Source organism: Haloplanus salinarum (assembly GCF_009762275.1).
GTDB lineage: Archaea > Halobacteriota > Halobacteria > Halobacteriales > Haloferacaceae > Haloplanus > Haloplanus salinarum.
On sequence record NZ_CP034345.1, the window covers coordinates 2,338,552 to 2,446,237 of the forward strand.

120 protein-coding genes, 6 tRNA genes and 1 pseudogene (2 of these 127 running past the window's edge) are annotated in these 107,686 nt (G+C 67.8%); 69 read left to right on the forward strand and 58 right to left on the reverse strand.

Annotated elements, in window-relative coordinates; translation table 11 throughout:
- Positions 1-903 carry the 3' portion of a threonine aldolase family protein gene (locus EI982_RS13370; protein WP_157690176.1) on the forward strand. 126 nt of this gene lie to the left of the window's left edge, so only the last 903 of its 1,029 coding nucleotides appear in the window; the start codon falls outside the window, past its left edge; it ends in the stop codon at positions 901-903.
- 5 nt (positions 904-908) lie between these two features.
- Here the strand turns inward: EI982_RS13370 and EI982_RS13375 are convergent, their stop codons facing one another.
- Positions 909-1,850 (reverse strand): cation diffusion facilitator family transporter, encoded by a 942-nt coding sequence (locus EI982_RS13375; protein WP_157690177.1) that lies wholly within the window; start codon positions 1,848-1,850, stop codon positions 909-911.
- A 76-nt stretch (positions 1,851-1,926) separates the two neighbouring features.
- Between EI982_RS13375 and EI982_RS13380 the strand changes: the two genes are divergently transcribed.
- From EI982_RS13380 to EI982_RS13385, 3 genes are all read left to right on the forward strand, one after another.
- On the forward strand, positions 1,927-2,490 hold the full coding sequence (locus EI982_RS13380) for a metallophosphoesterase (RefSeq protein WP_157690178.1): 564 nt from the start codon (positions 1,927-1,929) through the stop codon (positions 2,488-2,490).
- A gap of 183 nt (positions 2,491-2,673) precedes the next feature.
- Positions 2,674-2,835, forward strand: coding sequence for a DUF7859 family protein (locus tag EI982_RS18470; RefSeq protein WP_199243631.1), 162 nt, complete (start codon positions 2,674-2,676; stop codon positions 2,833-2,835).
- 63 nt (positions 2,836-2,898) lie between these two features.
- Positions 2,899-4,065: an inorganic phosphate transporter gene (locus EI982_RS13385; RefSeq protein ID WP_157690179.1), complete on the forward strand. Its 1,167-nt coding sequence runs from the start codon at positions 2,899-2,901 to the stop codon at positions 4,063-4,065.
- Between the two features lie 18 nt (positions 4,066-4,083).
- Here EI982_RS13385 and EI982_RS13390 read toward each other — a convergent pair whose 3' ends face one another.
- A complete protein-coding gene (locus EI982_RS13390) occupies positions 4,084-5,463 on the reverse strand; it encodes a hemolysin family protein (RefSeq protein ID WP_157690180.1) in 1,380 nt (459 codons plus the stop codon).
- A gap of 102 nt (positions 5,464-5,565) precedes the next feature.
- Here EI982_RS13390 and EI982_RS13395 point away from each other — a divergent pair, with 102 nt between their 5' ends.
- The 3 genes from EI982_RS13395 to EI982_RS13405 are packed head-to-tail and all read left to right on the forward strand — an operon-like array spanning position 5,566 to position 6,937.
- A complete protein-coding gene (locus EI982_RS13395) occupies positions 5,566-5,853 on the forward strand; it encodes a glutathione S-transferase N-terminal domain-containing protein (RefSeq protein ID WP_157690181.1) in 288 nt (95 codons plus the stop codon).
- The gene (locus EI982_RS13400; RefSeq protein ID WP_157690182.1) at positions 5,853-6,365 is read left to right on the forward strand and encodes a redoxin domain-containing protein; all 513 of its coding nucleotides are present in this window, start codon (positions 5,853-5,855) and stop codon (positions 6,363-6,365) included. Before EI982_RS13395 ends, EI982_RS13400 begins: the two co-directional genes overlap by 1 nt.
- Entirely contained in the window at positions 6,365-6,937 is a 573-nt protein-coding gene (locus EI982_RS13405; RefSeq protein WP_157690183.1) for an L-threonylcarbamoyladenylate synthase, read from the forward strand. The genes EI982_RS13400 and EI982_RS13405 overlap by 1 nt, the downstream gene beginning before the upstream one ends.
- 2 nt (positions 6,938-6,939) lie before the next feature.
- On the opposite strand, the gene EI982_RS13410 is transcribed toward EI982_RS13405, so the two are convergent.
- The gene (locus EI982_RS13410) at positions 6,940-7,605 is read right to left on the reverse strand and encodes a CRISPR-associated protein Cas4 (RefSeq protein WP_233255234.1); all 666 of its coding nucleotides are present in this window, start codon (positions 7,603-7,605) and stop codon (positions 6,940-6,942) included.
- 81 nt (positions 7,606-7,686) lie between these two features.
- Between EI982_RS13410 and EI982_RS13415 the strand changes: the two genes are divergently transcribed.
- The gene (locus EI982_RS13415) at positions 7,687-8,175 is read left to right on the forward strand and encodes a hypothetical protein (RefSeq protein WP_157690184.1); all 489 of its coding nucleotides are present in this window, start codon (positions 7,687-7,689) and stop codon (positions 8,173-8,175) included.
- A 412-nt stretch (positions 8,176-8,587) separates the two neighbouring features.
- On the opposite strand, the gene EI982_RS13420 is transcribed toward EI982_RS13415, so the two are convergent.
- Positions 8,588-8,959: an isochorismatase family protein gene (locus EI982_RS13420; RefSeq protein ID WP_157690185.1), complete on the reverse strand. Its 372-nt coding sequence runs from the start codon at positions 8,957-8,959 to the stop codon at positions 8,588-8,590.
- Positions 8,960-9,262: 303 nt separating this feature from the next.
- Here EI982_RS13420 and EI982_RS18475 point away from each other — a divergent pair, with 303 nt between their 5' ends.
- Both EI982_RS18475 and EI982_RS18480 read left to right on the forward strand, forming a co-directional pair.
- Positions 9,263-9,418 carry a hypothetical protein gene (locus tag EI982_RS18475; protein WP_199243632.1) on the forward strand — a complete coding sequence of 52 codons (156 nt, stop codon included), beginning with the start codon at positions 9,263-9,265 and terminating at the stop codon, positions 9,416-9,418.
- Complete coding sequence (locus EI982_RS18480) at positions 9,400-9,825, forward strand: serine/threonine protein kinase (RefSeq protein ID WP_199243633.1); 426 nt, start codon at positions 9,400-9,402, stop codon at positions 9,823-9,825. Before EI982_RS18475 ends, EI982_RS18480 begins: the two co-directional genes overlap by 19 nt.
- A 288-nt stretch (positions 9,826-10,113) precedes the next feature.
- Here EI982_RS18480 and EI982_RS13430 read toward each other — a convergent pair whose 3' ends face one another.
- Positions 10,114-11,505: an ATP-binding protein gene (locus EI982_RS13430; protein ID WP_157690186.1), complete on the reverse strand. Its 1,392-nt coding sequence runs from the start codon at positions 11,503-11,505 to the stop codon at positions 10,114-10,116.
- A gap of 695 nt (positions 11,506-12,200) precedes the next feature.
- On the opposite strand from EI982_RS13430, the gene EI982_RS13435 reads away from it, so the two are divergent.
- The 5 genes from EI982_RS13435 to EI982_RS13455 all read left to right on the forward strand — a co-directional run bounded on the left by EI982_RS13435 (position 12,201) and on the right by EI982_RS13455 (position 20,070).
- Positions 12,201-13,712, forward strand: coding sequence for a metallophosphoesterase family protein (locus EI982_RS13435; RefSeq protein WP_157690187.1), 1,512 nt, complete (start codon positions 12,201-12,203; stop codon positions 13,710-13,712).
- Positions 13,712-16,423, forward strand: coding sequence for an AAA family ATPase (locus tag EI982_RS13440; RefSeq protein ID WP_157690188.1), 2,712 nt, complete (start codon positions 13,712-13,714; stop codon positions 16,421-16,423). The genes EI982_RS13435 and EI982_RS13440 overlap by 1 nt, the downstream gene beginning before the upstream one ends.
- Positions 16,423-17,688 (forward strand): DNA double-strand break repair nuclease NurA, encoded by a 1,266-nt coding sequence (locus EI982_RS13445; RefSeq protein WP_157690189.1) that lies wholly within the window; start codon positions 16,423-16,425, stop codon positions 17,686-17,688. The genes EI982_RS13440 and EI982_RS13445 overlap by 1 nt, the downstream gene beginning before the upstream one ends.
- Positions 17,689-17,761: 73 nt before the next feature.
- Entirely contained in the window at positions 17,762-18,427 is a 666-nt protein-coding gene (locus EI982_RS13450) for a DUF8166 family protein (protein ID WP_157690190.1), read from the forward strand.
- The gene (locus EI982_RS13455) at positions 18,427-20,070 is read left to right on the forward strand and encodes an ATP-binding protein (protein WP_157690191.1); all 1,644 of its coding nucleotides are present in this window, start codon (positions 18,427-18,429) and stop codon (positions 20,068-20,070) included. The genes EI982_RS13450 and EI982_RS13455 overlap by 1 nt, the downstream gene beginning before the upstream one ends.
- A 281-nt stretch (positions 20,071-20,351) precedes the next feature.
- Here the strand turns inward: EI982_RS13455 and EI982_RS19250 are convergent.
- Positions 20,352-20,438, reverse strand: a pseudogene (locus EI982_RS19250) (DUF7837 family putative zinc-binding protein); the annotation flags it as partial.
- 442 nt (positions 20,439-20,880) lie between these two features.
- Here EI982_RS19250 and EI982_RS13465 point away from each other — a divergent pair.
- From EI982_RS13465 to EI982_RS13480, 4 genes are all read left to right on the forward strand, one after another.
- Positions 20,881-21,450, forward strand: coding sequence for a DUF7342 family protein (locus EI982_RS13465; RefSeq protein ID WP_157690192.1), 570 nt, complete (start codon positions 20,881-20,883; stop codon positions 21,448-21,450).
- Positions 21,443-21,880, forward strand: a complete 438-nt coding sequence (locus EI982_RS19185; RefSeq protein WP_157691212.1) for a toxin-antitoxin system TumE family protein — start codon at positions 21,443-21,445, stop codon at positions 21,878-21,880. The genes EI982_RS13465 and EI982_RS19185 overlap by 8 nt, the downstream gene beginning before the upstream one ends.
- 248 nt (positions 21,881-22,128) lie before the next feature.
- On the forward strand, positions 22,129-22,398 hold the full coding sequence (locus EI982_RS13475; RefSeq protein ID WP_157690193.1) for a hypothetical protein: 270 nt from the start codon (positions 22,129-22,131) through the stop codon (positions 22,396-22,398).
- 50 nt (positions 22,399-22,448) lie between these two features.
- Positions 22,449-23,492, forward strand: a complete 1,044-nt coding sequence (locus tag EI982_RS13480) for an HNH endonuclease (protein WP_157690194.1) — start codon at positions 22,449-22,451, stop codon at positions 23,490-23,492.
- A 106-nt stretch (positions 23,493-23,598) separates the two neighbouring features.
- On the opposite strand, the gene EI982_RS13485 is transcribed toward EI982_RS13480, so the two are convergent.
- From EI982_RS13485 to EI982_RS13495, 3 genes are read right to left on the reverse strand one after another with little or no spacing between them, the layout of a single operon-like run.
- On the reverse strand, positions 23,599-24,507 hold the full coding sequence (locus EI982_RS13485; RefSeq protein ID WP_157690195.1) for an ADP-ribosylglycohydrolase family protein: 909 nt from the start codon (positions 24,505-24,507) through the stop codon (positions 23,599-23,601).
- Between the two features lie 43 nt (positions 24,508-24,550).
- Positions 24,551-24,820, reverse strand: coding sequence for a DUF8110 family protein (locus tag EI982_RS13490; RefSeq protein WP_157690196.1), 270 nt, complete (start codon positions 24,818-24,820; stop codon positions 24,551-24,553).
- A 51-nt stretch (positions 24,821-24,871) separates the two neighbouring features.
- Positions 24,872-25,228: a DUF8165 family protein gene (locus EI982_RS13495; protein ID WP_157690197.1), complete on the reverse strand. Its 357-nt coding sequence runs from the start codon at positions 25,226-25,228 to the stop codon at positions 24,872-24,874.
- 111 nt (positions 25,229-25,339) lie between these two features.
- Between EI982_RS13495 and EI982_RS13500 the strand changes: the two genes are divergently transcribed.
- Positions 25,340-26,173, forward strand: coding sequence for a CBS domain-containing protein (locus EI982_RS13500; RefSeq protein WP_157690198.1), 834 nt, complete (start codon positions 25,340-25,342; stop codon positions 26,171-26,173).
- Positions 26,174-26,458: 285 nt separating this feature from the next.
- Here EI982_RS13500 and EI982_RS13505 read toward each other — a convergent pair whose 3' ends face one another.
- Positions 26,459-26,809: a DUF8152 family protein gene (locus EI982_RS13505; protein WP_233255235.1), complete on the reverse strand. Its 351-nt coding sequence runs from the start codon at positions 26,807-26,809 to the stop codon at positions 26,459-26,461.
- A 258-nt stretch (positions 26,810-27,067) separates the two neighbouring features.
- Here EI982_RS13505 and EI982_RS13510 point away from each other — a divergent pair, with 258 nt between their 5' ends.
- Positions 27,068-27,442 (forward strand): DUF8011 family protein, encoded by a 375-nt coding sequence (locus tag EI982_RS13510; protein WP_199243634.1) that lies wholly within the window; start codon positions 27,068-27,070, stop codon positions 27,440-27,442.
- 592 nt (positions 27,443-28,034) lie between these two features.
- On the opposite strand, the gene EI982_RS13515 is transcribed toward EI982_RS13510, so the two are convergent.
- A tRNA-Ile gene (locus tag EI982_RS13515) sits at positions 28,035-28,143 on the reverse strand.
- A 205-nt stretch (positions 28,144-28,348) separates the two neighbouring features.
- Between EI982_RS13515 and EI982_RS13520 the strand changes: the two genes are divergently transcribed.
- Both EI982_RS13520 and EI982_RS13525 read left to right on the forward strand, forming a co-directional pair.
- Positions 28,349-29,776 (forward strand): sulfatase family protein, encoded by a 1,428-nt coding sequence (locus tag EI982_RS13520; RefSeq protein WP_157690199.1) that lies wholly within the window; start codon positions 28,349-28,351, stop codon positions 29,774-29,776.
- Positions 29,777-29,778: 2 nt separating this feature from the next.
- Entirely contained in the window at positions 29,779-30,204 is a 426-nt protein-coding gene (locus EI982_RS13525) for a GtrA family protein (protein WP_157690200.1), read from the forward strand.
- A gap of 111 nt (positions 30,205-30,315) precedes the next feature.
- Here EI982_RS13525 and EI982_RS13530 read toward each other — a convergent pair.
- Positions 30,316-30,388 (reverse strand) — tRNA-Asn (locus EI982_RS13530).
- A gap of 112 nt (positions 30,389-30,500) precedes the next feature.
- On the opposite strand from EI982_RS13530, the gene cca reads away from it, so the two are divergent.
- Positions 30,501-31,850 (forward strand): CCA tRNA nucleotidyltransferase, encoded by a 1,350-nt coding sequence (gene cca / locus EI982_RS13535; protein WP_157690201.1) that lies wholly within the window; start codon positions 30,501-30,503, stop codon positions 31,848-31,850.
- On the opposite strand, the gene EI982_RS13540 is transcribed toward cca, so the two are convergent.
- Both EI982_RS13540 and EI982_RS13545 read right to left on the reverse strand, forming a co-directional pair.
- Positions 31,851-32,852, reverse strand: coding sequence for a histone deacetylase family protein (locus EI982_RS13540; protein WP_157690202.1), 1,002 nt, complete (start codon positions 32,850-32,852; stop codon positions 31,851-31,853). It lies immediately after the preceding gene.
- Complete coding sequence (locus tag EI982_RS13545; protein ID WP_157690203.1) at positions 32,853-33,284, reverse strand: histone family protein; 432 nt, start codon at positions 33,282-33,284, stop codon at positions 32,853-32,855.
- A 339-nt stretch (positions 33,285-33,623) separates the two neighbouring features.
- On the opposite strand from EI982_RS13545, the gene EI982_RS13550 reads away from it, so the two are divergent.
- Positions 33,624-35,357: a vWA domain-containing protein gene (locus EI982_RS13550; RefSeq protein ID WP_157690204.1), complete on the forward strand. Its 1,734-nt coding sequence runs from the start codon at positions 33,624-33,626 to the stop codon at positions 35,355-35,357.
- 17 nt (positions 35,358-35,374) lie between these two features.
- Here EI982_RS13550 and EI982_RS13555 read toward each other — a convergent pair whose 3' ends face one another.
- Together EI982_RS13555 and EI982_RS13560 are read right to left on the reverse strand one after the other, a co-directional pair.
- Positions 35,375-36,838: a single-stranded DNA binding protein gene (locus EI982_RS13555; RefSeq protein ID WP_157690205.1), complete on the reverse strand. Its 1,464-nt coding sequence runs from the start codon at positions 36,836-36,838 to the stop codon at positions 35,375-35,377.
- Between the two features lie 122 nt (positions 36,839-36,960).
- Positions 36,961-37,440, reverse strand: a complete 480-nt coding sequence (locus tag EI982_RS13560) for a hypothetical protein (protein WP_157690206.1) — start codon at positions 37,438-37,440, stop codon at positions 36,961-36,963.
- A gap of 97 nt (positions 37,441-37,537) precedes the next feature.
- Here EI982_RS13560 and EI982_RS13565 point away from each other — a divergent pair.
- Positions 37,538-37,610, forward strand: a tRNA-Arg gene (locus EI982_RS13565).
- Between the two features lie 336 nt (positions 37,611-37,946).
- Here EI982_RS13565 and EI982_RS13570 read toward each other — a convergent pair.
- Positions 37,947-38,369 (reverse strand): hypothetical protein, encoded by a 423-nt coding sequence (locus tag EI982_RS13570; protein WP_157690207.1) that lies wholly within the window; start codon positions 38,367-38,369, stop codon positions 37,947-37,949.
- A gap of 74 nt (positions 38,370-38,443) precedes the next feature.
- Here EI982_RS13570 and EI982_RS13575 point away from each other — a divergent pair, with 74 nt between their 5' ends.
- The gene (locus tag EI982_RS13575; RefSeq protein ID WP_157690208.1) at positions 38,444-39,064 is read left to right on the forward strand and encodes a DUF309 domain-containing protein; all 621 of its coding nucleotides are present in this window, start codon (positions 38,444-38,446) and stop codon (positions 39,062-39,064) included.
- Positions 39,065-39,421: 357 nt separating this feature from the next.
- Here the strand turns inward: EI982_RS13575 and azf are convergent, their stop codons facing one another.
- Entirely contained in the window at positions 39,422-40,210 is a 789-nt protein-coding gene (azf, locus tag EI982_RS13580; protein WP_157690209.1) for an NAD-dependent glucose-6-phosphate dehydrogenase Azf, read from the reverse strand.
- 88 nt (positions 40,211-40,298) lie between these two features.
- Between azf and EI982_RS13585 the strand changes: the two genes are divergently transcribed.
- Positions 40,299-40,634 carry a dihydroneopterin aldolase family protein gene (locus EI982_RS13585; protein ID WP_157690210.1) on the forward strand — a complete coding sequence of 112 codons (336 nt, stop codon included), beginning with the start codon at positions 40,299-40,301 and terminating at the stop codon, positions 40,632-40,634.
- 80 nt (positions 40,635-40,714) lie between these two features.
- Positions 40,715-41,122 carry a DUF5790 family protein gene (locus tag EI982_RS13590; RefSeq protein WP_157690211.1) on the forward strand — a complete coding sequence of 136 codons (408 nt, stop codon included), beginning with the start codon at positions 40,715-40,717 and terminating at the stop codon, positions 41,120-41,122.
- Here EI982_RS13590 and EI982_RS13595 read toward each other — a convergent pair whose 3' ends face one another.
- Genes EI982_RS13595 through EI982_RS13610 form a run of 4 tightly spaced genes read right to left on the reverse strand, consistent with a single transcriptional unit; the run spans position 41,123 to position 44,748 of the window.
- Positions 41,123-41,854, reverse strand: a complete 732-nt coding sequence (locus EI982_RS13595) for a creatininase family protein (protein ID WP_157690212.1) — start codon at positions 41,852-41,854, stop codon at positions 41,123-41,125.
- A 36-nt stretch (positions 41,855-41,890) separates the two neighbouring features.
- Positions 41,891-43,816 (reverse strand): ABC transporter ATP-binding protein, encoded by a 1,926-nt coding sequence (locus EI982_RS13600; RefSeq protein WP_157690213.1) that lies wholly within the window; start codon positions 43,814-43,816, stop codon positions 41,891-41,893.
- Between the two features lie 55 nt (positions 43,817-43,871).
- Positions 43,872-44,159 carry a DUF7538 family protein gene (locus tag EI982_RS13605; protein WP_157690214.1) on the reverse strand — a complete coding sequence of 96 codons (288 nt, stop codon included), beginning with the start codon at positions 44,157-44,159 and terminating at the stop codon, positions 43,872-43,874.
- A gap of 37 nt (positions 44,160-44,196) precedes the next feature.
- Positions 44,197-44,748 (reverse strand): DUF192 domain-containing protein, encoded by a 552-nt coding sequence (locus EI982_RS13610; RefSeq protein WP_157690215.1) that lies wholly within the window; start codon positions 44,746-44,748, stop codon positions 44,197-44,199.
- Between the two features lie 86 nt (positions 44,749-44,834).
- Between EI982_RS13610 and EI982_RS13615 the strand changes: the two genes are divergently transcribed.
- Positions 44,835-44,908: transfer RNA gene (locus EI982_RS13615), tRNA-Val, on the forward strand.
- 280 nt (positions 44,909-45,188) lie between these two features.
- Here EI982_RS13615 and EI982_RS13620 read toward each other — a convergent pair.
- Positions 45,189-45,530: a hypothetical protein gene (locus EI982_RS13620; protein WP_157690216.1), complete on the reverse strand. Its 342-nt coding sequence runs from the start codon at positions 45,528-45,530 to the stop codon at positions 45,189-45,191.
- A gap of 40 nt (positions 45,531-45,570) precedes the next feature.
- Entirely contained in the window at positions 45,571-46,569 is a 999-nt protein-coding gene (locus EI982_RS13625; RefSeq protein WP_157690217.1) for a hypothetical protein, read from the reverse strand.
- Positions 46,570-46,674: 105 nt separating this feature from the next.
- Between EI982_RS13625 and EI982_RS13630 the strand changes: the two genes are divergently transcribed.
- Genes EI982_RS13630 through EI982_RS13645 form a run of 4 tightly spaced genes read left to right on the forward strand, consistent with a single transcriptional unit; the run spans position 46,675 to position 50,505 of the window.
- Complete coding sequence (locus EI982_RS13630) at positions 46,675-48,069, forward strand: signal recognition particle protein Srp54 (RefSeq protein ID WP_157690218.1); 1,395 nt, start codon at positions 46,675-46,677, stop codon at positions 48,067-48,069.
- A gap of 46 nt (positions 48,070-48,115) precedes the next feature.
- The gene (locus EI982_RS13635; protein ID WP_157690219.1) at positions 48,116-49,315 is read left to right on the forward strand and encodes an MFS transporter; all 1,200 of its coding nucleotides are present in this window, start codon (positions 48,116-48,118) and stop codon (positions 49,313-49,315) included.
- Between the two features lie 50 nt (positions 49,316-49,365).
- Positions 49,366-49,947: a magnesium transporter gene (locus EI982_RS13640; protein WP_157690220.1), complete on the forward strand. Its 582-nt coding sequence runs from the start codon at positions 49,366-49,368 to the stop codon at positions 49,945-49,947.
- Entirely contained in the window at positions 49,948-50,505 is a 558-nt protein-coding gene (locus tag EI982_RS13645; RefSeq protein WP_157690221.1) for a magnesium transporter, read from the forward strand.
- On the opposite strand, the gene EI982_RS13650 is transcribed toward EI982_RS13645, so the two are convergent.
- Genes EI982_RS13650 through EI982_RS13660 form a run of 3 tightly spaced genes read right to left on the reverse strand, consistent with a single transcriptional unit; the run spans position 50,502 to position 51,885 of the window.
- Positions 50,502-50,876 carry a secondary thiamine-phosphate synthase enzyme YjbQ gene (locus EI982_RS13650; RefSeq protein ID WP_157691218.1) on the reverse strand — a complete coding sequence of 125 codons (375 nt, stop codon included), beginning with the start codon at positions 50,874-50,876 and terminating at the stop codon, positions 50,502-50,504. The two genes, EI982_RS13645 and EI982_RS13650, sit on opposite strands and share 4 nt — an antisense overlap.
- A 44-nt stretch (positions 50,877-50,920) precedes the next feature.
- On the reverse strand, positions 50,921-51,337 hold the full coding sequence (locus EI982_RS13655; protein ID WP_157690222.1) for an RNA-binding domain-containing protein: 417 nt from the start codon (positions 51,335-51,337) through the stop codon (positions 50,921-50,923).
- The gene (locus EI982_RS13660) at positions 51,334-51,885 is read right to left on the reverse strand and encodes an AAA family ATPase (RefSeq protein ID WP_157690223.1); all 552 of its coding nucleotides are present in this window, start codon (positions 51,883-51,885) and stop codon (positions 51,334-51,336) included. Before EI982_RS13660 ends, EI982_RS13655 begins: the two co-directional genes overlap by 4 nt.
- Positions 51,886-51,985: 100 nt before the next feature.
- Here EI982_RS13660 and EI982_RS13665 point away from each other — a divergent pair.
- Positions 51,986-52,085 (forward strand) — tRNA-Arg (locus EI982_RS13665).
- 512 nt (positions 52,086-52,597) lie between these two features.
- On the opposite strand, the gene EI982_RS13670 is transcribed toward EI982_RS13665, so the two are convergent.
- The 3 genes from EI982_RS13670 to EI982_RS13680 all read right to left on the reverse strand — a co-directional run bounded on the left by EI982_RS13670 (position 52,598) and on the right by EI982_RS13680 (position 53,617).
- The gene (locus tag EI982_RS13670; protein WP_157690224.1) at positions 52,598-52,894 is read right to left on the reverse strand and encodes a type II toxin-antitoxin system RelE family toxin; all 297 of its coding nucleotides are present in this window, start codon (positions 52,892-52,894) and stop codon (positions 52,598-52,600) included.
- The gene (locus EI982_RS13675; protein ID WP_114448940.1) at positions 52,884-53,081 is read right to left on the reverse strand and encodes a hypothetical protein; all 198 of its coding nucleotides are present in this window, start codon (positions 53,079-53,081) and stop codon (positions 52,884-52,886) included. Before EI982_RS13675 ends, EI982_RS13670 begins: the two co-directional genes overlap by 11 nt.
- Before the next feature lie 356 nt (positions 53,082-53,437).
- Entirely contained in the window at positions 53,438-53,617 is a 180-nt protein-coding gene (locus EI982_RS13680) for a hypothetical protein (protein ID WP_199243635.1), read from the reverse strand.
- Positions 53,618-53,690: 73 nt separating this feature from the next.
- Between EI982_RS13680 and EI982_RS13685 the strand changes: the two genes are divergently transcribed.
- Entirely contained in the window at positions 53,691-54,506 is an 816-nt protein-coding gene (locus EI982_RS13685) for a bacteriorhodopsin (RefSeq protein ID WP_157690225.1), read from the forward strand.
- 21 nt (positions 54,507-54,527) lie between these two features.
- Here the strand turns inward: EI982_RS13685 and EI982_RS13690 are convergent, their stop codons facing one another.
- The 4 genes from EI982_RS13690 to EI982_RS13700 form a co-directional block, all read right to left on the reverse strand.
- Positions 54,528-54,890, reverse strand: coding sequence for a DUF5518 domain-containing protein (locus tag EI982_RS13690; RefSeq protein WP_157690226.1), 363 nt, complete (start codon positions 54,888-54,890; stop codon positions 54,528-54,530).
- A gap of 40 nt (positions 54,891-54,930) precedes the next feature.
- On the reverse strand, positions 54,931-55,431 hold the full coding sequence (locus EI982_RS13695; RefSeq protein WP_157690227.1) for a hypothetical protein: 501 nt from the start codon (positions 55,429-55,431) through the stop codon (positions 54,931-54,933).
- A 121-nt stretch (positions 55,432-55,552) separates the two neighbouring features.
- On the reverse strand, positions 55,553-55,708 hold the full coding sequence (locus EI982_RS18485; RefSeq protein ID WP_199243636.1) for a hypothetical protein: 156 nt from the start codon (positions 55,706-55,708) through the stop codon (positions 55,553-55,555).
- 80 nt (positions 55,709-55,788) lie between these two features.
- On the reverse strand, positions 55,789-56,373 hold the full coding sequence (locus tag EI982_RS13700; protein WP_157690228.1) for a DUF7474 family protein: 585 nt from the start codon (positions 56,371-56,373) through the stop codon (positions 55,789-55,791).
- 92 nt (positions 56,374-56,465) lie between these two features.
- Here EI982_RS13700 and EI982_RS13705 point away from each other — a divergent pair, with 92 nt between their 5' ends.
- Positions 56,466-57,551 carry a DNA primase large subunit PriL gene (locus EI982_RS13705; RefSeq protein WP_157690229.1) on the forward strand — a complete coding sequence of 362 codons (1,086 nt, stop codon included), beginning with the start codon at positions 56,466-56,468 and terminating at the stop codon, positions 57,549-57,551.
- A gap of 122 nt (positions 57,552-57,673) precedes the next feature.
- Here the strand turns inward: EI982_RS13705 and EI982_RS13710 are convergent, their stop codons facing one another.
- Positions 57,674-57,871, reverse strand: coding sequence for a DUF7472 family protein (locus tag EI982_RS13710; protein ID WP_157690230.1), 198 nt, complete (start codon positions 57,869-57,871; stop codon positions 57,674-57,676).
- A 207-nt stretch (positions 57,872-58,078) separates the two neighbouring features.
- Between EI982_RS13710 and EI982_RS13715 the strand changes: the two genes are divergently transcribed.
- The gene (locus EI982_RS13715) at positions 58,079-58,768 is read left to right on the forward strand and encodes an SWIM zinc finger family protein (protein ID WP_157690231.1); all 690 of its coding nucleotides are present in this window, start codon (positions 58,079-58,081) and stop codon (positions 58,766-58,768) included.
- On the opposite strand, the gene hjc is transcribed toward EI982_RS13715, so the two are convergent.
- Positions 58,765-59,187, reverse strand: coding sequence for a Holliday junction resolvase Hjc (gene hjc, locus EI982_RS13720; RefSeq protein WP_157690232.1), 423 nt, complete (start codon positions 59,185-59,187; stop codon positions 58,765-58,767). The genes EI982_RS13715 and hjc overlap by 4 nt on opposite strands.
- A gap of 110 nt (positions 59,188-59,297) precedes the next feature.
- Here hjc and EI982_RS13725 point away from each other — a divergent pair, with 110 nt between their 5' ends.
- Positions 59,298-60,815 (forward strand): sensor histidine kinase, encoded by a 1,518-nt coding sequence (locus tag EI982_RS13725; protein WP_157690233.1) that lies wholly within the window; start codon positions 59,298-59,300, stop codon positions 60,813-60,815.
- A 3-nt stretch (positions 60,816-60,818) separates the two neighbouring features.
- Here the strand turns inward: EI982_RS13725 and EI982_RS13730 are convergent, their stop codons facing one another.
- On the reverse strand, positions 60,819-62,096 hold the full coding sequence (locus EI982_RS13730; RefSeq protein WP_157690234.1) for an adenosylhomocysteinase: 1,278 nt from the start codon (positions 62,094-62,096) through the stop codon (positions 60,819-60,821).
- An 85-nt stretch (positions 62,097-62,181) separates the two neighbouring features.
- On the opposite strand from EI982_RS13730, the gene EI982_RS13735 reads away from it, so the two are divergent.
- The gene (locus EI982_RS13735; protein WP_199243637.1) at positions 62,182-63,312 is read left to right on the forward strand and encodes a sensor histidine kinase; all 1,131 of its coding nucleotides are present in this window, start codon (positions 62,182-62,184) and stop codon (positions 63,310-63,312) included.
- Here EI982_RS13735 and EI982_RS13740 read toward each other — a convergent pair.
- Positions 63,309-64,598, reverse strand: a complete 1,290-nt coding sequence (locus tag EI982_RS13740) for an amidohydrolase (protein ID WP_157690236.1) — start codon at positions 64,596-64,598, stop codon at positions 63,309-63,311. The two genes, EI982_RS13735 and EI982_RS13740, sit on opposite strands and share 4 nt — an antisense overlap.
- A gap of 82 nt (positions 64,599-64,680) precedes the next feature.
- Between EI982_RS13740 and EI982_RS13745 the strand changes: the two genes are divergently transcribed.
- The 3 genes from EI982_RS13745 to hisG all read left to right on the forward strand — a co-directional run bounded on the left by EI982_RS13745 (position 64,681) and on the right by hisG (position 67,648).
- Positions 64,681-65,334 carry a hypothetical protein gene (locus EI982_RS13745; protein ID WP_157690237.1) on the forward strand — a complete coding sequence of 218 codons (654 nt, stop codon included), beginning with the start codon at positions 64,681-64,683 and terminating at the stop codon, positions 65,332-65,334.
- The gene (locus tag EI982_RS13750) at positions 65,331-66,638 is read left to right on the forward strand and encodes a hypothetical protein (RefSeq protein WP_157690238.1); all 1,308 of its coding nucleotides are present in this window, start codon (positions 65,331-65,333) and stop codon (positions 66,636-66,638) included. Before EI982_RS13745 ends, EI982_RS13750 begins: the two co-directional genes overlap by 4 nt.
- A 164-nt stretch (positions 66,639-66,802) precedes the next feature.
- Positions 66,803-67,648 carry an ATP phosphoribosyltransferase gene (gene hisG / locus EI982_RS13755; protein ID WP_157690239.1) on the forward strand — a complete coding sequence of 282 codons (846 nt, stop codon included), beginning with the start codon at positions 66,803-66,805 and terminating at the stop codon, positions 67,646-67,648.
- A 6-nt stretch (positions 67,649-67,654) separates the two neighbouring features.
- On the opposite strand, the gene EI982_RS13760 is transcribed toward hisG, so the two are convergent.
- A complete protein-coding gene (locus EI982_RS13760; RefSeq protein WP_199243822.1) occupies positions 67,655-68,683 on the reverse strand; it encodes a CPBP family intramembrane glutamic endopeptidase in 1,029 nt (342 codons plus the stop codon).
- 123 nt (positions 68,684-68,806) lie between these two features.
- Between EI982_RS13760 and EI982_RS13765 the strand changes: the two genes are divergently transcribed.
- On the forward strand, positions 68,807-69,034 hold the full coding sequence (locus EI982_RS13765; RefSeq protein WP_157690240.1) for a hypothetical protein: 228 nt from the start codon (positions 68,807-68,809) through the stop codon (positions 69,032-69,034).
- Here EI982_RS13765 and EI982_RS13770 read toward each other — a convergent pair whose 3' ends face one another.
- A complete protein-coding gene (locus tag EI982_RS13770) occupies positions 69,035-69,409 on the reverse strand; it encodes a DUF7473 family protein (RefSeq protein WP_157690241.1) in 375 nt (124 codons plus the stop codon).
- A 10-nt stretch (positions 69,410-69,419) separates the two neighbouring features.
- Positions 69,420-69,980, reverse strand: coding sequence for a TATA-box-binding protein (locus tag EI982_RS13775; protein ID WP_157690242.1), 561 nt, complete (start codon positions 69,978-69,980; stop codon positions 69,420-69,422).
- A gap of 123 nt (positions 69,981-70,103) precedes the next feature.
- On the opposite strand from EI982_RS13775, the gene EI982_RS13780 reads away from it, so the two are divergent.
- Positions 70,104-71,069, forward strand: coding sequence for a methyltransferase domain-containing protein (locus EI982_RS13780; RefSeq protein WP_394352052.1), 966 nt, complete (start codon positions 70,104-70,106; stop codon positions 71,067-71,069).
- 5 nt (positions 71,070-71,074) lie between these two features.
- Here the strand turns inward: EI982_RS13780 and EI982_RS13785 are convergent, their stop codons facing one another.
- Genes EI982_RS13785 through EI982_RS13795 form a run of 3 tightly spaced genes read right to left on the reverse strand, consistent with a single transcriptional unit; the run spans position 71,075 to position 73,141 of the window.
- Positions 71,075-71,674 (reverse strand): protein sorting system archaetidylserine decarboxylase, encoded by a 600-nt coding sequence (locus tag EI982_RS13785; protein ID WP_157690244.1) that lies wholly within the window; start codon positions 71,672-71,674, stop codon positions 71,075-71,077.
- Positions 71,671-72,687 carry an AAA family ATPase gene (locus EI982_RS13790; protein WP_157690245.1) on the reverse strand — a complete coding sequence of 339 codons (1,017 nt, stop codon included), beginning with the start codon at positions 72,685-72,687 and terminating at the stop codon, positions 71,671-71,673. Before EI982_RS13790 ends, EI982_RS13785 begins: the two co-directional genes overlap by 4 nt.
- Positions 72,688-72,721: 34 nt before the next feature.
- Positions 72,722-73,141: an SHOCT domain-containing protein gene (locus EI982_RS13795; RefSeq protein WP_233255236.1), complete on the reverse strand. Its 420-nt coding sequence runs from the start codon at positions 73,139-73,141 to the stop codon at positions 72,722-72,724.
- Between the two features lie 100 nt (positions 73,142-73,241).
- On the opposite strand from EI982_RS13795, the gene rnz reads away from it, so the two are divergent.
- The 9 genes from rnz (at position 73,242) to thsA (ending at position 81,951) form a co-directional block, all read left to right on the forward strand.
- Positions 73,242-74,159, forward strand: a complete 918-nt coding sequence (rnz, locus tag EI982_RS13800) for a ribonuclease Z (protein ID WP_199243823.1) — start codon at positions 73,242-73,244, stop codon at positions 74,157-74,159.
- Positions 74,160-74,202: 43 nt separating this feature from the next.
- Positions 74,203-74,586 (forward strand): hypothetical protein, encoded by a 384-nt coding sequence (locus tag EI982_RS13805; RefSeq protein WP_157690247.1) that lies wholly within the window; start codon positions 74,203-74,205, stop codon positions 74,584-74,586.
- Positions 74,587-74,630: 44 nt separating this feature from the next.
- Positions 74,631-76,598, forward strand: a complete 1,968-nt coding sequence (locus EI982_RS13810; protein WP_157690248.1) for a DUF460 domain-containing protein — start codon at positions 74,631-74,633, stop codon at positions 76,596-76,598.
- Between the two features lie 43 nt (positions 76,599-76,641).
- Entirely contained in the window at positions 76,642-77,244 is a 603-nt protein-coding gene (locus EI982_RS13815; protein WP_199243638.1) for a DUF2391 family protein, read from the forward strand.
- Positions 77,245-77,281: 37 nt separating this feature from the next.
- Positions 77,282-78,283, forward strand: coding sequence for a tyrosine--tRNA ligase (locus EI982_RS13820; protein WP_157690249.1), 1,002 nt, complete (start codon positions 77,282-77,284; stop codon positions 78,281-78,283).
- A gap of 56 nt (positions 78,284-78,339) precedes the next feature.
- Positions 78,340-78,630, forward strand: a complete 291-nt coding sequence (gene eif1A, locus EI982_RS13825; RefSeq protein ID WP_157690250.1) for a translation initiation factor eIF-1A — start codon at positions 78,340-78,342, stop codon at positions 78,628-78,630.
- A 39-nt stretch (positions 78,631-78,669) separates the two neighbouring features.
- Complete coding sequence (rio1, locus tag EI982_RS13830; protein WP_157690251.1) at positions 78,670-79,533, forward strand: serine/threonine-protein kinase Rio1; 864 nt, start codon at positions 78,670-78,672, stop codon at positions 79,531-79,533.
- 46 nt (positions 79,534-79,579) lie between these two features.
- Positions 79,580-80,110 (forward strand): 16S rRNA 3'-interacting factor aDim2p, encoded by a 531-nt coding sequence (locus EI982_RS13835; protein ID WP_157690252.1) that lies wholly within the window; start codon positions 79,580-79,582, stop codon positions 80,108-80,110.
- A gap of 176 nt (positions 80,111-80,286) precedes the next feature.
- Positions 80,287-81,951 (forward strand): thermosome subunit alpha, encoded by a 1,665-nt coding sequence (gene thsA, locus EI982_RS13840; RefSeq protein ID WP_157691228.1) that lies wholly within the window; start codon positions 80,287-80,289, stop codon positions 81,949-81,951.
- Positions 81,952-82,086: 135 nt separating this feature from the next.
- On the opposite strand, the gene sufS is transcribed toward thsA, so the two are convergent.
- The gene (sufS, locus tag EI982_RS13845) at positions 82,087-83,364 is read right to left on the reverse strand and encodes a bifunctional cysteine desulfurase/selenocysteine lyase SufS (protein ID WP_157690253.1); all 1,278 of its coding nucleotides are present in this window, start codon (positions 83,362-83,364) and stop codon (positions 82,087-82,089) included.
- A gap of 121 nt (positions 83,365-83,485) precedes the next feature.
- On the opposite strand from sufS, the gene EI982_RS13850 reads away from it, so the two are divergent.
- Positions 83,486-84,160, forward strand: a complete 675-nt coding sequence (locus EI982_RS13850; protein WP_157690254.1) for a DUF4352 domain-containing protein — start codon at positions 83,486-83,488, stop codon at positions 84,158-84,160.
- Here the strand turns inward: EI982_RS13850 and EI982_RS18490 are convergent.
- Together EI982_RS18490 and EI982_RS13855 are read right to left on the reverse strand one after the other, a co-directional pair.
- Positions 84,157-84,447, reverse strand: a complete 291-nt coding sequence (locus tag EI982_RS18490; RefSeq protein ID WP_199243639.1) for a DUF424 domain-containing protein — start codon at positions 84,445-84,447, stop codon at positions 84,157-84,159. The genes EI982_RS13850 and EI982_RS18490 overlap by 4 nt on opposite strands.
- Entirely contained in the window at positions 84,448-85,179 is a 732-nt protein-coding gene (locus EI982_RS13855) for a tetratricopeptide repeat protein (protein ID WP_199243640.1), read from the reverse strand.
- An 80-nt stretch (positions 85,180-85,259) separates the two neighbouring features.
- Between EI982_RS13855 and thpR the strand changes: the two genes are divergently transcribed.
- The 10 genes from thpR (at position 85,260) to EI982_RS13905 (ending at position 90,943) form a co-directional block, all read left to right on the forward strand.
- A complete protein-coding gene (thpR, locus tag EI982_RS13860; RefSeq protein ID WP_157690255.1) occupies positions 85,260-85,811 on the forward strand; it encodes an RNA 2',3'-cyclic phosphodiesterase in 552 nt (183 codons plus the stop codon).
- Positions 85,812-86,575: 764 nt separating this feature from the next.
- Positions 86,576-86,728: a 50S ribosomal protein L39e gene (locus EI982_RS13865; protein WP_049937522.1), complete on the forward strand. Its 153-nt coding sequence runs from the start codon at positions 86,576-86,578 to the stop codon at positions 86,726-86,728.
- Entirely contained in the window at positions 86,729-87,007 is a 279-nt protein-coding gene (locus EI982_RS13870) for a 50S ribosomal protein L31e (protein WP_157690256.1), read from the forward strand.
- A 1-nt stretch (position 87,008) separates the two neighbouring features.
- Positions 87,009-87,680 (forward strand): translation initiation factor IF-6, encoded by a 672-nt coding sequence (locus tag EI982_RS13875; protein WP_157690257.1) that lies wholly within the window; start codon positions 87,009-87,011, stop codon positions 87,678-87,680.
- A 36-nt stretch (positions 87,681-87,716) separates the two neighbouring features.
- Positions 87,717-87,893, forward strand: coding sequence for a 50S ribosomal protein L18Ae (gene rpl18a / locus EI982_RS13880; protein WP_157690258.1), 177 nt, complete (start codon positions 87,717-87,719; stop codon positions 87,891-87,893).
- Positions 87,893-88,348 (forward strand): prefoldin subunit alpha, encoded by a 456-nt coding sequence (pfdA, locus tag EI982_RS13885; protein ID WP_157690259.1) that lies wholly within the window; start codon positions 87,893-87,895, stop codon positions 88,346-88,348. Before rpl18a ends, pfdA begins: the two co-directional genes overlap by 1 nt.
- 6 nt (positions 88,349-88,354) lie before the next feature.
- Positions 88,355-89,410, forward strand: coding sequence for a signal recognition particle-docking protein FtsY (ftsY, locus tag EI982_RS13890; RefSeq protein WP_157690260.1), 1,056 nt, complete (start codon positions 88,355-88,357; stop codon positions 89,408-89,410).
- A 38-nt stretch (positions 89,411-89,448) separates the two neighbouring features.
- Positions 89,449-89,973 carry an Ntn hydrolase family protein gene (locus tag EI982_RS13895; protein WP_157690261.1) on the forward strand — a complete coding sequence of 175 codons (525 nt, stop codon included), beginning with the start codon at positions 89,449-89,451 and terminating at the stop codon, positions 89,971-89,973.
- Between the two features lie 217 nt (positions 89,974-90,190).
- Entirely contained in the window at positions 90,191-90,811 is a 621-nt protein-coding gene (locus EI982_RS13900) for a hypothetical protein (protein WP_157690262.1), read from the forward strand.
- A 58-nt stretch (positions 90,812-90,869) separates the two neighbouring features.
- Positions 90,870-90,943 (forward strand) — tRNA-Phe (locus EI982_RS13905).
- Positions 90,944-91,289: 346 nt separating this feature from the next.
- Here EI982_RS13905 and EI982_RS13910 read toward each other — a convergent pair.
- From EI982_RS13910 to thiD, 10 genes are all read right to left on the reverse strand, one after another.
- Positions 91,290-92,507 carry a serine/threonine-protein kinase gene (locus EI982_RS13910; protein WP_199243641.1) on the reverse strand — a complete coding sequence of 406 codons (1,218 nt, stop codon included), beginning with the start codon at positions 92,505-92,507 and terminating at the stop codon, positions 91,290-91,292.
- Positions 92,508-92,511: 4 nt separating this feature from the next.
- Positions 92,512-92,640 carry a hypothetical protein gene (locus EI982_RS18945; RefSeq protein ID WP_257627859.1) on the reverse strand — a complete coding sequence of 43 codons (129 nt, stop codon included), beginning with the start codon at positions 92,638-92,640 and terminating at the stop codon, positions 92,512-92,514.
- A gap of 310 nt (positions 92,641-92,950) precedes the next feature.
- A complete protein-coding gene (locus EI982_RS13915) occupies positions 92,951-93,892 on the reverse strand; it encodes a sugar kinase (RefSeq protein ID WP_157690263.1) in 942 nt (313 codons plus the stop codon).
- Between the two features lie 48 nt (positions 93,893-93,940).
- Positions 93,941-96,127 (reverse strand): DNA mismatch repair endonuclease MutL, encoded by a 2,187-nt coding sequence (mutL, locus tag EI982_RS13920; RefSeq protein WP_157690264.1) that lies wholly within the window; start codon positions 96,125-96,127, stop codon positions 93,941-93,943.
- 36 nt (positions 96,128-96,163) lie between these two features.
- Positions 96,164-96,631, reverse strand: coding sequence for an FKBP-type peptidyl-prolyl cis-trans isomerase (locus EI982_RS13925; protein WP_157690265.1), 468 nt, complete (start codon positions 96,629-96,631; stop codon positions 96,164-96,166).
- A 38-nt stretch (positions 96,632-96,669) separates the two neighbouring features.
- Positions 96,670-97,023, reverse strand: a complete 354-nt coding sequence (locus EI982_RS13930) for a 4a-hydroxytetrahydrobiopterin dehydratase (RefSeq protein WP_157690266.1) — start codon at positions 97,021-97,023, stop codon at positions 96,670-96,672.
- Positions 97,024-97,155: 132 nt separating this feature from the next.
- Positions 97,156-97,746 (reverse strand): NAD(P)/FAD-dependent oxidoreductase, encoded by a 591-nt coding sequence (locus tag EI982_RS13935; RefSeq protein ID WP_157690267.1) that lies wholly within the window; start codon positions 97,744-97,746, stop codon positions 97,156-97,158.
- 94 nt (positions 97,747-97,840) lie between these two features.
- Positions 97,841-98,761, reverse strand: coding sequence for a spondin domain-containing protein (locus EI982_RS13940; RefSeq protein ID WP_157690268.1), 921 nt, complete (start codon positions 98,759-98,761; stop codon positions 97,841-97,843).
- 143 nt (positions 98,762-98,904) lie between these two features.
- Entirely contained in the window at positions 98,905-101,532 is a 2,628-nt protein-coding gene (mutS, locus tag EI982_RS13945; RefSeq protein ID WP_157690269.1) for a DNA mismatch repair protein MutS, read from the reverse strand.
- A gap of 47 nt (positions 101,533-101,579) precedes the next feature.
- On the reverse strand, positions 101,580-102,959 hold the full coding sequence (thiD, locus tag EI982_RS13950; protein WP_157690270.1) for a bifunctional hydroxymethylpyrimidine kinase/phosphomethylpyrimidine kinase: 1,380 nt from the start codon (positions 102,957-102,959) through the stop codon (positions 101,580-101,582).
- A 169-nt stretch (positions 102,960-103,128) separates the two neighbouring features.
- Here thiD and EI982_RS13955 point away from each other — a divergent pair, with 169 nt between their 5' ends.
- From EI982_RS13955 to EI982_RS13965, 3 genes are all read left to right on the forward strand, one after another.
- Complete coding sequence (locus EI982_RS13955) at positions 103,129-104,289, forward strand: helix-turn-helix transcriptional regulator (protein ID WP_157690271.1); 1,161 nt, start codon at positions 103,129-103,131, stop codon at positions 104,287-104,289.
- Positions 104,290-104,411: 122 nt separating this feature from the next.
- Entirely contained in the window at positions 104,412-105,887 is a 1,476-nt protein-coding gene (locus EI982_RS13960; RefSeq protein WP_157690272.1) for a DUF7096 domain-containing protein, read from the forward strand.
- A complete protein-coding gene (locus tag EI982_RS13965) occupies positions 105,884-106,468 on the forward strand; it encodes a response regulator transcription factor (RefSeq protein WP_157690273.1) in 585 nt (194 codons plus the stop codon). Before EI982_RS13960 ends, EI982_RS13965 begins: the two co-directional genes overlap by 4 nt.
- Positions 106,469-106,589: 121 nt before the next feature.
- On the opposite strand, the gene EI982_RS13970 is transcribed toward EI982_RS13965, so the two are convergent.
- The gene (locus EI982_RS13970) at positions 106,590-107,345 is read right to left on the reverse strand and encodes a DICT sensory domain-containing protein (RefSeq protein ID WP_157690274.1); all 756 of its coding nucleotides are present in this window, start codon (positions 107,343-107,345) and stop codon (positions 106,590-106,592) included.
- A gap of 111 nt (positions 107,346-107,456) precedes the next feature.
- Here EI982_RS13970 and nucS point away from each other — a divergent pair, with 111 nt between their 5' ends.
- A protein-coding gene (gene nucS, locus EI982_RS13975) for an endonuclease NucS (RefSeq protein WP_157690275.1) crosses the window boundary here: on the forward strand, positions 107,457-107,686 show its 5' end (the start). It continues 517 nt past the right edge of the window; the window shows 230 of its 747 coding nt (coding positions 1-230); the start codon lies at positions 107,457-107,459; the stop codon falls past the right edge of the window.

Genomic DNA, 107,686 nt, shown 5'->3' on the forward strand with positions numbered 1-107,686 from the left:
GCGGCCGACGTCGTGGGCTGTGCGGCCGCCCTGTTCGTCCCGACGGGGACGATGGGAAACCAGGTCGCGGCCTCGGTCCACGCCGACCACGGGAGCGAGGTCCTCGTCGATAGCGAGGCTCACGTCGTCCGCTGGGAACTCGGCGGCCTCGCGACGAACGCCGGCCTCCAGACCCGCACCGTCGACGCCGGCGACCGGGCCGTCCCCTCACCCGAGCAGATCCACGCCCACTGCCACGAGCGGGACCTCCACCGCCCGGGGACCGACCTCTGTTGGCTGGAGAACACGCACAACGCCCGCGGCGGCGTGGCCGTCCCCGTCGAGCGCGTCCGCGAGACCGCCGCGGCGGCCCACGACCACGACGTGCCGGTCCACCTCGACGGCGCCCGCCTGTTCAACGCCTGCGTCGCCCTCGATACCGACCCGGCGGAGATGGTCGCCCCCGTCGACTCCGTCCTCTTCTGTCTCTCGAAGGGACTCGGCGCGCCGGTCGGGTCGATGCTCGCGGGCAGCGAGGCGTTCGTCGCGGCGGCCCGCCGGGAGCGGAAACGCCACGGCGGCGGGATGCGCCAGGCCGGCATCGTCGCCGCGCCCGGCCTGGAGGCGCTCGCGAACCGCGACCGCCTCGCGATGGATCACGAAAACGCCGAACGCCTCGCCGCCGGCCTCGACGCCCTCGACGGCGTGTCGGCGCCGACGCCCGACACCAACATCGTCGTCGCCGACGTCGCGGGGACCGGCCTCGACGCCGCGGCGTTCGTCGACGCCTGTGCGGCCCGCGACGTGGGTGCGGTCCCCTTCGGCGGAACGACCGTCCGGTTCTGCACCCACCTCGACGTCGACCGGACGGACGTCTCGCTGGCGCTCGATCGGATCGCGGCCGTCGTCGAGTCGGCGGACTAGACCCCCTACAGCTCGGGTTCGACGTAGACGAACTCCACCCGGTCGTCGCGCTCCCGGAGTTTCTCCTCGATGCGGCCGATGTCTTCGTCGAGGGCCGTCGTGTCGAGGCCGTCCCCGAAGCTCACGTCGGCGGTGACCAGGATCTCGGCCGGCCCGACGAACATCGTCCGGAACCGGTCGACGTGGGTCACGCCCGGATGCTCCCGGATGAGCGACTCGAAGTCGTCGCCGAGGTCCGCCGGTACGCTCTCGCCGAGCAGGAGGCGCTTGTTCTCCCACGCCAACGCGAGCGCGAAGCCCATCAGGAGGAGGCCGATGAGCGCCGCGGAGACGGCGTCGTAGATGTGGTTGCCCGTCACCCGCGAGAGGACGATCCCCACGAGCGCGAGGGCGGCGCCGCCGAGGGCGATGGCGTCCTCGGTGAACGCGGTGAGCGTCGTCACGTCGCTCGTCGACCGGAACGCCTCGACCAGGTTCGTCCAGCCGTACTCCTCCATCTGCCGCCGGAGTTCGGCGTTCGCCTTCACGAACGCGTAGGTCTCGAAGGCGATGGCGCCGAGGAGGACGGCGACGCTCACGTAGACGGTATCGAAGGTAGCGCCCGCCATGGTCACCGTCCCCGGCGTGGCCTGGTGGCCGTGTCGGATGGCGTCGTAGCCGTGTTTCAGGCTCTCCCAGCCCGCGATGCCGAACAGCAGGACCGACACCAGAAAACTGTAGAAGAACTGCGCCTTCCCGTACCCGAAGGGGTGGCCGCGGCTCGGTTGCTTGGCGCTGTACCGGATGCCGATCAGGAGGAACACCTGGTTGCCCGTATCGGAGATGGAGTGGTACGTCTCCGAGAGCATCGACGGGCTCCCGGTGAGCAGGAAGGCGCCGAACTTCAGCACCGCGATGGCGCCGTTCGCGACGAGCGCGGCGAGGACCACGGACTTGCTGCCGGCCATATCGATTCACTCGGCCGGCCCCCGATTCAACCTTCCGACCGCAACCGTGTTGTCGGCGCGGCCCCTCCCTCGGGCCATGCTCGTCGTCTGTTCCGACACTCACGGCGCCGACGACCCCCACCTGACCGGGCGGACGCGCGAGGCCGTCGACGCCGCCGACCTCGTGATCCACGCCGGCGACTTCACGACGCCGGCCGTCCTCGACGCCTTCCGCGCGGCCGCCGACCGGCTGGTCGCCGTCCACGGCAACGCCGACGTCGAGGCCGTCAGCGCACGACTGCCGGCGGCCGCCTCGACGACCTATGCCGGCGTTCCGGTCGCAGTCACCCACACCGAACGCGGCGGCGCGACCGGGCTCTCGCTGTTCGGGCGGGAGCGCGGCGCCGCACTCGTCGTCTCGGGACACACCCACCGGCCGACGGTCGTCGACGCCGACGACGGCGGGCCGACCCTCCTCAACCCGGGGAGCCACGCCGACCCCCGCGGGAACCGCCCCGGCCACGCCGAACTCTGGGGCGTCGACGACGACCTCCCGGCGGTGGTTCGGGACGTCGACCGTCCGGCGTCGGGACTCGTCGGCGTCGTCCGGACGCCCGACGGCGACGTGATCGAACGGATCCGGGTGCCGCTGCGGGACTGACCGTCGTCGGGAAACACGAGTGGAGGGCCGAAGCGTCGGAGTGGAGGGCCGAAGCGGGGTCGGGGGACCACGCAACTACCGGTACGTCCGACGACATGATATAAACATCGTAGGCTCAAAGGCTCATTTGACTCTGTCAGACGTGGCGAAACGGCTTTGTGCGATCCGTCCGACCCTCGTCCCATGTCGGATTCCGCCGTCACGCTTCAGCTCTCCGGACTCCTCGGGGACCCGGTGTTCCTCGCGCTGGCGGGGCTGATGTTGCTGCTCGTCTTCTTCGGTTACCTGCTGGTCCGTCGGACGCTCCTCTCGCTCCGCGAGGGCTACGACGAGGGCTACCGCTAACCGATCGCTCGTCCGTCGCCCGGTACCCCTTAGTACCCCCCTCTCCCAGAACGGCACGAACCGATGGTCGCTACCGGAACGCTGCTGACGTTCGTGGTCGCCGCACTGGCGAGTCTCTTCATGGCGTGGGCGATCGGCGCCGGCTCCTCGGGGTCGACGCCGTTCGCCGCCGCGGTGGGTGCGAACGCCATCTCGGTGATGCGGGCCGGGTTCGTCGTCGGGTTACTCGGCTTCGCCGGCGCCGTCCTCCAGGGGGCGAACGTCACCCAGGCGGTCGGCACCGAGTTGATCGGCGGCGTCTCGCTGACCGCCACCGCCGCCATCGTCGGCCTGCTCACCGCGGCCATCCTCGTCGCCATCGGCGTCTTCACCGGCTACCCCATCGCCACCGCCTTCACCGTCACCGGCGCCGTCGTCGGCGTCGGCCTCGCCCTCGGCGGCGACCCCGCGTGGGCGAAGTACCGACAGATCACGACGCTGTGGGTGCTCACGCCCTTCGTCGGCGGCGGCATCGCCTACGGCACCGCGCGACTCCTCCGCTCGCCCTCCGTCCCCGAACGGTACGTCATCGCCCCCCTCGGCGGCCTCGTCGGCGCCCTCGTGGCCACCATCGAGTTCGCCCTGCTCGGCCCGTCCGGCGGGGCCGGCTCCATCGCGGGCACCCTCGGGACGGGCGTCCCCGGCGGCACGCCCGCCGTCGCTCTCGCCTGTGCGCTCCTCGTGACCGCCGTTCTCTTCCGGGGACTGGTCACCGATCCCGAGGCGACCCAGCGGCGGTTCCTGCTCACGCTCGGCGGCCTGGTCGCCTTCTCGGCCGGCGGGAGCCAGGTCGGCCTCGCCATCGGCCCCCTCGTCCCGCTGCTCGACGACCTGGCGATCCCCCTGCCGGCGGTGCTCGCGGGCGGCGGGTTCGGCCTCCTGCTCGGCTCGTGGACCGGCGCCCCGCGCATGATCAAGGCGCTCGCACAGGACTACTCCTCGCTCGGCCCGCGGCGGTCCATCGCGGCGCTCATCCCCTCTTTCGCCATCGCACAGGCGGCCGTCGCCTTCGGCATCCCCGTCTCGTTCAACGAAATCGTCGTCTCGGCGATCATCGGGTCCGGCTACGCCGCCGGCGGCAGCGGCGTCAGCCGCCGCAAGATGCTCTATACGGTGCTCGCGTGGATCGGCTCGCTCGTCCTCGCGCTGGTCGTCGCCTTCGCCGCCTTCACCCTCATCGACGCGCTCTGATCGGCCGACGCTCCCGACCTATCCCTCGACCTCCGCCTCGGTCTCCTCGGCGGTCCCCTCGTCGTCTTCCTCGTCGTGGATCGTGATTCGCGCGCTCATGATCCGGGTGTTGTCCACCTGCTCGATCCGGATCGTGATCCCGTCGTAGTCGATGGTCTCGCCCTCCTCGACCAGACGCCCGGCGCGGTTGAAGATGAAGCCCGCGAGCGTCTCGAACTCCTCGCCCTCCGGCAGATCGAGACCCAGCACCTCGTTCACCTCGTCGATGTTGACCTCGCCGCGGACGATCACCACGTCGTCGTCGACGAACTCGAAGGGCTCCTCCTCGTCGCCCTCGAGGATGTCGCCGACGATCTCCTCGACCATGTCCTCCAGCGTGATCAGCCCCTCCGTGGTGCCGAACTCGTCGATGACGATCACCATCCGCATCCGGTTCTCCTGGATCTCCTCCAGGAGTTCGTCGACGTTCTTCGACTCGGGGACGTGGAGGGTCGGCTGGACCACGTCGGTCAGGTCGCCGTCCCCCTCGCCGTAATGTTTCTCCCGGATGAGGTCACGCAGGGTGACGACGCCGATGATGTTGTCGAGGTTCCCCTCGTAGACCGGGATGCGTTCGTGGTCGCTCTGGACGCAGGTCTCGATGGCCTCGTCGATGTCGGCGTCTTTCGGGACCGCGGTCATGTCCAGTCGCGGCGTCATCACCTCCTTGGCGATGGTGCGGTTGAACCGGAAGATGCGCTGGAGCATCTCGCGTTCCTCCTCCTCGATGACGCCCTCGCGCTCCCCGGTCTGGATCATGTTCTGGATCTCGTCGCGGGTGACGTAGGTCGTCTCGATGGCCGACCGTCCCCCAGTCACGCGGTTGATGACCCGGGTCAGGTAATCGAAGACGATCACCAGCGGCATGAGGACCAACTCCGAATACTTGAGCGGCCGGGCGATCCGCAGCGCCCACGACTCGGTGTTCTCGACCGCGTAGGACTTCGGCGCGCTCTCCCCGAACAGGAGGACGAGCGTCGTGATCCCGAAGGTCGCGGCGAGCACCGCCTGCCCCTGGGAGAGGTAGATGGCAAAGAGCCCCGTGGCGATGGAGGACATGGCGATGTTGACGATGTTGTTGCCGACGAGGATCGTGATCAGCAGTCGGTGGGGGTCGGATTTCAGCTCCTGTACCGCCCTGGCTTCGGGGACGCCGTCCTCGACGAGTGCCTCGACCCGATGCCGGGCGAGCGAGAACATGGCGATCTCCGAGGAGGAGAAAAACGCCGACAGACCGATCAACACGAGGATCGCGATCGATCCGCCGATGGTGACGGTCGTATCGGTCACTGGCACGACGTCGGTGATCTGTGCCGGATGTCCGACTCCCGCGGCGCTCGCTGTCGGCGACAAACCCATGGAACTACTCTCCCTACTCACGGCCCCGAATTAAGCGTTGCCCTCACGCCGCCTCGTCGCCCGAGCGAAGGGCTTAGGCCGTCGCCAGCCCTACGCGTGTCCATGTCCGACGAGGACCCCCCGATCACCCTGTATCGCCTGCAGGCGTGTCCGTACTGCGAGCGTGTCGTCCGGACGCTCCAGGCTCTCGACCTCGAGTACACGTCGCGGTTCGTCGAACCCATGCACTCCGAACGCGACGTCGTCAAGCGGGTCGCGGGGTCGCGCCCCGTCCCCGCCATCGTCGACGAGCGAACCGGCGTGACGATGTCCGAATCCGCCAACGTCGTCGACTACCTCGAATCGACGTACGGCGATGGACTCGTCGACGCCACGGGGGGTGCCGACTGATGGTCGACTTCGAGGTCGTCGACCTCCCCCCGACCGACCACGTCGCCGAGGGCGACGAGGCGCCCGACTTCACCCGCCCCCTCGTCAACGCCGAGTTCTGGGAGGACGCCAGCCTCTCCGCGCTGACCGCCGACGGTCCCGTCTGTCTCGTCTTCCACCCGATGGACGGCTCCTTCCCCGCGACGTACATCTGGAACGAACTCCGGGACCGCGAACTCGGCGACCACTGCACCGTCGTCGGCGTCTCCATCTCGACGCCGTACGCCCACAAGCGACTCATCGAGGAGCGGGACATGGATTTCGACCTGTTCTCCGACCCCGCGAACGGCGTCGCCGAGGCCTACGGCGTCGCCCACGACCTCGACGGGATGGCCGGCGTCGCCGAGGCCCGTCCCGCGACCTTCCTGATCGATACGGACCGCACCGTCCAGTACGCGTGGGTCGCCGAGGAGTGGCCGGACTTCCCGCCGTACGACGACCTCGAACGCGAGATCCGCGCGCTCGTCGACTGATGGCGCTCGACGACGCCGCGTCCGCCGTCCGCGACGGCCGGGCCGTCGTCTACCCCACCGAGACGGTCTACGGCCTCGGCGCCGACGCCACCGATCCCGACGCCGTCGAACGCGTGTTCGCCCTGAAAGACCGGCCGCGGGACAAGCCGCTCTCCCTCGGCGTTCCCGACGTCGACGCGGCGCTCGAACACACCCGGCCGACCGACCGCGCCGAGCGGTTCATGCGCCGCTTTCTCCCCGGCCCCGTCACCGTCGTCGTCGAACGGCGGCCGACGCTGCCCGACGCGCTCACCGCCGGCCGCGATCGCGTCGGCGTGCGCGTCCCCGATCACGACACGGCGCTCGCGCTCCTCGACCGGACGCCCCCGCTGACCGCCACCAGCGCCAACCGCTCCGGTGCGTCGAGTGTCACCCGCGTCGCCGATCTCGATCCCCGGGTCCGCGACGGGGTGGCCGTCGTCGTCGACAGCGGCGAGACGCCCGGCACCGAGAGCACCGTCGTCGACCCCGACCGCGGCGTGATCCACCGCCGTGGCGCGATGGCCGACGAGATCGAGGCGTGGCTCCCGTAGGCTCAACCGAGGCCGAGCAACGACCGGAGCGACCGCGACCGGACGCCACACTCCTCGCGGTACTCGCAGGCCTCGCATTTGGACTCGTCGTCGATCCGCGGCGGCGGCCCCTCCATCCCTCGCACCGTCCGGACCGTCCGCCGGAACGCCGCCTTGTTCCGCGTCGTCAGCTCGACCCGCCGGACGACGCCGTGGGCGGGATACTCCACCAGCGCCGACGGCACCTCGCGTTCGCGCTCCCACGCCAACGCCTTCGCCATCGCCACCGCCCGCACCCGCTGGGGGCGCCACACCCCCTGCTCCGGCGGTCGCCCCGGCGAGACGAACGTCGGCGTCGGCGGTCCGTCCCCCGACAGGAGCTTGTGTGCCACACCCCGACACTCCCGCCCCTCCAGCACCACCTCGCGGGCCGCGGGGTCGATCAGTTCCGCCCAGTCCGCCCGCTCGGCCACCCGATCCAGCACACGGCGGTACGCCGCCGGCGAGGGCTCGATCGGTTCGGCCGACAACGTCGCGTCGTCCGCCGCCCTGAGTTCCGGATACCTGAAGGCGAGCAACTGCCGCTCGCGGGCCGCCGGGGGCGGTCGATCAGCCTCCTCGTCGTGCTCGGCGTAGTAGTGCTGACGCGGACAGTACGCCGCCCGGGCGAGCGCCGAGAACGCGATCACGGACGTCCGTGGCCGCCCGATCCTACTTGAACCTCGTCCGCGACGACAGCGTTCTTTGCGACGCCCGCCCCACACCCCGCCATGTTCCGTCGCCTCCGCGAGACCGGCCCCGGACTGCTCGTCCCCCTCGCCTGGATCGTCGTCGCCGGCGCGCACGCCGACCTCGTCTCGGCCCACGCGATGTTCGTCGCCCACGTCGTGATGGCCGCCCTGCTGGCGACGTTCGCCATCACCGGGTGGTCCGAAATGTCCACCGGCGTCCTCCGGACGTGGCGGACGATCGTCGTCGTCGGCTTCGCCGCGACGGTCCTCGGCGTCGCCGGGTTCGTCACGGGCCGCGATCCCCTCCTCGCCGTCTCCCTGTACGCCTGGATGGGCCTCCCGGCGCTCGGACTGCTCCACACCGGCCGCGCCATCGACGGTCCGGCGCCGGCGTACCTCGGCGGCGGCACGGTCGCCGCGGTCGGTGCGGTCGTCTACGCCGCCGCCCCGTCGCTCACGCTCGTCGGGGTCGCGCTGGTCGGCCTCGGACAGACCGCCGGTATCGCCGACGCCGTCCTCCGGTACTGAGAGTCGGCGAACCGGATCGGATCCGGGGGCGAGTTGCCAAAAGCCGCGCTTCGGTCGACCCTCCCTTTCGGGCGTACCACGCCACCTGATCGACGACAGCCGCGCGACGGTATCGGCGTGGCAGCCGGACTCTCTCCCCCGACAGCCATCCGACGACGTCCGCGGTCTCCCACACCGCCACGCCGATGTCCGCCAACTCGTCGCTCGCGGACAGTCCGGGAAGTGACAGCCACGGACGACCACGGTGTCGATCGACCGGGCGGCGGGGAAGTCGTCGAGGTTCGTCCGGCGGGAAGCACTCCACCGAGGCTTGTACGCGGTCCACTCCGCGGGCCCCACCGCCTATAGTAGCGATTGAAAGTCATTGCACGGCCGATCGCAGTACTGCGTACGATCGGCTGGGCAAACAGTTTCAATCGCTACTATACACTCTCCTCGCAACGGTCGATCGGCGTCCAGGCGCACGTCCGCGGACGGCTTCGACTCCACGGCCAGTTCGGCGCCCTCCGGGCCGGACGACTCCCGCGCCGGATTCGATCCCCGCCTGCCGACACTGGCCGACGTTCGATCCGTCGGCCTCGTACAGGCGCACGACGCGGACGATCGGCGCTCCTGCCCCCTGGAACGCCTCCACGAGACGCCGCATCCGCGACACCGCCTCGGCGGTGCCCTCGCCCTCCGCCGGAGCGCCCGGCCGCGTGAAGTCGTTCTGCGTGTCGATCGTGAACAACGCCACGCCGCCCTGATCGGGGCGAACGTACTTCCCCACGTGAGATTTGCTCACACTCCATACGGTGCAGTTCCGTCGAAACTCGTTACGGAAGTTCGAGGGGAAAGCGCCGTGTTTTAGCGCGGGGATGAATCCGACAGCTTCGTCGTATCCACCCGGAATTAAGCCCTCGGACAGCGTATCCGTGGTCAAGCACAACGGGCAAAAACTGGCGGTTGGATTGGGGTCCGCCCGGACGACGAAGGCTACTACACCGTTCCCGAGAGGGCGCCTCCGAGGCCGTGGTGACACGGCAGGTAAAAAGCGACCCTCGCCCGTTTGTGCTCGCACACCGTGGCACGAAAGGCAGGCAGGCCGATGGCACGGCCCGTGCCCGGACGCCGGGAAACCGGCGACTGGGGGCATCCCCGCTGTCTCTCCGAGACGGATGGGATGCACGGCGCAAGCGGATACCGCGTCCGACCGGACGCCGAACACGCCACACCCCTCGCGGGGTGGCCCATCTCGACCTGAAACCGGCGAACGTCCTGTTTCGCTCCGTCGCGGACGCGTGGGACGTGCCGAAGGTCGCCGACTGGGGACTCTCGAAACACCTGCTCGAACACTCCAAAAGCGTCGAAGGCATGTCGGTGGCGTACGCCGCTCCCGAACAGTTCGACGACGCGTACGGGTCCACCGACGACATCACCGACGTCTACCAACTCGGCGCCGTCTTCTACGAACTGTTCACGGGACGACCACCGTTCGAGGTGATAGATATGGTCAAAAACGACCGGCCCACGCCGCCGAGTGAGATTGCGGACGTTCCCGACGCCTTGGGCGACATCCTGTCGAACGCGCTCGCGAAGGCGAAAGGCGACCGCTACGACGACATCGTCTACCTCCGGGACGACCTCCAAGCGCTGTTCGACGATCGGTGATGGGTGGAGAGACGAGGACGACCACCCTTTCGTCAGGGTGATCACAGGCCTCGAAGCCGGTCGACGGCGACGGAGCGATCGAGGAAACGGTGGGGTGGGCCCTGCCGGATTCGAACCGCGACCGAGTAAAAAGTGGGATGGAGCCTGCCGGGGCGTATCCAGAAACTCGTCCCCTGCCAGCAAGCGATTTTAACGCTTTCAGTCGCTGTACTGCGTGGTTTGAATTCGTCCTCTGTCGCCTTCACCCAGACAGACCAATGATGACCGACCTCGAACCCTTCGACTCCTCTAGTGCGACGCCCTTGGGTCGACGATCCGCTCGAGGTCGAACAACTGCAGATCGTCGCGGTCGGCCGCTGCATCCCGAACGGATTGCGTGAACCCGTTTCGGGCGAACAGAACATACTCGTGCTCGATTTCGCTACCATCAGGCGACCATCGAATCTCGTCAGTATGCTCTTCGAGCGAGGCGAGCGCGCTGTAATCGAGCGGTGCGGACGTGAACTTGCACTCCCCCGTCACCATCGTCCCGTCTGCAGCGAACCCAACCACGTCCACCTCGTACTCGTTGTACCACCAGCGGCCGATATCGGTGAACCTCAGATCGGGATAGAACTCAGGAAGGACGTCCTGACAGCGGTTTTCGAACTCCCGACTCACGAAGTCCGCAAGCTCCGGTTCGATGACCGTCTCGTAGGCGTCGACGCCCAACCGCTCGTACCGGTCTTCGTTGCCGTAGACGAACCGGAACCAAAACCTGAACAACGGATCGAGAATCCGGTACCGCCCGCGGCGTGACTTCGTCTTGTCCTCCGTCACCGGCACCTCACGTTCGACCAGTCGTAGCCGTTCCAGTTTCTGCGTGTACGTCGAAATCTGCTTGCCGTCGATCCCGATCGTTTGTGCGATCTCGTTCGACGTCGCGTTCCCGGCCGCGATCGCTTTCAGAATGGCAAAGTACCGGTTCGGCTCGGTCAGTTCGGTGCGAAGCACGTACTCCGGCTCGTCGTGCAGGAATCCCTGCCGTGACAGCAGCGACTGCTGAATGACCGTTCCGAGGTCGTCGTCCAGTTCGACGCCGTCCAAGTAGTACGGGGTCCCGCCAAACACACCCCACGCGAGCAGCAGTTGTTCGGGGGTATAGCTTTCGGGGAAGAACGTGCGCGCGGCGACAAAATCGAGCTGACGGAGATCGATCTTCTCAGTGAACCTGCCGTACAGCGGACTGTCCCCGAGGAGCGTCGCCTCCTCCATCATACTGATCGAGGATCCGATGAGGACGAGGGTCAGGCCAGTGTCACGCAACTCCTGATCCCACAGTCGCTGGATCACCGACGGGAGGCTCTCGTCGGCATCGATCAGGTATGGGAACTCGTCCAGCACGACGACCGCATCTTGGTCAGCGAGGTATCCAAGCAACGACTCCCACTCGCCCTCGATTCGGCCGATCCCTGGAAACGACTCTTCGGCCACGTCCACGAACGCATCCAGTTGGATCTGTTGAGTTGTTTCAGTCGCCTGGTACAGGACGGCGTCATCGCGGCTTTCCAGTGACTCACGGACGAGTTCGGTCTTCCCAAGACGGCGACGCCCGAAAATCACGACCATGTCGGCGTCATCCGACGCATAGCAATCCCGAAGCCGGCTAAGTTCATCCTCCCGATCCACGAAGCGCTCCATATCCTCTGACTGGCGTCCAGTCAAATAAAACACTCGAATAGACTAATCTAGAATAGGCTAACCAGAAATAGGCTATCCGAGAATTGTTCTCTGAATATAATCGGTGACAGCAGAAACGACTCACTATGACCGCTAGCGACCGTGAGAACGACCAGTGTCTCGATTCCGATCGACGCGACCGACCACCACCGTGGGTCGCCTACCCTTCGTCTCGCTCGGTAGTCTAGTACTTGATTGGCGTACTTGGCATCGCCTCGGTCGCTCTCTACAACGGTTTCGAACGATTGACGTGAGATTTGCTTATCAGCAACTCCCCGTCTTCAATCTTCCACGCAAACGGCTCAGCGGGATCTATCCCCCGCTCTTGCAGCATCCCTCCATCCACCTGTAGGGACATCACAAACTCGTCACCATACTCACGTGCTTGGTCACGGCTCAATACCAAGGTATCCAGATACTCACCACCACTTGGCGTGGGTGTCGCCCACTCAACTGTCCGAGACTCTGTTTCGTTCGTTATCAGATTCATCCTCAACAGGCCGAAACCGGCCACGCACTACTGCAGATTAGCATTCTACTTTCACCCTGGCTGGCTGGCATTTAATAACCGTCCGTTTACACATCGTCATATACTCTCAGCTGCGTGGTCTGGTAGCACGCTCGGCTGAACGAGTACTCTCCAAAAATAACTAAATATGGTGACACTTACGCACATCGCTGATACGCACCTCGGTCATCGACAGTACGGATTGAAACAGCGCGAGGACGACATGGTATCGACCACGCGTGCTGCATTCCAAGAGATGATTAGTGAGCGGGGGACTGATGCGATTCTGTTACCGGGTGACCTGTTCCACTCGCGAGATCTCCGCCCGAAGATCCTGCATCAGATTGAGCAAGAGCTCGAACGGATACCTGATGAGGTACCGGTGTTAGTCTCGCGTGGCAACCATGATGAGAATCTGACGCCGCGTGACGTGACGTGGTTGAATTACCTGCATCAGCGCGGGCACATTGTGTTCCTGAACGCCGAACTGAATGCGGATCCAGAGACAGCGTGGTTTACCCCGTACGATCCGGAGGACCCGGGGCAGTCTGCAGGATTTTATGATATCGATGTCGCGGGGTTGGATGGGCCGATTCGCGTGTTCGGCCTGCAGTGGCGTGGCGCGAAGACCGGGCAGGCCCTCCAGCAAGTGGCGAAGGGGATCGAAGAGACGAATGAGATGCACGGTGAGCCGGCATGGACCGTGTTGCTGGCGCATTTCGGGATTGAAGATGAGGTGCCGACGCTCGGCGGGGCAGTAACCCACGGCGAACTGCGGGACATGAAGGACGTCGTGGATTACCTGGCACTCGGACACATTCACAAGCGGTACGAGTCTGGTGGATGGATCTACAATCCCGGGTCGCCGGAAGCACATAACACGCGGGAAGGGCGACCTGAGTGGGATCACGGCTACTACTCAGTCACACTCGACACCGACGGAGCCGATGCCGGAGGTGACGCACCCGAGTTCGATGTAGACCATCACCCGACGAAGCGACGGCCGTACTACTGGATTGAGTTCGACGTCACCGCGCACGAGTCACCGGGCGACCTCGAAACCGCGTTCCGGGAACACGTAACGGACAAGCAGGCTGCGATGACAGAGTACTGCAGTCAGGACGCGTTCATGGCGCGGGGTGAGCCGCGAGCGCCGATTATTGACCTTCGATTCACGGGGACGTTGCAGTTCAGCCGTGGGGATTTCCGGACGGATGAACTCGCGGCGTGGGTGGATGACGCGTGCGATGCGCTGTACGTGCAGGTGAATACGGGGATTCGGACGGCGAACGTGCAGCAACTCATCTCTGAGATCGACGAGGACGAGGTGTTCAAGGATGGGCAGTTGAACACGGCTGCATTAGAACACCGCGTCTTCGAGACGATTGCGAAGGAATCGATCTACGATGACCACGCAGCCGATGTCGCTGACGTGTTAGGGAACGCCCACCAGATGGCGCAAGCCGACGAAGCCGTCGAGGATATTCGTAACTCGGTGAGTTCGGCACGGCAGGAGTTGTTCCCGGATTTGGGGGATGACGTGGTGCTGGATATCCAGGAAGACCCGTTCGTCGAGCCCGACACCGGTAAGGAAGCGGCTGGTGACGCGGGTGACGGCGAGACAGATGCCGAGGCTGAGGTAGAGGGGGTGGTAGAGTAATGAGGATCACGAAGGTTACCTTGGATGACATCAAGTCGTACGAGGGACGGACTGTCGTGCCGATCGAAGGTGGTGTGACGGCGATCCTCGGCGAGAATGGTGCGGGGAAGTCAACAATTCAAGAAGCGATTGGACTCGCGTTGTTTGACTCGCTTCCGTTCGACAAGAAGGATTTCGTACGAGAGGGTGCGAGTTCAGGAACCGTTGAGGTAACGTTTGAACAGGAAACGCAGCAAGATACTGAAAGATTCAAAGTCAGGAGGTCGATTAACCGATCGAATGACGGTGTTCATCGGTACGATCCAGAGACTGACGAGTGGATCGATTTAGATATTGATTCAGTCGGAGAAGTCGTTCGCTGGCTCTGTAATCGATTCGATGTTGAGGACGATGACGAGTTGGAGAGTCTCTGGAAGTCGTGTATAGGGGTGCCACAAACGCGGTTTTTATCCGATTTCGCGGGGACGGGGAAGAAGCGAAAAACCACGTTCGATCCGTTACTGAATGTGGATGCGTACGAGGAGTCGTGGAAGACGCTCAAGGACATCCCGGACGCGATCGAGAGCCAGCAACAGGACCTTCGTAGCGACATCGATACGCTCACCGGCGAGGTACAGGGGCTGCCGGACAAGCGAGCGGAAGCGGAATCACTGGCCGATGACGTTGCGGCGATCGAAGAGCGTATCGAGCGGAAATCAAGTGAGTTGTCGGAGAAGGAGGCTGAGTACGAAGAGCTGGAGGCCGTCGAAGAGGAAATCGAACGGCTTGACCAAGAGGTTGACTCGCTGGAGCGGGACATCGACTCGACGGAGAGCAATTTGGAGACAGCGAAGGAGGAACTCGCAGCGGCCGAAGAGGCAAAGGAGAAATGCGAGGCGAATCGTGAGGGGTACCGTGAGTACAAGCAGGCGAGCGAGCGGCAGGAAGAGTTAGAGGAGCGGGAGGCTGAACGAGACAAGCTGGCTGAGAAACGCGACACACAGGAAGACACGATCAAGGAAATCAGATTCGAGGTCGAACAGCTGGAAGAGGACTTGGAAGAACTGGAGGAGGCTCGGGAGACGCTGGAGGCGCGTGAAGCGGATAAGGAGCGGTACGAGAAACTCGATGACCGAATCAAGTCGCTGAAAGACCGTGAAGACGACATTGAGGCGTTAGAGGAGGAAATCGAGCAGTCGGCCGAGGAGATTGAAGAGAAGGAGGATGAAATCGAGTCGGTAGAGGAGACGATCGCGGAGATCGAAGCGAAGTGGGAGGAGACAACGGATCCGGAAACGCTCTCCGATGAAATCAACGACCGGGAGGCGCGCCGGAAGCAGTTGGCGAGCGAGCGTGAGCGGCTTGAAGAACAACTGGAGCGGTTGCGTGACACGGATGTTGATGCGCCGTGCCCGACGTGTGACCGTCCATTAAACGAAAAACACCGGTCGGAGGCAATCGAGCAGCGTGAAACCCGAATCGAGGAAATCGAGACGGAACGCGAGGAACTGGCTGAAGAACTGGCCGAGTTGCGTGAGCAGCGTGAGGCGGCGAGGGAAGTCAAGCAGCGTGTCGATAAGCTGCCTGTTCATCGGGACAAAATCGAATCGTTGGAGAATGAGATCGAAAACCTGCGAACCGGGAAGAAAGAGAAGGAAGCGGAGTTAGCGGACTTGGAAGACGACTTGGCGGCCCTCCCGGACCTTGAAGCCGAGCGAGACGACTTAGAGGAGGCGTACGACGAGTACCAGACTGCCGAGTTCCGGGTTGAGGAGCATGTTGATGTGCCTGCAGAGTTAGACGAAAAGCGCGCCAAATTGGAGGAGGAACAGTCGGCGCTCGCGGAGATCAAAGACGAGTTGGAGCAGTTTGACGGACTAGATGAAGAGTTGGCGGAGGCCAAGGAAACGCTGGCGGAGACGGAATCGGCGTATCAGACGTATATCAAGCACGAACAGCAGGCGTCGCAGGTGGATGAGCGGCAGGAGAGAGTCGACGAACTGGAGAGCAAGCTCGCGGACCTCGAAGCGGATCTCGAAGGGACAGAGGCCAAACTGGAAGAAACGAAGACATCGTTCGATGATGAGCGATTCGAGACGCTTGCATCAGAAATCGAGGAACTCAAGGGTGAGATCCAGCGGGCCAAAGGGACGCTTGATGAGAGGGAGGAGAACCTGCGGAAGGAGCGCGAGGAAATCGAGGAATTGGAGACGAAGATAGAGGAGCGCCAGAAGAAACTCCAGCAACTGAAAGAACTGAAAGCGGACCAGCAGTTCGCCAAGTGGGTCCGGGAGAACGTCCGGGAAGCCGGGCCGAAGATGCGGGAAATCATCACCGACCGGATTGGGTCCCGGGCAAATGAGTTGTTCCGCTCGATTCGCGGCGCGTCGGCTGAGACGCTGGAGTGGACGAGCGATTACGAGATCATCGTGCACGACGCAGATGTTCAGAAGTCGTTTTCGACGTTGAGTGGTGGGGAGAAGATGGCGGCTGCACTCGCAGTGCGGTTGGCGATCCTAGAGCAGTTGGCATCAGTCGGCGTCGCATTCCTGGATGAACCAACGGCGAATCTCGACCGGCAAAAGAAACGGAATCTCGTCACTCAGCTCAAACAGCTGGATAGCTTCGAGCAACTCACGGTCATTAGTCACGACCAGACGTTCGATTCGATGACGGACTACACAATCACCGTCGAGAAAGACCGGCAGACGTCGGAGGTATCAGTCAATTAATGCCGATTGATAAACGTGGTGTCGCGTCCGAATTGGAGGCGAATGTTGAGACGATCGAGTCGTATCTCGAAGACGATACGGGGATCGTTGAGCGGTATCGAGATGCGTTTCAGCGGTTGCCCGACGAGTGGACGTCCGATGACATTCGCGCGGCGCTGCAGGATGCATCATATCCAGGGGCGTCTCCGACGGGCGAGTTTGATGCCGTGGACAGCATCATTGTCCCGTACCCGGAGAGTGACGGGTGGGAGAATCACGAGGAGGTCAACAAATGGGCGCGGGAGATTATTCGTGACGTCCCGGTGCTGGCTGTCGATGGGTCACAGCTTCCGCCGACAACACAATTCAATGTCCCGCTCGCGTACGTCCAAGCGGCGTGGGCAGTCAACCATCATCACGCCGAGGGACGGCTTGACCGCGGCGTTGAGGGACGGCTCTTGACGCCTGACGAGGTCACGCAAGAATCGAGCGACGGTGACTACCGGTTCGTTGATTCCCAACTCGTGGGTCATCACCGGTTTGAGCACGAGGGCCAGCTCCTCATCGACCAACTCTCGGCGATAGCCGACGCGCGTGATGCAGGTGACATCGACCACACGCCGGTCGCGTTCTATGACGGGCCGTTGATCGCGTCATTTGCAAACCCATTGAAGCCAGAGACCCGAGAGCGGTACATCTCGACGCTGAGTCGCGTTATTGCGGCGAGTCAACACCACGAGATTCCGCTGGTCGGGTACGTTGCCGGGTCGTCCGCCACTGAAATGGTGAAGATGACGCGACTGCTCTTACCTACTGAATTCGGGACTGATCGCGTCATTCCCGACGCCCACGTGCTGACCGAGCTAATGAGTCCGTGGGGCGACACGACGATCCCATTTATTTCGAAACGCGACGGGAGCATCGACGCGTTGCAGGCAACGTACGACGGGGAAGCGTACGAATTCCGCGACGACATCCTGTTCTCGTACCTGAATGTACCGCCAGGCGCTGGACTCGACCGGATCGAGTTCCCTGGCTGGCTCTGCCGCAGTGACGGGCCTGACGCCTACGACTCGATGTACGAGTACACCGTCGATATTGTCCGGGCAGAAGCAGGGATCGGACGAGGATATCCTGAAATCCTGCAACAGGTCGATAGCGACGCCGTGTTAGACCATCAGGACCGCCAGCAGTTCCAGCGAGTCGTCCAACGGTGGGCTGACTCGAACGACGTGCCGCTCGAATGGAACGCCAAAGCACTCAGCAAGGAGCTTCGACGACGATGATTCACCACAACACCAGCAGTTCACTAGCCAGAGGCACCGCCGCAGCACTACCTAACAGGACAGGAGGAACCCAATGACCGATCACTCGACAGCCGGCGACCAGTTAGATCTTGACTCGTGCGTTCAGATTGGCAGTGTCGTCTCTTCGAACAGCCACTTAGATTATGTCGTCGAGGTCTACAAGGAACGAGACTGTGAGCGGCCACCGGAACTCCACGAACGCGAGTTCGGCCAACCAGTCTTCATCAAGAAAACCATCGAGGGGACCGATCACGCGGTCATGGGCGTGATCTACGATACGCAACTGATCGATCCTGACCAGGGTCGTACTGGCCCACGATTAGCCCAAGAGGATCAGGCGCAATTCACCCCGGGGTATATTGAGGAACGCACGACACTCGCCGGTGTCGCACTGCTCGGGACTGCCGTCCTCACTGATGACCGGACGATCACGAATCCGACGCATCAGATGCCGCGGTGGACGTTGGAAGTCGATGACACCGTCTTCCACTGTCCAGATGAAATCACGCGCTCCTTCCATACAATCGACGACCAGATTCAGCTGGCGTACATGGATCGACTGGTGGATATTGCAGGCGACCTCGGTGCGGAGGTCATCGTCACACTCATTGACCGGTTACAGGGGATCCTTCCGGAGGATGACCCGAACCAGCGGGTCCTTGATGTCGTTGAACAGAACGTGCAGTGGCAGGCACGAGAACGCCGAGGGGTGGTCTAATGGCTGGCCGCTCAGACGTCGTCGGGACCGTCGCTGGACCGGGTGAAGATCCGAACGAATTCGTGTTCGTAACCCCGTCGGACCGGTCGATCAAGACGGGCGAGTTCATCACGTATACCGTCTCGGCCGATGGCGGCGAGCGGTCGGTCTTTGCTCGTGTCACGAACCGCGAACTGATCAGAGGCTTGCCGGAGGGTTTCCTCGCCGATCCAGAAGTCGGCCCGGAGACGGTCGCGGCGACACTCGGTGTGCCGACCGATGACACCGAGTTGTACCGACTGACGGCAACGGTCATCGGATACTACGACACCGACATGACTACGTTCGCCAATCCGCGACAGCTCCCGGATCCGGGAACACCGCTGTCGATCGCTCCGGATCAGCAACTCGAAACGGTGCTTCCGAACCTCGGGTGTGAAACGGACAGTACGGATGTGGCTGGCCTGGACGGCATCGCGCACGTCGGGTGGCTGTTGAACCGTCCTGCTGAAGCGACGAACATTCACATCCCAATCGAGGAGTTCGCCTCGACACACTTGGCGATCCTCGCATCGACTGGTAGCGGGAAATCCTACACCGCGTCTGTCTTGATCGAGGAGATGATGCGGCCGAGTGCACGCGCATCACTACTCGTGTTCGACCCGCACGGCGAGTACGATACCTTGGCTGATATGCAGGGCGAGGCGGCCTTCCAGGATGAGGATGGGTATGAGCCGGATATTGTGTACTATGACCCGGAGCGACTTCGCGTTCGCATCTCTGAACTGGAGATTGGCGACGTGATGGCGATCCTGGACAATCCGAGTAATCGGATGCAAGAGCGGCTTTCGACGGCGTGGCGCGCGATGCAGAGACAGGAGAGTCGGACGTGGGGCGTAGACGAACTCATTGCCGAAATGGAGCGGATTTACGGTGACGATGACGCAAGTGTTGGTGCCTTAGAGTGGCGACTCCGACGGTCGATCGAGCGGAATGATCTCTTCCATCCCGAAGAAAACGTCCCGTTGGACGAGATTGTGGATGCAGGACAGTGTACAGTGCTTCAGATGGACACGCTGGATCGATGGGATCAGCAACTCATCACCACCGTTCTCTTACGACGGATGTATCGAGAGCGACTCGATGACGTGCGGGACCGCGAGTCTGCAATCGACCATCCGATATTCGCGCTCTTTGAGGAAGGTCATCGATTTGCCCCGGCCTCTGGTGATGCTCCGTCGTTAGGGATTATGCGGACGATCACATCCGAAGGCCGCAAGTTCGGGTTCGGGCTCGGAATTATCAGTCAACGACCGTCGAAAATCGATCAAGACGTACTATCACAGTGTGGGACGCAGATTTCGATGCAAATCCAGAACCCGAACGACCAAGACGCGATCAAGAATTCTGTCGAAGCCGCCGGCGAAGATGTTCTCAGAGAACTTCCAGGGTTAACGCCCGGGCAAGCAGTCGTCTCAGGGGATGCGATGAACACGCCAGCCTTGATCCAGGTTCGACAGCGACGCACGCCCCACGGGGCTGGAAGCCGGCCAGTCATCGAGGAATGGCATAACGCCTACGATGAACGGCAGCGCAAACCGACGCGATCAGAAGGAGCTGACTTCGGTGAGGGTGATTCGACAGGAGTGCAAGATCTGGACTGATCGAGGAGTGTGTGAATAGCTGGTTATCCCTCCAGGATACGCTAGTTTTAGAACCTAAGACTCCGCTAATTACGGGCACCCCTTGGCACTCTACCGGACGTCCTACGTGTCTCCTTGGTCAGTCCTCACGCTTAAGAACTGGATGCTCACGAAACAACCCGCAGAAGCGAATGACGCGACTGGCGATGAAGTACGGCAAGAGCTGGATACATATCTTCAGACCGGTTGACCAATATTCGGGACCGTTGCATGTGCAGTTATTCAAGAATTCGCGCCTACTGTTACTGAGGACTCACGACTTCCTCACAAAGCGGGCACTCTGCCCAGATCCCAGTCGTCCCATCGTCTTTCTCGTATTCGACCAAGACGTATGCGCTGGAGAGCTCCTCACTAATCGCTGGAAAGACGCGCCTGATCGCTTCTCGGATCGCATCTCCGAGCAGGGCATTCCGAACACGCTACACAAGATCGCGGACGAAGCAGGTATTCGACCCTACAAGATTGACGGGAGCAGAGGCACACCTGACGATGTCACGCCGCACGCACTGTGTCACGGTATCACCTACCGGATGATGAACGCCGAAGACGGGAACACCCTCTGCGACGTCCGCAGTCGACTTCGTCACCGGAGTATCCAACACCGAACGAATCTACGACCATATGCGGAAGGTGTAACCGCAGGGGATCGAACCAGGCCTGCCGGTGCGGAAACGAGCTGCGCGTTTCTACAATCGTCTGAAGCAGAAATAATTCAGTTTGCAATAGATATATATCGCTTCAGTGTTAAGCTACGCTAAGAGGGGCTCACGAATGGACATCACTGACATTCCAGACGACGCGTACTCTGGCGACGAATCACCGCCAGACATCGACGAATTGGGTTCACCCGAATCGCTGCTCAAGGGCGGACCGATCCGCGAGCGACTTCTTGACGTCGTTACTGGGCTTCGGACCCCCACCAAGGTATCCGCTATCGCTGACCTCGCTGACTGCGATACCGAGACGGCTCGAGACTATCTGGAGTGGTTCGACGAGATGGGACTGGTCCACCGCCACGACGGCCGCCCGGTCCGATACGAGCGCAACGACGCGTACTTCCAGTGGCGACGCATCGACCACATCCGCGAGGACTACTCCGAACAAGAGATCGTCGAGGCGCTTTCGGACGCTATCGACCAGATCGAAGACTACAGAGACCAATTCGACACAGACGACCCCGATGACGTCTCCCTCGTCGAAGCCAGCCGGGACATGCCCACCGAAGACGCGTGGGAGGCCCTCTCCGAGTGGAAAACTCTCGAACGCAGAGCGGCCCTCCTCGACGCCGCGCGACGTGACCAGCCAGCCGCTGGGAGCACCCCTGGTCACATCGATGCCTGACAACCCGGCCGATCCGCCCCGGACCGGCCCTATCGATACAGAACTTCTCGACCGGATTGCCGCACACCTCACTCGAAGCGCTCGCTTCGACGATATCCAAGCACGCCCCGCGTATGCACCGAATTCTGTCGTCGCAGACTACGACCTCGGGTACTTCCCCGGCGGAGTCACGCGTGCGTATCTCCGCATTCGGTGGTTCGAGACGGACGACTTCAACATCCATTACGCTGAGCAATACAACACGGGGGAATCCTGGGAGTGCCGCTGGGACCGTCACCCGAACGACCACAACACCCGTGAGCACTTCCACCCGCCCCCAGATGCACCGACACCAGGCGGGGACGAGGACCATCCGGACGAATGGCGGGACGTACTCGCCACCGTTCTCACTCGTCTCGACGAACGAATCGAAGCATTCTGGACTGAGTAACGGTCCAGCACAGCAAGGTAGTGTGCGGTTTTACCGACGCTACTAGGCCGAATACGACTCGGTTCAGGGAAACTGATTGCTGGTATCCTGATGATCGCCGAACCAATGCCCCAGATATCCGATCTCTACTGTACGAACCCGGTCTGTGAAACTGGAACGATAGTCGCGGAAGACACCGGCGCGATAGCATAGGTGTCGAGCGGCCCCCGAATACATAGTCCAGCGCACCAATCCGAACAGAAGAAAGGATGAGGGTCACCGGCAACACGATCTACGAACACGACGAACATGGAGCGGTGCTCGTTCTCGACGTTCACCACGTCTTCGACGAGTACGACCTCGAAACCGGAAGCGGGGAGCTTCACTCACGCGTCGTCCGATACACCTCGAACTGGGACGACTACGGACCGATGCCGGGAAGCATCCAAGTAACGTCAACGGACGACTTCCGAGAGCAGCTGGGTGACCAGCTCAGAACGTTCGAACCACTTGAACCGCAGGCTGAAACGGACGAGTAGCGCGTATCACGCAGGCATTTATTGACTGACAGACGTAATGCCACGGTATCATGCAGCACGCCTTTCGGGTCGGGCAGCAATACCGCGACACTGGCAGTTACCGCAACCCGGAGGATCAGTTCCTGCGATGGATCCGTGGCCCGCTCGACACCGGCATCAAAAACACAGGTGGAATCCGTGATCTCGGTGCGGACCGGTCCGATACCCCTGCTGCGCTCGTGCTCGTCTCCAACGACAGCGGCATCTCTCAGCACGACGACCCGTGGGAGGACACGCTCGCCGTCAACGCCGGCTACATCAGTTACTGGGGCGACGCAAAGGCCTCAAACCCCTACGATAAATCCGCGCAGAACCAGAAAATCAAGGCCGCCTTCGACAGCGCTGCAGCCGGTCGGCGCGAGGATGTCCCGCCCGTCCTCGTGTTCCGCAAACCCGAATCAGGCGTCGTGGAGTTCTGTGGGCTCTGCGTCCCCGACCACTTCGAAGTCCACGCATACCAGGCCGATGACGGGACCCAGGTCCCGAATTACCAGTTTCACTTCTCGATCCTCAACACCAACGCCGTCCCCGTCACGTGGCTGCACGACCGCGCCCGGCAGAACGACGACAGCGAGGCACCGGCCGTCTGGCAGCAGTGGATCCAGACCGGAGAGGTGGCCCAGTGGCCGACCGGAGAACCCCTCGATTCGAGTGGCCGGATTCGCCGCTACGAAACATCCGAAATCACCGTAAGCGACGCCTTCCGGGCAGACATACTCGACCGCTACGACCACGCGTGTACCCTGACCGGTATTCGAGAAGATGAGCTGCTTGATCTCGCACACATCCTCCCACGAAGTCAACACCCAGAACTCGCCGAACATCCGGAAAACGTTCTCGTATTGAACTCACTGCACCACCGCGCGTTCGACGCCGCGCTGTTCACCATCGACAGCGACTACCGCATCCAAGCAAGTCCCGCATTCGACCCAGCCCATCCGTTCCTTCGCGAAACGATTCTTGACCGGGAAGGCGAACAACTCTCCCTCCCACCCACTGTGGAGATCCGTTCATCCTTCCTCGAAGAACTCAACACTGGCCTCTCGTGGCTATAGTTCACCCAAACAATCTGGGTCGGCTAGACTCGGTTTGTATGGAGTCCCGGCCCGTCGCCGATGCTGACTCGACCCACACGCCTCAGTCAAGACGCCAACACGTACATCACGCCACCTCCACGAGTCGCTCGGCCAGCGTTTCGAGTTCGTCGGTCTCGTCGACAGCACTTAGCCATCGATCCGGAAGCTGTGACACCCCAAACCGCGCCCCAGCGACTGCACCTGCAATCGCCCCAATCGTATCCGTATCACCGCCACGATTCACCGCCGTCACAATCGCGTCCTCGGCACTGTCCACGACAAGGCCATCGTGGAGTGCTGTCTGCAGCGAATGCACAACGTACCCCGACGTCTCCAACGTATCGGGCGAGTCGCCACGGGCAAGCGGTCGGAGTGCCGCCACGAGCTCATCAGGTGCGTCCGCACCGACGTAGTCAAGTGCGTCCTGCAACGGCGTATCCGCATCGCCAAGGAGGCCAGCCACTGTGAGATTCAGAATCGCACAGCCATCAGTACATCGTGGGTCAGCGTGCGTGATCTGTGAGGACTGCCGACTTACCTCGACGAGTCGGCCCCAGTCATTCGCGTATGGAATGGCGAGTGGTGGACACCGCATCACGCTCCCGTTGCCTGCGTTCTGGCCTTCTCGGCTCTGCTCCCAGACGTGCTGGCCTGCCTCGTCCCATTGGTCGCCGTGTTTGAGGCGGCTGAGCGACCGCATCGTCATGCGCCCGATATCGAACGGCCCGCTGTCGTACCACGTGACGAACCGCTCCGCGATATCCGTCGGATCGAACGTTTGGTGTTCTACCAGACTTCGGGCGATGCACAGCGCTTGTTCGGTGTCGTCTGTGATCGTCCCGGCTGGCTGGTTCCACGTGCCGTGCCCGACCATCTCGTCAAGCCGGCCGTGCTTAGCACTGATCTCCGACGCAGACGTAAACTCGACTGGCCGGCCAAGCGCATCCCCACACGCTAGCCCAAGGAGGACACCACGCGCCCGATCCAAATCCATACGTCACTCAAGAACTACCGCTGAGAAAAATGTAGGGAGAGAGTCACTCGTTAGGTTTCGTTCCGGTACGGAGGTTTTCTCGATACTCGGCCCACGCTTGATACATTTCGATCCGTTCCTTCTCAGTCATCGTGTCGTGCTTGTCCGCGTCGTAGAACGGGAGTTCGTCCTTTTCGGGCATCTTCATGAGTCTCCCAAGCGGGTAGAGTTGCTGGTAGTAATTCTCCAGCACCCAGTCTTCGCCGTGTTCGTCGACAGCTTGCTGGATGTACGGGGCGGCTTCCGGATACTCATCGGCGAGTGTCTCAGTCATTCGAAGTCGTTTGGTGGGGCTTTCTGGGTTCTGTGCGTCTGCAGACCGGGTTCAGACGCTCGTGAATTCAGTGAGCGAGTGGTTTGGACTGTCTCGGTTCCACTTGCCGATCTGGATGAGCTCGAACGTATCTACGGGGTCGTCAAGTTCGTTAGCGAGCTGGGTCTGAACCGCAGTGGAGAGACTGTCGACCGGGATTGCGGTGAGTGCGTGCTGGGTGAGGAAGTAACTGGTTGCAAGACTCGTCGGGGCGACGACGATGACATCTGATCCATTGACATCGTCGAGCGCGATCTGGGCATCTCGGTACTGGAGGACTGTCGCATCCAGTTCATCGACGGGGAAGAGGCAGCCAGTAGCACCGTATTCGATACTCGCCCCCGCCGATTCAAAATGCCCTTTAAGCATAACCAAATAGAAATATATGTTTTATGGACATTAATTTTGTGGTGGATCGGAACTTCTCCCCTTCACTTCTTCACCCTCATTTTGACTACCCTCGGCTCCCCACCGAGCGATATGCCCCGCGATCTCTACGACTGCACCGCAGCCGAACTCGCCACTCGCTCTGTCGAGCATCTTCAACATGATACGCCACCAAGTACCGCTGCCGAGTGGCTCGCTGAGAACGGCTACGACGCCGCCCCGGTCTACGCGGACGACGACCCAATCGGGTTCATCCACAAAGACGACGTCACAACCGACGACGACGGCGATACCCTCGACGACCACCTCACCCCACTGACCATCGGCTACATGATCAGCGGAGACACCTCGTTCACCGACATCCTGTCCGCACTCATTGAGAACCCAGTCTACTTTCTCGGCGGCCACAACCACGTCACCGGTATCCTCACCCGCGCCGATCTCAACACCGCCCCAGCGCGCATCTACCTCTTCGACCGCATCACCTACCTCGAAGAACACCTCCGCGAACTCATCCTCGACAAGAAACCGGACTGGAAAACCACGCCGGTCACCGCAGACGAACTTGACGACATCGAAGACCGGTACGAAGACGCACAAGCCGCCAACGTCGCGTTAGCCGAACTCCACTACGCACAATTCTCCACGCTCGAAACCATCGTCACCAGCGTCGAAGCCTGCTGGCAAGCGTGCGGCTTCTCGACGAAAGGCGGTGCAGACTCCCGACTTCACGATGTCACTGACCTACGCAACGACGTCGCCCACACCAACCTCCTCGTCGAGAACACTGACAGCAACGGGTTTCTCAGCAGCGGCCGCACCACAGAAAACCTGTATGACACTCTCGAAACCACCAACCAAGTCCTCACGAACCTGCAGGAGGCCGGATACGCCTCAGAAACAGTAGAGACACACCGCACGGTGTAACCCGGCCCGAATCGCGCTCTTCACCTACCAACACGACTCAACTAGGACTACTCGTAGGGAGACCCACAGAAGGAGCGACGATGGTAGCCCCTCTCGTCAGCCCCTTGGCAAATCTATAAATGTTCGACTTGGTTTCACATTACTATGATTCCCTGGCGGGTGCGCCAACAGATCGGCCTTGTTGAAACCATCGCTTGGTGATAGGTTTCAGCAGTCCTGCTGAATACAGAGCGCGTATCTTGTAGAGGTACATACGGATCAGCGATGGTTTTTACAAAACTCTGATTACTCCGTGTTGGGTTCCAGAATCGTGGTGGCGAGGTCGCGGGCTGCTTCAACGTGTTCGTTGGCGGTTGAATCGCCAGTCCCTTCGATGTTCGAGAGCAGTTCTGCGACATGTCCAATCCTATTTTGAATCACACTTGAATCGAGATCTGCGATCTCAGGGCCGACCAGATCATCAGTGATGGCCTCCGCTTCGCCGATCCACCGGCTCGCTTCCCGTTCGATGGGGCGCTCTCGGGTCGCTGCAAGGTGCTCATAAAGTTGTCTAACCTCTGATTCGAGTTTCTTTCTGGTGATAGACTGACATAGACGGTGCGTCAGCAAAGATGCTTCGCCAGCACGGGAATCCATATTATGAATGTGTGGTTCTATAGAAAAATTCGCTCGGCATAGACCATATCTGATTGCTGAATTCACACTCTGTATCTCGCAACTCACTACTAACAGAAACTGAGGAAATCTTGTGGACGCTGCTGAATACAGCGCTCGTATCGGTAAAGACGCCTGCGCGAATCGTTCAGCATGTACGTTCATTTTGTATCATATTATTGGAGCTCTTACCGAGCACAGTGAAACAGTGGTGTCTATTTGGAGCTGGCAAATAGATCAGTGGAAGATGCAGATGAAAGAGAAAGTACAGGCCGGTTTTCAGTTATCCGCACGCTTTACAGGGCCGAACTATTGCTGGTACATATGGAGTCACTTCCACAGATGGTGTTCCGTGAGCCAGATGGACGAAGGAAGGGGCTCATCATGTTGTTCTTATCGTTCATCTGCCTCCTTATTTGGGTGTACACTGCTGTCGTGCTCAACGCTTCTGACTTTTTCGTCTTTTTTGCTATCGGGCTTGGATTCTCCGGAGTCGCCGAGTCGCTGCCACCGGACCGACGACGTTCAGCAGGAACACTTCGAATGCTAGCCGTCGGTACCTTCGTTGTCTTCCTCGGTGTCCTTGCATCGGTCCCTGAATTACTATTAGCGTAGGGGGGGGGCACCCGTTTTGATGTATTTCTGATATTTCTCGGTGGCAATCCGAGACGGTCGATAACTACGCAGGCAAGTTCTATCGGTTGGTTCAGGATTCATTTTGAGAAAATAACGCAGTCCCCGTGCTGACTACATCCTCTATATCGGTCAAGCCGTTCATGCGAGATGTTCAGCATGTATCTGATGCGTCGCCGTGGTGACCTACTAGCAGTTCGCAGCTGTGGAGCCCCCACAGCGAGAGAGGGATAACAGGGGAAACGGCGCTCCAAACGCGTGTTGCCCCCCACAACGAGCGAATGATTACGGGGGTATCGCTCTCAGTGATCAACGAAGGCACGACAGCGGCGACCCGCATTCACAGTATGATTGAACTCCAGACTGCCAGAAATTTATGTTCGGCTCGGCAAAAGTGGAAATATGGGTTTCAGGCAGTCACACGGTTGAATCCGTTAGCTCAGAATCGTGTAAACTCTGGATGGGCCCTGCCGGATTCGAACCTCGGTCGTTCCGCTCGCGTCGCCCGCTCCACTCCCTGCTTCGAATCCGCGGGGGTATTCGAACACGCCTCGCCGTCGCTCGGCGGTTCTCATGGGCCCTGCCGGATTCGAACCAGCGATCACCCGGTATCCCATGACCGCGACGGTGCCGTCGCGGGCCAGTATGAGCCGGGCGCTTTAACCGGACTAAGCTAAGGGCCCTACCACGCTCGTCCACGCTCCGGCGTCTTGAACGTGCCGGACGCCGTCTTCCGTCCGCCGGATCGCTCCACGTCACCCGCCGATGTTGACAGCCGACGATCAAAACCTTGAGTACGGTCGTCGTTCAAACTCGGGGTAACAGCGGTCGTCGACGGTGTCGGGTCGGCTCCATCGACGGCCATCGCTGTCGCCGACAACCGCTCATATGACAGACACGCCCGTCCCCAACGTTCTTCTCGTCACCGTGGACTCCCTGCGTGCCGACGCCATCGAACCCTACGGCGGCGAGTACGCTACGCCGACACTCGCCGAACTCGCCGACCGGGGTACCGTCTTCGAGAACGCCTTCGCTCACGGCAACTGGACGCCGATGTCCTTCCCGTCGATCCTCGCCTCCCGGCCGGCCTTCGCCGACACCGGCCGGATCGGCGTCGACGGCACCACGACCCTCGCCGAACGGCTCCGATCGGCGGGCGTCGCGACCGGCGGCTTCAACGCCGCCAACGGTTTCCTCACCGAGCACTGGGGGTACGACGACGGCTTCGACGACTTCGACGCGTTCGTCGGCGGCGGCACGGACGGCCGCGCCGGCGAGTTCGTCGCCGCCCACCCCACCTGGGGGGCGTGGCTCCAACTCGTCACCTCGCCGTTCCGCCGGGCCGGGAACCGCCTCCGCGGCGGCAGCGACGAGAAACCCTTCACCGACGCCTCGCGGATGCTGGACGTGGAGCGCGCGGCCACCTCGTTCGTCGAGGACAGCGACGAGCCGTTCTTCCTGTGGGTCCACTACATGGACGCCCACACGCCGTACGTCCCCGCGCCGCGGTACCTCCGGGAGATCACCGACCGCCGCGTCGGCAAGGCACGGATGCTGATCGCCCACGTCCGGACCGGGCTGGGGTGGTCGGTCGGTGAGCGCACCCTCGCCGACCTGCGAGCCCTGTATCAGGCTGCGGTCCGACAGGTCGACGACAGCCTGGATCGCCTGCTCTCGTCGCTCGACGCCGCGGGTCTCGCCGACGACACCGCCGTCGTCGTCGCCGGCGACCACGGCGAGGAGTTCATGGACCACGGCCACCTCGCGCACTATCCCAAGCTCTACGACGAACTCGTCCAGGTCCCGCTGTTGGTCGACGTTCCCGGCCTCCCGGCCGGCCGCGTCCCCGACCACGTCGGCCTCGACGCCGTTCCACCGACGGTCTGTGACCTGCTCGGGGTCGACCCCGCGCCGGAGTGGGTCGGCGAGAGTCTCCTTCCGACGATCCGGGACGACGTCGCACCGCCGGACGACCCCGTGGTAACGGTCACCGTCCGCGGCGAGGACGTCACCCAGCAACCGATCCCCCGGTCGCTCGACGAGGGGGACCTGCTGGTGAGTGCCCGCGACGCCGACTGGGTCTACATCCGGAACGCCGAGACGGGTGCGGAGGAGCTCTACGACCGCCGGTCGGACCCCGTGCAACGAACCGACCTGGCGGACGACGACGACCCGTCGGCCGTCGCCGCCCGTGAGCGACTCCGCGAGGCCGTCCTCGACCACGTGACGATGCTGGAGGAGGTCGACCGCGACGACTCCGCGGCCGGCGTCGACGAGGACATCGAGACACGACTCGAAGCCCTCGGCTATCGCTGACGATGCTCAGGCGCTTCTTGCGGGCGATCCTGGTCGGTCCGGAGGCCCCACAGATCCGCCGGTTTTTCCTCGTCGGTGCCGCCGCGGCCGGCTTCCAGACGGCCCTGCTCGGCACGCTCGTCGAGTGGGGGAACGTCCAGTATCTGATCGCGGCGGTCCTCTCCATCGAGACGACGATCATCCTCCAGTACGGCGTGAACAACCGCTGGACGTTCTACGACTCCCGACACGACGGCTGGCGCGAGTACGGCCGGGGACTCCTGCGGACGAACCTCGTCCGTGGCTCGGCCATCCCGATCCAGGTCGGCGTGCTCTACGCCCTCGTCTCCGCTGTGACCATCCCCTACCTCGTCGCCAACGGCGTGGGTATCGTCGTCAGCGGAGTCTACCGCTACGTCCTCGACTCGCGGTGGACGTGGCAGGGCTGATACGGAGTATTGTAACTGTGTCCCGGTGGTTCGGACAGTTCGGCGAACCACCGGTACTGACGTACAATACACAGTATGAGTCGGGGACTCCGCGGGTAACGTCGAAGGAGGCGCCGTCGCCAGGGCTCGAACCTGGGACCACCTCGTTAACAGCGAGGTGCTCTACCATCTGAGCTACGACGGCTCGACTTCCGATAGTCGAAGTCGCCTCAAAGGGCTTTCGTTTTTACCCGGTCCCCGTCGGTCGGTCACACGCGACCGACACCCTTTCGCCCGACCGGACGGATGACCCCTCCATGAGCGATTCGAAGGCGGTGCTCTCGCGCGTGGCCGACCGCGTGACGCCCGCCCCGGCCGAGCGGGAGCGACTCCGGGCCGCCGTCGACGACCTGACCGCTCGGGTTCGGGACGCCCTCTCGGAGCTACCGGTCGACGCCAGGATCGTCCAAGTCGGGTCGACGGCCCGCGGCACGTGGCTCGCCGACGACCGCGACATCGACCTCTTCGTCTGTTTCCCGCCGGACCTCGCACGCGACGAACTGGAGCGCTACGGGCTCGCCGTCGGCCGCGCCGCCCTCCCCGACGGCCACGAGGAGTACGCCGAACACCCCTACGTCACCGGCGACGTACGGGGGTTCGACGTCGACCTCGTCCCCTGTTACGATGTCGACGACGCGACGGCCATCCAGTCGGCGGTCGACCGGACACCCTTCCACGACGCCTACCTGCAGGAACGCCTCGATCCCGACCTGAAACGGGACGTGCGCCTGTTCAAGGCCTTCCTGACCGGCATCGGTGCCTACGGCAGCGACCTCCGGACTCGCGGCTTTTCGGGCTACCTCTCCGAACTCCTCGTCCTCGAGTACGGCGGGTTCGAGGCGCTCCTCCGTGCCGCGGCCGACTGGCAGCCGCCCGTCCGGCACGACCCCGAAGCCCACGGGACGACGACCTTCGACGACCCGCTCGTCGTCGTCGACCCGACCGACCCGGAGCGCAACGTCGCCGCCGTCTGCGCCGCCGAAAACGTGGCCCGCCTCCAGCACCACGCCCGTGAGTTCTTGGCCGACCCCCGCGAGGACCCCTTCCACCCGTCCGAGCCGGACCCCCTGGAGCCCGACGCGGTCCGCGCCCACCTCGACCGCCGGGGCACGACCCCGGTGGCCGTCGTCTTCGAGACGCCGGACCTCGTGGACGACCAGCTCTACCCACAGCTTCGCAAGTCCCTCGATGGAATCGTTGGCGAACTCGAACGCCGGGGGTTCGACCCCCTCCGTTCCGCGACGTTCGCCGACGAACGGGCGGTCCTCCTGGTCGAACTCGCCGTCGACGAACTCCCGGCCATCGAGCGCCACGATGGCCCCCCGGTTCACGTCCGCGAGCACGCGACCGGGTTCTACGAGGCCTACGCCGGGACCGACACCTACGGCCCGTTTCTCGACGCCGACCGCTACGTCGTCGAACGCGAGCGCGAGGTCACGACGCCCCGGGACCTCCTCGCGGGCGACGCCATCTTCGACGTGGCACTCGGCGCCCACGTCGAGACGACCCTGGAGGCGGATTACGACTTGCTGGTCGGCGACGACGTGGCCGCGCTGGCCGACGAGTTCGGCGTCCCTCTCGCCCGCTACTTCGATCCCGGCCCGTGACTACAGGTCGTGGCGCTCCCGCAGGTCGTCGAGCAGGTCGCGGGTCGCCGCCGTCGGCTCGTCGTCGTCCCCGACCGGCGACCGCCCGTCGAACGTCTCGTGGACGGTCGCGATGCTCTCCGAGAGCGTGTCGAGACCGTAGCCCCCCTCGAGGACGAACCCGAGGCCGGCGCCGACGGCGTCGGCCGTCTCCCGCACCGCGTCGGTGAGGAGGGCGTACCCCTCCGTCGAGAGGCGCATCCGCGAGATGGGGTCGTGACGGTGGGCGTCGAACCCCGCGCTGACGAGCAGGAGGTCCGGATCGAACCGCTCGACCGCCGCACCGATCGTCTCCCACGCGAGCAGGTAGTCGGGGTCGCCGGCACCCGATTCGAGGGGGACGTTGAACGTCGTCCGCTCCCCCGCGCCCGAGCCGATTTCGTCGGCGTCGCCCGTCCCCGGATACAGTCCCTGTTCGTGGATCGACGCGTAGAACACGTCGCCGCGGTCGTAGAAGATGTCCTGCGTCCCGTTGCCGTGGTGGACGTCCCAGTCGAAGATGACGACCCGGTCGGCCGCCCCGTCGTCGATGACCGTCTGGGCGGCGACGGCGGCGTTGTTGAAAAAACAAAAGCCCATGGCGTCGTCCGCGACGGCGTGGTGGCCCGGCGGCCGCCCGAGCGAGAACGGCGTCCGGCGGCCGTCGTCGCCCGCGAGGGCGCGCTCGGCGGCCCACTGTGCCAGTCCCGCGCTCGCCAGCGCGGCGTCCAGCGTCCCCTCGGAGGCGACGGTGTCGGGGTCCCAGTTCCCGCCGCCGTTCGCACAGAACTCCCGTAGCTCGTCGACGTACTCCTCGTCGTGGACCGCGGTGACGGCAGATATCGAGGCCGGGTCGGCCGCCACGTACTCGACGGCGTGCCGGCGCGAGAGCTGCTGTCGGATGGCCCGCAGCCGGTCGGCCGTCTCCGGGTGCCGCTCGCCGGTGTCGTGCTCGAGACAGGTTTCGGTGTAGCCGAACTGCATCTATTCGAAGAGGGCGAAGTACGTCTCGATGTCCTCGGCCTGGATCGTTCGCCGGTCGGCGTGATCCGCGAGCGTCGCCGCCGCGGCCGCGACGTTGTCGGCGTAATCCTCGAGGATGTCGGCGAGGGCGATCCGTGCGTCCATCGACACGCGATAGCGACCGTCGATTTCGAGCCGGGCGATGCGGTCGACGGGCGCAACGGGCAGTTCGAGCGACTCCCTGTCGACGACCTGCTCGACGCCGAAGTCGGCGGCCATCAGGGTCTTTCGCCCGTCCGCCGTCGCGTGGTCGGCCGCGTCGGCGGCGAGGTCCGCCCCGTGATCCTGGATGCGCCGGGCGAGTTCCTCCGCCGCCCCCGCACTCACCCGGAGGTCGCCCGCGTTCCGACGGATGATCGTGTCCACCGGGGCGAACGGCAACTCGACGCTCATACTCCGATAGGCGTCCGTGGCGCGTATAATCCTTTCCGTCAGCGTGGCGTTCGGCCGGCCGCGCCCCCGATCGACGGCGTCGGTCGCTGTGTTCGCCGCGCCGAACCCGCCGGTCGTGGTGGTGCACCCCGCTCCCGTCGGGTTATCTTCGGGCGACGTCGCCCGCCGGTGCGCCGACCGATAATCGACCGTTAGCTCGGAAAACTCCGGATTAACCGACACAAAGTGACGATTAGCTATGGGTATGGGTGGTCGTAACACGATAGGCTCACTCCGGCGACCGGCGGTCGGCGGTGGTTCGACTCCACCGGTGAGCGTCCCCGAGAGGGGGTGGCACACATGAACGACGACTTCGAACTCTCACGGCGGAAGGCGCTGGCCGCGCTCGGTACCATCGGTGCCGCGTCGGCGGGTGCCGGCCTCGGTACCAGCGCGTACTTCAGCGATCAGGAAACGTTCGAGAACAACCAGCTCACGGCGGGGACGCTCGACATGAAAGTGGACTGGGAGGAGCACTACTCCGACTGGTCGGACGACGAGGACGATCCGGCGGATTCGGCTGAACCCGAACTCGACATTCGGATGGACGAGCCCGCTGATCCGGCGGATTACACGGCGTTCCCGCCGGGGGTCGAGGCGTTCGACGGCGAGAACGACGACGACTTCGTCAACGGCGACCCGCTCCTGTACGTCCACAACGACGACGTGGGGCAGTTCATGGACAACACGTCCATCGAGGCGTTCCCCGACGAAGACGACGACGGCGTGCAGGACGACTTCGATCAGACGGCCGCGTGTGAGGAGCTCACCGACGTCGGGAACGACGACCCCGGTCTCGGCTCCGATATGCGAACCGCGGACAGCGTCGGTGACCCGCTGATCGATCTCGCCGACGTGAAGCCGGGTGATTTCGGTGAACTCACGCTGAGTTTCCACCTGTGTGATAACCCGGGATACGTCTGGCTCAACGCCGACAACCTCGAAGCCCGAGAGAACGGCCTCACGGAACCCGAAGCCGACGATCCCGACGAGGAGGGTCCGGCCGACGAAGAGTCGACCGAAGTGCAAAACGACGTCGAACTCCTCGACGAGATTCAGACGGCTTGGTGGTACGACGACAACTGCGACAACCTGACCGACGGTTCGACCGCGACCACCGGCGACGCGGACGTGGTTCTGGTTCTCGACCGGTCCGGCTCCATGACGTTCGAGCCGGGCAAGTTCGACTCAGCGAAAACCGGGGCCAAAACCCTCGTCGACGCGCTGGGCTCGGGGACGCAGGTCGGCCTCGTCTCCTTCGCCAGTTCTGCGACGCTGGATCAAGGACTGACGACCGACAAACAAGCCGTCAAGGACGCCATCGACGACCTCACCTCCGGTGGCGGGACCGACATCGAGGAAGCGGTCGACGCCGGACGGTCGGAGCTGACGGGGACGCAGGTCGGCGAAGCCTCGATCACCCCGAGCGGTGACAACCGGGATCAGAACCGGATCATGGTGTTTCTGACCAACGGATCCGACACCGGTACCGGCATCACCGATTCGACGGACGAGGCCAAGGACAACGAGGCGACGACCATCTACACCATCGCGTACGGGAGCAACGCGAACGAAGCGCTACTGGAGGACATGGCCAGTCCGCCGAAAGACGACGACGGTGTGATCGAAGAGACGGACGAGTTCGCCTACATCGGTGGGCAGGCCGATATCGACGCCATATTCGACGATATCGGTGGGCAGATCTCCACCGGCGAGGAGGTCTTCTTCCAAGGGTCGCTTCGTGCGGCGATGGGCGCGCTGACCGACGGGAACGGCATTCCACTCGACGGAGATCCCGGTGACTTCGACGAGATCGGCGGTGACGACGACGACGATGCTCGTGACTGCTTCGCCGGCGTCGGATCGACCCACTGTATCGGCTTCTCGTGGTGGCTCCCCGTCGATCACGCCAACGAGATCCAGTCCGACTCCGTCTCCTTCGACCTCGGATTCTACACCGAGCAGTGTCGGCACAACGACGGCAGCGGCATGAACAACGAGGCGGTCAGCAACGACGACGAAGTCGACGCCTAACCACCCTCCACCCCCGTTCAGTACACCTCGTCCGCGTCGATCCGCCCCTCGCGGATCGGTCCGCTCACGGTCACTTCCTCCCCCAGTCGCAGTTCCGCGTCCGTCTCCACGCTCCGCGTCTCGCTCCCGTCGTCGAGGACGACCGGGTCGCCCGCCTGTACGACCGTGCCCGTGAACTGGACGGTCTCGCCGTCGGCCGGTTCGTCGTCCGTCACGTCGGCGTCCGCGTCGGCGCCGGTGGCACCGCCGTCGCTACCGCCGTCGCCGAAGGCACCGAGCCCCGGACTCCCGCCGCTGCCCCCGTCCCCGCCACTCCCGCCGCCGGCGTCGATCCCGGCGGCGTCCTCGGGGGGATCGGTCACCGTCACCGTCGACTGCCACCCTGCGGAGGCCTCGAGGTCGTCCTGCCACCCCTCCTGGATCTCGACGTCCGTGACGACGACGTAGTCCGCGAGGTCGATATCGAGGTCGGCTTTCTCGCCCCACAGCGCGACCCGGATGTCGCCCGTCTCGTCCTTGAGTCGGACGTTCCGGACCTGCCCCTCGCTCCCGTCGTCGCGGTCGAACGTCCGCTTCGGGTCGGTCTCGATGACCCCGCCCGCGAGGTCGACCGTCTGCCCGAGTTCCAGATCGGAGATCGGCGTCGTCTCGGGGTCGTAGGCGATCGACTCGTCGATCCCCTCGATCGCACCCCGCGATCCGACGTGGAGTTCCAGGTCGCCGTCGCGCTCCCGGACGTAGCCGTCGACCACCTCGACGCTCGTTCCGGCGTCGAGTTCCGTCGCGCGGTCGGCGCGTTCGTCCCACAGCGTCACCCGGATCCGTCCCGTCTCGTCGCCGAGCGTCAGGTTGGCGACCCGCCCTTCGGAGCCGTCGTCGCGGTCGAAGGTCCGGACCGAATCCGTCGCGAGCACCCGGCCCCGCAGGTTCACGTCCGAGAGGCCGAGCGAGAGGTCCTCGATCCGGTAGGTGTCCCGGATCTCGACGTCCACCTCGGCGTCCTCGTCGATCTCGGCCTGATCGACGCTCACCTCGACGCCGCTGTACCCCTCCTGTGGCCGGCCCTTGATCCGGAGCACGTCGCCGACGTCGACCTCGCCGTCCGCGACCGACTGGGCCATCCGGTCCCAGAAGGAGATCCGCACCTGACCGGTGCCGTCGGCCACGTCGACGTTGATGACGCGGCCCTCGTCGGCGTCCTCGCCGTCCTCGTCGCCGTCGCCGTCGCCGTCGCGGTCGAACGTCCGCAGGTCGCCCACCCCGATCACCTTCGCAAGGAACTTCACTTCGTCCATCCCGGGATCGATGTCGGCGACGCCGCTCACCTCCTCGTCCTCGAGTTCGTGGGCGATGAGCATCGCCGCCGTCTCCTCGTCGGCGAGCCCCCCCATCTGCTCGACCTTGTCGTGGACGGCGGCCTCGAACTCCTCGAACGCCACGTCGGTGTCGAGGTCCTCGTAGACGTCCTCGATTACACCCATCGTACCGTGCAACAGGCGAACCCTCCGGTTAAGCGTTGTCCTTGCCCGAACGTCGCCGTCTCATCCGCCGATTCCGGGCGTTTTCCATGGCGGCTCACGTCCCGCGATACCCCCGCCTTCGCCTATGAATCCACGGCCACGTCCGCGACTCGCTCTCGCCCGCCCGCCGCGTCGTGGATCACCCGCACCGACCGCGGCCGCCCGCTCGACAGGTCGACCGTCGCCACGTAACCACGGGGGACGAGCGCCTCCGTACAGGAGACCTCCGGCGGCGCGTCGCGGCGCGTCGTCACGACCACGACCAACCGGGAACCCTCGACCGTCGCCGAACCGAAACTGGCGATCGAACACCCGTTCGGTCCCGTCACACACCCCGTTACCCGGACCCGCGACGCCGACACGTCGACCGACGCCGTCTCCGGGTCGTCACACCGCCCCGTATCCCGGATCGACGCGTCGCTCAGTCGGAGCGGCTCGTCCGGCGACGGCTCGGCCGGCGACGGCTCGGCCGGCGGTCCGGCACAGCCGCCGACCGCGAGCAGCGACACCGTCCCGAGCAGGGTCCGTCGGTCCATGTCGCCCACGTCGCCCGGCGCGGCCATACCCTTTCCGGAGCCTCAAAGCACCGTTTGACCGTCGCCGCCGAGCGCCGCCACGGATCGTAACCGTCTTATGTCGATCCCGGGTATGGAAGAATGAGTCCTGATAGGGTAGTGGACTATCCTCTTGGCTTGCGGAGCCAGGGACCGGAGTTCAAATCTCCGTCAGGACGTTTTCAGCGGCACAATACGACGAGCGTAGCGAGTCGTCCGTGCCGCGGAAAACTCACCGGAAGATTTGAGCAGACGAGACGCAGCGGCCGAGCGAAGCGAGGTCGACCGTCTCGGCGGGTTCAAATCTCCGTCAGGACGTTTACTTCAGTCGTGACCTGACTTCGTCAGGTTACTCCTTCCGTCGCCGGCGCTACGCACCGGCTGCCCGAGGGACCGCCGGTCCCTCGCCGTTCGCGTGGGACTCCGTCAGGACGCGGCCGACACAACCCCGCCGAGCGTAGCGAGAGGCGAACGAACATCTCGGCGAACGCGGAGCCGTGAGTCCCGAGCCGCGATCACTCCCCGTCCTGCGCCCGTGCCTTCCACTCCCGTTCCTGCTGTCGCTCGGCGACGTGCCGTCGGCCGTCGGCGAGCCGGTCGTGGACCTCCTCGCCGAACGCCACCGCGTCCTCGAGGAACGTCGCCTGGAACGTCTCCAGCACGTCGTACGACCACCGGCCGGCCGCCGCCTCGTCGTCGCAGGCCGGCAGCACGCCCCGCGGGAGGTACTCGTCGCGTAGCCGGTTCGCCGCCCCCTCGTGGCCCGCCTCACGGAGTCGCCGCTCGGCGGTCGCCAGGTGATCCATCGCCCGCCCGGTGCTGTGGTGGAAGGCGACCAAGTGGCCGTGGGCCCGGTGGAGGTGTTCGACCCCCAGTTCCACCTCGTGAAGCGCCTCGCGCTCGACGTCGGTCAGGTCTCCGCCGCTCGGTTCGTTCATGTCATACAATACCACTCGACGGGGTATGTGCGTTACGACGACGCGACTTTCCGTCTCCGTGTCCAACCGCGGGCATGGACGCGGCGCTCCGTGCCGGAATCGCCCTCTACAACGGCGGCGAGTACCACGCCGCCCACGACCCATGGGAGGACGTGTGGCTCGACCGTTCGGACGGCACCGACGACGAGCGGTTCCTCCACGGCCTGATCCAGTTCACGGCGGCGATCCACCACGCCCGGACCCGCAACTGGAGCGGTGCCGCCGGCCTCGCGGCGAGCGCCGGCGACTACCTCGCTGGTCTCGATTCGCCGTACCGGGGCGTCGCCGTCGCGCCGATTCGCCGGGCGCTCGCGACCCTCGCGGCCGACCCCGAAGTCGCCGAGCGCCGCCGACCGCCGCCGATCCGCCACGAGGGGCGACCCCTCGCGCTCGCGGACCTGCGGTTCGACGCGGCGGCGGCCGCCGCGACGGCACTGGCCGATGAACACGGCTACGATCCGGCGGTCGTCGACCTCGCGATCGGGTTCGCCCGCGAGGAGATCGAGGGTGGCGAGCGGACCCTGTTCACCACGACGCTCCTGGAGTTCGTGACCGCGGACGCCGACCGTGGCCTGGTCTACCGACGCCTCGCCGACCACGTCGAGCGACGGCAGCGGGAGTACGCGGACGTCGACGGACTGTTCGACGCCGACTGATACCGTTTATTGTAAGTCAGTACCGGTGGTTCGCCGGACCGTCTCGGCGCACCACCGGCACCCAGTTACAATAATCCGTATGAGTGGCCATCAAAAGAGCGAGACGGCGTACGCGAGCGACGAGAACACCATCAGTCCCACGAGTACGATAGCGATGATCTGCTGGCGATCCATACGCACACGAGCGCCTTCGCACACAAGTAGGTTGGCCACCCGGCGTCGGTTACCCCGCGGGGGACGCCATCCGACGGATGCAGACCACTCACGGCCTGTACGACTACGACGTCGACGGTCCCCGAACACCCGACTCCCGAGGGCGTGTGATTCCGTCAGTCCCGAGTACGGAACCGCCGAAAACTACGTCCCGTCCCTCGGCTCGCCCGCGAGCGTGTACGCCGCCGAATCGTCCTGGGGCTCGTACCCAAGCACCTCCTTGGCGCGCTCGATGGAGTAGTACTTGCGTTCGTTGTCGGAGATGCCGTAGACGATTTCGTAGCCGTAGTCGGCCCGGATACAGCGGTCGAAGAGGTGGGCACAGTCGCGGTGGGAGAGCCACATCGCCTGTCCGCGCTCGTAGTTGCGCGGCGGGTGGTCAGCGGTGAGGTTGCCGATGCGGACACAGACCACCGAGAGGCCCTCGCTGTCGTGGTAGTAGCGCCCGAGCGTCTCGCCGGCCGCCTTGCTCACGCCGTAGAGGTTGCCGGGACGGGGGAGTTCCGTCCCGTCGAGGCGGTAGTCGTCGTCGGTTCGGTACATGTCGGGAGTGCGCGTATCGGTCTCGTAGGCCGAGACGGCGTGGTTCGAGGAGGCGAACGCCACCTTCTCGACGCCGGCGTCGACCGCCGCTTCGAACACCGTCTGCGTGCCGTCGATGTTGTTCTCGAGTACCGAGTTCCACGGCGCCTCCGGACGGGGGTCGCCGGCGAGGTGGATCACGGCCCCGACGCCGTCCATCGCCTCGGTCATCGCCGTCGTGTCGGTCACGTCCTCGACGATCACGTCGTCGTCGGTCACGCCCGGCGGGAGGCGGTCCGCCGACAGCGGTTCCCGGTCGAGCAGCCGCCACTCGTGGCCCTCGCCGATCCCGTGCAGGATGGCCTGCCCGACGCGTCCCCCCGCGCCAGTCAGTAACACCGGGTCGTCCATTCGGGCGTCAATGGAACGACCCGGACCAAGTAAGGACCGATTCGGCCTCGGGCGACAGGCCTTCCCCTCCCCCGACCGACGGTCAGCCATGGTCACCGACGCCCAGCACGCCTGCTTCGAGGCGGGCATCAAGTTCGGATCGCTCTACCACCAGTTCGCGGGCACGCCCGTCTCGCCCGACAGCGCCGCGAGCCTCGAACGCGCGATGGCCGAGGCCATCGAGAACCAGCCGTTCTGTGAATCTGTCGACGTCGATATCGACGAGGACGCCCTGGCCGCGGCGGCCGACGACCACGGCTACGTCGAACTCACGGGGCGGTTCATGGAGGTGGAGATGCGCATCGAGTACGAGGGCGTCGTCGTCCGCACCGAGATGACGATGGCGGACGGCTACCCCCTGATGCGGCCGGTCGACGTCGAGTAGCGGACACGCGGCCGACGCGCCGCCGTTTCACTTTCACTTTCGGGCGTGCGTTTAACTCACACGCCGGCGAACCGTCGGTCATGAGCCAAACGACGTTCAGCGACGACGAACTCTTCGGCGAGGCCGCGGCGGAGATGCGCGACGACGTCGAGGGGCACCTCGCGGCGGCGCGCGCGGAACTCCCCGAGGCCGACGAGGTCTGGGAGACCGAGGCCGACAACGTCCTCGGCGTCCTCAACGCCCTCCGGTCGGCGCTCGACGTCGGCGAGGCCGAGGAACACCTCCGGCAGGCCAAGAAGTGGTACACGATGGGCGAACGCGCCGACGCCTTCGACGACGCCGCCGACCTCGCGGCGGCCATCGAGGATCTGGAGGGGCTGATCGAGACGATCCGGGCGACCCACGACGACGTGAGCGACCTCACGAACGCGGTGCCGGAGCTTCGGGGGTCGCTGCAGGACCTCGACGCCGACGGCGGCGAGGACTGATCACGCCGACGGGTCCCGCTCGGAAACCGCCGTCAACAGTCGCGCGAGCGAATCGGCCGCCGACTCCAGTAGTTCCTCGCCCAGCGCCGCGTCGCCGGCGCCCGGATCGCCGACGACGCCGTTTGCCGTGAACTCGTCCGAGTCGTGGGCGAGGTTCGTCCCCGTCCCCGGCACCCAGTCGCCCCACGCTTCGCTCGCGCCCTCGCGGGCCGCGTCGATCCGCCCCTCCCGCACCAGTTCGGGGTGGGTCGCGCGCAACAGCGCCGTCTCCAACGGCCCGCCGTGTCCCATCTCGCTCCCGTGGTCGCCGACGGCCTCGAACCAGGTGAAGGGGACGGCATAGGCGTCGTCGTGGCGACTGATCGTCGCCGTCACCTCGCCGAGCGCGGGGACGTTCCCCCCGTGGCCGTTGACGACGATCACCCGGCCGAAACCGTGGTGGGCGAGGCTCCCGACCACGTCCCGGACGTAATCCCGGAAGGTGTCGGGCGACACCCAGAGGGTGCCGTCGAACCGGCGATGTTCCTCCGCGACGCCGACCGGAACCGTCGGGGCGACGACGACGTCGCCGTCGTAGGCGTCGGCGCCCGCCTCGGCGACCGTCTCGGCGTGGTACGCGTCGGTCCCGAGGGGCGCGTGGGGGCCGTGTTGTTCGGTGCTCCCGACCGGCAACAGCGCGAGGTCGGTGTCGGCGTCGCGGACGTCCGTCCAGGTGACGTCGCTGAGGTGCATACCGGACTCTCGTCGCCGGGGGACTTCAACCGCCGGCTAATCGTCCAGGTCGACGTCCACGTCGGCCCGGGCGCCCCGTTCGGTCGCCCGCTCGACGAACTCCGCGGGGAGGTCGTCGATCTCGCCGGCCTGCACGCCCCAGAGGCTGGCGTAGAGGCCGTCGGCCGCCAGCAGTTCCTCGTGGGTCCCCTGCTCGACCACCTCGCCGCCGTCGAGGACGACGATGCCGTCGGCGTCTTTCACAGTGGAGAGACGGTGGGCGATGACGAACGTGGTGCGGTCGGCGGTCAGCCGGTCAAGCGACCGCTGGATCAGCATCTCCGTCTCGGTGTCGACGTCGCTGGTGGCCTCGTCGAGGATCAGGATCTCCGGATCCTTCAGCATCGCTCGGGCGATAGCGAGGCGCTGGCGCTGGCCACCGGAGAGTTTCACGCCCCGCTCCCCGACCATCGTGTCGTAGCCGTCGGGCAGGTTCGTGACGAACTCGTGGGCCTCCGCGGCCGCCGCGGCCGCCCGCACTGCCTCGTCGCTCGCGTCGAAGGTTCCGTAGGTGATGTTCTCGCGGACGGTGCCGTAGAAGAGAAACGTCTCCTGGCTGACGTAGCCGATAGCGCTCCGGAGGCTGGCGAGGGTCACGTCGCGGACGTCCGTCCCGTCGACCCTGACTGCCCCGTCGTCGACGTCGTACATCCGCAGGAGTAGTTTCAGCGCCGTCGATTTCCCGGCGCCGGTCGGGCCGACGAGCGCCACCGTCTCGCCGCCACCCGCCTCGAAGGAGACGCCGTCGAGGATGACCTCCGCCTCGTAGCCGAAGGTCACGTCGTCGTACTCGACCCGGCCCTCGTCGACGACCAGTTCCGTGGCGTCCGTCGCCACGTCGATGCCGGCATCCTCGTCCATCAACCCGAAGATGCGGGCGGCGGAGGCGTACGCCCGCTGGTACATGTTGATGATCTGCCCGAACTGCGCCATCGGCCAGATGAACCGCTGGGTGTAGAGGATGAAGGAGACGAACTCGCCGGGGCGGAGCGTGCCGGTGAAGAGCCACGGGCCCTCGCCGCGGAACACCCAGAGCCCGCCGATGGTGAAGGTGAGCGCGAAACCGATGCCCGCGAGCACCCGGAGCCCCGGGAAGAACTTGATCCGCGTCTCGATGGCGTCCCAGTTGGCGTCGAAGTAGTCGCCGGACACCTCCTCGACGCGTTCGGCTTCGTAGCTCTCGGTGTTGCTCGTCTTGATGACCTGGATACCCCCGAGGTTGTTCTCCAGCCGCGAGTTGACCTGGCCGACCGTCGAGCGCACCTCCGCGTACTTGGGCTGGATGGTGTTCACGAACCGGTAGGTGAAGACGGCGATCAGGGGAACGGGCAGGAGCGCCACGACGGCGAGCTGTGGGTTCATCCACAGCAGGATGGCGGCGATGCCGACGACCATCACGCCCAGCCGGAACGCCGCGTTCAGGCCGTCGTTGAGAAAGCGCTCCAGCCGGTTGACGTCGTTCGACAGCACCGACATCATCTCGCCGGTCTGCTTGTCGGCGAAGAAGGTCATGTTCAGCCGCTGCATCGCGTCGTACGTGTCCGTCCGGATGGCGTGCTGGACGTGCTGGGCGAACCGGTTCCACCCCCAGTTTCGCACCCAGTGGAGGGCGGCACCCCCCAGAAACGAGAAGAGGACGATGCCGACGATCAGCCAGAACTGCCGCTCGGGATCGGTGGGGAGCCACCGGTCGGGGACCAGCGGCAGACCGAACGGTCCCTCGTCGAGGAAGATGGCGTCGACGGCGATGCCGAGCAGGAGCGGCGGCAACAGGTCGAGCACGCGCGCCAGGACGCTGGCGAGGACGCCGACCGCGAACACGCCACGGCGCTCCTCGCCGTACTCGGCGAACAGCCGCCGCATCGGGTTCGCCGTTCGCTCCCGCTGCTCCTCGAAGGGGTCGTCGTCCGCGGGGACGTCCATCGTTCCCATTCGGGGACGCGACAGCAAAAGGCTGACCCGTCGACGCCGTATCGCCCTACAGCGACCGCCCCTCGACCGCGGGGTCGACGCCCGCGGCGTCGAGGTCGACCCGCACCCGCTCCCGGAGCGGGTCGGGCACCGTCCCCCGCCCCACCGGCACCGCCGTCTCCCCGTCGCCTTTCACCTTCCAGTAGAGGACGCAGTCGCTCGGTGCGTAGTACTCGACGGCGTACCGATCGCCCTCGCCGCGGTAGTGAACGCGGGCCGCGAACCCCTCCGCGCGCCACCCCTCGCGGTCGTCGAGCGCCTCGACGGCGTCCGCGTCGCGTCCGCTCTCGCTCATGTCCCCGCTTCGGGCACCGCGGGCCTGTGACTTTCGATCACACGTCGTCGACCCGGACCCGGTCGCCCACGTCGATGCCCGTCCGGTTCGTATACCCCATCGGTACCTCCAGGACGTACTTCGCGCGGCCCGAGTACTCCGTCAGGTCGCCGTCGGCCTCCACCGGGGCGTGGTGGATGGTCGTGATCGTGCCGTTCGCGGCCACGAACACCATGTCGAGCGGGAAGGCCATGTCGCGCATGACGTAGCCGTGCCGTGCCTCGCTGTCGTGGACGAACAGCATCCCCTGCCCGGGTTCGAGCGCCGAGGTGTCGCTCAGCCCGGTGTAGCGTTTCACGAACGAGTCGGCCACCCAGACCTCCACCGTCGCCAGCTGTGTCCCGTTCTCGTCGACGACGTCGACCGTCGTCGTCTCGTAGCTACTTCCCGGCGTCGACACCGGGGTGTCCGGCGCCGTCGTCCCGGCGGCCGTGGCGGTCGGCTCCGGCGTGTCGGTGGCCGTCGGATCCGATCCACCCCCGCCCGAACAGCCCGCGAGGACGGCGAGGAGGGCGACGGCGACGGCGAGGTACTGCACGCGGCGGCGCATGGTTGCAGACGCGGCCGCGCGAGGGTAAGCGTTTCGCGAGTGGAGACAGAAACCGTTATTCGGCCGGGGGACGGTGTTCGCGACGAGGGCTCGTGGTCTAGCTGGTTATGACGCGGCCTTTACAAGGCCGAAGTCGGTGGTTCGAATCCGCCCGAGCCCACTACAACCCGCGAGCGACAGCGAGCGGGTCGTCGTCCCGAGGGCGGTTCGAATCAGGGAACGAAGCGAGCGACGGCGAGCGGAGTGACCGTGGTTCGAATCCGCCCGAGCCCATCCACCTTTTGCGCTGCGGGCTGGCTTCGCCAGCCCTCGGCAAAAGCTGGAGCAAAAGTACTGCGTCGCTCCCGTCGGTCGCTCCTTGACCCACTCGCTCACCCCGTTCGCTCGTGGTGAGTCACCCGTCGCCCCGCCCGGGTCCACCCCTGACGACCCCGCGGCCGCTACGCCGGGCTCGCCGTCGCCTCGACGTCGTCGGTGTCCTCGGGGACGTCGACGGTGAAGGTCACGCGCTTTTGCTCGTCGGCCTCGAACGAGACGACCTGACTCTCGTCGACGAGGACGGTCCCCTCGCTGTCGAGCAGTTCGAGCGTCACCTCGACGTCGCCGGCGGCGCCGTCGTTCCGGACGACGACGTGGACGTCGCTCTCGCCGAACAGGGCGTCGATGCCGCCCTCGAACTCGGTGTCGACGACGGCCGGTTCGGGCGAGGAGAGGGCACTACAGCCCGCGGCCCCCGTCAGGAGTGCGACGCCGAGGCCCGCGGCCGCTCGTCTGGTGTACATGCCTCCGCGTAGCCGATGCGGGGTGAAGGCTCTTCTGGCGTCACAGCAGCCGGATCAGGGAGTTCTCCACCTCGCCGGCGACGGTGACGAACCGGCCCTCGCGCCGGTACTCCTCGATCGGTTGGCCGACGTGACGGGTGTCGATCTCCTCCTCGACGGCCGATCGGTCGACCGTCGCGTCCGTCGGGAGGACGTAGGTGCGCTCGGCCCACGACGTCGATTCCCGGACGTCGAGGCGGCGGCCGGTGGCGACGGCGTCGCTCAGCGGGTAGTCCGCGTCGGCCGGTTCGAGTTCCCGTCCCGTGACGAAGTCGGCCGTCCCGAAGCCCTCGACGAGGGCGGCGAGGCCCTCGTCCTCGTCGACGCGGACCGTGCCGGCCCGGTGCTGTTCGAGGGCCGTCGCCAGCGGCGCCGTCGCCGACTCCTCGGCCCCGATGCTGACGAGCACGTCGGGGTGGAGGCCGACGGCCCTGATCCGTCCCTCGCGGGTCCGGGTGAACCGCGCCACGTCGTCGACGTACCCGTCGGCAGCGAAGCCGGCGTCGCGGAGGGCGTCCCGGAGCGCGTCGGTGTCGAACGAGCCGCCAGCGACCCGGTAGGACTCGTTGGCGACGCGGGAGTGGTTCACCGTCAGGACGGCGTCGAGCGAGTCGACCGGCACCTCGACGCCGAAGTACGACGCGGTGCGTTGACGCCAGTACCGATCCAGCGACGCCGCGAACGCCTCGCTGGCGTCCGCCCGCACCGCCGACAGCGAGAGGTGCGTGAACTCGTAGGTGTGTGGTGTGACGGGCGTGGGCGCCACCAGCCACGACCGGTAGGGGTCGAGCGACCGCTCCCCGACGGTGGGCGTCGGTGTGGGTGTCGCCGTCGGGGTGGCCGTCGCCGACTCGGTCGGGGGATCGGTCGTCGCCGCGGGCGTGGCCGTCGGCGTCGCCGTCGTCGACTCGGCCCCGTCGGACTCGGCACAGCCGGCGAGACCGCTCGACGCGGCCGTCAGCGCCGCCAGAGCCCCACGGAGGTACGCGCGCCGGTCCATCGCCACGCGTTGGAACCGGGGTGACTTATACTCGTTCCCGCCCCCACGCCCGGCCGTTCGCCGTGAACAAAGGCTTTACCGGCGCCGGCGCGTAGCGGCGGGCAAATGGTACTCGATGATCTCGGGAGTTCCCTCCGCGGCACCCTCTCGAAACTGCAGGGGAAATCCCGGCTCGACGAGGACGACGTGCAGGAGGTCGTCAAGGAGATTCAGCGCTCCTTGCTCCAGGCCGACGTCGACGTGAACCTCGTGATGGACCTCTCGGACTCGATCGAGACGCGCGCGCTGGAGGAGGAACCCCCCGGCGGCACGAGCGCCCGCGATCACGTCCTGAAGATCGTCTACGAGGAACTGGTCGACCTGATCGGGGAGTCGACGGAGCTGCCGCTCGAACCACAGACCATCCTACTCGCCGGCCTCCAGGGGTCGGGCAAGACCACCTCCGCCGCGAAGATGGCGTGGTGGTTCTCGAAGAAGGGGCTCCGCCCGTCGGTCATCCAGACCGACACGTTCCGGCCCGGCGCCTACGATCAGGCCGAACAGATGGCCGACCGCGCCGAGGTGGAGTTCTACGGCGACCCCGACTCCGACGACCCCGTCGAGATCGCTCGCGAAGGGCTGGAGGCGACCGCCGACGCCGACGTCCACATCGTCGACACCGCGGGCCGGCACGCCCTCGAGGACGACCTGATCGCGGAGATCGAGGAGATCGAGTCGGTCGTCGACCCCGACCGCTCCCTGCTCGTCCTCGACGCCGCCATCGGCCAGGGCGCCAAGGAGCAGGCCCGCCAGTTCGACGACTCCATCGGCATCGACGGCGTCGTCATCACGAAACTCGACGGCACCGCGAAGGGCGGCGGCGCGCTGACGGCGGTCAACGAGACCGACTCCTCCATCGCCTTCCTCGGCACCGGCGAGACGGTCCAGGACATCGAGCGCTTCGAGCCCGACGGCTTCATCTCCCGGCTGCTGGGGATGGGCGACCTCAAACAGCTCTCGGAGCGCGTCGAGCGGGCGATGGCCGAGACGGGCGAGGAGGAGGACGACTGGGACCCGCAGGACATCATGGAGGGCTCGTTCACCCTCAAGGACATGCAAAAGCAGATGGAGGCGATGAACAACATGGGGCCGCTGGACCAGGTGATGGACATGATCCCCGGCATGGGCGGCGGGCTGATGGACCAGCTCCCCGACGACGCCATGGACGTCACCCAAGAGCGGATGCGGACCTTCGACGTGGCGATGGACTCGATGACCGACGAGGAGCTCGAGAACCCCCGCATCGTGGGGCAGGAACGCGTCGAGCGCATCGCCCGTGGCGCCGGCGTCGACGAGGAATCGATCCGCGAACTCCTCGAACAGCACCGGATGATGGAACGCACGATCAAGCAGTTCCAGGGGATGGGCGACGGCGACATGCAGCGGATGATGAAGAAACTCCAGCAGGGCGACGGTGGCGGCGGCATGGGCGGCATGGGCGGCATGGGGCCGTTCGGCTGATCGACGGCCCGGGATTTTTGGTCGGGACCGTCCGTAGTCATGCGCCGTGCCGAACGCCGATCACCCGTGGGTTGCCCGCCTCCGGACGCTCGACGTCCTCGCGCTGACCGCGCTGTTGTGGTTTCTGGCCAAGTTCCTCCGGTACGCCTTTCCGCCGCTGTTCGGGACGTTCCGGGAACTCTACGGCGTCTCCAACACCGAACTCGGGACGCTCTTTTCGGCGCTGATGGCCGGCTACGCCGTGATGCAGTTCCCCTCCGGCGCGCTGGCCGACCGAATCGGTGTCGTCCGCGTCATCGTCGCGGGCGCGCTCGTGGCGTCGGGGGCGTCCTTCGCGCTGTTCGTCTCGACGCAGTACGCCCTGCTGACGGTCGCCGTCGTCGGTATCGGCCTCGGCACCGGCGCCCACAAGACGGTCGCTATCACACTCCTCTCGGCGGTGTACCCCGACCGGACCGGCCGGGCGCTCGGCGTGATGGGCACCGTCGGCGAATTCGGCGGGGCACTCGCCCCCGTTCTCGTGGTCACCGTCCTCGCGGCCGCGCTCCGGTGGCAGTCGCTCTTCCTGGGAGCCGCCCTCGGCGGCCTCGTCCTCGCGGGCGCTTTCGCCCTCCGCGTGCCCGCCCGTCTCCCCGACGCGGGTGCGATCCCCGAAACCGGTGACGACACCGGCTTCCGGACCTATCTCGCCGCCTTCACCGTCCCGTCCCTGACGGCGTTCGCCGTCGCTGCCGTCTGTATCGCGTTCTCGGTCAGCGGCGTCACCGCCTTCCTCCCGCTGTTCCTGGAGAGTCGACCCGGCGTCGACGCCAGCGCGGCCGGTCTGCTGTACAGCGGCTTCTTCCTCGTCTCGGGTGTCCAGCCGATCACCGGCGACGTCGCCGACCGACTCGGTCGCCTGCGTGTGATCGCGGCCCTCCTCCTGCTCGCGATCACGGCGCTGCTCACGCTGCTCGTCGCGGGCACCGGGCTCGTCACCGTCGGGACGGCGACGCTCGCGCTCGGGGTCGGGATCCACGGGATTCGACCCGGCCGCGACGCCCACCTCATGGCGATCATCCCGGACGACGTGGTCGGCGGGACGCTCGGCATCGTGCGGACGTCGATGCTGGGCATGAGCGCCGTCTCGCCCGCGGTCGTCGGCTACCTCTCCGACGTGTCGACGTTCGACGTCGCCTTCGGCGTCCTCGCGGTGGCCTTCGGCCTCGCGGCGGTCATCGTGCTCGGCCTCGCGCTCGCGCGGTAGTCGTCGACCGGCCCCCCGACTTTTCATCCCGGCCCGCATTGCTTCCGACGATGAGCGTCCAGGAGGTTGCCGTCGAGGCCTACCGCGAGGCACTCCCGGCGCTCGGTGCCAGCCTCGTCGGCGGCCTGCTGGCCGGCCTCGTCCTCGGCGGGATGCGTTCGGACCTCCAGACCGTCGAGGGCCTGCTCGTCCTCGTGCCCGCCCTGCTCGCCACCCGCGGCAACGTCTACGGCTCGTTCGGGGCGCGGCTGGCGACCGGCCTCCACCAGGGACTGATCGAGCCGCGGGTCCGCGCCGGCGACCGCCGCCTCCGCGCCGCGGCGGCCGCGGCCCTCGCCAACGGGGTCGCCACCTCGCTGTTCGCCGCCGCCGCGGCCGTCGCCATCCTCTCGACGCTCGGGCTGCCCGTCGCCGGCCTCGGCCGACTCCTCGGCATCGCCCTCGTCGCCGGCCTCCTCTCGGGAGTCACGCTCACCGCCGTCGTCGTCGCCGTCGTCTTCGCCGGCTACCGCCGCGGTCACAACCCCGACACGCTCGTCGGCCCCCTCGTCACGACGACCGGCGACGTCTTCGGCGTCCTCTTTCTCCTGATCGCGGTCCGAACCGTCGCGCTCCTCCTGGGGGCCGCCTGAATGTCGACGACGTGGTCCGTCCGCGCCATCACGCGCGCGATGCTTCCCGTCCTCCTGATTTTGACCCTCGTCGAACTCGGGAGCGGCCTCGTCCTCGGGCGCTTCGAGTCGACGCTCCTGCGCTATCCCTCCCTGCTCGTCCTCGTGCCCGTCACCATCGGCACCGCCGGCAACCTCGGGAGCATCCTCGCGGCCCGGCTCTCGACGGCCTTCCACCTCGGGACGCTCTCCTTCGCGGCCGACGACGAGACGTTCGCGGGTAACGCCGTCGCTACCGTCGCGCTCGCGGCCTCCATCTTCCCGCTCGTCGGCCTCGGTGCGTGGGGGCTGACCGCGCTCGCCGGGTCGACGAACCTGCCGCTCCCGACCGTCCTCGCCGTCTCGATCACCAGCGGCCTCTCGCTCGCCGTCCTCGCCGTCCTCGTCACCGTCGTCGCCACCTACGCGGCCTACCGGTTCGAACTCGATCCCGACGACGTGGTGATCCCCGTCGTCACCAACGTCTGTGACGTCCTCGGCGTCGTCCTGCTCTACCTCGCGGTCCTGTGGTTCGTCTAGACGACCCGGACCGTCCGCTCCCGGGGGCCGTCGCACTCGACGAACAGGACGGACTGCCAGCGGCCGAGCGCTGGGGTGCCGTCGACCACCGGAACCGTCTCCCCCGGGCCCAGCACCAACGCCCGCAGGTGTGCGTCGGCGTTGTCGTCCAGCCGGTCGTGTGCCCACCCCTCGTCGGGCACCAGATCCGAGAGGAACGCCTCCACGTCGTCGAGCAGGTTCGGTTCGGCCTCGTTGACGACGACGCCCGCGGTGGTGTGTTCGACGAAGACGGTGACGGTGCCGTCGGCGTCGTCGGGGATCGCCGCGGCCACCCGGTCGGTCACGTCCACCACGTCGAGGCGGGCGTCGGTCGAGACGGTGAACTCCATGGGCCCGCTCTCGGTCGGCACGCCGAAAAAGCCCCGCGCTGCCCTCACCCGTCGTCGCGTTCGACCGGCCGCCCCTCCTCGGTCGGCGGTGCGACGTGGTCGACGAACGCCTCCACGTCGGGTTCGTGGACGGTCACCTGTACCTCGATGTCGCCGAGTTCGTCCGGGTTGCCGACGGCGAAGTTGATCACGCCCTCGAACGCCGCCTGCTTTTTCAGCGCGAACGCGAAGCCGTCGTCGTCGGCCCGCCGGAAGAACTCCGTCCGGGCGGTGTCGAGGATCTCCTGTTCGTGCAGGCGCTCGGAGAACCCCTCCATCGAGTGGGCCTCGGCCACCAGCCGTCCCGGCTCCTCGTCGATTTCGGCGTTCGGGAACAGGTTGCGGACCGCGTCGGCCACTCGGTCGGTCACCTCCGTGTCGCGAACGGGTGCGACCACCCGTACGTCGATCCGGTGGATCATCGTTCGACCTCCACGGCCAACAGGTCGCGGATCCGGTCGTGGAACGCCGCCAGCGATCCCGTGTTCTCGACGGTCACGTCCGCCCGATCCATGACCTCGCCCATCCCGAAGCCGAGTTCGCGCTCCTCGCGCTCGCGGAGGGCCTCCCGGTCGGCGTCGGAGGCGTCGCGTCCGCGGTCGGCCAGCCGCGACGCCCGGGTCTCGAACGGCGCCTCGACGCTCACGAGGACGAACGCGTCGCCGAACGCCGCCTCGAAGCGGTCCACCTCCGCGGGCGACCGGAGGCCGTCGACGACGACCGTCTCCGCGTCCGAAAGCGCCGCCTCGATCCGCGGGAGCGACCGCTCGGCGATGGCCGCCTCGCCCTCCTCCTCGCGGAGCGCCGTCGCCACCGCGCCGTGGTGTTCGTCCGGATCGAGCCCCCGGTCGCGACACGCCTCCCGGATCACGTCGCCCATCGTCACGACCGGCACGCCCGCCTCGCGTGCGACCGTGGCGGCCTCTCCCTTGCCGCTCCCGGGGAGCCCCACGGTGCCGAGTACCTTCATCGACCTCCCGTACCCGCCTCGTGGCCTTATACTCTGTCGTGTCCGCCCGCTGGGCGCCGAGCCGAACCGTTTTTTGACTCCCCCGCCTTCTCGCCGACGGGGGCACGTAGCTCAGTCCGGATAGAGCGTCGGACTTCTAACCCCGACGGCCCGCGGGGGAAGCCATCCGACGGTCGTGGGTTCAAATCCCATCGTGCCCGTGACGGCGTGGCCGAGCGACAGCGAGGCCCGCCGAACTCCTCGTGGGATTTGAATCAGGGAGCGGCTCCGCCGCGACCGTGGTTCAAATCCCATCGTGCCCGCTCACTCCCTTCGGTCGTTCGCGGCCACGATGTAGCCCCGCTCGCTCACTTCGGTCGCTCGCGGGACTCCCATCGTGCTCGTGAACACCGCCGAGCGTCAGCGAGGCGTGTGTGAACGCCTCGTGAGATTTGAACCACGCGAGACGAGCGTCAGCGAGCCTCGCAATCGGGTTCAAATCCCATCGTGGCCGCGAGCGAACGGAGCGAGCGGCCACGATGTAGCCCCGCTCGCTCCCTTCGGTCGCTCGCGGGACTCCCATCGTGCTCGTGGCAGTACTAGAACGTCAGAATTTGGCCGCAGAGAGGGTTTATTTCGAAGTTTCGAATACGAGAGCCGTCGGACTCGGATCCCGTATTTCCGAACGGAGCCATCTCTTTCGGGAAACCGACCAACGCAGTCACGTACCCGTTCAATCGAACCCGTAGCGCTTGTGTGCCTCGTCGATGTCCACGATCTCGATCACGCGGACTTCCCCGTCCGCTTCGAGTACGTCGTAGAACGCGGTGTGAGTTCGCCCGATATGCAGACGATACAGCTCCTCGCCCTCGATCACCAGCTTCTCTTTGTCACCGGATCCCGAATCCGGTCTCGGATACGGATCGTCCGCCAATTTCCGGAGATTGTCCTTCACGATGCGTGTGCTCTTCTCGTCTAACGCGGCGACGTACTCACGGGCTTCCTCCGCGAGGAGAACCTCATAACTCATCGAGCGCCGTCAGTTCGTCAGTGTCTGCTTCACGGACCTCCTTCGCTCGTTCGACGAGTTGTCGACGCTGGTGTTCCTGGATCAGTTCCCTCAGCAGGTCGTCGTACGTCTCGCCCGCCCCCTTGAGCTCGTTCAGTTCCTTCCACCGCTCCTCAGTGACCGGGATTCGTTTGCTGGCGTTGGACATACGTGCCGACACCTCTGTTCAATCCTTACAACGCTTACAGGCAAAAGGTTTGGGTGGACGAACTGCGTTCGCTACCATCGGGGTTACATATCGCCAGCGAACCGGATCCCATCGTGCCCGTGAACACCGCCGAGCGTCAGCGAGGCGTGTGTGAACGCCACGATGTAGTCCCTCTCGCTCCCTTCGGTCGCTCGCGGGACTCCTATCGTGCCCGTGGCAGTACCAGAACGTCAGAATTTGGCCGCAGAGAGGGGCTATTTCGAAGTTTCGAATACGAGGGCCGTCGGACTCGGATCCCGTATTTCGGAACGGAGCCATCTCTTTCGGGAAACCGACCAACGCAGTCACGTACCCGTTCAATCGAACCCGTAGCGCTTGTGTGCCTCGTCGACGTCCACGATCCCGATCACGCGGACTTCCCCGTCCGCTTCGAGTACGTCGTAGAACGCGGTGTGAGTTCGCCTCGCGGGATTCGAATCACGCGAGACGAGCACCGAACCCGGGAGACCCGCCGACCCGTCCGGTCGATGACGCATCGAGTACACGATCGGAGTGAAATCGTCGGATCGTCTTCAGGTATTTGTGGGTACGGGACGTACGCCGGGTACGATGCTCGATCCGATCGGCTCACTCGGCGTCTTGCTCCAGACACAGGGGGAAGCGGTCTCGCAGATACAGAACGACGTGTTGCTCAGTTCCTCGCTGTGGGTCAACGTCGCCCTGGCGGGGTTCGCCACGCTGCTGTTCGTGTACATGGGCCGGAACGTCTCCGGGGGTCGTCCCCGGCTCATCTGGGCCGCGACGCTCATGATCCCGCTCGTCTCGATTTCGAGCTACCTCGGCCTGCTGTCGGGGTTGACCGTCGGTTTCATCGAGATGCCGGCGGGGCACGCATTGGCCGGGGAAGAGGTGATGAGCCAGTGGGGTCGGTATCTCACGTGGGCCCTGTCGACGCCGCTGATACTGCTCGCGCTGGGACTGCTCGCCGACGTCGACGCCGGGAGCCTCTTTGCGGTCATCGCGGCGGACGTCGGGATGTGCCTGACCGGCCTCGCCGCGGCCTTGGTCACCTCGTCGTACCTGTCCCGGTGGCTGTTCTACGCGATCAGCTGTGCCTTCTTCGCCGTCGTCCTGTACGCCCTGCTGGTCGAGTGGCCGCGGTCGGCGGCGTCGGCCGGCACGGGCGATATCTTCGGGACGCTCCGGGCGCTCACGGTCGTGCTGTGGCTCGGCTATCCGATCATCTGGGCCGTCGGCGTCGAGGGCTTCGCGCTCGTGCAGTCCGTCGGGCTCACCTCGTGGGGCTACTCCGCGCTCGACGTCCTGGCGAAGTACGTGTTCTCGTTCCTGCTGTTGCGGTGGGTCGCCGCCAACGAGGCGGCCGTCTCCGTCTCCGGCGGCGTCGGGGCCTTCGCCGACGACTGACGGGCGTCCAGCCCGCCCCGTTCACAGCTCGTCGACCAGATACGCGCCGAGATAGCCGCCGAGCGCACTCAGGCCGACGGTGTAGACGGCGGCGATCAGCCCGAAGACGGTGACGACGAGGAGGCCACCGATCCCCAGAGCCGCACCGCCCCGGAGGCCGAGGGCGAAAAAGCCGAGGAAGGAGACGAGAAGCAGACCGAAGAGGACGAGCGGCACCGTCGCGATGATTCCCGAGAGCGCCCCCACCCGGAGTCCTTGCGAGGCGTCGGCCTCGTTCAGGTAGGCGGCCACGCCGCCCCCGAGGACGGGCGAGAAGGGGATAAACGAGAGGACGACCGTTACGACGGCACCGAGCAGTGCGTGGAGGGTGGAATCGGAGACCATGCGCTCAGGACGTGCGGGACGAGACAAATACTTTCGGCCGTCACGACTCGGGCACCATCGACAGCGTCCGGGTGTAGCGGCGGACGGTGTTGCCGTCGGCGTCCTCGAGGACGACCTGAAACTGCTTCTGTCCGGTGACGGTCGTCAGTTGGCCCTCGCGGACGTCGAAGTCGAACGGCGGATCGCGGTCGACGGTGACCGGTTCGCCGCCGCTCATCACGACGACGTGATCGATGCCCTCGGATTCGGTCGGGTGACAGTGGACCACCGCCTCCCCGCCATCGGTCGACTTCGTACAGAGCAGGTCGGGGTCGATGTCCGCACTCGTCCCCGCCAGCGACGACTGGAAGTCGAAGACGACGGGTCCCGTCGGGGCGGTGCCGAGGACGACGACGGCGACGAGAAACGGCGCGGGGCCGGCGGTGGGGAGGCGGCGACCGAACCGGCCGACCCCTTGTAGGCGTTCACCTTCCCGCGGTAGGCCGCGGTGGAGAGTTTCAGCGTCTCGCCCACCTGGTTCTGCTCGCCGAACTGCATCCACCCGGCCATCCAGCCGAACAGCGTCACGGCCCAGACACCCGACAGGCCGAGCCAGATGGTCTCGCGTCTGCTCACCGTCTCGTTCCACCAATCGCCTTCCGGCGGTTCGATCGGTGACTTCATCATCCCGGTTGGACGGACATCAGGTCGATCAGCCCCCAGACGATGTACGAGAGGGTGAAATACAGCAGCCCCGCCCCCGCGAGTAACCACGGGCTCTCGAGCAGTTGCTGGGGCCACGGTTCTCCCGACCGGTCGCTCGTCTCGCCCGATACCATACGGCAACCTGTGCGGGGTTACGGAGTATGTCTACGTGCGACGTGTTCGGCGGGGTTCCCACGCGCCGAGAACGGGGGCGTTACAGACTCCGCTCGATGACGCGTTTCGCCGCCGTGGCCTTCTCCTTCCACCCGTAGCCCGACGCGTAGACGTGGCGTTTCTTCTCGACCAGCGCCTCCGGGCTCGCCTCCTCGAAGCCGCCGCGGTCCCACGCCCCGCTCTCGCGGAGCCACTCGACGACGTTTTCCTTCGTCTCCGGCCACGAGAGCCCGACCATCTCGTACCACGCGATCATGGCGAAGACGGCGTTGTCGTGACAGCCGGGGACGCTCCCGCGCTCGTAGACCGTCTTGATCGGCTCGCGGGTGGGGACCGACACCGCCTCGCGGTACTCGTCGGCCGGCAGGAGGCGGAGTCGGTCGTTGGCGTCGTCGACCCGGCCGTCGCGGCGGAGTCGCTCGACTGCCGCCTGCCGGAGCGGGCCCCACTCCTCGACCAGTTCGGGGAGGTCGTCGGCGTCGGTTACGCCCCCCGAGAGCACCGCCACCACGTCGACGTAGGCGGCCTCGACCGTCGCCCACGGCGTCCCCTCGAACCGGCAATCCGTATCGTGGAGGCTGTTTGTCGCCCGGCAGTCGGGACAGGGGTAGTCGAACGTCGGCACGACCGCTTCCAGTGCGGGCGCGAACTTAGGTCGTGTGGTCCCGGCTGCCCCGACCGTCGCGCTTATCCACCCCGCTACACAACCGTTCGGCGATGCGTCCCGACCCGCTCTACGCCCGGTATCCCTTCCTCGACGCGGCGCGGGCGGCGGTTCAGGAGGCGGACATCTCCCCGCCCCGACTGGTCACGGAGGGCGACCCCGCCGTCGACCGTGCCCGCGAACGGGTCGAACGCGCGCTCATGTCGGGTACCGTCGCCTCCGAGACGCCCGAACGCTGGAGCGACCGGGACGAACTCCTCTCGTATCCCATCGCCCGCATCCTCGTCTCGCTGGTCGACGTCCGCGCGGCCGTCGAGAAGTACGCCGACGCGGAGGCCGAGACGGCCTTCGAGCGCCTGCGGGCGGACCTCGCGGCCGACGACGCGGAACTGCGCAGCGTCGCGACGCCGCGGGCCGACCTCCCGACGTTCCTCGACGATTTCGACCTCGACGGGGCGGTGCGGCGGGTTGCGGACGGGAGCGGCGACCCCGGACGCGATACGTTTCGCATCGACGTGACGGCCTACCTCCGCCTGACCGATCCGGACTGGGGTGCGGACTGGCGACTGGTCAACCGCGACCTGGCCGACGGCGAGGTGCCCGTGGCGAGCGAGGAGCTCCACCGACTGCTCCGGGAGGCCGTCCGCCGCCGGGTGGCGTCGGGCTTGCCCTTCGAGGTTCGCGGGAGCGCCGGCGGCGACGCCCTCGCGGCCGCCCTCGACGACGACGTGACCGCGCTCCGGGACCGCCTCGCCGAGCGCGAACGCCTGCCGTCCGTCGACACCGTCGCCCCCGAGCGGTTCCCACCCTGCATGCGGGCGTTGCTCGACCGGGCCGACGGCGACCTGCCACCCCACTCCGCCTTCGCCGCCACGGCCTTCCTCGTCTCGCTCGGCCTCGACGCCGACACCATCGCCGAGCGGTGGCCCGGCCTCGACGACGGCGACCTCTCCTACCGCGCGACCGTGCTCGCCGACGACGGCGGGGGTGGCAGCCAGTATCCGGCCCCCTCGTGTGCGACGATGGCGACGTTCGGGGACTGCGTGAACCCCGACGAGCGCTGCGAGACCATCGACCACCCGCGTCGGTACTACGCGGCGGCCGTGGCCGACGCCGACCGGTCCGAGAGCGACGACTGATACTGTTTATTGTAAGTCATTACCGGTGGTTCGCCGAGACGGTCCGGCGAACCACCGGCAACCAGTTACAATAATCCGTATGAGGGCGGGGCGAACGACCCGCGACGGTCCGTCCGGACCCGTCAGTCCGCGAGAAAGAGGCCGACCCCGGCCATCGCGAGGATGAACACGGCGATGGTGACCACGAGCGCCAGGCCGCCGGTCGATCCGAGGCCGCCGTCGTTGTAGGCGGTGCCGATGCCGACGACGAGCGCGACGAAAACGCCCACTGCGCCGACGGAGATGGCGATTTTCCGGACCATCCCCTCTTCGAGTTCCATGTTCGGGCATCCGTCGGCCCCGGCAAAAGAGCTTCGATGCTCGCGCCGTCAGCGATTCGCCGTGATTTCCCTCAGAGAACGCGTGAGACGAAGGTTTAGGTGTATCGAGCCCCTAGTGTCGCCGACGGAGCGATCCGGTTTCACGCCGGGATCGCGACGCTCCCGATCGCCCCGCAGTCCTGCGATCACGGCGACTCCACCCACACCATGACGCACCCAGCACACACACCCGCGTCACTGCCAGCCACCCGTTCCAAGACCACGCTCCCGGCCGCCGGCACGACCGGTCGGGCCCGGCGCGCCCGCGTCGAAGCCATGGCCGTCCGGCCGCTCCGCGACGGCCGGTACGCCGTCGAGACCGACGGCGAGGGCGAGACGTACGTCGTCGACCTCGACGCCACGACCTGCACCTGCCCGGACCACGAGGTCCGGGGCGCCCGCTGTAAACACCTCCGCCGGGTCGCCCTCGAAGTCACCGCCCGCCTGGTCCCGCCGCCCGGACGCCGGACCGCCGTCTGTGCGGTCTGTGGCGGACGGACGTTCGTCCCCGTCGCAACCCGTGGCCCGTCGCTCTGTGCGCGTCACGCCCGCCGCCCGGGCCACCGCGTCGTCGACCGGGAGACGGGCGACCGACTCCTCGTCGTCGCCGCCACGGGCGCACGCGCCGACCGCGTCGAGACCGACGAGGGGCGGCTCGTCGCCGACTACCCCTCGAACGCCGACTACGGCCGTCACGAACCCGTCTTCGAGGCCGTCTACGTCGACGCCGTCGAGCGCGACGGGCCGGTACGCGCCTACGCCTTCCCGGCCTCGCGGCTGCGCTCGCCCCGGACCGCCGACGCCGAGTCCCGACCGAACCCCCGGGCCGACGCCGGTGCCCGGACGACCCCCGCCTAGGCGTCGTCGAGACGCGCCTGCGTCGAGTGGCCGACGAGCCCCGCCAGGTCCTCGCCGTCGGCGAGCGCCGTCTCCTTTTTCACCCGGTAGTTGCCGCCGTCGGTGACGTGGCAGTCGCCGGGGTGGAAGAAGTACCAGTCCTCGCGGTCGAAGCGGACGGCGATCCGGGCGTTGGCGCCGAAGTTGCGCGCGAAGTAGATCAGCGACTCCACCTCCTCGCCGGAGAGGTAGATGGGGTCGCCGGCGCTGGATTTCGCCTCGATGGCAAAAAAGCGGTCGCCGTCGCCGGCCAGCACGTCGGGGAGGTCACGCTCGGTGGCGCTCCCGCTCGCGGGCGCGCGCATCACCGCGAACCCCGCCGCGTCGAGTTCGTTGACGAGTTCGCGCTCCCGGCGGTCACCCTTGCGGTTCGCGGACATACCCGTTCTGGGCGATGGCCCGAGTTAAATCACCCGTCCGCCGGCCCGACTCGCACGCGTGATATTTCGAACGGTACCTTTCTCCCGCTCGTCGGTAAACAAGGGGTTCGATGACGCCCTCGATCGGATCTCCGACCCGGCTCAGCGTCGGCGGGCTGGTGATCGCGGCGGTCGGCTACGTCCTGACCCGATATACGGTCATCGAGTCCCTCCGGCCGGACGCGTCCACGGTCGGATTCCTCCTCAGCGAGGCGCCGGTCCTGGTCGCCGGGTTCGGCCTCACGGCCTTCGGTTTCGGGCTGGCGATGAGTTCCCGCGACGCCGCGGAGGCCGCCGTCGTGGCCCGCTGGTGTCTGCTCGGCACCGGTTCGATGGCGGCCGTCGTCGGACTGACCTACGCGGCCGTCTGGCCCGTCTCGCCCTCGACGACCGAGGCGCGGCTGGTCGCGAACGCCCTCGTCGCCGGCGCGGTCGGGGGAACGCTCACCGGCGTTCGCTCCGTCGGCCTCCGGCGCCACCGCCGGGACGTGAGCCGACAGGCCGACCGGCTGACCGTCCTCAACCGCCTCCTGCGTCACGAAGTGCTCAACAAGGTGAACGTCATCGGGGGGTACGCCTCGGTCGGCGGCCGCGGCGCCGACGACGAGGGAGCCGACGACTGGGCCGTCGTCGACCGGCACGCCGACGCCATCGACGACACCATCGACGTGGTCGGCCTGCTGACCGAGTCCGGCGACCCGTATCCGGTCTCCCTGCGCCGGCACGTCGAGGCGGCCGTCGAGACGGTGCGGCGTGACCACCCGTCGGCGACCGTCGAGGTCGACGACGTGCCGGACGTCGACGTGTGCGGCTTCGACCACCTCGCTGTCATGTTCGAACACCTGATCGAGAACGCCGTCGTCCACGGCGACGGCTCGGCACGGGTGCGCGTCGAGGCCGCCGGCCCCGACCGGCCGGTCCGGGTCCGCATCGTCGACGACGGGCCGGGGCTGCCCGCCGCCCAGCAGCGCCTCGTCCGCGACCGGGTGACTCCCGAGGCGGACGACCCCCGGTCGGGGTTCGGGCTCGCGCTCGCGCGACTCATGCTCGACGACGTCGACGGCGACCTGACCGTGGAGACGCCCGTCGCCGACGGTCGCGGGACCGCCCTGACCGTCGCGCTCCGTCGGGGGGCGCCCGCCGAACGACGGTTCGGCGTCACGCCGGACCGGCTCGAACGTGGGGCGGTCGCGGGCCTGATCGCCGGCCTCACGATGGGGCTGGTGACCCAGTTCGGCGCCGGACAATTCGGGATCATCGGTGCCCTCTACGGCGTCGAGAACGTCGCGGTCGGCTGGATCAGCCACCTGTATCACAGCGTCTTCTTCGCGCTCCTGTTCGTGACCGCGACGGCGCCGTGGGTCCGCGACGGGGACGGCCGGCGGCTCTCCGCCCTCGCCGTGGGCTACGGGGTCGCCCTCTGGCTGGTCGCCGCGGGGGTCGTGATGCCGCTCTGGCTCCGCGCGGTCGGTCTCTCCGCGCCCGTGCCGAACCTGCAAGTGCCGTCGCTGATCGCCCATCTCATCTGGGGGGTCGTCTTCGGCGGCGGATACGCCTGGCTCTGCCGGCGTCGCGACCGGGCCGAGTGAGCCCTACGTCCCGTGGTCCCAGGAGTCCATGTACTCGCGTTGCTCGTCGCTGAGGTCGTCGATGGCGATGCCCTCGGCGTCGAGTTTCACTTCCGCGATCTCGCGGTCCAGCCGGTCGGGTACCTCGTGGACGCCGGCCTCGTACGCGTCGGGATTGACGGCGAGTTCGCGGACGCAGACGGCCTGGACGCCGAAGCTCTGGTCCATCACCTCGACAGGGTGACCCATCGACAGCGGGCCCGCGAGGTTCACCAGCCGGCCCTCCGCGAGCACGTTCAGTCGGCGACCGTCCGGGAGTTCGTACTCCTCGACGCCGTCGCGGACCTCGCGGGTCGAGACGGCCATCTCGTCCAGTTCTTCGAGGTTGATCTCCACGTCGAAGTGGCCGGCGTTCGCCAGCAGGGCGCCGTCTTCCATCCGCTCGAAATCCTCGCGCGTGATCACGTCGCGGTTGCCGGTCGTCGTCACGAAGAGGTCGCCCTCGCCCGCGGCCTCGTGCATCGGCATCACGTCGTACCCCTCCATATGGGCCTCTAGCGCCCGCCGGGGGTCGACTTCCGTGACGATCACGTCGGCGTTCATGCCCGCGGCCTTCTTGGCGACGCCGCGGCCGCAGTAGCCGTAGCCCGCGACGACGATCGTCTTGCCCGCGATGGCGAGGTTCGTCGTCATCGCGATGTTGGCGAGCGCGGACTCGCCGGTGCCGTGGACGTTGTCGAACAGCGTCTTCATCGGCGTGTCGTTGACCGCGAACATCGGATACTCCAGCGCGCCGTCGTCGGCCATCGACCGCAGGCGATGGACGCCCGTGGTGGTCTCCTCGCAGCCGCCCTTGAGCTGGGGGATCAGGTCGGGGTGTTCGTCGTGGATGTGGGTGACCATGTCGGCGCCGTCGTCGACGGTGATCGTCGGATCGACGCCGACGACGGCCTCGATGGCGTCGTAATACTCGTCGGTGTCGACCCCGTGGGCGGCGTAGGAGGTGACGCCGTCGACGGCGTGGAGCGCCGCGCTCACGCCGTCCTGTGTCGACAGCGGGTTACAGCCGGTGATGGCCACCTCCGCGCCGCCGACCGCGAGGAGTTCGACCAGAACGGCGGTCTTGGCCTCGACGTGCATCGCCATGGCGATCCGCTCGCCGGCGAGCGGCTTCCCGGCGGCGAACGACTCCCGAAGTTCGGCGAGGATGGGCATGTGGGCCTCCGCCCAGTCCATCTTCCGTCGCCCCGCGGCCCGTGCGCTCGCGGGGTCGTCGAGGCGCTCGGCTATCGTGCGTGTCATACGCCCCGTTGCGCGAGCGGTGGCAAAACCCTACCGTCTCCCCACGGCGGGAAGTTATTTCATCGTGGTCGCCGAGGCCCACACGATGGACCAGTGGCCGCTCCGGGAGCACGCCGTCCGCGGCGCCGACCCCCGCGCCGTCGCCGGCGGTGGCATCCTCGTCGCCCTCGGGTGGGCCTTCGTCGCCGTCCACACCGCGACCGCCCTCGACTCGACCGGCCGCCTCGGCTCGGTCTTCGGGCTGGTCGTCCCGCTCGGCCTCGCGGCCACCCTCTTCGTCGGCGCCATCTGCGTCTACCGCTACGGCCTGGCCGAGTCGGCGCTCCGGATCAGCGGCTGGACCCTCTTCGGGACGCTCGCCTTCGCCGCCGTCATCGGCGGCGCCCTGTTCGCGCTCGGCCCCGACCCCGTCGATCCCGCCGCGTTCCCGGTCGTCCTGCTCAACGTCGCGGCCGGCGGGGCCGTCCTCGGTCTGCTGGTCGGCCTCTACGACGCCCGGCAGCGCCGCCTCCGGCGACAGCTCACCGACGAACACCGTCGCGCCGACGACTTCCGCCAGCGACTCAGCGTCCTGAGCCGCGTCCACCGTCACGACTTCCGCAACAAGCTCAACCTGATCGTCGGGACCGCGGACCGCCTCCGTACCGACGCCGACGGGGCCGACGCCGTCGACGCCGAGACGGTTCGCACGCGGGCGAGGACGATCCAGGACGCCGGCACGGCACTCGGGCGGATCACGGAGGAGTTCCGCGAACTGGAGCGGCTCCGGACCGACGCCGTGATGGATCCCCGGCGGATGGACCTCGTGGCGGCCGTCGACGCGGCCGTCGCCACCGTCGGTGCCACGTTCCCCGACGCGACGGTCGTCACGACCCTCCCCGAGACGCTGCCGGTCCGGGCGTCGCCGCTCGTCGGTCGTGCCGTCGAGGAGCTCCTCGACAACGCCGCCCGGCACAACGACGCCCCGCGGATCGAGGTCGGGGCCACCCGCCGTGACGGGGTCGTCGCCCTGACCGTCCGCGACGACGGGGCGGGGATCCCGCCCGCGGAGGTGGCCGTCCACCGCGCGGCCGAGGAGACGTCGCTCGACCACAGCGACGGTCTGGGCCTGTGGCTCGTCGCGTGGATCGCCGAGCGCTCGGGGGGGACGGTCGACATCGAGCGCCCGGACGAGGGCGGCACCGCCGTGACGATCCGGCTGCCGGCCGCCGACTAACCCGCCCGCGCCAGCAGATCGCGGGCGCGTCGCTCGGCCCGCGCCATCACCGCCCGTTCGTCCAGCGGCAACACCTCGCGGTCGCGCATGAGTACCGTTCCGTCACAGACCGTGTGGCGGACGTCGGACCCCCGGACGGCGTAGGCGAGGTGGCTCACGAGGTCGTGATCGGGCGTCAGGTGCGGGGCGTCGAGGTCGACGACGGCGAGGTCGGCCGCGGCGCCCGGTTCGATCCGCCCGGCGTCGATGCCGAGCACCGCGGCCCCGCCCGCGGTCGCCATGCGGACGGCGTCGGGGGCGGCGACCGCGCTCGCGTCGTCGGCCGCGAGCTTGCCGAGCATGGCCGCGTCGCGCAGCTCGTCGAAGAGGTCGAGGTCGTTGTTCGAGGCGGCGCCGTCGGTGCCCAGTCCCACCGCGACGCCCGCGTCGAGCAGGCGCTGGACCGGCGCCATCCCCGAGGCGAGTTTCATGTTCGAGGCCGGGCAGTGGACGACGCCCGTCCCCGTCTCCGCCAGGAGGTCGATCTCGTCCCCGTCGAGGTGGACGCCGTGTGCCAGGAAGTCCGCCTCCCGACAGAGGCCGAGGTCCCGGGCCCACTCCAGGGGCCGGCGTCCCCGCTCCTCGACGATCGGGTCGACCTCGGCGGCGGTCTCGTTGGCGTGGTAGTGAACCGGCACGCCGGCCTCGGCGGCCTCCTCGGCGGCGAACGAGAGCAGGTCCGGCGTGACGGTCGTGAGGCTGTGGGGCATCACCGCCGTCGAGATCCGGCCGTCGGCGGCGCCGTCGAACGTCCGTGCCGTCTCGATGCTCTCCTCGATGTCGGCCCGGGCCGCATCGTCGTCCTTCCCGGCCGAGATGGCGCCGTGCCCGAGGACGGCCCGCAGGCCCGCCCGCTCGACGACGGCCGCCGTGCGATCGATCTCGAAGTACATGTCGGCGAAGGTGGTGGTCCCCGAGCGGATCATCTCCAGGACGCCGAGTTCGGCCCCGGCCTCGATGTCGGCCGGTTCGAGCGCCGCCTCCACCGGCCAGACGTCCTCGCGGAGCCACCGATCCAGGGGCTTGTCGTCGGCGTGGCCCCGCAGGAGCGTCATGGCGACGTGGGTGTGTGCGTTCACCAGCCCCGGGATCACCAGCCCGCCGTCGGCGTCGAGGGTCTCCTCGCCCGACAGATCCGGACCGACCTCGACGATCTCGCCCGCCGAGCCGTCCACCAGTACGTCCGCGTCGACGACGGTCATGTCCGGGCGCAGGACGCGACCGTCGCGGATCAGGAGCGTCCCCATATCCCCTCTGGACCCCCGGGCGGGTTAAGCGCCGGGGATCGGCGGAAAGAGCTTTAGGCGTCGCTCCGGGAGTGTGCGGGAGATGCCCTCCACCACGCGAAGACGCACCCTCCACGGCGTAGCGACGCTGCTCGCGGGGGTCGGCCTCGCCGGCTGCTCCGGCGAGTCGTCGTCGACGTCGACCCACCCGGCCGAGGCCACCGGCAACGTCGCCTTCGACCCCGAGTCGTACAGCCTCCGCAACGCCGACCTCGAGCCGATCCTCTGGTCCGGCGACCGGCCGACGACCGAGCCCGGCACGGACGACGACGCGCGGATCCGGCACTTGGCCGATCACCGCTTCGTCGCCGACGCCGACGACGCGGCCGCCGTGTCCATCGCCGACGTCGACGGCGCCGCGGGCGCCCGCGAGTTCCTCGATTCGACCGACTACGACGCCGCCACGGTGTACGTCGAGCAGATCGGCATCCGCGAGTGTTTCACGCAGGAACTCTGTCACGTCCGCTGGTCGGAGACGGAGGTCGACACCGACTACGCCCGCCACTACCGCGACGCGGACGTCGCCTGCGAGACCGACGCCCGCGACGTGCTCGTGACGCTGATCCGCATCCCCGAGGCGTTCGACCCCGGCGGCGTGAACAGCTACGGGTCGAGCCGCGGCTCGGGGACCTGCGAGCGGAGCAACGAGCACCTGCGACGCCGACGGAACCGGAGCGACGACGGAGGGGCCCGATGAGCCGTCTCACCCGACGGGGCGCGCTCGCCCTCCTCGGAACCCTCGCCGGCTGTAGCGACGCGAACCCCCTCGATTCGGGGTCGGAGTCCCCAGAACTCGACGCCGCCGCGATCCGTGCCGCCGTCGACGGTTCGGCGCCGACGGTTCCCGCCCGGCTCCCGATCGATATCGGAGCCGACCACCTCGCCGCGACCGAACGCCGGGCGCGGTCGCTCCTCGATGCGGTGCCCGCGAGCCTCGGTCCCGACGAGGTTCCGAACGGCGCCATCCGCGAGCGGGTTCGCGACGCGCGCAGCCACGCCGCCGAGCGGCTCTCGGCGGCGACCGAGGCCCCGACCCCGTTCGAGCGGCTGGTGGCCTTCGCGGACGCCCGGGCCGACGCCCGCTTCGCCGCCGGCGCGTGGCGCGCCATCGACGAGGGACTGACCCGCGAGGACCTCGCGGCCGAGGCCGAGACGGTCCGCGCGGACCGGCGGACACTCCGGGAGCGGTGGCGCTACGTCGGTGCCGATCCCGTCGAGGCGACACTCGTCCACGCCGCCATCGAGGAGCGGATCGCGTCCGGACGACACGACGTCGTCGTCGACCAACCGCACCGCTACCGCCCCGGCAACCCGCTCGGCGTCGGCGAGGTCGCCGAGGCGGTCGAGCGCGCCCGCGTCGCCGTCGAGGACGCCGCCCACTGCTACGACCGGCTGACCGCGTCGCTCGACGATCCCGTCGACCTGCGCCCGCGGCTGGACGACGCTCGGCGGCGACTGCACGAGGCGTTCGAGGACGAACAGGACGCCCTGTCGTCGGTCGATCCGCGGGAGCCCTGGCGGGTCGAGGGGGTCGACGTCGCGGACACGCCGGCCGCCGAGGCGCTGGAGGAACTCTTTCGGCCGGTCGATCCCGCGGACGACGACGACGGCTGGGCCGACGGGACGCCCGCCGAGGCGCTGACGTGGGCTCACGCCTCCTTCGTCACGCTGGAGGCCTTCCTCGCCCTCCGCGAGCGGGTGCGCGAGGGCGAGACGTTCGCCATCGAGTCGGCCGCCGACGTGGGTGCCGTGCGGACGGCCGCCGTCGAGGCGCTTCGCGCCGCCGAGGAGTCGCCGGGGGAACCGGCGTTGACGCGACACTCCACGACCGAACTCGCCGATCAGTTGGCGTGGGCCGACGAGGAACTGCTGACCCAGGAGGGGAGCGTCCGGGCGGCCTGGCTCCGCAACGACGCCGCGACGTTCCTGACCGTCGAGGCACGGGCGCGGGCGACGCCGGCGGCGAGCCGACGGGTCGCCGAGGCGTTGCGGACGGGGTAGGCGGGCCGTTTCGGGGCGACGCTCCCCGCGGTTTCCCGCCCCGCTCCGCGGTTCGCGCTCCACGGCTCGCAACGCTCGCCGTTCCGGTTCGAGGTCGCGGTTCCCTTCGGTCACGCGACCTCGCCCCCGAAAAGCAGTTCCCCCCTGCCCGCCACAGTCCGACAATGCGCATCGCCGTCCCCAACAAGGGCCGCCTGCACGACCCGTCGATCGACCTGCTCGAACGCGCCGGCCTGCACCTCCAGGGCGGCGCGGACCGGAAACTGTACGCGGACACGGTCGACCCCGACGTGACCGCGCTCTTCGCCCGCGCCGCCGACATCCCCGAGTACGTCGCGGACGGCGCGGCCGCCGTCGGCATCACCGGCCTCGATCAGGTCCGCGAGTCGGGTCACGATCTGGTGGACCTGCTCGACCTGGGCTTTGGCCGATGCCGACTCGTCGTCGCGGCGCCCGAGGACGGCCGGATCGGGGCGGTCGCCGACCTCGACGGCGGCACCGTCGCCACCGAGTTCCCCCGGATCACCCGCGACTTCTTCGCCGAGCAGGGTGTCGACGCCGAGGTGGTCGAGGTGACGGGCGCGACCGAACTCACTCCCCACGTCGACATGGCCGACGCCATCGTCGACATCACGTCGACGGGGACGACCCTGCGGGTGAACCGCCTGACCGAGATCGCGGAGGTCCTGTCGAGCTCCGTCCGCCTGTTCGCCCACCCCGACGCCGTCGACGACGAGAAAGTCAGGCAGCTCGTGACGGCCTTCGAGTCCGTCCTCGCCGCCGAGGACCGACGGTACCTGATGTTGAACGTTCCGGAGGAGCGCCTCGACGACGTGCGCGACGTGTTGCCCGGCATGGGCGGCCCGACCGTCATGGACGTGGCGGGCACCGACGACGTGGCGGTCCACGCCGTCGTCGAGGAACGGGCCGTCTTCGGCGTCATCAACGACCTGAAGGCGATGGGCGCGAGCGACATCCTCGTCACCGAAATCGAGCGGCTGGTGGAGTGACGCCCGTCACTCCTCGGGCCGTGGCTCCCATCGGTTCGGGTCGACGTCGTCCTCGGGACCCGTCTCGCGCAGGTCCGGGGTCGTCACCGACGGGTCGATGCGCAGGGCGCCCGTCCGCCACCGTGTCCACAGGGCGATGACGGCCGTGCCGACGACCATCGCGCCGACTCCGAGCAGCCCCGCCTCGGGCCCGAAGTCGCCGCCGGTGAGGAGCCGTGGCCCCGACACCACGACGACGAGGACGCTCGCGTCGACGCCGAGGCCGGAGACAGGGAAGCCGTAGACGCCGCCCTGAAACAGGTTCCAGGTGATATGCAGGCCGATCGGCGTGGCGAGTTCGCCCGTCAGGACGTACCCCGCCGCGAGCATTCCCCCCGCGAGCACGATGGCGACGGTGCTCAGCGCCGTCGCGTTCGGGTTGTTGGCGTGTGCGAGGCCGAACACGAGCGACGAGAGGCAGACGGCCCCGACGACGGCGCCCCGCTCCCCGGCCCACCCGACCAGCCCCTCCGCGGCGTTCGTCAGGAGGTAGCCCCGCGCGAGCAGTTCCTCGTAGACGCCGACGACGACGAAGACGACGACGAGGCCGAGAAACCGGGCGGCGAAGCCGTCTCGCGGGCGGAGGGTTCCCGTGATCCGGACCCACCCGGCGGCGAGCGAGAGGGCGAAGATCAGCGTCATCAGCCCCGCGCCGAGCGCGAGGCCGAACCCGAAGTCGAGCCACCACCCCCGGTCCGTCCGGAACCCGAAGTCCCGCAGGCGACGCCGGTCGACGTACCGCCCGGCGATCAGGATCGACAGGGAGACGACGCCGCCCACGAGCACGATGCCCGCGGCGGCGCCGGCGGCCGCGGCGACGGCCTCGCCGACCGACGCCGCCAGCGCCGCCCGGAACGCGCCGACGCCCCCGACGCTCCCGACTCCCAGGCTCGTCCCGACGACCAGCGAGGCCGTGACGACGACCAGCAACGCGACCCGCAGGAGCGCCCGCGGCCGACGTTCGCCGTCGTTCCACAGCAGCGTCCGTGGCCCCATCGCCCGCATCTGGGTGGCGTGCACGCATAGGAGTTGCCGTCGACTCGCCCGCAGAAAGTTCAACGAGAATCCATAATGAATATATACACAATTTATGTGTGGGTAGGGAACGAAGGACACGCCATGAGCTCCGCCACCACCGACCACGACCTGTTGCCGTCGGTCGAATCGCCCGTCGACGCGGTCGACTCGCTCTGCTCGGTCGGGGCCGCGCTCGGTATCGTCACCTACGGGGTCGGGCTCCTGGTGGGCGACGTCGGGGCGGCGACGACCGGCGTCGGACTCGGCGTCGTCTCCGTGTTCGGGGCGCTGGGGGCGCGGAGCGCCCGGACGGCCGTCGACGCGCTGTGATCACCCCGGCGCCGAGCGGACGAGCACGTAGAGGCTGAAGACGACACTGCCCAGGATGACGCTGACGACGGCGTGGATAGCCGTGACGCCGGCGGTGAGCCGACGGTCGAGGTCGTAGACGTAGTGGACGAGGACGGCGTCGAGGCCGAGCGCCACCAGGACGGCGGGGATGGAGGGCAGTTCGAGTGCCGCAGCGACGACGGCGACGGCGGCGGGGACGGGGCCGATCAGGAACGCGTTCTTGATCGGGACGTCGCCGAGGACGTTTCTGGCGGCGATGTGGGCGGTCACGGAGAGAAACAGGGCAAAGAGGGCGACGGTGCCGGCGACGGCGAGCGGCGGCGCCGATCCGACGCCCGTCTGCAGGGGACCCATCTGCGACGGACTACTCCAGGAGACCGAGGTCTTCGAGTCGGGAGACGATGACGTCGACGGCTTCCTCGGCGTCCTCGGGCTGTTTGCCACCCGTGATGACGAGTTTGCCGGAGCCGAAGAGGAGCGCGACCACGTCGGGGTCGTCGAGCCGGTAGACCAGTCCCGGGAACTGCTCGGGTTCGTACTCGATGTTCTCCAGACCCAGCCCGATGGCGATGGCGTTCAGGTTGAGGTTGCGCCCCAGGTCCGCGCTCGTGACGATGTTCTGGACGACGATGTCGGGTTCCTCGTCGACGTCGATCCGCAGGTCGCGGAGCTTGTCGAAGACGATGTGCAGGCTCTCGTGGACGTCGGCCGTCGACTTCGCGCCCGTGCAGACGATCTTGCCCGAGCGGAAGATCAGCGCCGCCGACTTCGGGTTCTGTGTCCGATAGACGAGGCCGGGAAACTGTTCGGGGTCGTAATCCGCCCCCTCTAGGTCCATGGCGACGCTCTGGAGGTCGAGTTCCTGTCCGATGCCGGTAGAAGCCACCACGTTCTCGATGTTTATCGTCTCCTTGGGATCGGTCATGTGTCGACTTAAGTGTCGTATTTAAGGTTCAAAAAGGTTGGTGCGAGCAACTGATAAGTCAACGCCGCGAGCGGTCGGCGCCGGTCCGGTATCCTCATGGCGCCGGGCCACGGACGACGACGCGTGTACGGTCTCGAACTCGCCGGCGAGGACGACGCCTTCGCCGCCCGGGAAGCCGCGTGTGCGGCGACGGGGGTCGAGGTGGTCGCGCCCGGCCTCGCGACGGCCCGCGGCGTCGACGCCGACCGCCTCCGGTCGCTCGCCTACACCCACCGCGCCAGCCACCTGCTCGGACACGCCGCCGCGAGCGTCGCGGACGCCCGGGCGCTGGTCGAGGCGGCGACGATGGACCGGACGGGCAGCGTCGCCGTCCGCGCCCGCGACGTGCGGGGCACCGCGGGGGTCGACACCCGCCGCGCCGAGCGAGCCCTGGGTTCGGCCCTCGTCGACCGCGGCTTCACCGTCGACCTCGACACCCCCGACCACGAACTCCGGGCGTGTTTCGCGGGCGACACCTGTCTCGTCGGCTGGCTCGTCTCCGAGAGCGTCCGCGACTACGGCGACCGCCGCCCCACCGACCGCCCCTTCTTCCAGCCGGGGAGCATGGCGCCCCTCGACGCCCGTGCGCTCGTCAACCTCGCGGGCGTCGACCCCGGGGACCGCCTCCTCGATCCGATGTGTGGCACCGGCGGCGTCCTGATCGAGGCGGGACTGGTCGGCGCCCGGCCCGTCGGGATCGACGCCCAGCGGAAGATGGTGCGTGGCGCCCGCGAGAACTGTCGAGCGTACCTCGACACCGAGCCGTCGATCGTCCGTGGGGACGCCACCCGTCTCCCCCTCGGCGACGATGCCGTCTCTGCCGTCGTCTTCGACGCGCCCTACGGTCGGCAGTCGAAGATCGAACGCCACACGCTCGCCGACCTCGTGGGCGGTGCGCTGACGGCGGCACGCCGGGTCGCACCCCGGGCGGTCGTCGTCGGCGACCGATCCTGGAGCGAGGCGGCGCGCGCGGCCGGGTGGACCGTCGAGGCGACCTTCGAGCGACGGGTCCACGGATCGCTCGTGCGCCACGTCCACCTGCTCCGGTGAACGGCTCAGTCGTCCGCCGCGCGGAGCGCCACGACCGTCTCCCCGGCGCGCACGGCGTCGCCCTCGGCGACGAGCAGGTCCCCACGGTCGTAGGCCGGCGGCAGGAGCACGTCGGCCCGACTGCCGAAGGCGATGTGGCCGATCCGGTCGCCGCGGGTCACCTCCTCGCCCGTCGAGACGTAGGGGTGGATGCGGCGGGCGAACCAGCCGGCGATCATCGAGCACTCGCAGGTGTCGAGGGTCACGTCCACGCGCTCGTTGCGGTCCGAGTCCTTGCTGAAGGCCGGGCGGTGGGCGCCCGGCCGGTGGGTTAGCGACTCGACGACGCCCGTCCGCGGCGCCCGGAGGACGTGGACGTCGGTGACGTTCATGAACACGCCGACGCGGAGGCGGCCGTCCTCCTCGCGAACGACGGAGACGCGGCCGTCCGCGGGCGCGACCACGCCCCGCGGCGGCGGCGACCGGTCCGGGTCGCGGAAGAAGTGGACGACGAACCCGCCGAGGGCGAGCGCCAGGGCGGCCAGGGGCGGTGAGACGAACGCGAGCGCCACCGCGGCGACGAGCGGCGGGAGGGCGTACCGCCGGGCACCGGGGGCCAGCCTCACGGCCGCCCCTCGGCCCGCGCCCCCCACGTCGCCAGGAGGTGCGCGAGGTGGAGTCGGTCGTCGGTTCCGGTCACCAGGTCGTGGTCGACGTCGCCGGCCAGCCGGTGGAGGCGGGCGAGTTCCTCGCCGTCGTAGCGCTTGCGGGCCACGGAGAGCAGGTCCGCGAGCAGGGACTGGCCGTCGTACCCCTCGTCGTCGAGGAGCGTCCCGACGGTCTTCCGGGCGTCGGTCAGGTCCCCCGACTCCGCGGCCGCGAGGATGGACTCCAGGTCGTCGTCGTGCCCCACGTCCCGCAGCGTCTCGTGAACCGTCGACATCGTCACCTCGTCGGCCTGCTCGGCCGTCGTCTGCGCGCCGAGGATCGCTCGCCTGAGGTCGCCCTCGGCGTAGCCGGCCACGAACTCCAACCCGTCGTCGTCGTAGGGGACGTCCTCGGCCTCCAGGATCCCCTCGACGACGGCCTCGATCTCGTCGGTCGTCGGGGCCCGGACCGGCACCGGGAAACACCGGGATCGGATGGGGGCGATGAGCGTCGAGGGCTGGCGGGTGACGATCACGAACTGGGTGGTTCGGTGGTACCGCTCCATCACCCGCCGGAGGGCCTGCTGGAAGTCCTCCCGGATCGCCTCGGCGTTGTCGAGGACGATGGTCTTGTACTCGCCCGACACCGGGGCGTAGCTCGCGGACTCCTTCAGGACGCGGTTGATCATGTCGCGTTTCGCCATCCGGGACCGCCCGGCGAGGAACTGCTCGAACCGGGGGTCCTCGCGGAGTTCCTTCTTCGTGCGGCCGAAGAAGTCCGCGACGTTGATCTCCACGAGGTCGTTCGCGGGGTCCGCGTGGGCGGTCTCGGCCAGGGCGCGGACGGCCGCCGTCTTGCCGGCCCCCGGCGGCCCCTGGACGACGAGGTTCATCGGTTCGTCGACCGCCCGCCGGAGTCGGTCGCGGACCGACGACTGCGGTAGGTCGTCGAGGCTCGGCGAGTGTTCGTCCGTCCAGAGCGGGGCGTCCATCGCCGCTCCCTAGTCGACCGACGGGTAAGAATCCCTATGTCTCGGCGTCGGCGTCGGCGTCGGACCGCCGGTTCGGCTCCCGCTCCGGGGTCGGCGGACCGTCCCGGTCCCCGCCCTCCCGTCGGAGCCGCTCCCTCGCTCCCTCCGGCGTCTCCGTCTCCAGCAACGCCGTCAGCTTCGACTCGAACGCCGCCTCCGAGAGTTCGCCGCGCGCGTACCGCTCGCGGAGGGTCGACAGCGCGTCGTCGACGTCGCGGTCGTTTCGCGACGCGGCGTCTGCGTCCGTCTCCCCGCCGTCCCGCCGGAGATACGCGAGCGCGGGGACGACGGCGCCGAAGCCGACGGCCCAGACGACCCAGAACGCCGGCAGGTCGACCGCCATCGCCACGAACCCGAGGGCGAGGACGGCGAGGGAGACGGTCGCGACGACCGGGTCGGCATCGTCCCCAGGCACGCGCGTGGCTTCGCCCGAGGCCGACATAAATCCCGTGTCGGGCGTCGCCGTCGACACCGATACGGGTTTACGGTCGCCGCCCGGATCGGATCGTATGTCGATGCGCGTGACGTTTCTGGGCACCAGCGGGGCCGTTCCGACGACACAGCGGGCGCCGAGTGCCCTCCTCGTCAACCGCGAAGGGGAGCGGTTCCTCTTCGACTGCGGCGAGGGGACCCAGCGGCAGATGATGCGGTTCGGAACCGGCTTCGACGTCTCTCACATCTTCGTCACGCACCTCCACGGCGATCACATCCTCGGGATTCCGGGGCTGATCCAGTCGCTCGACTTCAACGACCGCACCGACCCGCTGGCGATCCACGTCCCCCCGGGCGCCCGCGGGGAGATCGAGAGTCTGGTCCACGCCGGCGGTCACCGTCCCGGCTACCCGGTCCGGATCCACGAGGTCGCGCCGGGGTCGGTCGCCTACGACGCCGAGGCGTTCGCGGTCCGCACCGTCGAGACCGAACACCGCACCCGCTCGATGGGGTACGCGCTGGTCGAGGACGACCGCCCCGGGCGCTTCGACCGGGAGCGGGCCGAGGAACTCGGCGTGCCGGTCGGGCCGAAGTTCGGCCGTCTCCACGAGGGCGAGTCGGTCGAACTCGACGACGGGCGCGTGATCGACCCCGAACAGGTGGTCGGCGAGCCACGCCCCGGTCGGCGGCTGGTGTACACCGGCGACACCCGTCCGGTCGAGGCGGTCGTCGAGGCGGCCGCGGACGCCGACCTCCTGATCCACGACGCGACGTTCGCGGCCGACGCGGCCGCGCGGGCCCGCCGGACCGGCCACTCGACCGCGCGCGAGGCCGCCGAGGTGGCCGCCCGCGCCGGCGCCAAGCGACTCGCCCTGACCCACATCTCCTCGCGGTACGCCGGGGAGTGGGAGCGGCTCGAACGGGACGCACGGGAGGTCTTCGACGGCGAGTGCTTCGTCGCGAGCGACGGCCAGACCGTCGAGGTTCCCTACCCCGAGTGACCGGAAACGGAACCGTCAACTGCCTCCAGTCCGTCGATCCGACGTGGACTACCGCCCCGCCCAGTGCAACATCGGTCCCCAGCAACGCCGCCGCCGGGCCGCGCTCTCCGTGGGTGGACTGGTCGCCGCGGGTGCCATCGTCGTCGCACACCTCGCCGGCCACCTCCCCGAACTGCTACTCGCCGGCGTCTTCGTCCCCTTCGCCGTGGCCTTCGAGTGGGGGATTCAGGCCTACGAGGGGTTCTGCGTGCGTCTCGCGCTCCTCGGTCGGTACGACTTCTCCGGCGCCGGCAACGACGCGGAGGCGACCGGCGGGGTCTCGGACCCGGAACACCGCCGGCGTGACCGGCGCCACGCCTTCCGCATCAGCGTGATCAGCGTCGCCTTGGCCGCGGTGGCGACGGCGCTGGTCGTCGCCGTGCTGTAACCCCCGGCGTGGAGTATTTATTCCGCGGCTCCCTACCGCCGGTCGTGAACGCCCGGACGAGTGCGCTCGACGCGCTGGTGTTCGGCGTCGACGTACAGAGCGGCGACGTCCGCGGGGACGCCCCCTCCTACGCGGTGGTCGCCTACGACGGCGAGAACTTCGACCGGGACGTCGTCTCCTTTCGCAAGCTCCGGCGCCTGATCGAACGCGAGGAGCCGGCCATCGTCGCCACGGACAACGTCTACGAACTCGCGACCGACCACGACGACCTCGTGCGGTTCCTCCGGTGGCTGCCCGGCGGGACGCGGCTCGTCCAGGTGACCGGCGCCGAGCGACCGGAACCCCTCTCGCGGGTCGCCTCGCGTCACGGCGTCCCCTACGGCAAGCAGCCGATGGAGGAGGCGGAGGCCGCGGCCCGCCTCGCCGCCGCCAACGTCGGCCACGAGGTGACGGCCTTCACCGACACGACGACGGTGAAGGTGTCCCGCGGGCGCTCGACGGGGTCGGGCGGGTGGAGCCAGGACCGCTACACCCGCCGCATCCACGGGAACGTCAAGAAGCGCACCCGCGAGGTGGCCGACGCGCTCGATTCGGCGAACCTCGACTACGAGCGCGAAGTGACCGAGAAGTACGGCGGCTACGCCAACGCCACCTTCACCGTCGAGGCGGCGCCCGAGGATCTCCCGGTTGGCAAGTCCCGCGCCGGCGACACGCGCGTCGAAATCGAGCGCGAGCGCCGCGACGGTATCGAGTTCGAACCGCTGGTGAAACGGCGTGACCGCGTCCTCGTCGGCATCGACCCCGGGACGACCACCGCCGCGGCCGTCGTCTCGCTCGACGGCGAGGTGCTCGACGTGTTCTCGACGCGCACCGCGGACACGGCGGGTGTCATCGAGTGGCTGATCGAGCGCGGGCGGCCGGTCGTCGTCGCCGCCGACGTGGAGCCGATGCCCGAAACCGTCGAGAAGTTCCGCCGGAGCTTCGACGCCGCGGGCTGGGCCCCCGACGCCGACCTGCCGATCGACGAGAAGCTCCACCGCACCCGCGAGCAGTCCTACGACAACGACCACGAACGCGACGCGATGGCGGCCGCGCTCTTCGCCTTCGATGCCTACGCCGACCGGTTCGAGCGGATCACCCGGAAGGTGCCGCCGCAGTTCGACCGCGGGGAGGTGATCGAGCGGGTCGTCACCGGCGACGCCTCCGTCGAGGCCGTCCTCCACGACCTGGCCGACGACGACGGCGACGAGGAGGCGGAGTCGACCCACGAACCCCGGGAACTCTCGCCGGAGGAGCGTCGCATCAAGCGCCTCGAACGCCAGGTCGAGCGGCTGGAGTCACAGGTCGACGACTTGGAGGGGCAGTTGGCGGAGCGGGACGAGCGCATCGCGGAGTACGAGGAGGAACTCTCCGAGGCCCGCCGCGAGGAGCGCCGCGAGGTCCGCGAGCGCCGCGAGGTCAACCGGCTGGAACGCGAGACCGAGCGGCTGGAGCGGGAGTGCGACCGGGAGCGCGAGCGCGCGGACGAACTCGAATCGAAGCTGGAGCGGCTGAAGACCCTCTGGAAGTTGGATCACTCCGACTTCGCCGACGTCTCGGAGGGGCGTGACCTCGTCCCCGTGAAGGTGATCGAGCAGTTCACCCGGGACGCCATCGACGACGCCGACGCGGCCTACGGGCTGGCGGCGGGCGACGTGGTCTACCTCCGGGACGCCAGCGGCGCCGGCCGGTCGACCGCCGAGCGCCTGGCGGCGACGGAGCCACGTCTCGTCCTCCGGTCGGGGAACCTCTCGAACGCCGCCGACGAGGTCCTGTTCGAGGCCGAGGTCCCCGTCGCGCCCGCCGAGGACGTGACCGTCCAGGAGGTGGACGAACTCGCGGTCGCCCGCGAGAGCGAGGTCGTGGCCGCAGTCGAGGACTGGGAGCGACGCGCCGAGGAGCGCTCCAAGGAGCGGAAATCGGAGATGGTCGACCAGATCATCAGCGAACACCGGGCCGAGAGCGGCGACTGATCGCGGCCCCTACGATTTTGATCCCCGCCCGCGACGTGGGGGTATGAGCGAGGACGCGTCCGGGACGACGACCGACCCAACCCGCGACGGCGACGAGCCGACCGACATGGGGGACCTCTTCGACGAACTCGAAGAGCTAGAGGGCATCGTCGACACGCCGGCGGGCCGCAGACAGGTCCGCGAGACGATGCGCGTGGCGATGGCGGCGAGCGCGAGCACCGCGGCGAGCCCGTTCGGACGCGTGATCCGGGGGTACGACCGCGGCGACCTCGCGGAGGCGTTGCTCGGGAGCTTCCTGTTCGGAATTCCGATGGCCGTCGAGGGCGGCACCCAGGAGGTCGGCGAGTTCCTCGCTGCCCGGCCGCTCCACCTCGGTGCGACCATCGTCTTCGGCGTCGGGCTCGTCGTCGGGATCATCTACGTCGCCGACTTCCAGGACGTCCGCGTCCACAAACCCATCCTCGGGGTGATCCCGCGTCGACTGGCCGGCGTCGTCGGCGTCTCCTTGACGATGGCGTTCGTCCTGCTGACCGGGTGGGGACGGGTCGACTGGGCGGCGCCGACGCTCGCCTTCGCCAACGTCGTCGTGGCGTTCGTCCCGATGAGCGTCGGGGCGGCGCTGGGCGACATCCTCCCGGGATCGTAAGGGGAAGTCATATTTTCCCGCTCCCGCGGTATACGGTATGGACGTCTACGAGCGGATCACCCGGAACGCGACCGAGGTGGTCACCGAGGCAGAGGGACGGGAACTGGCCGAAGACCCCGAGGGCAAGCGCGCGTACGTCGGCTACGAGCCGTCGGGCGTCCTGCACATCGGCCACATGCTCACCGCGACGAAGCTGATGGACCTCCAGGAGGCCGGCTTCGAGGTGACGGTCCTGCTCGCGGACGTCCACGCCTACCTCAACGACAAGGGCACCTTCGAGGAGATCAGGGAGACGGCCGAACGTATGAAGGCGCAGTTCCTCGCGTACGGTCTCGACGAGGAGCGCACCGAGTTCGTCTACGGCTCCGAGTTCCAGTTCGACCGCGAGTACGTCCTCGACCTGCACGCCCTCGAACTGGAGACGACTCTCTCCCGGGCCGAGCGGGCGATGGCGGAGATCAAGAGCGGCGACTCGGTCACCGTCTCGCAGGCAGTCTACCCCCTGATGCAGGCGCTCGACATCGTCTATCTCGACGTCGACCTCGCGATCGGCGGGATGGAACAGCGCAAGGTCCACATGCTCGCCCGCGACGTCCTGCCGAAGATCGGCGAGGACGCCCCGACCTGCCTCCACACGCCGCTGATCGCCGACCTCGATACGGGCGTGGGGAAGATGTCCGCGAGCGAGGGCGTCTCCATCTCGATGGAGGACTCGACGGCGGACATCGAGGGGAAGGTCAACGGCGCCTTCTGTCCGCCGACTCGCGATCCGGAGCCGGACGACGCGGGCCGCGAGCGGGAGAACCCCGTCCTCCAGATCTTCGAGTACCACGTCTTCCCGCGGTACGACACCGTCGTCGTCGAACGGCCCGACGAGTACGGCGGCGACCTGACCTACGGCGACTACGAGTCGCTGGCGGCGGACCTGGAGTCGGGCGAGTTGCACCCGGCGGACGCGAAGGGGGCGCTGGCAACGTACCTCGACGAACTCATCGCGCCCGGACGGGCGAAACTGCGTGACGCCGCCTCGGACGCCTGAGGGCGGCCCGACGATACGTCGGCGGTTTTAAAACTCGCGACCGCGAACGGTCAGCCATGAGCGAGAACGAAAACGGCGGGCGCAAGGACCTTCGAATGCCCGACGACGACGAGGTGTTCGCCGTCGTAACGGACATGCTCGGGGCCAACCGGGTACAGGTACGGTGTGCGGACGGCCAGGAGCGCACCGCCCGCATCCCCGGGCGGATGCAAAAGCGCATCTGGATCCGGGAGGACGACGTGGTCCTCGTCGAGCCGTGGGACTGGCAGGACGAGAAGGCCGACATCTCGTGGCGCTACGAGAAGTCGGAGGCGGACCAGCTGCGGCGCGAAGGCCACATCGAGTAGCGGCGGGACTTTTGAGGCGTGACGACGTAACGGGAACGAATGAGTGACCGCGAGGAGTACGGCCTGCTCGACCCCGAGGAGGGGGAAGGCGAGGACTTCGGCGACGAGTGGGAGGAGATCGACGTTTCCGACACCGACGCGGACCGCATCGCCAGAAAGCGGGACCGCGAGTTCGCCGAGTTCCGCAAGCGCCTGAAGGACGCCGACCAGTTCAAGGTCGCACAGTCGGTGTTCGACGACGCCACCTTCGCGGCCATCTACAAGCTGGTCCAAGACGGCCACATCGACGCCTTCGGCGGCCCCATCTCGACGGGCAAGGAGGCGAACGTCTACGAGGCACTCGGCGCCGACGACCGGGACGTGGCGGTGAAGATCTACCGCATCAACGCTTCGAACTTCCAGGAGATGCGGGCGTATCTGGAGGGCGATCCGCGGTTCGAGGGGATCGGCTCGGACAAGAAGAAAGTCGTCCTCGCGTGGACGAAAAAGGAGTTCGCCAACCTGCGGCGGGCGCGGAGCGCGGGCGTCCGGGTGCCCGAACCCATCGCCGTCGAGCGCAACGTCCTGGTGATGGAGCTGGTGGGGCTGGTCGAGGAGCGCGCCCGGCGGCTCGCGGAGGTGAACGTCGAGAACCCCGAGACGGCCTTCGAGGTGGTCCGGGAGTACATGCGCCGGCTCTACGACGCCGGACTCGTCCACGGCGACCTCTCCGAGTACAACCTGATCATCCACGACGGGGAACTGGTCGTCATCGACCTGGGGCAGGCGGTGACGGTCCACCATCCGAACGCCGACGACTTCCTCGACCGGGACTGCCGGAACGTGGCGGCCTTCTTCACGCGACAGGGGATCGACGTCGACCCCACGGACCTGCGTGCGTTCGTGACGGGCGCGGAGACGTAATCCCCGAGCGAGAACGCTTAAACGGCTCCGCCCGGTAGTCCGCGGTATGCAGCACGTGAAGGTTCCGCAGGACCGCCTCGGCGTCCTCATCGGCGAGGGCGGCGAGACCATGCGCGAGATCGAGCGGCGTGCCGAGGTTCGCCTCGACATCGACTCCGAGAGCGGGAGCGTCGCCATCGACGCCACCGGCGACCCCGTCACCGCGATGGTCGCCCCCGACATCGTCCGCGCTATCGGTCGCGGGTTCAAGCCCGACGCGGCCCTCTCCCTCCTCGACGACGAGATGCGGATGTTCGAGTTGATCGACATCGAGGACGCCACCCGAAACAAGAACGACCTCCAGCGACAGAAGGGACGGCTCATCGGCGAGAACGGTCGCACCCGGGAACTGATGGAGGAACTTACCGGTGCCGAGGTGGTCATCTACGGGACCACTCTCGGGATCATCGGCCAACCCGAGGAGGTCCAGGCCGTCCGCCGGGCCGCCGAGATGATCCTCGACGGCGCGCCCCACGGCGCCGTCTACGGCTTCCTCGAGCGCAAACACAACGAACTCACCCGCGGCGTCGAACTGTAACTCCTCCTCGATCCGTGGTTTCGAGTGACGATATCCCCCCGGTGTGACAGCCGTTGCCGTGACCGCTAATCACCTGACTGCGGTACGACGTACCATACGCCGAAACGAAACGTTTTTATAGAATCACAATCAATCAAAGGTTGATTATGTCTCAGCGAATGCAGCAGGGTCAGCCGATGATCATTCTCGGCGAGGACTCCCAGCGAACCCAAGGGAAGGACGCTCAGTCGATGAACATCACGGCCGGGAAGGCCGTCGCGGAATCCGTACGGACCACACTCGGTCCGAAAGGAATGGACAAGATGCTGGTCGACTCCGGCGGGAGCGTCGTCGTCACGAACGACGGCGTCACGATCCTGAAGGAGATGGACATCGACCACCCCGCGGCGAACATGATCGTCGAGGTGTCCGAGACCCAGGAGGACGAGGTCGGCGACGGCACGACGACGGCCGTCGTCATCGCGGGCGAACTCCTCGACGAGGCCGAGGAGCTCATCGATCAGGACATTCACCCGACGACGCTGGCCCAGGGGTACCGCCAGGCCGCGGAGAAGGCCAAGGAGGTCCTCGAAGACAACGCCATCGACGTGTCGCCGGACGACCGCGAGACCCTCGTCAAGATCGCCTCCACGGCGATGACGGGCAAGGGCGCCGAGAGCGCCAAGGACGACCTCGCGGACCTGCTGGTCGACGCCGTGCTCGCCGTGCGCGACGAGGACGGTAGCGTCGACACGGACAACGTCTCCATCGAGAAGGTCGTCGGCGGCGCCATCGACAACTCCGAGCTCATCGAGGGCGTCATCGTCGACAAGGAACGCGTCAGCGACAGCATGCCCTACGCCGTCGAGGACGCGAACGTCGCCCTGATCGACGGCGACCTCGAAGTCAAGGAGACCGAGATCGACGCCGAGGTCAACGTCACCGACCCCGACCAGCTCCAGCAGTTCCTCGACCAGGAGGAGGAACAGCTGCGCGAGATGGTCGACAAGCTGGTCGACGTCGGCGCCGACGCCGTCGTCGTCGGCAGCGGCATCGACGACATGGCCCAGCACTACCTCGCACAGGAGGGCATCCTCGCCGTCCGCCGTGCGAAGGACAGCGACCTCTCCCGGCTCGCCCGCTCGACGGGCGGCACGGTCGTCGGCTCCGTCGACGACATCACCGAGGACGACCTCGGCTTCGCCGGCTCGGTCGCCCAGAAGGACATCGGCGGCGACGAGCGCATCTTCGTCGAGGACACCCCCGACGCCAAGTCCGTGACGCTCGTCCTCCGCGGTGGGACCGAACACGTCGTCGACGAGGTCGAGCGCGCCGTCGAGGACTCCCTCGGCGTCGTGCGCACCACGCTGGAGGACGGCAAGGTCCTGCCCGGCGGCGGTGCGCCCGAGGCGGAGCTCGCCCTCGCCCTGCGTGACTACGCCGACTCCGTCGGTGGGCGCGAACAGCTCGCCGTCGAGGCCTTCGCCGAGGCCCTCGACGTCATCCCGCGCACGCTCGCCGAGAACGCGGGTCTCGACCCCATCGACTCGCTGGTCGACCTGCGCGCCCAGCACGACGGGGGCGACCTCTCGGCCGGCCTGGACGCCTACACGGGCGACATCATCGACATGGAGGAGGAGGGCGTCGTCGAACCCCTCCGCGTCAAGACTCAGGCCATCGAGTCCGCCACCGAGGCGGCCGTCATGATCCTCCGCATCGACGACGTCATCGCGGCCGGCGACCTCAAGGGCGGCGGCAGCGACGACGGCGGCGACGAAGGCGGCCCCGGCGGCCCCGGCGGCATGGGCGGCGGCATGGGCGGCGGCATGGGCGGCATGGGTGGCATGGGCGGCGCGATGTGAGATAGGCGCGCGCCCCATCCCTCTCGATCCATCGCCGCACCGCATCGCCCGACCGAACGATCCCGTTTTTGTTTCGACGCTACGCGTGGAGCCGACGGCTACCGGTGGACACCGTCGAAAACGCCGCGAACGCGGCTACGCGAACAGCTCTCGGGCTTCGGCGATGGCGTCGACCAGCCGATCGATCTCCTCGCGGGTGTTGTAGACGTAGAAGGAGGCCCGCGCGGAGGCCGCGATGCCGAGCTTGTCGTGGAGCGGCTGGGTGCAGTGGTCGCCGGCCCGGATGGCCACGCCGTGGTCGTTGACGATACTGGAGAGGTCGTGGGCGTGGACGCCCTCGACGTTGAACGCGACGAGGCCGCCGCGGTCGTCGCCCGGCGGGCCGTAGATCGTCACGTCGTCGAACTCGTCGAGGCGGTCGTGGGCGTACTCCGCGAGCAGTTCCTCGTGGGCCTGGACGGCCTCCATGCCGATATCCTCCATGTAGTCGACGGCGGCGGCGAAGGCGATGCCCTGCGAGATGGAGGGAGTACCGGCCTCGAACTTCCAGGGCAAGTCCTCCCACGTCGAGTCGTCGAAGCTGACCCGACGGATCATGTCGCCGCCGTAGAGGTACGGCTGCATCGATTCGAGGATCGCTTCCTTGCCGTAGAGCGCCCCGATGCCGGTCGGGCCACACATCTTGTGTCCGGAGAACGCGAAGAAGTCGGCGTCCATGGCTTTCACGTCGACCGGGCGGGTCGGCGCCGACTGTGCGCCGTCGACGAAGATCAGCGCGTCGTGGTCGTGGGCCATGTCGGCCAGGTCGGATACGGGGTTCACCGTCCCCAGCGTGTTCGAGACGTGGACGACCGACACCATCGCCGTGGAGTCGTCGATCAACTCGGCGGCGTGGTCCATATCGAGGTAGCCGTCGTCGTCGACGCGGATGTAGCGCACCTCGGCGCCGGTCCGCTTGGCGATCTGTTGCCACGTCACGAGCGACGCGTGGTGTTCCATCTCCGAGAGGACGACCGAGTCACCCGGACCGAGTTCGGCCAGTCCCCAGGCGTAGGCGACGAGGTTCTCCGCCTCGGTGGTGTTCTTGGTGAAGACGATCTCCTCGCGACCCGCCGCGCCGACGAAGTCGGCGACGGTGTCGTGGGCCTCCTCGTAGGCCACGCTCGCCTCCTGACTCAACTGGTGGATGCCCCGGTGGACGTTCGCGTTGTAGCCGCGGTAGTAGTCGCTGATCGTCTCGACTACCTGCTCGGGCGTGTGGCTCGTCGCGGCGTTGTCCAGATAGTAGAGGGGCGTGTCGTCGTCGGGACCCTGTCCGGACGTCTCCACGTCGCCCCCGACCAGGCGGTCGAGGATCGGGAAATCGGCCCGGATGGCCTCCACGTCGATCGGATACGATTCCTGGACTCCCATCGCCCAGTCGTAGGATCCGGAGGAATAACACCCCTTCGGTGTCTCACACCCGACGAAACCCCGACCGGTTACGTCCCCGACCCACCACTTTCTTTAGGTATCCGACCGCTTACATGCAACCATGCAACGTCGACGGGTCTTGGGAATCTGTGGAACGCTCACGGCAGGACTGCTCGCGGGGTGTGGCGGCGGTGGCTCGGAGAGTACGCCGACGGGGACGGCGACCGACACCGAGACGGCGACGGCGACGGCGACGGCGGAGCCGACCGAGACGGCGACGGCGACGGCGACGGCGGAGCCGACCGAGACGGCGGCATCCGGCCCCGGTGGCCCCACACACGCCCTCGAGGAGTCGTTCGTCGTCGGCACCGAGGGCAACCGGATCCGTTACCGCATTATCGACTTCTTCCGCGCCGACAGCGTCGGTAGCAGCGCCAACCCCGCCACCGCGGACGGGACCTTCCTGATCGTGCTTCTGGAGTTCGAGAACCCGCAGGACGACTCCACTACCTTCCCCCAGAACTCGTTCCTCGCCACTAACGAGGATCAGATCCGGTATTTCGACGACCGGGGGACGACGAGCATCGGCGACGACGACCGGATCGACGCCCAGTCGGTCGCCGCCACGACGCTCTCGGCGGGCCAGTCGGCGGCGGGTGCGGTGGTGTTCGACCTCGACCCGGACCGTTCCTACTGGCTCGAGATCCGCCCGACCGGCGACGCGGGCGAGACCCACTACGTCGAGATCGGTCCCGTCTCGGAGATACAGATGCTCGAGAGTTCGATGGTCGGCTAGAGCCAGAGCAGTTGGGCGTGGCGCGTGCCCTCGAGTTCGAGGACGTTCTCCGCGTCGACGAGTCCGGCGTCGACGGCGACGTCGACACAGCGCTCGCCGACGAGGTTCGCGACCGAGGCCCGCCGTAGCGCGTCCACCACGTCCTCGGCGTCGCCGGGGTCCCCGCCGTAGAACTCCTCGGTCACCGTCAGCGACACCTCGCCGTCCGCGTAGGTCTCGCCGAGACACTCCCGGTCACAGACCGCGACGAGGAGTCCCTCGGGCGTGTCGCGCTCGCGGATCAGCATCTACCGATCCTCGACCAGTTCGCGCTCGGCCTCCTCGCGGAGTTCCGCCGCCTGCTCTTGGACGCGCTCGGCCTCCTCGTCTTGGCCGAGTTCCTCTAGGGCCCGCGCTTTCTCCTCCAGCACCGAGGCGTTGCGCATCCCCAGTCGGATCGCGTTGTCGAAACAGTCGACCGCGCTCTCGTGGAGGCCTCGCTCCGAGAGGAAGAAACCGCGGTTGTACCACGCTTGTCCGAACCGAGGGTCGACCTCCACGGCGCGCTCGGCGTGTTCGAGCGCCTGCTCGGTCCGCCCCCACTCCCAGAGGGCGTACGCCAGGTTCGTGTGGGCCGTGGCGGCGTGGTCGGACTCGCCGTCGATGTCGAGGGCCTCCTCGTAGGCGCCGATGGCCTCGTCGTACTCCTCGAGTTCGGCGTGTGCCGCACCCTTGTTCACCCACGCCTCCTGTTCGATCCGGTCGTCCGCCGCGAACTGCGCCGCACGTTCGAACGCCCCGGTCGCCTCCTCGAACCGGTTGATACCCATGTAGGAGAGCCCGACGTCGACCAGCTGTTCGGCGTCGACCTGGTCGCTCCCGACGTTGCGTTCGTCGAGCATGTCCGTCAGTACCCGCGAGTCCACCGGATCGACCTCCGTCGGATCGACCGACAGCTCCGGCGGATCGAGCGAGAACTCCTCGTACTCCTCGTCGAACCCCTGCCCCTCCGAGAAGCGATGGGGTTGCTCGTCGTCCATGCCCTGGGATTGGGCGTCGGGGCGGTTAAGGCCTGCGTCACGGGCCAGCACTTACGTCCTCGGCGCGGCGAGCCGTGCGTATGCGACTGTTCGTCAGCGTCGACGTGGCCCCGCTGGCCGACGGGATCGCGAACGCCCAGGATCGCCTGCCCGACGCCGGGAGTCTCCGCTTCGTCGACCCCGAGAACGCCCACGTGACCCTCGAGTTCCTCGGCGAGGTTACCCCCGACCGTCGGGACGCCCTCGAATCCGCCCTCGCCACCGCCGTCGACGACGCGGCCGTGGACCCCTTCGAACTGACCCTCGGCGGCTACGGCGTCTTCCCCTCGCTCGATTACATCAGCGTCGTCTGGACCGGCGTCCGCCGGGGCGGCCCGGAACTCACCCGCCTCCACGAGGCGGTCGAACGCGAGACGACGGCCCTGGGGTTCGATCCCGCCGACCACGACTTCACGCCCCACGTCACCCTCGCCCGGATGGACGACGCCCGCGGGAAGGCAGCCGTCCAGCGGGTCGTCGCGGACGCCAACCCGGACGTCGGCTCCGTCGAGGTGTGCGAGGTCCGTCTCACGGAGAGTACGCTCACCGACGACGGCCCCGTCTACGAGACGGTCGGTCGGTACCCGCTGTAGCCGCGCCCGATCGATTCCGTATCGCGATATGAGATTTATCAGGAACTGTCGGCTCCGGTAGATCCCGTCCGGGGCCACCCGTTCTTCGCCCGACCCACACCCCGGCCGATCGGACTCGATACCGGCGCACGCCGACCACGCTCCTTTCGTTCGATCCCTCGCGGGCCGTGGGAGAACGACCGCATGCGCGACGTCCGGAGTCGCCCTGAAGCCACCTCGTCCCCGGGTCGCCCACGGGATTCCTTTCCCCGCTCACCGGTGTCTCCGGGGCGAGCGTCCCGGGTGGACGGCACCGCTGTCGTTCGCGGATGGATTCGAACCACGAGGACTTCCGTCCTCTGGGCTCGAACCTCCCACCCGCTCGCTGTCGTTCGCGGATGGATTCGAACCACGAGGACTTCCGTCCTCTGGGCTCGAACCTCCCATCCGCTCGCTGTCGTTCGCGGATGGTTTCGAACCACGGTCGTTTCACTCCCTGATTCGAATCCACGCCAGCCACTTCACCGGCGCGCTCGTCGGCGTGGGATCGGGTGGATTCGAACTACCGTTCGACGTGAAACGCCGGCGAGCACGGCGATTTCCCGGTGCTGCACGCGCCCCCTCTGTTTTCACGCCGCCGGCCGCCGAAGGCCCGTTCGGGGGATGGGGTCACGGTCGCACCGTCCATCAATCGCATATCGCGATATCGAACGGTCCCACGGTGTGCCCCGACCAACGCCCGAAAGAACAAGATTTTATGCGGCGACTGGGTAGACAGGGGCACTATGGGTAAGAAATCGAAGGCGAAGAAGAAGCGACTCGCCAAACTGGAGAACCAGAACAGCCGCGTCCCCGCGTGGGTCATGCTCAAGACGGACCGGCAGGTCACCCGCAACCCGAAGCGCCGCAACTGGCGCCGGAACGATACGGACGAATAGATGAGCGCCAACGACTTCGAGGAGCGCGTCGTCACCGTCCCGCTCCGCGACGCACGGGCGGAGCCGTCGAACGAGCGTGCCGACCGGGCGATGACCATCGTCCGCGAACACCTCGCTACGCACTTCAAGGTCGACGAGAGCGAGGTCCGTCTCGATCCGGACATCAACGAGGCGATCTGGGCCCAGGGCCGGAACAACCCGCCCAGCAAGCTCCGCGTTCGCGCCGCTCGCTTCGTCGAGGACGGCGAACCGATCGTCGAAGCAGAGACCGCAGAATAACGTGTTACGCGCCTCCTTCGCCGGATCGTCGTACGTCGGGGTGTTCGCCCGCGCGACCAACGACTGTCTGCTGGTGCGTCCGGACGCCGACGCGGACACCGTGGCCGACATCGCGGCCGAACTCGACGTCGATCCCGTGTCGACCACGGTCGGCGGCTCCGGAACCGTCGGCGCCCTCGCCGTCGGCAACGAGCACGGGCTCCTCGTCTCCGGTCGGGCGACGGACCGCGAGATTTCGACCATCGAGGACGAGACCGGACTCGACGTGACCGAACTTCCGGGACGCATCAACGCCGCCGGCAACGTCGTTCTCGCGAACGACTACGGCGCGTACGTCCACCCGGACCTGAGCCGGGAGGCCATCCGGACGGTCAAGGACGCCCTCGACGTGCCCGTCGAGCGCGGCGACCTGGCGGACGTCCGCACCGTCGGTACCGCCGCCGTCGCGACCAACGAGGGGGTGCTCTGCCACCCGAAATCGCGCGAGCCGGAACTGGAGGCGCTCGAAGACTGTCTCGACGTGCGGGCCGACATCGGCACCGTGAACTACGGCGCCCCCCTCGTCGGCTCCGGACTCGTCGCCACCGACGCGGGCTACGTCGTCGGCACGGACACCACGGGCCCGGAGCTCGGCCGCATCGAGGAGACGCTCGGCTACATCGAGCGCCAGTAGGAAGATACTTCCCGCTTCCTCACGACCCTTCGGTACATGAGCGAATTCGTCGTCAGCGGACGCTTTCAGGACCGAACCGGCTACCGACAGTTCGAGAAGTCGGTAGAGGCCACCAACGAGAACGTCGCGCGCGAGCACACCCTCGCCCAGCTCGGGAGCGAGCACGGCCTCAAGCGCACGCAGGTCGAGATCGAGGGGGTGACCGCGGCATGATGGGTGGCGGTCAGCAGCAACTCCAGCAGCTCACCCAGGAGATCGAGGCCATCGACGAGGAGATCGCGGAGCTGGAAGCCGAGATCGAATCGCTTCGCACCCGCCAAAGCGAGATCGACGAGGCGGTCGAGGCCATCGAGACCCTCGACACCGGCTCGACGGTGCAGGTCCCCCTCGGCGGCGGCGCCTACCTCCGTGCCGAGGTCCAGGACATCGACGAAGTGATCGTCGATCTCGGCGGCGGTTACGCGGCCGAACAGCCCCAGGGCGACGCCATCGACGCCCTCGAACGCAAGCGGGACGTGCTCGACGACCGCGTCGACGACGTCGAGGACGAGATCTCGGAGCTCGAATCCGAGAGCCAGGAGCTCGAACAGCAGGCCCAGCAGATGCAACAGCAGATGCAACAACAGCAGATGCAGCAGCTCCAACAAGAGCAGGGCGACGACGAGTAGCGGCCGATGTTCGACGGACTGAAAGACAAGCTGGATACCTTCCGGAGCGACGTCGAGGAGAGTGCCGAGGACGCCGATCCGGAGGCGGAACCGGACGGGGAGGCCGAGACGGATTCGGCGGACGACGCCGACACCGCCGACGAGACGGACGCGCCCGACGAGGCCGACGCCGACTCGCCCGGTCGCCTCCAGCGGGCCAAGGCCTTCGCCACCGGTAAGGTCGTCCTCGAGGAGGAGGACCTGGAGGATCCCCTCTGGAACCTCGAGATGGCGCTGCTGGAGAGCGACGTCGAGATGGGCGTCGCGGAGGCCATCCTGGATCAGATCCGGTCGAACCTGATCGGCGAGACCAAATCCCAGATGGCGAGCACGGGTGACCTCGTCGAGGACGCCCTTCGGGACGCCCTGCTCGAGGTCATCAGCGTCGGCCAGTTCGACTTCGACGAGCGCATCGCGCAGGCGGAGAAGCCGGTGACCATCGTCTTCACCGGCGTCAACGGCGTCGGCAAGACCACCACCATCGCCAAACTGGCTCGCTATCTGGAGGAGCGCGGGTACTCCACGGTGCTCGCGAACGGCGACACGTACCGTGCGGGGGCCAACGAGCAGATCCGGGAACACGCCGAGGCGCTCGACAAGCGCTTGATCACCCACGAACAGGGCGGCGATCCCGCCGCCGTCGTCTACGACGGCGTCGAGTACGCGGAGGCCAACGACGTGGACGTCGTCCTCGGCGACACCGCCGGGCGCCTCCACACCTCCAGCGACCTGATGGCCCAGTTGGAGAAGATCGACCGCGTCGTCGACCCCGACCTCACCCTGTTCGTCGACGAGGCGGTCGCCGGCCAGGACGCCGTCGAACGCGCCCAGCAGTTCGACGAGGCGGCCGAAATCGACGGCGCCGTGCTGACGAAGGCGGACGCCGACTCCCAGGGCGGGGCCGCCATCTCCGTCGCCTACGTGACCGGCAAGCCCGTCCTCTTTCTCGGCACCGGGCAGGGGTACGACGACCTCGAACGGTTCGATCCCGAAGCGCTGGTCGACGACCTCCTCGGGGCGTAAGCGACACGCCTACCTCCGTTCGCCGCGAACGAACGACCATGAGCACGGTCGCCGGAGTCGCCTGCCCCGCCGGAGTCGTCCTCGCCGGTGACCGCGTCGTCGCGAGCGGGGGCCGCATCCGGAGTCGGTCGCGTCGGCACGTCCTCGAATTCGACCGCGTCGGCGCCGCCGTGGTCTGCGGGGACGTTCCCGCGGTCGCCGACCGTCTCGACGCCGAGATCCGATCCTACCGCACGGAGCGCGGTCGCCTCCGGATCGACGCCGTCGCCCGCCTCGTCGCCGACGTCGCCACCGAGTTCGACGCCTCCGTACTCGTCACCGCCCCCGACGACGCGGGCGTCCCGCGCCTCCGATCGATCGATCCCGACGGCGGCGTCACCGAGGAGTCGCTGGCGGCGCTGGGGAGCGGCGCGGCCCTCGCCCTCGGCGTCCTCGAAGCCGGTCACGATCCCGAGGCGTCGCTCGACGACGCTGCGGCGCTCGCCCGCGACGCCCTCGCGGCCGCCGCCGAGCGCGACCCCGGAACCGGGACCGACGTCGATACCTACCGTCTCCCGGCGTGACGGCACTCACGCCGGCGGCGACGACGGGTACCGGTCGACGAGTTCGCTCTCGTGATGGCGGTCCTGCAGATGTTCGCGCAGGCAGTCGTGGGTCGTACTCGTGGTCGCGGACCGGACGAACGGCCGTCTCGGCCGTGTGGAACCGTATTCGGGCGTGAGCGAACGCGTCTCGCCCTCTGCCACCAGAGCTATGCGCGCCGATCCCCATCGTTCACTCATGTCGGGAGAGCGCGGGCCGTCGGCCCCGGCGGGGACCGGAACCGACGGCGACGCGGGGAGTGACGGGGGGAGCGACGGCGACGCCGACGCCGACGAGGCGGGCGTCCTCGGCTCCTGGAGCCGGACCGAGATGGTCTTCGCCGTGTTGCTCGTCGTCGCCGTCGCCGGCACGGCCGCCCTCTTCGTCGCGCCGGGCGGCGACACGACCACCGCGGACACGGATGACGGTGGCGCTGCCGCCGTGACCGTGACCGCGACGCCGACGCCCTCGTCGACCGGTTCGACGTCGCCGAACGTCACCATGCGCGTCCGCTCGGTCGAGTCCTGCGGGTCGCGGTGTCGGACGGTCACCATCGGGCTGTCGAACGAGGGGACGGATACGGCCCGCGACGTCCGCGTTGCCACCCGAATCACCACCGGTGACCGCCTCGTCTGGGAGGGGAGCTCCGACGTCGGGCGACTGGACGCCGGGGAGACGGTCACACGGACCCGGACGGTCCGGGTCGGCTACGCCGACGCCGTACGGATCAAGGCCAACGACGGCCGCATCCGGATCGAGACGACGGTCCGGACGGCGAACGCCACCCGGACGTTCACCGAACGACGGACGGTCGCCTGACCGCCCGCCGGCGGTGTTTCGAAATCCTTTTGCCCGTAATCCACTTCGTCGGAACTGCGCCGCCTTAGCTCAGACTGGGAGAGCACTCGACTGAAGATCGAGCTGTCCCCCGTTCAAATCGGGGAGGCGGCATATTCTGAACCCGTGAGCGTAGCGAGCAGGTGAAGAAACGACGCCGAGCCGATTTGAGCACGGAAGCCGCGCGCAGCGGAGCGAGCACGTCTTCCGGAGTTCAAATCGGGGAGGCGGCATATTCCCACTTTTCGCTGCGTCGGGTTTCCTCGCGAGCCTTCGGCTCGCTGCGGGAACCACGCCTTGCAAAAACGTGGGGAAAACCCCTGCTGGCTCACTCCGTTCGCCAGTAGTGAAACCGCTCGGAGTGGCCGTCCCGTTCGAGGGGGACGTCCAGCATCGACACGTCGCCGACGAGTCTACAGATGAGCAAGGCGAGTGCCTCGGGGCTTGACCCCGAGGCGGTTCACGCTCGCCGTCCCTCGAACAGCGCCTGTAGGTCGTCCCGGAGGTAGACGATGTCGTCGTAGCGGTCGGCTTTGTCCTTGGCCAGTGCGGTCAGCAGGACGTCGTCGAGCGCCGAGGGGACGTCCGCCACCTCGCTCGGTGGCGTCGGCGTCTCGTCGAGGACGGCACGCATCACGCGCGTCGATTCGCCCTCGAACGGCGGCCGGCCGGTAAAGAGTTCGTAGTAGACGGCGCCGAGTTGGTAGATGTCGGTGATGTCGTCGGTCGTCCCGTAGGACCGGTCGAACTGTTCGGGTGCGGCGTATCCCGGCGAGAGCCCCTCCACGCTCTGGGAGTGCTCGAGCAGGTGTTTCGAGAGTCCCCAGTCGGCGACCTTCGGCACGTCCCAGGCGCCCGCCACTTCGCGAAAGAGGACGTTCGCCGGCTTCAGATCGAGGTGGGCGACTCCCCGACGGTGGGCGTGACGTACGCCCTTCGTGATCGCCACGGCCGTCCAGAGCGCCTGATCGAAACCGAGGGAGCCCGCCCGTCCCCCGAGGTGACCGGCGTCCATATACTCCATGGCGATCCAGGGCAGTGGCTCGGCGCCGTAGTCGACGACGCCGACGACGTAGTCGTGGTCGTCGAGTTTGTCCCACGTCTCCGCTTCGTCGAGCATCCGTTCGACGGCGTCGGCGTGGAGCGTCCCCTGCATCCGCGGGCGCTTGATCGCGAGCGTCACGTTACCCTCGGGCGTTGGCAGTGTCGCCTTCGTCACGTCGGCGTTGCCCCCGCCGCCGATCGGCTCCTCGTCGGTCAGCGCGTCGTAGTCGACGCGTACGTCGGGCGCCCGCGGGGCCGAGTCGGGCGGTTGGTTCGCGCTTCCGGCCACGCTCTCGCTTTCCTCTCTCCCGCCGCTCACGCTCGGTGACTGCCCGAGCCGATCGCCCGCCTGCGATTCGGCGTCGCGCCCCGGTTCGGGGGTCGACGCCGACCCTCGCGGTCCGCTGCCGGCCCGTTCGGGCCCCGACGCCGACGGGTCCTCGCCCCCCCGGCGCCGCGCACGGTAGACCCCGACGCCGAACCCGAGGCCGAGGCTCGCGACGGCGACGACGACGGCGTAGAGGGCGACCGTCTCGGGATCGGGGCCGACGCGCGCCATCTGTAGCGGGGCGTCGACGGTCGGGACAGCCGGCACGTGGGAGACGACGCCCGGCTCGGTGACCGGCGTTCGCATCCGTTTACCCTCCGACCGTGAGGCCGAGCAGATATCCGGTGACCAGCCCCAACACGCCGATCAGCCCCCAGATGGTGACGGCCACCGACGTCTCGATTCCGACGCTTCCTTGCAACGCGACGCTGATCGGCATCTCACTTCCCGTGGGATCGGTTTCCACATAAAGTTGGGTCACTGCCGGGATGCCGTCGTCGGCGCCGATCCGCGGACTGGCTGGTCGGTCTCCCCGTCCCGAGACTGAAATCGGCATCTAAGCCTCTGATGGATTTATGTTACAAGCGGCGGTACGTTGGGATGCCGACGCCCTCCGGACGTTCCCCGTGTGCCGGTGGCGTCGGTCCCCGCAACGCGTCTCCCCGACCCGACCGACGCTTCGCGCCGGCCTCGCCCCGAGTTCCCCGACCGGGGTCCCGGCCGGTCGCGGCTGCTGCCACTTTTTGATATCACTCCCGACCGTCGCGGATCGCCGCCACGTCGTCTGGCGATCCGACGACGACGTCCCCCACGATGGTTCGCTTGAGTGCCGCCGTCGCCGCCCCTTGGCGAAGCGCCTCTTTCACGTTCGCGCCGCGCCGTCGCCCGGCGAGGAACCCGCCGACAAACGCGTCGTGGACGCCGGCCGGGTCGCGGGTCTCCCCCTCGAACGGCGGCACCTCGTATATCTCCTCGCCGTGGAGGCCGACCGTCGGGTGACGGTCCTCCTCGCGGGTGACGACAACCGTCGTGCAGTCGTATCGCGTCCGGAGAGTGTGGGCCGCGGGCACGACGTCGCCGTCGAGGCCGAAGACCGCCTCGGCGTCCGCCTCGTCGATCACCAGCACGTCCACGGCGTCGAGGAGGTGGTCGTACAGGTCGCGGGCCCGGTCGGCCTCCAGTCCCGTCGCCTCGAAGCGGGTGTCGAAGGCCCGCGTCGTGTCCGCCTCGCCCGCGACCGAGAGGAGCGTCGCCGTCGTCTCCAAGAGCGCCTCCGAGCGGGCGGGCGTGGCCCCGCTGACGAACAGGGTGTCGGCCTCCCGGACCACCCCGAGCGGGAGGTCCTCGGCGGTGGCCGTGGCGACGGCCGCGCCCTCGCGGTCGGACACCGACCGCGCCCCGGCCGCCCCGCCGCGCTCGACGAACGCCGTCGACGCCCGCCCCGACTCCGCCCAGACGACGCCCGTCCGGACGCCGTGGCGGCGCAGTTCGCCGACGATCCGCCGCCCGAGCGGGGTGTCCGGGAGCTTCGACAGCCACGCGGCGTCGAGGCCGAGCGTCGCCGCCGCGACGGCGACGTTGCTCTCCGGGCCGCCGACGTGGGCGGCGAAGTCGCCGGCCGTCTCGATGCGTTCGCCCCGTGGCGGCGAGAACCGAAGGGTGGCGTCGCCGACGGTGACCAGATCCGTCACGGACGTGTTTCGACCGACCGGCGCAAAAAGCTGTGCCCCGGGCGTCGCTCACTCGGCGCGTCTGCCGCCGTGCCCCGGATAGTCACGCTCGAAGCGGTCGGTGATCTCGTCGTGGTCGAACGAAACGACGACCGGCCGCCCGTGCGGGCAGGCGAAGGGGTTCTCGCAGTCGTCGAGTGCGTCGAGCAGGTCCACGACCGACCCCTCCGTGAGCGACGTGTTGCCCGTGATCGACGGGTAGCAGGCGAGGTCGGCGAGCAGCGAGTCGGCCACGGCGTCGACGGTCCCAGTCGACCCCTCCTCCGAGGCGAACCCCGTCAGCACGTCCCGCAGCAGCGACGGGTCGAGCGCCGCGTCGAACACCGTCGGGACCGTCCGCACCTCGACGGTGCGATCCCCCGTCCGCTCCGCGTGGAAGCCGAGGGTCGCAAGCGCCTCCCGGAAGCGGTCGAACAGTTCGCCCTCCCGTGCCGTGAGCTCGATTTCGACCGGTTCGGCGAGCGCCTGCGTCGGCGTCTCACCCTTCATCTCGGCGCGCAGGCGCTCGTAGTTCACCCGCTCGTCGGCCGCGTGCTGGTCGATCAGGGCCAGGCCGTCGGCCGTCTCCGCGACTAGGTACGTGTCGTCGTACTGTCCGAGGACGCACATTGCGGGCAGGCGCTCGAAGTCGCGGTCCGGCGCCGCCCGGTCGCCGTCGAGCGTCCGCTGCTCGCTCGGCGGACGGATCCCGCCGGCGTGCCACGGGCCGTCGGCGTCCGCGTCGCGGTCGGCCGCCGGATCGGCGGGGTCGCTGGCCGTTCCCTCGACACCGTCGCCACCGACGGGTTCCGGCGTCACCTCCTCGCTCCCGCCGGTCCCGACCGCGCCGTCCGCCGTCGCCTCGTCGAGGGTCGACGCTCGGGTCGTCCCGTCCGAGCGGGTGTCGCTCCCCACGTCGTCGGACCCGCGCTCGTCCGCCGGTTCGGTCCCCGTCGGGACGGCGGCGGTCCCCGCGTCGCAGTCGGGCGTCGGGCTCGTGTCCCGGTCGGATCCGTCGTCGGAGTCCGAGTCGGCACCGGCGTGGGAATCGGAATCGGAATCGGGGGCCGCCTCCCCCCCGGCCACCTCCCGATCCGGCGACGACGGGTCGATTTCGGTCTCCGCGGGCGCCGAGCGCCCACGCGGGGCCGCCGTCCGGACCAGCCCCTCCTCAAGCAGCGCCTCGCGGACGGCCGCCGTCACCGCCTCGCGGACGGCCGCCTCGTCGTCGAACCGCACCTCCATCTTTCGGGGGTGGACGTTCACGTCAACGGCGTCGGGCGGCACCTCGACGAAGAGGACGGCGAAGGGGTAGCGGTCGGTCGCCAGTTGGCCGCCGTAGGCGTCGAGGACGGCCTCGCGGAGCGTCCCCGCGGTGACGTAGCGGCCGTTGACGAACGTCGAGAGGTACTCCCGGCCCGCCCGCGTCGTCTCGGGGTGGCTCACGAGCCCCGACACCGATTCGACGGGGCCCGACGGGTCGGCGCCGGGTTCCGGTCGCCCCCCGTCGACCTCGATCATCGACGACGCCACCTCGCGGCCGTAGACCGCGAGGACGGTCGATTCGAGGTCGCCCGCACCCTCGGTGGCGAACACCTCGCGGCCGTCGTGTTCGAGCGTCGTCGCCACGTCGGGGTTGGCGAGGGCGTACTGGGTCACCACGCGGTTGACGTGGTCGAACTCCGTCGTCTCGGTCTTGAGGAACTTCCGCCGGGCCGGCGTGTTGTAGAACAGGTCCGCGACCTCGACGACCGTTCCCGGCGGACAGCCCGAGGGGGTGACCTCGCCGGCCGTCCCGCCCTCGACGGTGAGTTCGTGCCCGCGCCCGCCCGACCGGGGGCGCGACCGGATCGTCAGCCGCGACACCGCGCCGATGGTGTGGAGCGCCTCACCGCGGAACCCCAGCGTGCCCACTTGGTCGAGGTCGTCGCCCCCCGTGATCTTGCTGGTCGTGTGCTCCTCGACCGCCCGCTCCAAGTCCGCGGCGGTCATGCCGACCCCGTCGTCGCGGACGCGGATCCCCTCGACGCCCCCGCCCTCGACGGCGACGGTCACGCGCGAGGCGTCGGCGTCGAGACTGTTCTCGAGCAGTTCCTTCACGACGCTCGCCGGACGCTCGACCACCTCGCCGGCGGCGATGCGTCGGACCGTCGCGTCGTCCAGTGCGTGGATGGTCGGCGTCTCGCTCACGCTCGATAGCTCGGGAGGAAGGATCATCAACGCCACGGTGCCGCCCGTGGCGGTTCGACGCCGCTATTCGACGTCGAGGACGTCGATCTCGAAGGTCAGCGTCTCGCCGGCCAGCGGATGTTCGAAGTCCACGCTGACGGTGTCGGCGCTCACGTCGACGACGGTGCCGACCGCACCACCCTGTGCGCGAACCTGCAGCCCCTCGGCGGGCTCCTGGCCGACCATCTCCTCGAACTGCGCGGGCTCGAACTCGCGGACGCTGTCGCCGTCGGCCTCGCCGTAGGCCTCCTCCGGCGGGACCGTGATGGTCTCGGAGTCGCCCGCTTCGAGGCCGAGCAGTCCCTGCTCCATCCCCTCGATGAGGTTGCCCTCCCCGACCTCGACGGTGAGCGGTTCGAACTCGCGGTCGGGCTGCTCGTCGAGGAGGCCGGCCTCCTCGGCGACCGATTCGTCGGTGGTGTCGAAGACCGTCCCGTCGTCGAGACGGCCGGTGTACGTGATGGTGACCGAATCGCCGGTAGAAATCGTCATGCTCGATCCAGTGCCGTGGGACCCATAAGGGCTTGGTATCACTCCGCGGGATCGTATCCCTCGTAGATACGGTCCATCCGTGCGGCCATCACGAAGTCCGTCTTGTGGAGGCCGTCGATCTTGTGGGTCCACATCTCCACCTCGACTTCGCCCCACGCGAGCGCGAGGTCGGGGTGGTGCCACTCCTCCTCGGCGAGTTCACCGATCTCGTAGGTGAACTCCAGGGCGTCCCTGAAGTCCTCGAACTCGTAGTGGGCGTGTAGGTGGTGGTCGTCGACGACCTCCCACACGTCCGTCCGGAGGTCGTCCAGATACGACTCGTACTCCTCGCTCGTCAGGGGTTCGTCGTCGCTGGTGCAGGCTTCACACGGCTCGTCCGCGAGTGAGGACATGGACGTTCGTAGGGGCGCCGATGGTTTGTACGTTCGGCTCCGCCCCGACTCACACTGTTCACTGTACGTCGTTGCCGGTGGTTCGCCAGGACAGTCCGGCGAACCACCGGGACACAGTTACAATAATCCGTATCAGGCCTCGTCGTCGGCCATCGCGCCGAACGTCTCCGTCGCGTCCGCGGGCACGTCGAAGTCGTGGTAATGTTCGCCCTTCTCCTTGCTCAGGATGTTCAGCGCCGCCGCCGCGCCGTCGCCCGCCGCGATGACCGCCTGCCACTCCTCGGCCCGGACCATCGCGCCCGTCGCGTAGGCGTCGGCGACGCTCGTCTCCATCTCCACCCCGACCTCGATCACGCCGTCGTCGTCCGTCGCACAGCCGAGGTCCCCGGCGAGGCTCCGGTCGGCTCCCGTCGCCAGAACGAGGTAGTCCGCCTCGTGTTCCTCCCCGTCGGCCGTCACGGTGAAGCCCCCGTCGCCGTCCTCGACGTCGGTCACTTCCGCGCCCTGCTGCCGGTCGACGCCGAAGTCGTCGGCCTGCTGTCGCGCGACGCCCATGAACTCCGATCCACCGATGGAACCGATCCCGGGGTAGTTGAACAGGTGGGCCTTGTGCATCCAGGTCTCGTCGGTGTCGAACACCGTCGTGTCGAGGCCGTTCTTCGCCGTGAACAGTGCCGCACTCAGGCCGGCGGGACCGCCGCCGACGACGATGACTGACGCCATACCTCCCATGTCATCGCCCCGACTGAAATAGATGTCTCAACTGGCACTCGCCTCCGAGTCCGAACCGCCCCGTCCGGCGACCGAAGCGACGGCGCTACGCCCCGTCGTCCATCGCTCCGTGTGGCGTGAGCGTCACGCGCACCACCTCGCTCGCCGCGGGGTACTCGTGGCCGTCGTCTACGTCGCTGAGACGGCGCACGACGCCGTCCTCGTCCGCGCCCTGCGTCGGGCGCTCCTGTGCGGGCGCCTGGTCCGGTCCCTCTCCCGGGGGGCCGTTGGGTTCGGTCCCCGCGTCCCAGAGGTCGATGGCGGCGGTCACGTCGCCCTCGACCGGGGTGCCGTCGGCGGGCCACAGCGCGATACCCGACGCTCCCGGCGCGACGAACACGTCGTTCGACGGCACGAACATGCTCGCCAGGGAGAGCCGGCGTCCGGGCCGGGCCTCGACGTCGAACTCGAAGGCACCGCCGGGTGCGACCGGCGGCGCGCCGGGCACCTCGCCGGTGGGGTCGTTCGGGTCCGCGACGGTGTCGTCCGGCGTGTACGCCCCCGCGGCGACGGCGCCCATGCTCCCCGTCCGCTCCCGGAGTTCGCCCAGGAGACCGGTCTCGCCCTCGAAGCCGGTCGGTGGCCCGGCCTCGGCCAGCGCTTCGAGGCCGACCGACGCCGGTTCGCCTGGGGTGAAGACGGGGTTCTCGCCCGTGTGGACCGCGAAGACCCCCGGCGTGAGCCAGACGGCCCCGCCCGTCGGCGTCTCCGCGCCGTAGACGTCCGTCGGGGCGACGTTCGCCACCCGGACGGTGACGGTGACCGACTCCATCCCCTCGTCCATCGAATCGGTCTCCGTCGTCCCTCCGTCCATGGGATCGGACGCGGACTCGGTCGTTTCGCCGTCCATGGATTCGGTTTCCGTGCTCCCGCCACCGCCGTCGCCGCCGCTACACCCGGCGAGCGCCGCGATGGTCGTGCTTCCCGCGACCGCGAGGAATCGTCGTCGTGACGCGTGGTTCGACATCACGTCCGACACGCCGACCGGGGATCGAAAGTAGATTTTTCAAGGTGCGTCGTAGATGAATCCAAAGGCCGTCTAGAATCCGTCACAACTGGCTGGGCAGTGGCCCGTGGCGGCCGTCACCGCCGGGCGTCCGTTCCGCCCCGTCAGTCGCCGTCGTCGAGTCGGTCCTGCCACTCGCGGACCCGCGTCATGAGGTCGACCGGCGACGTCTCCGCGACGCTCGTCTCCCGCAGTTCCGCGAGGACCGTCTCAGTGGTCGGATCGAGCGTCGCCGCGTCGTCCGCCGCCGCCGTCCCGTCGGTCCGGAAGTCGCCGGATCCGAGGTCGAAGACGGCCTGCGTGGTCCCCCCGTCGCCCGTCCCGGCCCCGCGGGCCTCGATGGCCCGGTCCTCGCGCAGGCGGTCGAGCACGTCCCGGGATCGGTCGACGACCGGAGCGGGCACGCCCGCCAGTTCCGCGACGTGGACGCCGTAGCTCCGGTCGGTCGGCCCCTCCTCGACCGTCCGGAGGAACGTGATGTCGCCGTCCTCGTCGTCGTCGCCCGCGACGGCGACGTGGACGTTCTCGACCCGCGGGAGGTGGTCGGCGAGCGCCGTCAGTTCGTGGTAGTGGGTGGCGAAGAGGCACTTACAGCCCACCTCGTTGTGGATATACTCCGTCGTCGCCCACGCGATGGAGATGCCGTCGTAGGTCGCCGTCCCACGGCCCACCTCGTCGAGGACGACCAGCGACTCCTCGGTCGCCGAGTGGAGGATGTTGCTCAACTCCTCCATCTCGACCATGAAGGTCGACCGGCCGCCCGCGAGTTCGTCGAGGGCGCCGACGCGGGTGTAGATGCCGTCGACGACGCCCACCGTCGCGGTCCGCGCGGGGACGAAACTCCCCGCCTGCGCCAGCAGGACGATCAGCGCCGCCTGGCGCATGTACGTCGACTTGCCGCTCATGTTCGGCCCGGTGACGAGCAGGAACCCGCGGTCCGAATCGAGGTGGAGGTCGTTGGGGACGAAGTCGGTCGTCGTCTCGACGACCGGGTGGCGGCCGGCCTCGACGACGAGCGGCCCGGGTTCGACCACCTCGGGGCGCGTCCAGTCCTGGCTCGCCGCGTGGGTCGCGAGCGAGGCGAGGGCGTCCACCGTCGCCAGCATCCGCCCCACGTCCTGCAGGAGTTCGGCGTGGCCCGCCACCCGGTCGCGGAGTTCGCCGAAGAGTTCGTACTCTAGGTCGCCGCGGGCCTCCTCCAGTCGCAACACCTCGCGTTCCCGCTCGGCCAACTCGTCGGTGGTGTACCGCTTCGAGTTCTTGAGCGTCTTGATCTCCCGATACTCCTCGGGGACGGCATCGGTTTCCGAGTTCCCCACCTGGATGTAGTAGCCGTCGGTCTTGTTGCGGTCGACCTGCAGGTGGGTGATCCCGGTCCGGGCCTTCTCGCGGTCGGCGAGACCGTCGAGCCATCCTCGGGCCTCCTCGTACCGGTCGATCAGGTCGTCGAGTTCGTCGTCGTAGCCGCGGCGAAAGAGGCCGCCCTCGGTGACCGTCCCCGGCGGGTCGGGCGCGAGCGCGGCGTCGAGTTCCGCCCGGAGCGACGCCGCAGTCTCCCGATCCGGGCGATCGACGATCCCCGGCAGCGGCGACTCCGCGAGCCGGGAGTCCGCGACTGCGTCGGCGAGCGCGGGGAGGGTATCGAGGGTGTCCCGGATCGAGAGCAGGTCCGTCGCGTCCGCGCTCCCGCTCGTCGCCCGCGCCGCCAGGCGTTCGAGGTCGTAGGCGTCGTCCAGCACCTCCCGAACCCGGTCACGGGCGAGCGCCGCCTCGGCGAACGCCGCCACGCTGTCGAGCCGTCTGTCGATCACGTCCCGGTCGCGCCGGGGCCGGGTGAGCCACTCCCGGAGGCGACGCCCGCCGGCGCTCGTGACCGTGTGATCGACCGTCGCCAGGAGCGACCCCTCGCGCTCCCCGTGCATCGTCTCCGTGAGTTCGAGGTTGCGCTGTGTCGTCGCGTCCAGGTCGAGGTGGTCGCCGGTGTCGTAGGTTCCCAGCCGCGTCAGCGCGTCGAGGACGCCCACCCCCGTCTCGTCGACGTACGCGAGGACGGCGCCCGCGGCGGCGACGCCCGCCCGATCCGTCAGGCCGACGCTGTCGAGGACGCCCTCCCCGAAGTGCTCGCGCAGTCGCCGGTCGGCCCGCCCCGGGGCGAACGCCGCGTCGTCGTACTCGATCACCGGGGCGTCGGTCCCCACCCCGTTCGGGAGGGAGTCGTCGTCGCGGACGGTCGGCCCCGGCAACACCTCCGCGGGGTCGAACCGGTGGAGTTCGGCACGCACCTCCGCGGCCGCGTCCGTCGTCGTCACGAGGAACTCGCCCGTCGTCACGTCAGCGAGCGCGAGCCCGTAGCGGCCGTCGACGGCGACGACGGCCGCCAGGAACCGAGCGGTGGGATCCGTCGTCTCCAGCAGCGTTCCGGGGGTGACGACCCGCGTTATCTCGCGGGCGTGGCCGTCATCGGTCTCGTACTGGTCGGCGACGGCGACGCGGTAGCCACGCTCGACGAGCGCCTTCAGGTAGGGCGTGAGGTCGTCGACCGGCACTCCCGCCATCGGATACGTCGAGCCGTGCGAGGACTTCTCCGAGACTTTCAGGTCGAGTTCGTCCCCGACGAACTCCGCGTCCTCCGCGAAGAACTCGTAGAAGTCGCCACACTGCATCGCCAGCAGGTCGGCGTCGGTCTCCGCCTTCAGGGCGAGGAACTCCCCGACGATACCATCGGCGGTCATACTCCCACCCGGGCCGTCGTCGGGTAAAACGCTGTGGGTCCGGGGCGCTACGCGTCGACGGCGTCCAGCAGCGTGAACACGCGCTCGCCCAGCCGTTCGGGCGTCTCGGCGACGACCTTCACGATGGCCTCTTTGCCGACGGCACCCCGGTCGAGGACGGCGACCGGTGTCGGTTCGTCGGCGTCGACGGTGCCGAACGCCCGCCGGGCGCCCCAGCCCATCGTCCCGCTCGCGTCCGCGGGTTCGGCGTCGCGGTCGTACTCAGTCACCGGCCCGTCCAGCTCGCCCGTCGCCGCCTCGATTTCGTCGTCGAACCGGCAGTTGACGGCAAAGCGGAGATCGGGGTCGAACTCGCGGGCCGCCAGCAGGAACCGGGCGACGTGACTCGACGCGCCGAGCCTGACGCCGCGGTTCGGCGCGGCGCCCGAGAGCGTGCGCGTGATCCGCCCCTCGACGGCGGCCGTCTCGCCGACCCGCTCGGCGTACTCCGTAGCCCCAACGACGTTCATGCCCACCTCCGGGACGAGCCGCGAGACGTCCCGGTCGACGAAGGCCTCGACGACTTCCGCCACGTCCGTAATCGTCCGGTGGCGGTCGGCCGCCTCGCGGAGCGCGGCGAGGTGGTGGACCGATCCCGGTCCCTCGCCCACATCGAGGCCGTACCGGACCGCTCGCTCCATGAACGCCGTCGCCGCCTCGACGGCGTAGCCGAGCGTCTCGCCGTGGGCGAGGTGCGCGGCGACCGCACTCGACAGCGTACAGCCCGAGCCGTGGGTGGCGTCGGTGTCGATCCGCGGGTGTTCGAACCGCCGAACCGTCGGCTCCCCGTCCGGGAGCGTGCTGACGAGCGTGTCCGTCACCGTCCCGCCGTCGCCGACGTGCCCGCCTTTCACGAGCGCCGCGTCGGCGCCCATCGACACCAGTTCCTCGCCGGCCTCGCGGACGCGCTCGCGATCCGTCGGCTCGACGCCCGTCAGCACCGCCGCCTCGTCGGCGTTCGGCGTGACGAGTGTCGCCTCGCCGATCAGCGACTCGTAGGCCGCCTCGGCGTCCGGATCGAGCAGGCGGTCGCCGCTCGCGGCGACCATCACCGGGTCGACGACCGCCGGCGCGTCGGCGTCGGCCACCCGCTCGGCCACCAGGTCGATCACCGGTTCGGTCGCCAGCATCCCCGTCTTCACCGCCCCGAGGTCGAAGTCCGTGGCGACGGCGTCGTACTGGGCGTCGATCTCCGCGACGGGCAGGACGTGCGAGCGCTCGACGCCGAGGGTGTTCTGGGCCGTCACCGCGGTGACGACCGAGGTGGCGAAGACGCCGTGGGCCTCCATGGTTTTCAGGTCCGCCTGGATGCCCGCGCCGCCGCCCGAGTCGCTCCCGGCGACGGTGAGCGCGACCGGCGACGAGACGGGCGCGCGACGGCGCGTCATCGGTTCCCTCCGTGCGTGCTCGCCGGATGCTCCCGAAGCGGCTCCGTACCGAGTGTCGGTGCCATGGTGTCGACTATTACGAGCTGATATTTATCGATGATGGACGCCGTGGCTCTCGACCGAAGCGACAAGACCTATCTATGCCCGGGGGAAACGCAGGCACACGCAGATGTGGGAGCGCTCGTCCGGTCGGGTCATTACCGTCGTCGCCGTCGCGCTGCTCGTCGTCGCGGCCGTTCCGGGGATCGGTGTACTCGCGTCCACGGAACGGTCGACGCCGCCGGCCCAGATGGCTCCGGGGCCGACCTTCCAGCAGGGAGTCGACACCGATTCGGTCCGACTGATCGTCGGGGTCGCGCCGAACGGCTCCGCGACCTGGACCGTCCAGTACTGGACCCGCCTCGACGACGAGAACACGACCGCCGCCTTCGAGTCGCTCCAGGAGGACATCCGGGCGAACCCCGCGAACTACTCCGACCGGTTCGCGTCGCGGATGCGTTCGACGGTGTCCGCGGCCGAGAACTCGACCGGTCGCGAGATGAACGCGAGCGGCTTCGCGGTGAGCGCCGAGACGCGGACCCCTCCGCAGTACGGCGTCGTCGCCTACACCTTCCAGTGGGACGGCTTCGCCGCCGTGGATGGCGACACCCTCCGGGTCGGGGACGCCATCGAGGGGCTCTTCCTGGACGAGCGGACCCGCCTCGTCGTGGAGTGGCCCGCGGAGTACACCACCGCCCGGGTGACGCCGGAGCCCGACGAGCGGCGGACCAACGCCGTCGTCTGGCGCGGCGCCGAGACGAGCTTCGTCTCCGGGGAGCCGATCATCGTCCTCGAACCCGCTCCGGAGACATCGGCGGCCGCCACGGCCACCCCGACCGCCGCGGGCGGCGACGGGGCGGGCGGCGACGGCGGCCCGTCGACCGCCGCGCCGGACGGCGGCCCCGGCCCCCTCCCCTTGCTCGGTCTCGGGCTGTTGGTCGCGCTCGTCGGCGGGGTCGCGTGGCGCTACCGCGACCGGCTCCGTGACGGTGCGTCCGGCCCCGCGGTTGACGTCGACGCCGCCGACGGGAGCGACGCCGTCGGAGCCGCCGCCGGAGCCGCCGGAGCCGCCCCCGAGTCGGAGCGGGAGGACCTCCTGAGCAACGAGGAGCGCGTCCTCCAGTTCGTCAGAGAGCAGGGTGGCCGGGTCAAACAACAGGAAATCGTCGAGGCGTTCGACTGGACCGAGGCCCGGACGAGCCAGATCGTCCGCGACCTGCGGGACGACGGATCGCTCGAAGGCTTCCGCCTCGGCCGGGAGAACGTCCTGAAACTCCCGGACGAGGAGTGATCTACGCATCCCCCGGGGGACGTGACGCCGTTCAGGCTCGACCTAAACACGGTTTAATCCGAGTTAACGGTGCTTCAGGTTCGTCGTAGTTTATCCACCCTAGTCACGTAGCGAAGGACAAGATGAGCAGGGACGTTCCGAACGTCGTCGTGTTCGCACTCGCCCTCGTCGCCGTCGTCGGCTCGGTGGCGGCGCCGGCGTCGGCGCTGGGGGCGCCCGATTCGCCCGCAGCCCCCGACACGGCGACCGACGAGGTGTCGCCACAGACGACCGACGCGGGGACCGACAACGAAACGACGACCGGCGGAGCCGCGGGGACCGACAACGCGTCCGTCGCGCCGGGGGAGCGACTCGCCGGCGTCATCGGCGTTCAGGGCGCCGAAATCGAGGGAGAGATCGGCGAACGGTCGCTGGCTATCCGCGTCGCGCGAGCCGAATCCAACGACTCGAAGGCGGCGGTGGTCGCGTCGGACGTCAACCGGATCCGCGACCGACTCGCCGACCTTCGCGAACGCCAGGATCGCCTCCGCGAGCGGCACCGATCCGGGGAGATTTCGACCGGTGAGTTCCGTTCCCGGATGGCCGTGATCAGTGCCCAGGTGCGCTCGCTCCAGACCCGGATCGAGGCGAACTCCGAGGTGTCGAACGAGCTTCCCGACGAAGCGCTCGAATCCTCCGGCGTGGAGCGGACCGAACTCGACCGACTGCGGGAGAACGCCGACGAAATGCAGGGTCCGGAGGTCGCCGAGATGGCCCGCGACATCGCCGGCGAGAACCCCGGTCGGGGGGTCGGTCCCGAGCGCGGCCCGGGCGAGTTGCCGGAGCCCGCACAGGGTGACGACGAGGACGACGAAGACGACGAGGACGACGAGGACGACGAGGACGACGAAGACGACGAGGGCAACGGCAACGGTGCAGGCTCTCCCGACGAGGCGGGCAACGACGATGACTCCGGTCCCCCGGACGAGGCCGGGAACGGCAACGGCCGGGAGGACGACTCGGGAAACGGTGACGGCCGTTCGGGCAACTCGGACGACTCGGGAAACGGTGACGGCCGTTCGGGCAACTCGGACGACTCGGGAAACGGTGACGGCCGTTCGGGCAACTCGGACGACTCGGGAAACGGTGACGGCCGTTCGGGCAACTCGGACGACTCGGGAAACGGTGACGGCCGTTCGGGCAACTCGGACGACTCGGGAAACGGTGACGGCCGTTCGGGCAACTCGGACAGCTCGGACGACTCGGACGGCTCGGACGACGACAGCTCCGGTGATGCCGGCGGCTCCGACGACGATGACAGTGCCGGTGGCAACGGGAACTCGGGCGGTTCGGGCGGATCCGACGATGGTGACAGTGCCGGTGGCGGTTCGGGCGGATCCGACGATGGTGACAGTGCCGGTGGCGGTTCGGGCGGATCCGACGATGGTGACAGTGCCGGTGGCGGCTCGGGCGGCTCGGGTGGTTCGGGCGACTCGGGTGGCTCGGGCGGTTCGGGTGGCTCGGGCGGTTCGGGTGGCTCGGGTGGCTCGGGCGGCTCGGGTGGTTCGGGCGGCTCGGGCGGCTCGGGCGGCAACGGCAACGCCGGGGGCAACCGATGACCGACGCGCCGTGCGTGCTGATCGCTGACGACGAACCCGCGCTGTTGGACCTCTATGCGACGTGGCTCGGCGACATCGACGCGGAGGTCGTCCGCGCGGGCTGCGGCGCGGCGGCGCTCGCCCACTGCGACGAGGGCGACGTCGACGTGGCGGTCCTCGACCGACATATGCCCCGCGTGTCCGGCGACGAGGTGCTCGACGCCCTCCGTGACGACCCCGCGGGTCCGCGGGTCGCGTTCGTGACGGCGGCGACGCCGGACGTCGATATCGTCGACCTCGACATCGACGCCTACCTCACCAAGCCGGTGTCCCGCGACGAGTTCGGGGACATGGTCGAGTCGTTGTTCCGTCGCGAGTCGCTCCCCGAGACGGTCGACCGGTACGTCGAGAAGCTCTCGAAGCGGGTGGCTCTGCTCGAATCGGAGTCGCAGTCGGTTCTCCAAGCCGATCCCATCTACAGCGCCTTCGAAGCCGAACTGTCGCGTCTCGCCTCGCGGATCGACTACCGCCCACTGGACGACCCGTACCTGAACCGCGCGCTCGCCGACGGCGGACGGGACGACTTCTCCGTCGACCCGTAACCTCCCGCGGCGACCGTCCGCGTTTTCGGTTCGTCGGCCGACTTACCGGCCATGGCGTACGATATCGTGTTTCTCCCGGCGGCGGGAGCCCGCCGCTTCCGGGGCCGTCGATCGGTCGGCCTCAGGTCCCGCCGCACCCGCCGTCGGGCGCGGTGCCGTCGGCTTCGGGAGCCACGTAGGTGGCCCGGAGGTGGTCGATGATCGCGTCGACGGTCTCCGGATCGTACGCCCAGAAGCCGTAGAACGAGCCCGGGAGCCGTTCCTCGGCCAGGAGCGCACACTTCGTGGCGTCGACGCCGCCGCCGTCGTAGGCGACGAACCACGAGTCGTGGATCTCCGTCGCCGTCGAGAGATGGAGGTTCGCCCCCCCGACGTCGCCCACGTCCTCGCGGCCCTCGGGATGTGCGTAGACGTGGATCGAGAGGTCACCCCGCTCGGCCAGGTGTGTGTACACGTCGGCCTGCGAGGCGAATCGGGCGCAGGTCTGGAACCCGGCGTGGAGTTCGCCGCTCGCGCCGCGCCAGGCGCGGTCCTCGATCTCCTTCGAGGCCGCCACCATCCGCTCGGTGTCGTAGGAGGTAAACAGCGTCTCGTCGAGTTCGTCGAGGACCGTCTCGTAGGTCTCCCGGGAGAACTCCGGGGTGACACCGCCCGTCGTCCCGAGGACGTCGCTCACGTCGATGGCGGCGAGGAAGTCGTCGTCGCGGCTCAACACCGCGTAGTTGTGGGGCCCCGCGTCGCTCTCGGTCCGTTCGATGGTGAGGTTGCGGTCGGCGAAGTGTTCGCGGAGCGCGGTCGCTACGCCCGCTTCCGGGTTGAACACCGTCAGCGTCTTTTCCTCCGCTTCGACCGCCGCGATGAGTTCGAACAGCCCCATTCGTCCCCGTAGACGGGCGGGCGCTATTTGTGCTTTTATCCCGTACACCGATCCGTGGCCGTGCCCCCGACGCGCTCCTTTTGTACGGCGACGGCGTACGGCCGGCGACGGATGACGGTCACCACGCTCCACCGCCCCGCCCACCGGGACGCGCTCACCCACCTCGAGGACGCCTTCCGTCGCGGCGACCTGATCACCGTCTTCGGGCGGTGTACCGTCGAATACGACGGCCGCGCGTCGAGCAGCCTCGGCCCCGGTGACCGACTTCTCTTGCTCAAACCCGACGGCTCGGCGCTCGTCCACACCGACGAGGGACGGACGCCGGTCAACTGGCAACCGCC

Excerpts from the sequence above, each read along its gene's own strand:
- EI982_RS19185 (WP_157691212.1), top strand. The coding sequence starts at position 21,443 with ATGCCTGACAACCCGGCCGATCCGCCCCGGACCGGCCCTATCGATACA.
- EI982_RS18470 (WP_199243631.1), top strand. The coding sequence starts at position 2,674 with ATGTCGGATTCCGCCGTCACGCTTCAGCTCTCCGGACTCCTCGGGGAC.
- EI982_RS13690 (WP_157690226.1), bottom strand. The coding sequence starts at position 54,890 with ATGGTCTCCGATTCCACCCTCCACGCACTGCTCGGTGCCGTCGTAACG.
- EI982_RS13660 (WP_157690223.1), bottom strand. The coding sequence starts at position 51,885 with ATGAAGGTACTCGGCACCGTGGGGCTCCCCGGGAGCGGCAAGGGAGAG.
- rpl18a (WP_157690258.1), top strand. The coding sequence starts at position 87,717 with ATGAGCGAATTCGTCGTCAGCGGACGCTTTCAGGACCGAACCGGCTAC.
- cca (WP_157690201.1), top strand. The coding sequence starts at position 30,501 with ATGAGCGATTCGAAGGCGGTGCTCTCGCGCGTGGCCGACCGCGTGACG.
- EI982_RS13450 (WP_157690190.1), top strand. The coding sequence starts at position 17,762 with ATGACCGATCACTCGACAGCCGGCGACCAGTTAGATCTTGACTCGTGC.
- EI982_RS13445 (WP_157690189.1), top strand. The coding sequence starts at position 16,423 with ATGCCGATTGATAAACGTGGTGTCGCGTCCGAATTGGAGGCGAATGTT.
- azf (WP_157690209.1), bottom strand. The coding sequence starts at position 40,210 with ATGGACGACCCGGTGTTACTGACTGGCGCGGGGGGACGCGTCGGGCAG.
- EI982_RS13725 (WP_157690233.1), top strand. The coding sequence starts at position 59,298 with ATGACGCCCTCGATCGGATCTCCGACCCGGCTCAGCGTCGGCGGGCTG.
- EI982_RS18475 (WP_199243632.1), top strand. The coding sequence starts at position 9,263 with ATGGCACGGCCCGTGCCCGGACGCCGGGAAACCGGCGACTGGGGGCAT.
- pfdA (WP_157690259.1), top strand. The coding sequence starts at position 87,893 with ATGGGTGGCGGTCAGCAGCAACTCCAGCAGCTCACCCAGGAGATCGAG.
- EI982_RS13380 (WP_157690178.1), top strand. The coding sequence starts at position 1,927 with ATGCTCGTCGTCTGTTCCGACACTCACGGCGCCGACGACCCCCACCTG.
- EI982_RS13835 (WP_157690252.1), top strand. The coding sequence starts at position 79,580 with ATGCAGCACGTGAAGGTTCCGCAGGACCGCCTCGGCGTCCTCATCGGC.
- EI982_RS13775 (WP_157690242.1), bottom strand. The coding sequence starts at position 69,980 with ATGACCGATCCCAAGGAGACGATAAACATCGAGAACGTGGTGGCTTCT.
- EI982_RS13820 (WP_157690249.1), top strand. The coding sequence starts at position 77,282 with ATGGACGTCTACGAGCGGATCACCCGGAACGCGACCGAGGTGGTCACC.
- EI982_RS13585 (WP_157690210.1), top strand. The coding sequence starts at position 40,299 with ATGGTCACCGACGCCCAGCACGCCTGCTTCGAGGCGGGCATCAAGTTC.
- EI982_RS13730 (WP_157690234.1), bottom strand. The coding sequence starts at position 62,096 with ATGACACGCACGATAGCCGAGCGCCTCGACGACCCCGCGAGCGCACGG.
- EI982_RS13455 (WP_157690191.1), top strand. The coding sequence starts at position 18,427 with ATGGCTGGCCGCTCAGACGTCGTCGGGACCGTCGCTGGACCGGGTGAA.
- EI982_RS13815 (WP_199243638.1), top strand. The coding sequence starts at position 76,642 with ATGAGCGAGGACGCGTCCGGGACGACGACCGACCCAACCCGCGACGGC.
- EI982_RS13500 (WP_157690198.1), top strand. The coding sequence starts at position 25,340 with ATGCCCCGCGATCTCTACGACTGCACCGCAGCCGAACTCGCCACTCGC.
- mutS (WP_157690269.1), bottom strand. The coding sequence starts at position 101,532 with ATGACCGCCGATGGTATCGTCGGGGAGTTCCTCGCCCTGAAGGCGGAG.
- EI982_RS13540 (WP_157690202.1), bottom strand. The coding sequence starts at position 32,852 with ATGCAGTTCGGCTACACCGAAACCTGTCTCGAGCACGACACCGGCGAG.
- EI982_RS13630 (WP_157690218.1), top strand. The coding sequence starts at position 46,675 with ATGGTACTCGATGATCTCGGGAGTTCCCTCCGCGGCACCCTCTCGAAA.
- EI982_RS13480 (WP_157690194.1), top strand. The coding sequence starts at position 22,449 with ATGCAGCACGCCTTTCGGGTCGGGCAGCAATACCGCGACACTGGCAGT.
- EI982_RS13495 (WP_157690197.1), bottom strand. The coding sequence starts at position 25,228 with ATGCTTAAAGGGCATTTTGAATCGGCGGGGGCGAGTATCGAATACGGT.
- EI982_RS13960 (WP_157690272.1), top strand. The coding sequence starts at position 104,412 with ATGAGCAGGGACGTTCCGAACGTCGTCGTGTTCGCACTCGCCCTCGTC.
- EI982_RS13655 (WP_157690222.1), bottom strand. The coding sequence starts at position 51,337 with ATGATCCACCGGATCGACGTACGGGTGGTCGCACCCGTTCGCGACACG.
- rnz (WP_199243823.1), top strand. The coding sequence starts at position 73,242 with ATGCGCGTGACGTTTCTGGGCACCAGCGGGGCCGTTCCGACGACACAG.
- hisG (WP_157690239.1), top strand. The coding sequence starts at position 66,803 with ATGCGCATCGCCGTCCCCAACAAGGGCCGCCTGCACGACCCGTCGATC.
- EI982_RS13855 (WP_199243640.1), bottom strand. The coding sequence starts at position 85,179 with ATGGACGACGAGCAACCCCATCGCTTCTCGGAGGGGCAGGGGTTCGAC.
- EI982_RS13605 (WP_157690214.1), bottom strand. The coding sequence starts at position 44,159 with ATGAGCGAGAGCGGACGCGACGCGGACGCCGTCGAGGCGCTCGACGAC.
- EI982_RS13405 (WP_157690183.1), top strand. The coding sequence starts at position 6,365 with ATGGCGCTCGACGACGCCGCGTCCGCCGTCCGCGACGGCCGGGCCGTC.
- EI982_RS18945 (WP_257627859.1), bottom strand. The coding sequence starts at position 92,640 with ATGCCGATCAGCGTCGCGTTGCAAGGAAGCGTCGGAATCGAGACGTCG.
- EI982_RS13710 (WP_157690230.1), bottom strand. The coding sequence starts at position 57,871 with ATGGAACTCGAAGAGGGGATGGTCCGGAAAATCGCCATCTCCGTCGGC.
- EI982_RS13520 (WP_157690199.1), top strand. The coding sequence starts at position 28,349 with ATGACAGACACGCCCGTCCCCAACGTTCTTCTCGTCACCGTGGACTCC.
- EI982_RS13675 (WP_114448940.1), bottom strand. The coding sequence starts at position 53,081 with ATGTCCAACGCCAGCAAACGAATCCCGGTCACTGAGGAGCGGTGGAAG.
- EI982_RS13640 (WP_157690220.1), top strand. The coding sequence starts at position 49,366 with ATGAGCGTCCAGGAGGTTGCCGTCGAGGCCTACCGCGAGGCACTCCCG.
- sufS (WP_157690253.1), bottom strand. The coding sequence starts at position 83,364 with ATGGGAGTCCAGGAATCGTATCCGATCGACGTGGAGGCCATCCGGGCC.
- EI982_RS13490 (WP_157690196.1), bottom strand. The coding sequence starts at position 24,820 with ATGACTGAGACACTCGCCGATGAGTATCCGGAAGCCGCCCCGTACATC.
- EI982_RS13610 (WP_157690215.1), bottom strand. The coding sequence starts at position 44,748 with ATGCGCCGCCGCGTGCAGTACCTCGCCGTCGCCGTCGCCCTCCTCGCC.
- rio1 (WP_157690251.1), top strand. The coding sequence starts at position 78,670 with ATGAGTGACCGCGAGGAGTACGGCCTGCTCGACCCCGAGGAGGGGGAA.
- EI982_RS13680 (WP_199243635.1), bottom strand. The coding sequence starts at position 53,617 with ATGCGTCATCGACCGGACGGGTCGGCGGGTCTCCCGGGTTCGGTGCTC.
- ftsY (WP_157690260.1), top strand. The coding sequence starts at position 88,355 with ATGTTCGACGGACTGAAAGACAAGCTGGATACCTTCCGGAGCGACGTC.
- EI982_RS13435 (WP_157690187.1), top strand. The coding sequence starts at position 12,201 with ATGGTGACACTTACGCACATCGCTGATACGCACCTCGGTCATCGACAG.
- EI982_RS18490 (WP_199243639.1), bottom strand. The coding sequence starts at position 84,447 with ATGCTGATCCGCGAGCGCGACACGCCCGAGGGACTCCTCGTCGCGGTC.
- eif1A (WP_157690250.1), top strand. The coding sequence starts at position 78,340 with ATGAGCGAGAACGAAAACGGCGGGCGCAAGGACCTTCGAATGCCCGAC.
- EI982_RS13760 (WP_199243822.1), bottom strand. The coding sequence starts at position 68,683 with ATGGGGCCACGGACGCTGCTGTGGAACGACGGCGAACGTCGGCCGCGG.
- EI982_RS13625 (WP_157690217.1), bottom strand. The coding sequence starts at position 46,569 with ATGGACCGGCGCGCGTACCTCCGTGGGGCTCTGGCGGCGCTGACGGCC.
- EI982_RS13750 (WP_157690238.1), top strand. The coding sequence starts at position 65,331 with ATGAGCCGTCTCACCCGACGGGGCGCGCTCGCCCTCCTCGGAACCCTC.
- mutL (WP_157690264.1), bottom strand. The coding sequence starts at position 96,127 with ATGATCCTTCCTCCCGAGCTATCGAGCGTGAGCGAGACGCCGACCATC.
- EI982_RS13440 (WP_157690188.1), top strand. The coding sequence starts at position 13,712 with ATGAGGATCACGAAGGTTACCTTGGATGACATCAAGTCGTACGAGGGA.
- EI982_RS13560 (WP_157690206.1), bottom strand. The coding sequence starts at position 37,440 with ATGGCCGCGCCGGGCGACGTGGGCGACATGGACCGACGGACCCTGCTC.
- EI982_RS13600 (WP_157690213.1), bottom strand. The coding sequence starts at position 43,816 with ATGGACGTCCCCGCGGACGACGACCCCTTCGAGGAGCAGCGGGAGCGA.
- EI982_RS13575 (WP_157690208.1), top strand. The coding sequence starts at position 38,444 with ATGGACGCGGCGCTCCGTGCCGGAATCGCCCTCTACAACGGCGGCGAG.
- EI982_RS13715 (WP_157690231.1), top strand. The coding sequence starts at position 58,079 with ATGACGCACCCAGCACACACACCCGCGTCACTGCCAGCCACCCGTTCC.
- EI982_RS13595 (WP_157690212.1), bottom strand. The coding sequence starts at position 41,854 with ATGCACCTCAGCGACGTCACCTGGACGGACGTCCGCGACGCCGACACC.
- EI982_RS13550 (WP_157690204.1), top strand. The coding sequence starts at position 33,624 with ATGAACGACGACTTCGAACTCTCACGGCGGAAGGCGCTGGCCGCGCTC.
- EI982_RS13395 (WP_157690181.1), top strand. The coding sequence starts at position 5,566 with ATGTCCGACGAGGACCCCCCGATCACCCTGTATCGCCTGCAGGCGTGT.
- EI982_RS13965 (WP_157690273.1), top strand. The coding sequence starts at position 105,884 with ATGACCGACGCGCCGTGCGTGCTGATCGCTGACGACGAACCCGCGCTG.
- EI982_RS13475 (WP_157690193.1), top strand. The coding sequence starts at position 22,129 with ATGAGGGTCACCGGCAACACGATCTACGAACACGACGAACATGGAGCG.
- EI982_RS13375 (WP_157690177.1), bottom strand. The coding sequence starts at position 1,850 with ATGGCCGGCAGCAAGTCCGTGGTCCTCGCCGCGCTCGTCGCGAACGGC.
- EI982_RS13650 (WP_157691218.1), bottom strand. The coding sequence starts at position 50,876 with ATGGAGTTCACCGTCTCGACCGACGCCCGCCTCGACGTGGTGGACGTG.
- EI982_RS13485 (WP_157690195.1), bottom strand. The coding sequence starts at position 24,507 with ATGGATTTGGATCGGGCGCGTGGTGTCCTCCTTGGGCTAGCGTGTGGG.
- EI982_RS13465 (WP_157690192.1), top strand. The coding sequence starts at position 20,881 with ATGGACATCACTGACATTCCAGACGACGCGTACTCTGGCGACGAATCA.
- EI982_RS13740 (WP_157690236.1), bottom strand. The coding sequence starts at position 64,598 with ATGGGGACGCTCCTGATCCGCGACGGTCGCGTCCTGCGCCCGGACATG.
- EI982_RS13385 (WP_157690179.1), top strand. The coding sequence starts at position 2,899 with ATGGTCGCTACCGGAACGCTGCTGACGTTCGTGGTCGCCGCACTGGCG.
- EI982_RS13705 (WP_157690229.1), top strand. The coding sequence starts at position 56,466 with ATGCGTCCCGACCCGCTCTACGCCCGGTATCCCTTCCTCGACGCGGCG.
- EI982_RS13865 (WP_049937522.1), top strand. The coding sequence starts at position 86,576 with ATGGGTAAGAAATCGAAGGCGAAGAAGAAGCGACTCGCCAAACTGGAG.
- EI982_RS13925 (WP_157690265.1), bottom strand. The coding sequence starts at position 96,631 with ATGACGATTTCTACCGGCGATTCGGTCACCATCACGTACACCGGCCGT.
- EI982_RS13400 (WP_157690182.1), top strand. The coding sequence starts at position 5,853 with ATGGTCGACTTCGAGGTCGTCGACCTCCCCCCGACCGACCACGTCGCC.
- thpR (WP_157690255.1), top strand. The coding sequence starts at position 85,260 with ATGCGACTGTTCGTCAGCGTCGACGTGGCCCCGCTGGCCGACGGGATC.
- EI982_RS13790 (WP_157690245.1), bottom strand. The coding sequence starts at position 72,687 with ATGGACGCCCCGCTCTGGACGGACGAACACTCGCCGAGCCTCGACGAC.
- EI982_RS13745 (WP_157690237.1), top strand. The coding sequence starts at position 64,681 with ATGCCCTCCACCACGCGAAGACGCACCCTCCACGGCGTAGCGACGCTG.
- EI982_RS13910 (WP_199243641.1), bottom strand. The coding sequence starts at position 92,507 with ATGCGAACGCCGGTCACCGAGCCGGGCGTCGTCTCCCACGTGCCGGCT.
- EI982_RS13930 (WP_157690266.1), bottom strand. The coding sequence starts at position 97,023 with ATGTCCTCACTCGCGGACGAGCCGTGTGAAGCCTGCACCAGCGACGAC.
- EI982_RS13555 (WP_157690205.1), bottom strand. The coding sequence starts at position 36,838 with ATGGGTGTAATCGAGGACGTCTACGAGGACCTCGACACCGACGTGGCG.
- EI982_RS13415 (WP_157690184.1), top strand. The coding sequence starts at position 7,687 with ATGTTCCGTCGCCTCCGCGAGACCGGCCCCGGACTGCTCGTCCCCCTC.
- thiD (WP_157690270.1), bottom strand. The coding sequence starts at position 102,959 with ATGACGCGCCGTCGCGCGCCCGTCTCGTCGCCGGTCGCGCTCACCGTC.
- EI982_RS13765 (WP_157690240.1), top strand. The coding sequence starts at position 68,807 with ATGAGCTCCGCCACCACCGACCACGACCTGTTGCCGTCGGTCGAATCG.
- EI982_RS13940 (WP_157690268.1), bottom strand. The coding sequence starts at position 98,761 with ATGTCGAACCACGCGTCACGACGACGATTCCTCGCGGTCGCGGGAAGC.
- EI982_RS13570 (WP_157690207.1), bottom strand. The coding sequence starts at position 38,369 with ATGAACGAACCGAGCGGCGGAGACCTGACCGACGTCGAGCGCGAGGCG.
- EI982_RS13390 (WP_157690180.1), bottom strand. The coding sequence starts at position 5,463 with ATGGGTTTGTCGCCGACAGCGAGCGCCGCGGGAGTCGGACATCCGGCA.
- EI982_RS13870 (WP_157690256.1), top strand. The coding sequence starts at position 86,729 with ATGAGCGCCAACGACTTCGAGGAGCGCGTCGTCACCGTCCCGCTCCGC.
- EI982_RS13685 (WP_157690225.1), top strand. The coding sequence starts at position 53,691 with ATGCTCGATCCGATCGGCTCACTCGGCGTCTTGCTCCAGACACAGGGG.
- EI982_RS13545 (WP_157690203.1), bottom strand. The coding sequence starts at position 33,284 with ATGAGCGTCGAGTTGCCGTTCGCCCCGGTGGACACGATCATCCGTCGG.
- hjc (WP_157690232.1), bottom strand. The coding sequence starts at position 59,187 with ATGTCCGCGAACCGCAAGGGTGACCGCCGGGAGCGCGAACTCGTCAAC.
- thsA (WP_157691228.1), top strand. The coding sequence starts at position 80,287 with ATGATCATTCTCGGCGAGGACTCCCAGCGAACCCAAGGGAAGGACGCT.
- EI982_RS13525 (WP_157690200.1), top strand. The coding sequence starts at position 29,779 with ATGCTCAGGCGCTTCTTGCGGGCGATCCTGGTCGGTCCGGAGGCCCCA.
- EI982_RS13735 (WP_199243637.1), top strand. The coding sequence starts at position 62,182 with ATGGACCAGTGGCCGCTCCGGGAGCACGCCGTCCGCGGCGCCGACCCC.
- EI982_RS13955 (WP_157690271.1), top strand. The coding sequence starts at position 103,129 with ATGTGGGAGCGCTCGTCCGGTCGGGTCATTACCGTCGTCGCCGTCGCG.
- EI982_RS13590 (WP_157690211.1), top strand. The coding sequence starts at position 40,715 with ATGAGCCAAACGACGTTCAGCGACGACGAACTCTTCGGCGAGGCCGCG.
- EI982_RS18485 (WP_199243636.1), bottom strand. The coding sequence starts at position 55,708 with ATGGTATCGGGCGAGACGAGCGACCGGTCGGGAGAACCGTGGCCCCAG.
- EI982_RS13770 (WP_157690241.1), bottom strand. The coding sequence starts at position 69,409 with ATGGGTCCCCTGCAGACGGGCGTCGGATCGGCGCCGCCGCTCGCCGTC.
- EI982_RS13895 (WP_157690261.1), top strand. The coding sequence starts at position 89,449 with ATGAGCACGGTCGCCGGAGTCGCCTGCCCCGCCGGAGTCGTCCTCGCC.
- EI982_RS13970 (WP_157690274.1), bottom strand. The coding sequence starts at position 107,345 with ATGGGGCTGTTCGAACTCATCGCGGCGGTCGAAGCGGAGGAAAAGACG.
- EI982_RS13505 (WP_233255235.1), bottom strand. The coding sequence starts at position 26,809 with ATGGATTCCCGTGCTGGCGAAGCATCTTTGCTGACGCACCGTCTATGT.
- EI982_RS13620 (WP_157690216.1), bottom strand. The coding sequence starts at position 45,530 with ATGTACACCAGACGAGCGGCCGCGGGCCTCGGCGTCGCACTCCTGACG.
- EI982_RS13430 (WP_157690186.1), bottom strand. The coding sequence starts at position 11,505 with ATGGAGCGCTTCGTGGATCGGGAGGATGAACTTAGCCGGCTTCGGGAT.
- EI982_RS13850 (WP_157690254.1), top strand. The coding sequence starts at position 83,486 with ATGCAACGTCGACGGGTCTTGGGAATCTGTGGAACGCTCACGGCAGGA.
- EI982_RS13900 (WP_157690262.1), top strand. The coding sequence starts at position 90,191 with ATGTCGGGAGAGCGCGGGCCGTCGGCCCCGGCGGGGACCGGAACCGAC.
- EI982_RS13645 (WP_157690221.1), top strand. The coding sequence starts at position 49,948 with ATGTCGACGACGTGGTCCGTCCGCGCCATCACGCGCGCGATGCTTCCC.
- EI982_RS13670 (WP_157690224.1), bottom strand. The coding sequence starts at position 52,894 with ATGAGTTATGAGGTTCTCCTCGCGGAGGAAGCCCGTGAGTACGTCGCC.
- EI982_RS13935 (WP_157690267.1), bottom strand. The coding sequence starts at position 97,746 with ATGGCGTCAGTCATCGTCGTCGGCGGCGGTCCCGCCGGCCTGAGTGCG.